The sequence below is a fragment of the Pseudoalteromonas sp. JB197 genome (genome assembly GCF_002332205.1).
Classification (GTDB): Bacteria; Pseudomonadota; Gammaproteobacteria; order Enterobacterales; family Alteromonadaceae; genus Pseudoalteromonas; species Pseudoalteromonas nigrifaciens.
In genome coordinates this window covers 1903162-2018504 of the sequence record NZ_NRGZ01000001.1, presented here as the reverse complement: position 1 = coordinate 2018504, position 115343 = coordinate 1903162, and the positions used below count along the sequence as shown (strand labels likewise).

At 40.1% G+C, this 115343-nt stretch carries 112 protein-coding genes and 1 tRNA gene (2 of these 113 only partly in view); 92 read left to right on the top strand and 21 right to left on the bottom strand.

The features are described from left to right. Window positions 1-1297, bottom strand: the 5' portion of a protein-coding gene (gene nadB / locus CIK86_RS09570) for an L-aspartate oxidase (protein WP_011327421.1). The gene continues 311 nt to the left of window position 1, outside the view; 1297 of the gene's 1608 nt are visible here — the first part of the coding sequence; its start codon is at window positions 1295-1297; its stop codon lies beyond the left edge, outside the window. 244 nt (window positions 1298-1541) lie between these two features. Between nadB and rpoE the strand changes: the two genes are divergently transcribed. The 10 genes from rpoE to pdxJ all read left to right on the top strand — a co-directional run bounded on the left by rpoE (window position 1542) and on the right by pdxJ (window position 10106). Next, complete coding sequence (gene rpoE / locus CIK86_RS09565; protein WP_011327422.1) at window positions 1542-2123, top strand: RNA polymerase sigma factor RpoE; 582 nt, start codon at window positions 1542-1544, stop codon at window positions 2121-2123. Between the two features lies 1 nt (window position 2124). Continuing rightward, entirely contained in the window at window positions 2125-2742 is a 618-nt protein-coding gene (locus tag CIK86_RS09560; RefSeq protein WP_011327423.1) for an anti sigma-E factor RseA C-terminal domain-containing protein, read from the top strand. Window positions 2743-2746: 4 nt separating this feature from the next. After that, window positions 2747-3700: a MucB/RseB C-terminal domain-containing protein gene (locus tag CIK86_RS09555; protein WP_086995040.1), complete on the top strand. Its 954-nt coding sequence runs from the start codon at window positions 2747-2749 to the stop codon at window positions 3698-3700. Window positions 3701-3720: 20 nt separating this feature from the next. Further along, window positions 3721-4170 (top strand): SoxR reducing system RseC family protein, encoded by a 450-nt coding sequence (locus CIK86_RS09550; protein WP_011327425.1) that lies wholly within the window; start codon window positions 3721-3723, stop codon window positions 4168-4170. Between the two features lie 122 nt (window positions 4171-4292). Beyond that, complete coding sequence (gene lepA / locus CIK86_RS09545; RefSeq protein WP_086995043.1) at window positions 4293-6083, top strand: translation elongation factor 4; 1791 nt, start codon at window positions 4293-4295, stop codon at window positions 6081-6083. Between the two features lie 16 nt (window positions 6084-6099). Further along, complete coding sequence (gene lepB / locus CIK86_RS09540) at window positions 6100-7035, top strand: signal peptidase I (protein WP_058372740.1); 936 nt, start codon at window positions 6100-6102, stop codon at window positions 7033-7035. Between the two features lie 2 nt (window positions 7036-7037). Beyond that, window positions 7038-7715, top strand: coding sequence for a ribonuclease III (rnc, locus tag CIK86_RS09535; protein WP_041454353.1), 678 nt, complete (start codon window positions 7038-7040; stop codon window positions 7713-7715). Next, window positions 7705-8637 (top strand): GTPase Era, encoded by a 933-nt coding sequence (gene era, locus CIK86_RS09530; RefSeq protein ID WP_011327429.1) that lies wholly within the window; start codon window positions 7705-7707, stop codon window positions 8635-8637. Before rnc ends, era begins: the two co-directional genes overlap by 11 nt. A gap of 22 nt (window positions 8638-8659) precedes the next feature. After that, on the top strand, window positions 8660-9352 hold the full coding sequence (recO, locus tag CIK86_RS09525; RefSeq protein ID WP_011327430.1) for a DNA repair protein RecO: 693 nt from the start codon (window positions 8660-8662) through the stop codon (window positions 9350-9352). Between the two features lie 22 nt (window positions 9353-9374). Continuing rightward, a complete protein-coding gene (pdxJ, locus tag CIK86_RS09520) occupies window positions 9375-10106 on the top strand; it encodes a pyridoxine 5'-phosphate synthase (protein ID WP_011327431.1) in 732 nt (243 codons plus the stop codon). Between the two features lie 135 nt (window positions 10107-10241). On the opposite strand, the gene CIK86_RS09515 is transcribed toward pdxJ, so the two are convergent. Both CIK86_RS09515 and barA read right to left on the bottom strand, forming a co-directional pair. Continuing rightward, the gene (locus tag CIK86_RS09515; protein ID WP_086995046.1) at window positions 10242-10610 is read right to left on the bottom strand and encodes a VOC family protein; all 369 of its coding nucleotides are present in this window, start codon (window positions 10608-10610) and stop codon (window positions 10242-10244) included. Between the two features lie 62 nt (window positions 10611-10672). Continuing rightward, entirely contained in the window at window positions 10673-13429 is a 2757-nt protein-coding gene (barA, locus tag CIK86_RS09510) for a two-component sensor histidine kinase BarA (protein ID WP_086995048.1), read from the bottom strand. Between the two features lie 102 nt (window positions 13430-13531). Here barA and rlmD point away from each other — a divergent pair, with 102 nt between their 5' ends. The 5 genes from rlmD to eno all read left to right on the top strand — a co-directional run bounded on the left by rlmD (window position 13532) and on the right by eno (window position 21025). Beyond that, window positions 13532-14857 (top strand): 23S rRNA (uracil(1939)-C(5))-methyltransferase RlmD, encoded by a 1326-nt coding sequence (rlmD, locus tag CIK86_RS09505; protein WP_011327434.1) that lies wholly within the window; start codon window positions 13532-13534, stop codon window positions 14855-14857. Between the two features lie 8 nt (window positions 14858-14865). After that, window positions 14866-17022, top strand: a complete 2157-nt coding sequence (gene relA / locus CIK86_RS09500; protein WP_086995051.1) for a GTP diphosphokinase — start codon at window positions 14866-14868, stop codon at window positions 17020-17022. A gap of 2 nt (window positions 17023-17024) precedes the next feature. After that, entirely contained in the window at window positions 17025-17822 is a 798-nt protein-coding gene (gene mazG / locus CIK86_RS09495) for a nucleoside triphosphate pyrophosphohydrolase (RefSeq protein WP_086995054.1), read from the top strand. A gap of 160 nt (window positions 17823-17982) precedes the next feature. After that, window positions 17983-19617 carry a CTP synthase gene (locus tag CIK86_RS09490; RefSeq protein ID WP_011327437.1) on the top strand — a complete coding sequence of 545 codons (1635 nt, stop codon included), beginning with the start codon at window positions 17983-17985 and terminating at the stop codon, window positions 19615-19617. 109 nt (window positions 19618-19726) lie between these two features. Further along, on the top strand, window positions 19727-21025 hold the full coding sequence (eno, locus tag CIK86_RS09485; protein WP_058372749.1) for a phosphopyruvate hydratase: 1299 nt from the start codon (window positions 19727-19729) through the stop codon (window positions 21023-21025). Window positions 21026-21433: 408 nt separating this feature from the next. Here eno and mutH read toward each other — a convergent pair whose 3' ends face one another. Continuing rightward, a complete protein-coding gene (gene mutH / locus CIK86_RS09480; RefSeq protein ID WP_011327439.1) occupies window positions 21434-22105 on the bottom strand; it encodes a DNA mismatch repair endonuclease MutH in 672 nt (223 codons plus the stop codon). A 426-nt stretch (window positions 22106-22531) separates the two neighbouring features. Between mutH and rppH the strand changes: the two genes are divergently transcribed. From rppH to CIK86_RS09425, 11 genes are all read left to right on the top strand, one after another. Further along, complete coding sequence (gene rppH, locus CIK86_RS09475) at window positions 22532-23050, top strand: RNA pyrophosphohydrolase (protein ID WP_008111786.1); 519 nt, start codon at window positions 22532-22534, stop codon at window positions 23048-23050. Between the two features lie 28 nt (window positions 23051-23078). Further along, entirely contained in the window at window positions 23079-25343 is a 2265-nt protein-coding gene (gene ptsP / locus CIK86_RS09470) for a phosphoenolpyruvate--protein phosphotransferase (protein ID WP_086995057.1), read from the top strand. A gap of 67 nt (window positions 25344-25410) precedes the next feature. Further along, window positions 25411-26220, top strand: a complete 810-nt coding sequence (locus tag CIK86_RS09465) for a sulfite exporter TauE/SafE family protein (protein ID WP_086995060.1) — start codon at window positions 25411-25413, stop codon at window positions 26218-26220. 12 nt (window positions 26221-26232) lie between these two features. Further along, on the top strand, window positions 26233-27036 hold the full coding sequence (gene lgt, locus CIK86_RS09460; RefSeq protein WP_086995064.1) for a prolipoprotein diacylglyceryl transferase: 804 nt from the start codon (window positions 26233-26235) through the stop codon (window positions 27034-27036). Between the two features lie 10 nt (window positions 27037-27046). Then, entirely contained in the window at window positions 27047-27898 is an 852-nt protein-coding gene (locus tag CIK86_RS09455) for a thymidylate synthase (RefSeq protein ID WP_011327444.1), read from the top strand. A gap of 23 nt (window positions 27899-27921) precedes the next feature. Continuing rightward, the gene (gene galU, locus CIK86_RS09450; RefSeq protein ID WP_086995067.1) at window positions 27922-28800 is read left to right on the top strand and encodes a UTP--glucose-1-phosphate uridylyltransferase GalU; all 879 of its coding nucleotides are present in this window, start codon (window positions 27922-27924) and stop codon (window positions 28798-28800) included. 178 nt (window positions 28801-28978) lie between these two features. Then, window positions 28979-29611, top strand: coding sequence for an SPOR domain-containing protein (locus CIK86_RS09445; RefSeq protein ID WP_086995071.1), 633 nt, complete (start codon window positions 28979-28981; stop codon window positions 29609-29611). Between the two features lie 51 nt (window positions 29612-29662). Continuing rightward, window positions 29663-30256, top strand: a complete 594-nt coding sequence (locus CIK86_RS09440; RefSeq protein WP_086995075.1) for a FlgO family outer membrane protein — start codon at window positions 29663-29665, stop codon at window positions 30254-30256. A 13-nt stretch (window positions 30257-30269) separates the two neighbouring features. After that, complete coding sequence (locus CIK86_RS09435) at window positions 30270-30962, top strand: FlgO family outer membrane protein (RefSeq protein WP_086995078.1); 693 nt, start codon at window positions 30270-30272, stop codon at window positions 30960-30962. 11 nt (window positions 30963-30973) lie between these two features. Next, the gene (locus CIK86_RS09430; RefSeq protein ID WP_086995160.1) at window positions 30974-31633 is read left to right on the top strand and encodes a FlgO family outer membrane protein; all 660 of its coding nucleotides are present in this window, start codon (window positions 30974-30976) and stop codon (window positions 31631-31633) included. A 58-nt stretch (window positions 31634-31691) separates the two neighbouring features. Next, a tRNA-Arg gene (locus CIK86_RS09425) sits at window positions 31692-31766 on the top strand. Window positions 31767-32248: 482 nt separating this feature from the next. Here the strand turns inward: CIK86_RS09425 and CIK86_RS09415 are convergent. Both CIK86_RS09415 and CIK86_RS09410 read right to left on the bottom strand, forming a co-directional pair. Further along, complete coding sequence (locus CIK86_RS09415; protein ID WP_086995082.1) at window positions 32249-33697, bottom strand: dihydrolipoyl dehydrogenase; 1449 nt, start codon at window positions 33695-33697, stop codon at window positions 32249-32251. A 70-nt stretch (window positions 33698-33767) separates the two neighbouring features. After that, complete coding sequence (locus tag CIK86_RS09410; protein ID WP_086995085.1) at window positions 33768-34496, bottom strand: glutathione peroxidase; 729 nt, start codon at window positions 34494-34496, stop codon at window positions 33768-33770. A gap of 113 nt (window positions 34497-34609) precedes the next feature. Between CIK86_RS09410 and CIK86_RS09405 the strand changes: the two genes are divergently transcribed. Then, window positions 34610-35512, top strand: a complete 903-nt coding sequence (locus CIK86_RS09405; RefSeq protein ID WP_041454354.1) for a LysR substrate-binding domain-containing protein — start codon at window positions 34610-34612, stop codon at window positions 35510-35512. Here CIK86_RS09405 and CIK86_RS09400 read toward each other — a convergent pair. Further along, complete coding sequence (locus CIK86_RS09400) at window positions 35509-36702, bottom strand: flagellar assembly protein FlgT (protein ID WP_058372766.1); 1194 nt, start codon at window positions 36700-36702, stop codon at window positions 35509-35511. The genes CIK86_RS09405 and CIK86_RS09400 overlap by 4 nt on opposite strands. A gap of 155 nt (window positions 36703-36857) precedes the next feature. Here CIK86_RS09400 and CIK86_RS09395 point away from each other — a divergent pair, with 155 nt between their 5' ends. Beyond that, the gene (locus CIK86_RS09395; protein ID WP_011327456.1) at window positions 36858-37316 is read left to right on the top strand and encodes an LPP20 family lipoprotein; all 459 of its coding nucleotides are present in this window, start codon (window positions 36858-36860) and stop codon (window positions 37314-37316) included. Window positions 37317-37420: 104 nt separating this feature from the next. Here CIK86_RS09395 and flgN read toward each other — a convergent pair whose 3' ends face one another. The 3 genes from flgN to flgA all read right to left on the bottom strand — a co-directional run bounded on the left by flgN (window position 37421) and on the right by flgA (window position 38949). Beyond that, complete coding sequence (gene flgN, locus CIK86_RS09390) at window positions 37421-37852, bottom strand: flagellar export chaperone FlgN (protein WP_011327457.1); 432 nt, start codon at window positions 37850-37852, stop codon at window positions 37421-37423. After that, window positions 37845-38165, bottom strand: a complete 321-nt coding sequence (gene flgM, locus CIK86_RS09385; RefSeq protein WP_086995088.1) for a flagellar biosynthesis anti-sigma factor FlgM — start codon at window positions 38163-38165, stop codon at window positions 37845-37847. Before flgM ends, flgN begins: the two co-directional genes overlap by 8 nt. A 76-nt stretch (window positions 38166-38241) precedes the next feature. Then, window positions 38242-38949, bottom strand: coding sequence for a flagellar basal body P-ring formation chaperone FlgA (flgA, locus tag CIK86_RS09380; protein WP_086995091.1), 708 nt, complete (start codon window positions 38947-38949; stop codon window positions 38242-38244). 139 nt (window positions 38950-39088) lie between these two features. On the opposite strand from flgA, the gene CIK86_RS09375 reads away from it, so the two are divergent. The 18 genes from CIK86_RS09375 (at window position 39089) to fliD (ending at window position 60133) form a co-directional block, all read left to right on the top strand. Continuing rightward, window positions 39089-40027: a chemotaxis protein CheV gene (locus CIK86_RS09375; protein ID WP_086995094.1), complete on the top strand. Its 939-nt coding sequence runs from the start codon at window positions 39089-39091 to the stop codon at window positions 40025-40027. 17 nt (window positions 40028-40044) lie between these two features. Continuing rightward, entirely contained in the window at window positions 40045-40875 is an 831-nt protein-coding gene (locus tag CIK86_RS09370; protein WP_086995098.1) for a protein-glutamate O-methyltransferase CheR, read from the top strand. Window positions 40876-41747: 872 nt separating this feature from the next. Continuing rightward, window positions 41748-42155, top strand: coding sequence for a flagellar basal body rod protein FlgB (flgB, locus tag CIK86_RS09365; protein WP_086995101.1), 408 nt, complete (start codon window positions 41748-41750; stop codon window positions 42153-42155). 5 nt (window positions 42156-42160) lie between these two features. Next, on the top strand, window positions 42161-42592 hold the full coding sequence (gene flgC, locus CIK86_RS09360; RefSeq protein WP_086995104.1) for a flagellar basal body rod protein FlgC: 432 nt from the start codon (window positions 42161-42163) through the stop codon (window positions 42590-42592). Window positions 42593-42605: 13 nt separating this feature from the next. Next, window positions 42606-43283, top strand: a complete 678-nt coding sequence (locus tag CIK86_RS09355) for a flagellar hook assembly protein FlgD (RefSeq protein WP_086995107.1) — start codon at window positions 42606-42608, stop codon at window positions 43281-43283. Between the two features lie 60 nt (window positions 43284-43343). Then, window positions 43344-44708: a flagellar hook protein FlgE gene (gene flgE, locus CIK86_RS09350; RefSeq protein ID WP_086995110.1), complete on the top strand. Its 1365-nt coding sequence runs from the start codon at window positions 43344-43346 to the stop codon at window positions 44706-44708. 486 nt (window positions 44709-45194) lie between these two features. Next, window positions 45195-45938: a flagellar basal body rod protein FlgF gene (locus tag CIK86_RS09345; RefSeq protein WP_086995113.1), complete on the top strand. Its 744-nt coding sequence runs from the start codon at window positions 45195-45197 to the stop codon at window positions 45936-45938. Between the two features lie 21 nt (window positions 45939-45959). Continuing rightward, entirely contained in the window at window positions 45960-46748 is a 789-nt protein-coding gene (gene flgG, locus CIK86_RS09340; RefSeq protein ID WP_086995116.1) for a flagellar basal-body rod protein FlgG, read from the top strand. An 18-nt stretch (window positions 46749-46766) separates the two neighbouring features. Next, a complete protein-coding gene (gene flgH / locus CIK86_RS09335) occupies window positions 46767-47450 on the top strand; it encodes a flagellar basal body L-ring protein FlgH (RefSeq protein WP_086995119.1) in 684 nt (227 codons plus the stop codon). Between the two features lie 12 nt (window positions 47451-47462). Then, complete coding sequence (locus CIK86_RS09330) at window positions 47463-48557, top strand: flagellar basal body P-ring protein FlgI (RefSeq protein WP_086995124.1); 1095 nt, start codon at window positions 47463-47465, stop codon at window positions 48555-48557. Between the two features lie 211 nt (window positions 48558-48768). Beyond that, on the top strand, window positions 48769-49767 hold the full coding sequence (gene flgJ / locus CIK86_RS09325) for a flagellar assembly peptidoglycan hydrolase FlgJ (RefSeq protein ID WP_086995127.1): 999 nt from the start codon (window positions 48769-48771) through the stop codon (window positions 49765-49767). A 1-nt stretch (window position 49768) separates the two neighbouring features. Beyond that, window positions 49769-51775, top strand: coding sequence for a flagellar hook-associated protein FlgK (gene flgK / locus CIK86_RS09320; RefSeq protein WP_086995130.1), 2007 nt, complete (start codon window positions 49769-49771; stop codon window positions 51773-51775). 2 nt (window positions 51776-51777) lie between these two features. Beyond that, entirely contained in the window at window positions 51778-53037 is a 1260-nt protein-coding gene (gene flgL / locus CIK86_RS09315; protein WP_086995133.1) for a flagellar hook-associated protein FlgL, read from the top strand. Window positions 53038-53317: 280 nt separating this feature from the next. Then, the gene (locus CIK86_RS09310) at window positions 53318-54778 is read left to right on the top strand and encodes a flagellin (protein ID WP_086995136.1); all 1461 of its coding nucleotides are present in this window, start codon (window positions 53318-53320) and stop codon (window positions 54776-54778) included. Between the two features lie 288 nt (window positions 54779-55066). Beyond that, window positions 55067-56161, top strand: a complete 1095-nt coding sequence (locus CIK86_RS09305) for a VCBS repeat-containing protein (RefSeq protein WP_086995139.1) — start codon at window positions 55067-55069, stop codon at window positions 56159-56161. Between the two features lie 541 nt (window positions 56162-56702). After that, window positions 56703-58166 (top strand): flagellin, encoded by a 1464-nt coding sequence (locus CIK86_RS09300; RefSeq protein WP_086995143.1) that lies wholly within the window; start codon window positions 56703-56705, stop codon window positions 58164-58166. Window positions 58167-58267: 101 nt separating this feature from the next. Continuing rightward, window positions 58268-58678 carry a flagellar protein FlaG gene (locus tag CIK86_RS09295; protein WP_086995146.1) on the top strand — a complete coding sequence of 137 codons (411 nt, stop codon included), beginning with the start codon at window positions 58268-58270 and terminating at the stop codon, window positions 58676-58678. A 30-nt stretch (window positions 58679-58708) separates the two neighbouring features. Continuing rightward, a complete protein-coding gene (gene fliD, locus CIK86_RS09290; RefSeq protein ID WP_086995150.1) occupies window positions 58709-60133 on the top strand; it encodes a flagellar filament capping protein FliD in 1425 nt (474 codons plus the stop codon). 601 nt (window positions 60134-60734) lie between these two features. Here the strand turns inward: fliD and CIK86_RS09285 are convergent. The 3 genes from CIK86_RS09285 to fliS form a co-directional block, all read right to left on the bottom strand. Beyond that, window positions 60735-61703, bottom strand: coding sequence for an IS30 family transposase (locus tag CIK86_RS09285; protein ID WP_096317094.1), 969 nt, complete (start codon window positions 61701-61703; stop codon window positions 60735-60737). Between the two features lie 185 nt (window positions 61704-61888). Beyond that, the gene (locus tag CIK86_RS09280; RefSeq protein WP_086993607.1) at window positions 61889-62200 is read right to left on the bottom strand and encodes a hypothetical protein; all 312 of its coding nucleotides are present in this window, start codon (window positions 62198-62200) and stop codon (window positions 61889-61891) included. A gap of 4 nt (window positions 62201-62204) precedes the next feature. Then, entirely contained in the window at window positions 62205-62594 is a 390-nt protein-coding gene (fliS, locus tag CIK86_RS09275; protein ID WP_086993604.1) for a flagellar export chaperone FliS, read from the bottom strand. 601 nt (window positions 62595-63195) lie between these two features. On the opposite strand from fliS, the gene CIK86_RS09270 reads away from it, so the two are divergent. Then, the gene (locus CIK86_RS09270) at window positions 63196-64629 is read left to right on the top strand and encodes a sigma-54 dependent transcriptional regulator (RefSeq protein WP_086993602.1); all 1434 of its coding nucleotides are present in this window, start codon (window positions 63196-63198) and stop codon (window positions 64627-64629) included. Window positions 64630-64932: 303 nt separating this feature from the next. On the opposite strand, the gene CIK86_RS09265 is transcribed toward CIK86_RS09270, so the two are convergent. Next, window positions 64933-65523 (bottom strand): DNA-3-methyladenine glycosylase I, encoded by a 591-nt coding sequence (locus tag CIK86_RS09265; protein WP_086993600.1) that lies wholly within the window; start codon window positions 65521-65523, stop codon window positions 64933-64935. A 146-nt stretch (window positions 65524-65669) separates the two neighbouring features. On the opposite strand from CIK86_RS09265, the gene CIK86_RS09260 reads away from it, so the two are divergent. The 31 genes from CIK86_RS09260 (at window position 65670) to CIK86_RS09110 (ending at window position 95506) form a co-directional block, all read left to right on the top strand. Next, complete coding sequence (locus tag CIK86_RS09260; RefSeq protein WP_086993623.1) at window positions 65670-66782, top strand: ATP-binding protein; 1113 nt, start codon at window positions 65670-65672, stop codon at window positions 66780-66782. After that, the gene (locus CIK86_RS09255; protein ID WP_086993598.1) at window positions 66779-68209 is read left to right on the top strand and encodes a sigma-54 dependent transcriptional regulator; all 1431 of its coding nucleotides are present in this window, start codon (window positions 66779-66781) and stop codon (window positions 68207-68209) included. The genes CIK86_RS09260 and CIK86_RS09255 overlap by 4 nt, the downstream gene beginning before the upstream one ends. A gap of 158 nt (window positions 68210-68367) precedes the next feature. Further along, entirely contained in the window at window positions 68368-68700 is a 333-nt protein-coding gene (gene fliE / locus CIK86_RS09250; protein ID WP_086993596.1) for a flagellar hook-basal body complex protein FliE, read from the top strand. Window positions 68701-68721: 21 nt separating this feature from the next. Then, window positions 68722-70437: a flagellar basal-body MS-ring/collar protein FliF gene (gene fliF, locus CIK86_RS09245; protein WP_086993594.1), complete on the top strand. Its 1716-nt coding sequence runs from the start codon at window positions 68722-68724 to the stop codon at window positions 70435-70437. Further along, window positions 70430-71470, top strand: a complete 1041-nt coding sequence (fliG, locus tag CIK86_RS09240; RefSeq protein WP_086993592.1) for a flagellar motor switch protein FliG — start codon at window positions 70430-70432, stop codon at window positions 71468-71470. Before fliF ends, fliG begins: the two co-directional genes overlap by 8 nt. A gap of 3 nt (window positions 71471-71473) precedes the next feature. Next, entirely contained in the window at window positions 71474-72289 is an 816-nt protein-coding gene (gene fliH, locus CIK86_RS09235) for a flagellar assembly protein FliH (protein ID WP_254910706.1), read from the top strand. Between the two features lie 18 nt (window positions 72290-72307). Next, window positions 72308-73642 carry a flagellar protein export ATPase FliI gene (gene fliI, locus CIK86_RS09230; RefSeq protein WP_011327488.1) on the top strand — a complete coding sequence of 445 codons (1335 nt, stop codon included), beginning with the start codon at window positions 72308-72310 and terminating at the stop codon, window positions 73640-73642. Next, window positions 73642-74094, top strand: coding sequence for a flagellar export protein FliJ (fliJ, locus tag CIK86_RS09225; protein ID WP_086993590.1), 453 nt, complete (start codon window positions 73642-73644; stop codon window positions 74092-74094). The genes fliI and fliJ overlap by 1 nt, the downstream gene beginning before the upstream one ends. Before the next feature lie 127 nt (window positions 74095-74221). Next, window positions 74222-75955 (top strand): flagellar hook-length control protein FliK, encoded by a 1734-nt coding sequence (locus CIK86_RS09220; protein ID WP_086993588.1) that lies wholly within the window; start codon window positions 74222-74224, stop codon window positions 75953-75955. A gap of 57 nt (window positions 75956-76012) precedes the next feature. Next, a complete protein-coding gene (fliL, locus tag CIK86_RS09215) occupies window positions 76013-76540 on the top strand; it encodes a flagellar basal body-associated protein FliL (protein ID WP_086993586.1) in 528 nt (175 codons plus the stop codon). A 9-nt stretch (window positions 76541-76549) separates the two neighbouring features. Beyond that, a complete protein-coding gene (gene fliM, locus CIK86_RS09210) occupies window positions 76550-77641 on the top strand; it encodes a flagellar motor switch protein FliM (protein WP_086993584.1) in 1092 nt (363 codons plus the stop codon). A 20-nt stretch (window positions 77642-77661) separates the two neighbouring features. Continuing rightward, entirely contained in the window at window positions 77662-78060 is a 399-nt protein-coding gene (fliN, locus tag CIK86_RS09205; RefSeq protein WP_086993582.1) for a flagellar motor switch protein FliN, read from the top strand. Then, complete coding sequence (gene fliO, locus CIK86_RS09200) at window positions 78057-78446, top strand: flagellar biosynthetic protein FliO (protein ID WP_086993580.1); 390 nt, start codon at window positions 78057-78059, stop codon at window positions 78444-78446. The genes fliN and fliO overlap by 4 nt, the downstream gene beginning before the upstream one ends. A 4-nt stretch (window positions 78447-78450) precedes the next feature. Further along, window positions 78451-79191 (top strand): flagellar type III secretion system pore protein FliP, encoded by a 741-nt coding sequence (gene fliP / locus CIK86_RS09195; RefSeq protein ID WP_086993578.1) that lies wholly within the window; start codon window positions 78451-78453, stop codon window positions 79189-79191. A 41-nt stretch (window positions 79192-79232) separates the two neighbouring features. Further along, complete coding sequence (locus tag CIK86_RS09190) at window positions 79233-79502, top strand: flagellar biosynthetic protein FliQ (RefSeq protein ID WP_086993576.1); 270 nt, start codon at window positions 79233-79235, stop codon at window positions 79500-79502. Between the two features lie 2 nt (window positions 79503-79504). Next, on the top strand, window positions 79505-80284 hold the full coding sequence (gene fliR, locus CIK86_RS09185; RefSeq protein WP_086993574.1) for a flagellar biosynthetic protein FliR: 780 nt from the start codon (window positions 79505-79507) through the stop codon (window positions 80282-80284). Between the two features lie 9 nt (window positions 80285-80293). Further along, the gene (gene flhB, locus CIK86_RS09180; RefSeq protein ID WP_086993572.1) at window positions 80294-81424 is read left to right on the top strand and encodes a flagellar biosynthesis protein FlhB; all 1131 of its coding nucleotides are present in this window, start codon (window positions 80294-80296) and stop codon (window positions 81422-81424) included. A 72-nt stretch (window positions 81425-81496) separates the two neighbouring features. After that, a complete protein-coding gene (gene flhA / locus CIK86_RS09175) occupies window positions 81497-83608 on the top strand; it encodes a flagellar biosynthesis protein FlhA (RefSeq protein WP_086993570.1) in 2112 nt (703 codons plus the stop codon). A gap of 20 nt (window positions 83609-83628) precedes the next feature. Next, window positions 83629-85119 carry a flagellar biosynthesis protein FlhF gene (gene flhF, locus CIK86_RS09170; protein ID WP_086993568.1) on the top strand — a complete coding sequence of 497 codons (1491 nt, stop codon included), beginning with the start codon at window positions 83629-83631 and terminating at the stop codon, window positions 85117-85119. Then, window positions 85112-85972 carry a MinD/ParA family protein gene (locus CIK86_RS09165; protein WP_086993566.1) on the top strand — a complete coding sequence of 287 codons (861 nt, stop codon included), beginning with the start codon at window positions 85112-85114 and terminating at the stop codon, window positions 85970-85972. Before flhF ends, CIK86_RS09165 begins: the two co-directional genes overlap by 8 nt. Window positions 85973-85998: 26 nt before the next feature. Next, complete coding sequence (locus tag CIK86_RS09160) at window positions 85999-86709, top strand: RNA polymerase sigma factor FliA (protein WP_086993618.1); 711 nt, start codon at window positions 85999-86001, stop codon at window positions 86707-86709. Window positions 86710-86749: 40 nt separating this feature from the next. Continuing rightward, on the top strand, window positions 86750-87133 hold the full coding sequence (cheY, locus tag CIK86_RS09155; RefSeq protein ID WP_086993564.1) for a chemotaxis response regulator CheY: 384 nt from the start codon (window positions 86750-86752) through the stop codon (window positions 87131-87133). A 16-nt stretch (window positions 87134-87149) separates the two neighbouring features. Next, a complete protein-coding gene (locus CIK86_RS09150) occupies window positions 87150-87917 on the top strand; it encodes a protein phosphatase CheZ (protein ID WP_086993562.1) in 768 nt (255 codons plus the stop codon). Window positions 87918-87932: 15 nt separating this feature from the next. Then, on the top strand, window positions 87933-90098 hold the full coding sequence (locus tag CIK86_RS09145) for a chemotaxis protein CheA (RefSeq protein ID WP_086993561.1): 2166 nt from the start codon (window positions 87933-87935) through the stop codon (window positions 90096-90098). Window positions 90099-90151: 53 nt separating this feature from the next. Further along, on the top strand, window positions 90152-91312 hold the full coding sequence (locus tag CIK86_RS09140; RefSeq protein ID WP_086993558.1) for a chemotaxis response regulator protein-glutamate methylesterase: 1161 nt from the start codon (window positions 90152-90154) through the stop codon (window positions 91310-91312). Next, complete coding sequence (locus tag CIK86_RS09135) at window positions 91305-92069, top strand: flagellar motor protein (protein ID WP_086993555.1); 765 nt, start codon at window positions 91305-91307, stop codon at window positions 92067-92069. The genes CIK86_RS09140 and CIK86_RS09135 overlap by 8 nt, the downstream gene beginning before the upstream one ends. A 2-nt stretch (window positions 92070-92071) precedes the next feature. Then, window positions 92072-93031 carry a flagellar motor protein MotB gene (locus tag CIK86_RS09130; protein ID WP_086993553.1) on the top strand — a complete coding sequence of 320 codons (960 nt, stop codon included), beginning with the start codon at window positions 92072-92074 and terminating at the stop codon, window positions 93029-93031. Between the two features lie 12 nt (window positions 93032-93043). Continuing rightward, the gene (locus CIK86_RS09125) at window positions 93044-93814 is read left to right on the top strand and encodes a ParA family protein (RefSeq protein WP_086993551.1); all 771 of its coding nucleotides are present in this window, start codon (window positions 93044-93046) and stop codon (window positions 93812-93814) included. Window positions 93815-93817: 3 nt separating this feature from the next. Further along, window positions 93818-94567, top strand: coding sequence for a CheW domain-containing protein (locus CIK86_RS09120; protein WP_086993550.1), 750 nt, complete (start codon window positions 93818-93820; stop codon window positions 94565-94567). A 24-nt stretch (window positions 94568-94591) separates the two neighbouring features. Beyond that, window positions 94592-95086 (top strand): chemotaxis protein CheW, encoded by a 495-nt coding sequence (locus CIK86_RS09115; RefSeq protein WP_086993549.1) that lies wholly within the window; start codon window positions 94592-94594, stop codon window positions 95084-95086. Window positions 95087-95104: 18 nt separating this feature from the next. Then, entirely contained in the window at window positions 95105-95506 is a 402-nt protein-coding gene (locus CIK86_RS09110; RefSeq protein ID WP_086993547.1) for a DUF2802 domain-containing protein, read from the top strand. 29 nt (window positions 95507-95535) lie between these two features. Here CIK86_RS09110 and CIK86_RS09105 read toward each other — a convergent pair whose 3' ends face one another. Beyond that, window positions 95536-95844 (bottom strand): EscU/YscU/HrcU family type III secretion system export apparatus switch protein, encoded by a 309-nt coding sequence (locus tag CIK86_RS09105; protein ID WP_086993545.1) that lies wholly within the window; start codon window positions 95842-95844, stop codon window positions 95536-95538. Between the two features lie 2 nt (window positions 95845-95846). Next, entirely contained in the window at window positions 95847-98150 is a 2304-nt protein-coding gene (locus CIK86_RS09100; protein WP_086993543.1) for a flagellar hook-length control protein FliK, read from the bottom strand. 113 nt (window positions 98151-98263) lie between these two features. On the opposite strand from CIK86_RS09100, the gene ccmA reads away from it, so the two are divergent. Genes ccmA through CIK86_RS09050 form a run of 10 tightly spaced genes read left to right on the top strand, consistent with a single transcriptional unit; the run spans window position 98264 to window position 105974 of the window. After that, window positions 98264-98884, top strand: coding sequence for a cytochrome c biogenesis heme-transporting ATPase CcmA (ccmA, locus tag CIK86_RS09095; protein WP_086993541.1), 621 nt, complete (start codon window positions 98264-98266; stop codon window positions 98882-98884). After that, on the top strand, window positions 98884-99570 hold the full coding sequence (ccmB, locus tag CIK86_RS09090) for a heme exporter protein CcmB (RefSeq protein WP_011327516.1): 687 nt from the start codon (window positions 98884-98886) through the stop codon (window positions 99568-99570). The genes ccmA and ccmB overlap by 1 nt, the downstream gene beginning before the upstream one ends. A 1-nt stretch (window position 99571) precedes the next feature. Further along, the gene (locus CIK86_RS09085; protein WP_011327517.1) at window positions 99572-100309 is read left to right on the top strand and encodes a heme ABC transporter permease; all 738 of its coding nucleotides are present in this window, start codon (window positions 99572-99574) and stop codon (window positions 100307-100309) included. A gap of 2 nt (window positions 100310-100311) precedes the next feature. Beyond that, window positions 100312-100512 (top strand): heme exporter protein CcmD, encoded by a 201-nt coding sequence (gene ccmD / locus CIK86_RS09080; RefSeq protein ID WP_011327518.1) that lies wholly within the window; start codon window positions 100312-100314, stop codon window positions 100510-100512. Next, a complete protein-coding gene (gene ccmE / locus CIK86_RS09075; RefSeq protein ID WP_011327519.1) occupies window positions 100512-100991 on the top strand; it encodes a cytochrome c maturation protein CcmE in 480 nt (159 codons plus the stop codon). The genes ccmD and ccmE overlap by 1 nt, the downstream gene beginning before the upstream one ends. A 2-nt stretch (window positions 100992-100993) precedes the next feature. Then, window positions 100994-102964, top strand: a complete 1971-nt coding sequence (locus CIK86_RS09070; RefSeq protein WP_011327520.1) for a heme lyase CcmF/NrfE family subunit — start codon at window positions 100994-100996, stop codon at window positions 102962-102964. Beyond that, window positions 102961-103530 carry a redoxin family protein gene (locus tag CIK86_RS09065; RefSeq protein ID WP_011327521.1) on the top strand — a complete coding sequence of 190 codons (570 nt, stop codon included), beginning with the start codon at window positions 102961-102963 and terminating at the stop codon, window positions 103528-103530. Before CIK86_RS09070 ends, CIK86_RS09065 begins: the two co-directional genes overlap by 4 nt. Next, window positions 103530-103991 carry a cytochrome c-type biogenesis protein gene (locus tag CIK86_RS09060; RefSeq protein WP_011327522.1) on the top strand — a complete coding sequence of 154 codons (462 nt, stop codon included), beginning with the start codon at window positions 103530-103532 and terminating at the stop codon, window positions 103989-103991. The genes CIK86_RS09065 and CIK86_RS09060 overlap by 1 nt, the downstream gene beginning before the upstream one ends. Next, window positions 103992-105233 carry a c-type cytochrome biogenesis protein CcmI gene (gene ccmI, locus CIK86_RS09055; RefSeq protein ID WP_086993539.1) on the top strand — a complete coding sequence of 414 codons (1242 nt, stop codon included), beginning with the start codon at window positions 103992-103994 and terminating at the stop codon, window positions 105231-105233. A gap of 9 nt (window positions 105234-105242) precedes the next feature. Then, a complete protein-coding gene (locus CIK86_RS09050; RefSeq protein ID WP_086993537.1) occupies window positions 105243-105974 on the top strand; it encodes a VacJ family lipoprotein in 732 nt (243 codons plus the stop codon). Between the two features lie 63 nt (window positions 105975-106037). Here CIK86_RS09050 and CIK86_RS09045 read toward each other — a convergent pair whose 3' ends face one another. Next, on the bottom strand, window positions 106038-107261 hold the full coding sequence (locus CIK86_RS09045; protein WP_086993535.1) for an HDOD domain-containing protein: 1224 nt from the start codon (window positions 107259-107261) through the stop codon (window positions 106038-106040). A 311-nt stretch (window positions 107262-107572) separates the two neighbouring features. On the opposite strand from CIK86_RS09045, the gene putP reads away from it, so the two are divergent. Further along, window positions 107573-109084: a sodium/proline symporter PutP gene (gene putP, locus CIK86_RS09040; RefSeq protein WP_086993533.1), complete on the top strand. Its 1512-nt coding sequence runs from the start codon at window positions 107573-107575 to the stop codon at window positions 109082-109084. Window positions 109085-109144: 60 nt separating this feature from the next. Here the strand turns inward: putP and CIK86_RS09035 are convergent, their stop codons facing one another. Beyond that, window positions 109145-109462, bottom strand: coding sequence for a YebG family protein (locus CIK86_RS09035; protein ID WP_086993531.1), 318 nt, complete (start codon window positions 109460-109462; stop codon window positions 109145-109147). 315 nt (window positions 109463-109777) lie between these two features. On the opposite strand from CIK86_RS09035, the gene CIK86_RS09030 reads away from it, so the two are divergent. Further along, the gene (locus CIK86_RS09030; protein ID WP_011327528.1) at window positions 109778-110077 is read left to right on the top strand and encodes a helix-hairpin-helix domain-containing protein; all 300 of its coding nucleotides are present in this window, start codon (window positions 109778-109780) and stop codon (window positions 110075-110077) included. 15 nt (window positions 110078-110092) lie between these two features. Here CIK86_RS09030 and CIK86_RS09025 read toward each other — a convergent pair whose 3' ends face one another. Then, on the bottom strand, window positions 110093-110395 hold the full coding sequence (locus CIK86_RS09025; protein ID WP_086993529.1) for a DUF6170 family protein: 303 nt from the start codon (window positions 110393-110395) through the stop codon (window positions 110093-110095). Continuing rightward, a complete protein-coding gene (dsbB, locus tag CIK86_RS09020; RefSeq protein ID WP_086993527.1) occupies window positions 110395-110913 on the bottom strand; it encodes a disulfide bond formation protein DsbB in 519 nt (172 codons plus the stop codon). The genes CIK86_RS09025 and dsbB overlap by 1 nt, the downstream gene beginning before the upstream one ends. A gap of 443 nt (window positions 110914-111356) precedes the next feature. Between dsbB and fadR the strand changes: the two genes are divergently transcribed. Continuing rightward, window positions 111357-112070, top strand: a complete 714-nt coding sequence (gene fadR, locus CIK86_RS09015) for a fatty acid metabolism transcriptional regulator FadR (RefSeq protein ID WP_011327531.1) — start codon at window positions 111357-111359, stop codon at window positions 112068-112070. A 278-nt stretch (window positions 112071-112348) separates the two neighbouring features. Then, a complete protein-coding gene (locus CIK86_RS09010) occupies window positions 112349-112954 on the top strand; it encodes a peroxiredoxin C (RefSeq protein WP_011327532.1) in 606 nt (201 codons plus the stop codon). A 58-nt stretch (window positions 112955-113012) separates the two neighbouring features. Here the strand turns inward: CIK86_RS09010 and CIK86_RS09005 are convergent, their stop codons facing one another. Continuing rightward, window positions 113013-115343: the 3' portion of a TonB-dependent receptor gene (locus CIK86_RS09005; protein ID WP_086993525.1), read on the bottom strand. Its footprint extends 258 nt past the window's final position; 2331 of the gene's 2589 nt are visible here — the last part of the coding sequence; the start codon falls outside the window, past its right edge; its stop codon occupies window positions 113013-113015.

The window sequence follows — 115343 nt, the reverse complement described above, 5'->3', positions numbered from 1 at the left end:
CTTCATCTGAATTAGCTACGCGGCTTTCATCCCAGTGCGGCAGATTAATGGGCTCTGGTGCATGTTCAATTTTGCTTAAAATGTCTTTTGCAGCCGCATGGGCAAACACAATACACTCTAGTAATGAGTTACTCGCCATACGATTAGCACCATGTAAGCCGGTATAAGCAACTTCACCTACTGCATATAAGTTATCTAAATCGGTTTTACCATTAAAGTCAGTCATTACTCCACCACAGGTATAATGCGCTGCAGGTACAACAGGAATAGGATCTTTGGTAATATCGAGCCCGACACTTAGACACTTTGCATATATAGTGGGGAAGTGCTCAATAATAAAATCTTTATCTTTGTGACTAATGTCTAAAAATACGCAATTGGCACCCAAACGTTTCATTTCAAAGTCGATAGCGCGAGCAACAATATCGCGAGGAGCAAGCTCTTCACGCTCATCAAACTCGTGCATAAATCGGCTGCCGTCGGGGCGTCTTAAATAAGCGCCTTCACCACGCATTGCTTCGGTAATTAAAAAGTTTTGTAATTCAGGGTGGTACAAACTGGTTGGATGAAACTGGTTAAATTCCATGTTCGCCACTCTACAACCCGCACGCCATGCCATAGCAATACCATCACCACTGGAAACATCAGGGTTTGAAGTATACAAATACACTTTACTAGCACCACCTGTCGCTAAAGCAACAAATTTAGCCGCAATTGTTTCTACTTTTTTGGCGTTTTTATTCCATACATACATGCCATTTATATGCGAGCTGGCTTTATTGCCGCTTTTATCTGTAATTAAATCAATGGCGTTGTAATGCTCTAACAGGGTGATGTTTTTGTGGGCTTGAACTTGGCTGATTAATGTAGTTTGTACGGCTTTACCAGTAGCGTCGGCGGCGTGTAAAATGCGTCGATGGCTGTGGCCGCCTTCACGCGTTAAATGAAAACGCTCTTTACCATGGCTATCCAGCTCTATATCAAACGGTACGCCTTGATTAATTAACCATTGCAAACAATCGTGGGCATTACTAGCGGTATAGTGCACTGCTTCTTTGTCGCATAAGCCACCGCCCGCATCGAGCGTGTCTTGTACATGTGATTCTATACTGTCATGTTTCTTATCAAATACCGCGGCTATACCACCTTGGGCATAGAGTGTGGAGCCTTCAGTGAGTGCTCCCTTACTGATTACGGTAACGTTACAATAGTTAGCTAAAGATAAGGCAAGTGATAAGCCCGCTGCGCCGCTACCTATAATAGCGACATCTGCAATGTGATGTTTATTTTGGTTCATGTCAGAGGTACTTTGCGGTTACAATGCCCATATAGAGCAATGTTTGTTTTCAATAGTGGTAGTTGTATCATATTTGCCATCATACCAAGTAGTAATTTTGGCTCTAACTACGGTTATTTACGACTATTTAATAAAAAAACAATATAAAGCAGAACTTTTTATTCATGTAAGAGTCAGAGTATCTGTGAACAATGGCGACACTATGAATGATAAGCAAAAATTAGACACAGGAGTACCGGCTCGAATGAGCGAGCAGGATCAAGATTTAGCGCTAGTTAAAAGGGTTCAGCAAGGAGATAAAAACGCCTTCAACCTATTAGTAAAGAAGTATCAAAACAAAATTGCCGGTTTGATCTCACGTTATGTGTCAAATCAGGGTGATATTGCAGATGTAGCACAAGAAGCGTTCATAAAAGCTTATCGTGCGCTTCCTAACTTTAGGGGCGATAGTGCCTTTTATACTTGGTTGTACCGTATTGCAGTAAATTGTGCTAAAAATTATTTAGTAGCTCAGGGGCGTAAACCGCCAGCAAGTGATATAGACGCACAAGATGCCGAGTTTTATGACTGCGCGGACTCAATGCGTTCTAACGCATCTCCTGAAAATTTACTGCTGAGCGAAGAAGTACGCGCTGTTATTTTTAATACGATTGATAGTTTGCCTGAAGATCTTAAAACCGCAATCACCCTCAGAGAAATTGAAGGGATGAGCTATGAAGAAATAGCTGTGGTAATGGATTGCCCAGTCGGGACGGTACGTTCGCGTATATTTCGTGCCCGTGAAGCAATTGATAACAAATTAAACCCATTAATAGGCGAGTCTTAGTATGATAAAAGCACACGTTAACAGGTTAGATGACGAATCGTTATCTGCATTACTTGACGGCGAGCAACAACTAGCAGATGCAAAAATTGCAGAGCAAGACGTTGCTACCTTTGGCCGTTATGCGTTAATTGGTGATGCAATGCGAGCTCAAAAAGATCACAGCGATATTCATATTGATATTAGCAAGCGTGTTGCGTTAGCACTCGAAAGCGAACCAGTATATGCAGATTTCAGTCAGTCTAAAGCGCAATCTGCGCCGCAAAGTGATACTATAAACGACAATAAAGTTGTGGCATTTAATTGGCGCAAGCCAGTGGCACAACTTGCGATTGCAGCAAGTGTTGCTATGTTTGCTATTGTAGGCGTAAATATGTTGCCACAGGGCGATGGCGCGCAACAAAGCGAAATTCCATTGCTGCAAACAACACCTTTTACAGGTACTGCATCACCAGTGAGTTATTCATCGGAGCCCGCGCTTAAAAACGCAGAAAATGGTTTGCGTGAATTGCAGCAGCAACGTATTGGCGCACTTGTTTTAGAGCATCAACGCCAAGCTCGTGTTGCACATTCATTAGAGGCTGCGCAAACGGATGCAAAAAAACCAGAGGAAAACAACTAATTAAATGAAAGTAATTACTTTTATTCTGTCGCTGGCAATCAGCTTTAATATCTTTGCCAGCGACACCAATCCTGCCAAAGATTTACTGCTTAAAATGGCTAATGCCGTTCATACCCGTAACTTTGACGCCTCGTTTGTGGTTGTTAAAGGCAAAACCATGGAACCCTACCGTTGGTTACATGCAAAACAAGATGACATTGAGATAGAACACTTAAGTTTACTCAATGGCGCGGGCCTAGAAATGGTACGCGTTGACAACCAAGTTACTTATTTTGAGCCGCAATCAGAGCCTTATTCACTTACAACTGATTCAATTGCAGGGCCAATTCCTGAAGTACTGTTTAAAAACGTTGAGCGTTTAAGTGGCCATTATGACTTTGTACTTGGTGGAAAAGGGCGTATATCAGGACGAGCAGCTCAGTTAGTACGTATAGAATCTAAAGATGAAGACAAATATAACTACTGGATTTGGCTTGATATGGAATCCTCTTTATTACTAAAAGCGGCCTATGTTAATCATCAAGGCGAAGCTTTAGAGCAACTGCAACTTACCCACATAAGTGTTACAGAGCAGCCTGCTAGTATGTTGCTGGAAATACTTAATCGCAACTTTCCAACCCCGTTACCAAATAACTCACTCGAAACATTGGACAGTAATACGGCAAAAACGTGGAAAATAGACTGGTTGCCAGCAGGCTTTGAATTATTAAAATCAGACCGCCATAAATTAGATTTAAATAATGAATTAACCGACTACTATTTATTTTCAGATGGCTTTGTAGAAGTGTCGGTATTTATACAAAGACCTTTGCCGGGTAAGCGCTTAAGTGGCTCACTCACCTCTGGGGCAACCACAGTTTATGTGCACAACGGCGGTAATTTTGATGTTTCGGTGGTGGGTAATATTCCTAGTTTAACGGCCAAAAAAATTGCAGAGTCGGTGACCCGCGCATTATAATCGATTTATAAAGAGTTGTTATGATAGAACAAACCTTAAAAGTTGTGGCCCTTAGTGGCCACATTGCACATTTAGAGGCACAACAAAAACAAGCATGCGAAGGCTGTAATGGTCGTTGTGGATCGCAGGTGTTTAGTAAGTTATTTGGCAGTGCTAAAAAAACCTTTCCCTATAAATTTGACACGCCCGTAGTGGTGGGACAAAAAATCACCTTATCGCTTGATGACAGCCACGTTGTTAAACACGCCTTTACTGTATATATGTTGCCGCTATTTTTAAGCCTAGGCTTTGCGCTAGTTGCCGCTGAATTACTGTTAGTTACCGAAGGATGGCAAATTTTAGCTGCTGCTTTGGGTGGCGGTATTGGCTTTTTAATGGCTAAAATGTGGGTTAAATCATTCAGGCATGATATCAAAGTGATAAAAATTCATCCAATTAGCCTTCCTTTAACTCAAATAGATGGTGATTGATGCCAATTAAATGTAAAATTGCCCGCTTACGCCACAACAACTTGAAAATATAAAAACAAATATTTTCAAGTTGTTTAGGTATATCTACTTAGTCCATTAAAATAGAGTTTAGAATCCATTTTATGAAGCATATCCGTAATTTTTCGATCATCGCCCACATTGACCATGGTAAATCGACCCTTTCAGATCGTTTGATCCAAGTTTGTGGTGGTTTAACCGACCGTGAAATGCAAAAACAGGTTTTGGATTCAATGGATATTGAGCGCGAACGTGGTATTACCATTAAAGCGCAAAGTGTAACCTTGAATTATAAAGCCAATGACGGCGAGATCTACCAACTTAACTTTATCGACACCCCAGGGCATGTTGATTTTACTTATGAAGTATCACGCTCATTAGCAGCATGTGAAGGTGCGTTACTCGTTGTAGATGCTGGTCAAGGTGTTGAAGCACAAACACTGGCAAATTGTTACACTGCCATTGAAATGAACTTAGAAGTTATTCCTGTACTTAATAAAATAGATTTACCACAAGCCGATCCGCTTCGTGTGGCTGAAGAAATTGAAGATATTATTGGTATTGACGCCCTAGATGCTGTGCAATGTAGCGCTAAAACTGGCGTTGGTATTGCCGAAGTACTTGAAATGATAGTTAAAGATATACCGCCACCGGTTGGCGATAAAGATGCTCCTCTTCAAGCACTTATAATTGACTCATGGTTTGACCCATACCAAGGTGTTGTATCATTAGTGCGCATTAAGCACGGTGAACTGCGCGCGGGCGACAAAATTAAAATCATGTCGAACGATCACGTACACACAGCCGATCAGGTAGGTGTATTTACACCAAAGCAAACTAACACAGGTATTTTAAGAACCGGTGAAGTAGGCTTTGTAATTGCTGGTATTAAAGAAATACATGGTGCACCTGTTGGCGATACTATCACTCATCAAAAAAATGCGGCACCATTGCGTTTACCTGGTTTTCAAAAAATAAAACCACAAGTGTATGCAGGTATGTTCCCAATTGCTTCTGATGAATATGAATCGTTTCGTGATGCGCTTAATAAATTAAGCTTAAACGATGCGTCGTTATTTTTCGAACCAGAGAACTCAACAGCACTTGGTTTTGGTTTTCGTTGTGGCTTTTTAGGCATGCTACACATGGAAATTATTCAAGAGCGTTTAGAACGTGAATACGATATTGATTTAATTACCACCGCACCAACCGTAATTTATGAAGTAGTGACTAAAAAAGACGGGACTTTCCAAATTGATAACCCATCTGATTTGCCTGCGGTAAACGATATTTTAGAAATTCGTGAACCGATTGTTGAAGCCAATATTTTAGTGCCGCAAGAATACTTAGGCAGTGTTATTACTTTGTGTGTTGATAAGCGTGGCATGCAAACTAAAATGTCATATCACGGTAAGCAAGTTGCGGTAACTTACGAACTGCCTATGGCAGAAGTAGTTATGGACTTTTTTGATAAATTAAAATCTACAAGCCGCGGTTTTGCTTCACTTGATTACAACTTTAAGCATTTCCAAACATCAGATATGGTACGTGTTGATATTTTAATCAACTCAGAGCGCGTCGACGCGCTGGCGATCATTGCTCACCGCGACAGCGCACAATCACGCGGTCGTCAATTAGCTGATGCGCTAAAAGAGCTAATTCCACGTCAAATGTTTGATATTGCGATTCAGGCAGCTATTGGCGGACATGTTATTGCCCGTACTACGATAAAACAGATGCGTAAAAACGTAATTGCTAAGTGTTACGGCGGTGATGTGAGTCGTAAGAAAAAGCTACTTAAAAAGCAAAAAGATGGTAAGAAACGCATGAAGCAAGTAGGTAACGTTGAAGTGCCTCAAGAAGCGTTTTTAGCTATTTTAAAAGTTGGTAAATAAAAACAAAGGATTATAAATGGCTGGCTATTTTTCAGTTTTATTGGTGCTATTAACCTTAGGCTCAGGTCTAATATGGTTAATAGACCACTTAATGTTTGCGCCGAAACGAAATGCGCATTTGGCTATGGCAGAGGCTTCTGCTGGTGGTAAATTAGATGAAGAAACTGCCGCATTAATTGCACCAGAGCCTATGCTTACAGAAACAGCAAAGTCGATTTTTCCGATGATTGCTGCTATCACTATATTTAGATCGTTTATGTTTGAACCGTTTCAAATACCTTCAGGTTCAATGATGCCTACTTTATTAGTAGGAGATTTTATTTTAGTGCAAAAGTATTCGTACGGGATTAAAGACCCTGTATGGCGCAGCCAATTAGTTGATGTAGGTGAGCCTGAGCGTGGTGATATTATTGTTTTTAAATACCCGCTAGACGAAAAGGTCGATTTTATTAAACGCACAATAGGCTTGCCTGGCGATAAAATAGTTTATCGTGATAAGCGTTTATATATTCAACCAAATTGTAAAGCTGGTGAAACCCAGCAGGGTGAGCTGCTTTGTAATGAATTTAATAAAATTGATTTTAAATTAATTAATGACGACGAATTTAAGCAAGGCTCAATGGCATTAGCGCGTTTAAATGAAAACTTAACTACGTTAAGCCATGATATTTTAATTAACCCTCAGGCGCCTGAACGTAAAGGGCGTTATTATCAGCAACCAGGTACACCTACCGATGAATGGGTTGTTCCTGCTGATCATTATTTTATGATGGGTGATAATCGCGATAACAGCCAAGATAGTCGCTTTTGGGGTTTTGTGCCAAAAGAAAACTTGGTGGGTAAAGCTGTCTTTATATGGATGAGTTTTGAATTTGATAATGGCCCAGATGACATTTTACCAGGATGGGTTCCAACTGGTGTTCGTTTTGAACGCCTAGGTAATATTCAATAGCAATGAAAAAAAATGTAACAGAACTATACAAAACAATAGACTACATATTTGCAGATCAAGGCTTGCTTGAGCAAGCAATGACGCATCGTAGTCATAAAGGTCAGCATAACGAGCGACTAGAATTTTTAGGCGATTCAATTTTAAGCTTTGTGATTGCAAATGCGCTGTATGCTAAATTTCCTAAAGCGCGTGAAGGCGATTTAAGCCGTATGCGCTCTACCTTAGTGCGTGGTCAAACATTGGCTGAATTTGGCTTAGAGTTTGGCTTAGGGGATTATTTACGCTTAGGTCCAGGCGAGCTAAAAAGTGGCGGCTTTCGTCGCGAGTCAACACTTGCCGATGCCGTAGAGGCGATTATTGGCGCTGTGTTTTTAGATTCGGATATTGAACGCTGTGGCGAATTAATTTTATCTTGGTACGAAGAGCGTTTAAATGCTATTTCACCAGGGCTTAATCAAAAAGATCCTAAGACCCTGCTGCAAGAGCATTTGCAAGCTCGTAAACTATCGTTACCGGGCTATACAGTTGTTGATACAAAAGGCCAGGCACACAATCAAACATTCACGGTTGAATGTATTGTTGATGGCATGGATAGCATTATTTCTGTTGGTAGCTCGCGTCGTAAAGCCGAACAAAAAGCTGCTGAAAAAGCATTGAAGATACTTAAAAATGAACCTTGATACCTTAATACAACCACACGATGGCGATATAGATACGTTTTGCGGCATGATCGCAATAGTAGGGCGCCCTAACGTAGGTAAATCTACTTTACTTAATAAAATTATTGAGCAAAAGGTTAGTATTACCTCACGTAAGCCACAAACCACACGCCACCGTATTATGGGTATTCATACCGAAGGTAAGCATCAAGCTGTTTACGTTGATACACCTGGCCTACACGTTGAAGAAAAACGTGCTATTAACCGCTTAATGAACCGCGCAGCATCAAGTTCAATTGGTGATGTAGAGCTTATTATATTTGTAGTTGAAGGCACCCACTGGAATGCCGATGACGACATGGTACTTAATAAAGTATCGCAAAGTGGTAAGCCGGTATTATTGGTGATCAATAAAATAGATTTAGTAAAAGATCGCGACCTAGTACTGCCTCATATGAAGTGGTTAGGCGACAAGTTTGACTTTATTGGTATTATGCCAGTGTCGGCTGAGCAAGGTAAAAATATCGACTTGATCAAAGCTGAAGTAACTAAACGCCTTCAGCCAAGTGAATTTTATTTTCCAGAAGACTACGTAACCGACCGTTCAATGCGCTTTATGGCAGCAGAAACCATTCGTGAAAAGCTAATGCGTTTTATGGGCGAGGAGCTACCGTATTCTGTTACTGTTGAAATAGAGCAGTTTAAATGGCAAGAAAACGGTATTTGGCATATCAATGGTTTAATACTCGTTGAGCGCGAAACACAAAAGCGTATGGTGATTGGTAATAAAGGCGAAAAGCTAAAAACCATTGGTCGCGAAGCACGTAAAGATCTTGAAGAAATGCTCGATAATAAAGTGTTTTTAGAGCTTTGGGTTAAAGTTAAATCGGGTTGGGCTGATGACGAGCGCGCATTAAGAAGCCTAGGTTATGGTGAAGACTAATAATCTGCTAGCAGTTTAAATTATGGATAGCGACTTCTACAGAGCGTATTTATTACATCGGCGTCCTTATAGTGACTCCCAAGTAATGCTTGATATGCTAGTAGAAGGCGTTGGCCAACTTAGAATGCTAGCCCGTATTAGTGGCCGCCAGGCCACTAAACATAAAGCGCAATTACAACCTTTCCAAGCCTTGTTGGTACATTACAACGGCAAGTACGATTTAAAATACATCAACAAATTTGAACTGCACGGAACGCCACTTTTTTTAAAAGGTGATGAGCTTTATTGCGGCTTTTATTTAAATGAATTAACTAATCGAATTGTGCCAATTAATGAACCGATTGATCAGGTTTTTCAGCTTTATAATACGCACTTAAAAAACCTTAATAGCGGTGCTAATTTACAAGCAGTACTGCGTTCTTACGAATTTCAACTATTAGAACTATTAGGTTATGGCGTCGATTTTAGTTTTGACGCCAGCGGTGAACCCATAGATGAAAAGCGAACGTATAGCTATTTTGCAGAAGTTGGCTTTTTAGTACAAGACGATCCGCGCTCTGGATTTAGCGGTTTGCAACTTAATGCCATAGCTAATCATGACTTTAGCCAAGCAGATGTGTTATATATGGCAAAGCAATTAAGCCGCTACTTATTAAAGCCACTACTTGGTAATAAACCATTAAAAAGTCGTGAGTTATTTGCGGCCTCTCAATAAACGTAATTTTACAGGTAAAATAATGAAAGATATTCTTTTGGGTGTAAACGTTGATCATATTGCAACACTTCGCCAAGCACGTGGCACTAGCTACCCTGATCCAGCACATGCAGCAAGTGTAGCTGAGCATGCAGGAGCCGACGGTATCACTATTCATTTACGTGAAGATCGCCGTCATATTCAAGACCGTGACGTGTATGTAATGGCTAAAACCATTCAAACACGCATGAACCTTGAAACAGCCGTAACCGATGAAATGATCAATATTGCACTTGAGGTAAAACCTGAGTACGTATGCCTAGTGCCAGAAAAACGCGAAGAGCTAACCACCGAAGGCGGACTTGATGTGGCGGGTAATCTTGAAAAAATTACCGCAGCAACAAAAACCTTGAGCGACGCAGGTATTAAAGTTTCGTTATTTATTGATGCTGATAAAGCGCAGCTAGATGCAGCTAAAGCAACAGGCGCTCCGTATGTTGAAATTCATACCGGTGCTTATGCAGATGCTACAACCGATGAGGCAATAAGCAAAGAGCTTGAACATATTCGCCAAGGCGTTAAATACGCAGCCAGTATTGGCTTAATTGTCAATGCGGGCCATGGTTTGCATTACCATAATGTAAAACCAATTGCCGCAATGGAAGAAATTTATGAGCTTAATATTGGTCACGCCATTATTGCTCGTGCCGCCATTGATGGGCTAGATAAAGCCGTACGCGATATGAAACGCTTAATGCTTGAAGCGCGTGCCTAAAGCCTCGCTTTAAATAAGCTACTTGAAGCTTCTTGCTACTTAGTTATATTAGGTGCATGGAGCTTCTAATTTTGAGCCCGGCTGTTATGCAAGTTAGCAACTAGCTTGGGTGAGTACAATTAAAGCCACTAAAAGTTAAGAATACACTGCTAAAATAGCGCCACTTGGATCGCGAATAATAAAATAGCTTTCGCCACCATATTCAGTCGGCCCTTTAATAATTTCGCCTCCTAACTCCAGCGTTTTTTGTGCGCTAAGCTGAGCATTTTCTACGCGAACATACATTAACCACTGCGCTGGTAAATCGGCGTTATCGCCCTTAGCATGGCAAATGCCTGCTATTGTCCCTTGTGCGTTATTCATATTAAAATCATTGTAACTGCCCATATCTACAGGCTCTTTTTGCCAACCAACAACGTGTGCATAAAAGTCGCTGATTTGCTGTGCATCAGCCACAGTAAGATCGCGCCATTCAATACTACCAATTACTTTGTTATTGCTCATAAAGTCTCTTCCTGTTTATTGTACTGATGGCGCAATAGCTATCGTTTTATAGTTTCGAGCCTTTAATCTTTAGCATCAAGTAGTAAGTTCTCTAGCTCGTCTTGTAGTTCAAATAACTCAGGTTCAATAGTGGCTAATACGCAGTTACTTTTTAACGCGGTTTCGATTGTTTCGGCCAGCGACTTTAATTTAGGTACGCCAGTGTAGCAACACGCACCATGTAACTTATGAATAATGCTCAGTACTTGTTTGCAGTCTTCATCGGCAATAGCTTGTGCTAATAGGCTAAGTGTTTCGGGCACGCTGAGTAATAACATATTGAGCATTTCTAATGCCAGCTCACTTTTACCGCCAGCATGTTGCAGTGCTATGCCCCAATCAAGGCGCACACTCTTAAAAGGGGGCGGGCTTTGTGGCATGTTTTTTAGTTTATCGCGGCTAACTGGTAGTTGTGGGCTGTGATCGCAAATAATTTGATTGAGCATGTCCTCATCAATCGGTTTAGTTAAATACCCTTCAAAACCGTCTTTTAATAGCTGCTCTTTTTCGCTATGCAGTGCATGTGCGGTCACTGCAATTATTGGAGTATCTTCGTTTAATGATGATTCTTTAATTAACTTACAGGCAGTAATACCATCCATAATTGGCATTTGTATGTCCATAAATATTACGTCGTACTTGTGGCTTTTACTTAAACTGTAAGCTTGCGAGCCATTGTGCGCAGTGTCTATTAGCTCAACCTGCTCATTAAGTAAGGTATAAATTAATTTTAAGTTAGCGTCATTATCGTCAACTACTAATACTTTTAACGGTAAGAGTGTTTGCTCATTTTGCTCAATGTTGTGCACCGGGTGATCTAATCGATACGGCGCGGCAAGTAGTTCACACAATTTACGATGGTTAAGCGGTTTACTTAAGCAGGCATCAGCGCCACTACCAATAAAGGCTTCACGCATACTATGCGATACCGTATTGAGCATTAAGTATAAATAATCGGTTGATTCACGTACCGCTTTTACATGGCTTTTTAAGCGCTGCATATCGTTAACTGAGGCCATATCACCTATGATACAAATATCATATTGCTGCTCTTTATTATCAATTGCAGTTAAAAATTCTGCGTCGCTAAAGCAGCCGGTCACACTTATTTGCCATTCGTTAAGCAAAGATAAAACTGCGTGATGGGTGTGCTCTTGTGGCTCTAAATATAAAACATGCTTACCGAGCAAAGATTTAGTTGGTAAGTCACTGGCAAACACATGATTAGGTAATCTAAATACGCCATTAAAGGTAAAGCAGGTGCCATTACCAGGGGCTGAGTTAAGTGTAATTTTACCACTCATGGCCTCTACAATATGCTTGGTGATAATTAGCCCCAAGCCAGTGCCACCAAATTTACGGGTAATACTTGAATCGGCTTGGCCAAAGGCGGTAAATAATGCATCTTGCTTATCAACAGGAATACCTACGCCTGTATCGGCCACTGAAACTAAAATTGAGGTGCGCTCATCATCGAGTAGTCTATGGCTAATGTCGACTTTTATAGCGCCTTTTTCGGTAAACTTAATTGCGTTACTTAATAAATTAATTAAAACTTGTTTTAATCGCGTAGGATCACCGGTTAGGTGATCGGGCACTTGCGGGCTAATATAAATAGACAGTTCAAGCTGCTTATCATGGGCGCTTGGGGCTAACAGCGTCATTACTTCGTTAACGGTATCGCGCAACTGAAACTGAATAGACTCAAGTTCCATAGCGCCTGCTTCTAATTTTGAAAAGTCTAATATATCGCTAATAATGGTCATTAAACTATTAGCCGACAGTTCAATGGTATCTAAGTAATCTTTTTGGTTTTTATTTAATGGCGTTTTATGCAGCTGACGCGTAAAACCAATCACGCCATTTAAAGGGGTGCGTAGCTCATGACTCATTTTTGCCAAAAAGTCAGATTTAACTCGGTTGGCATCTTGAGCTTCTTTTTTTGCCATAGTGAGCTGAATATTTTGCGTTTCGTACTGCTCTAATGTTTCGCGGTAATCACTGGTGGCTTGATCAATGTTTTTTTGCATTTCATCTTTTTGCATCACCATAGAGTAAGAAATAGTATTTAACCCTTCGCGGAGTAACTCAAACTCACCAATCATGGACTCGTTTAAACCAGTTTCTCTTTTACCTTCTACGAGCCTATCGGTTGCCAGTACTAATTTATTAAGAGGGGTCATAAACATATGGCTAAGTTTAAGTGCTAAAATAGCAGCCAGTACTAGGGCTAGTATAATAACAATACCACTGACCAGTAAGGCTCTTTGCTGGCCAATAACCGCTTGATCTCTATTTAACTGTAATACCACAGTTCCTAGTGAGGTTTGAAATATCGATTTATCCCATTTTGTATCAGGACTTGTGTGATTAATAATGGGTGTAAAAAAGGTAATTAAATCATCTGTTTTATGAACTTGAGTGGCATTAAGATTATTTAGTTGCTCGTTGTTGAGCAAGTCGTCAAACTCGCGATGATAGTTACTGGTTATTATTAGCTTATTATTGTCGTCAAATAATGCAATCGCCTTTACTACCGGGGAGTGCTTATTGTGGGTATAGCTAATGACACGATTTAGTAGTTGTTTGTTTTTTTCAAGTAATGGCTGCTCAAGCGCAATAGCAAGGGGCTCTGAAATAGTCGTCCCTTGTTGATATAAAATTTCATCAAGCTCAATGTAACGATTTATTGTAAAATAACCACCGAGTAACAATCCAATGATCACCGTGGGGATCAGAGTGAGTGTTAAAACAGAATCGCGTAAGCCTAATTTAGTCATATTGGGAGCGTTATTATTGTTATTAGCATGCTCAGAGTATATACGGATAATGAGGTATTCTGCAATTGGAGTCGATTCATCAAATGTTTAAGGTAATGCCTAATGGCGCAAATATTTAAAGCAACAAAAAAACCGCTAAAACAACAGTCTTTAGTGCTCGATATCACCGCCATGGATCACCATGGTCGCGGCATAGCTAAACATAATAATAAAGTGTGCTTTGTAAGTAATGCTTTGCCAAACGAGCAAGTAAAAGCCACCATTATCGCCGACAAAGCGCGTTATAGCGAAGCGCAAACGCATAAAGTATTACAGGCGAGTGAATATCGCGTAGCGCCGTTTTGTGAGCATTATAATCAATGTGGTGGTTGTCAGTTACAGCATTTAGATAGCAGCCAACAGGTAGTCGAAAAGCAAATAGCAGTGAGCAAATTATTTGAAAAGTTTGCCAAGCTTGATGAATTAAACTGGCAAGCACCCTTATTAAGTAAAGCCACTCATTACCGACGAAGTGCTCGTTTAGCGGTAATGTTTGATAAAAAAGCAAAAAAAATGCATGTAGGCTATAGAGCAAGTGGCTCTAAAAGTATTATTAGTATTAATGAGTGCCCAGTACTAAGTGAAGTATTTGCAAATGTATTTACTGTATTTGATAACTTAATTAATCAACACAAGGCATTGCACAGTGTATCTCACTTGCAATTGTGCCAAGGCGATGAGCAAAACTTTGTTATTATTCGCCACACAAAACCTATTTCAGAGGATATAAAAGCACTGGTAGCACAAAGTGCCGCTGAGCAACAATGGCAATTAGTGTGGCAAAGCGAAAGTGAAGTGATTGAACACTCACATTTAGCCATGCCATTTTATGCACTTGAAGAGTTAGGGTTAAAGTTTGAATTTGGCTTAAATAACTTTATCCAAGTTAATGCTAGCGTTAATCAAGCAATGCTTAAACAAGCACAAAATTGGCTGGCACTAAAAGGCGACGAAAACGTATTAGATTTATTTTGTGGTATTGGTAACTTTTCACTAGTGCTGGCAAAACAAGCAAAAACAGTAATTGGTGTAGAAGGGGTTGCTTCAGCGGTTGCAATGGCAACGCAAAATGCGCACACTAACTCAATCACTAATGCTCAATTTAATTGCTTTGATTTAACAAATAAAATTGAAACGGCTTCGTGGTTTAATAAAAATTTAGATGTACTGGTGTTAGACCCCTCACGTACTGGGGCAATAACGGTATTAGAACAACTTCCTTTAAAGCAGTTTAAAACTATTTTATACGTCTCATGCGACCCTGTTACTTTAGCCCGTGACAGCGCTATTATTTCGCAAGCAGGCTTTGAGCTGCATAAAATTGGGCTAATGAATATGTTTCCGCACACCGGACATATTGAAACTATGGCGTTATTTCAACGGAGGTAAAGCGCATTATGGTAGCTACACGTCAATCACATCAACAGGATGAAACCGGGGACTTTACTAGTCGCTTAAAGTTGCTTGCTCTGTCGGCAGAAAAAGTAGAGCTGCTTAATAAAGCACAGGCACTTTGTTTAGCGTGCGACAATACCACCCGACAAAGCACAGCCATTGAAATGGTCGAAATTTTAGCTGAGCTTAATCTTGATGCAGACTCATTAGCTACTGCTTATTTAACGCCGTATTTTATAAATAACTTAGTCACCCTTGAAACTGTTGAAGAGCAGCTAGGTAGCAGTATTGCGGTATTGCTAAGCGGGGTCGCACAAATGGCGACTATTAGCACTTTGGCGCATCAAGGAAAAGGCACGGTACAGGTTGATAATATTCGCCGTATGTTACTTGCTATGGTAGAGGATGTGCGCGCGGTTGTTATTAAGTTAGCAGAGCAAGTATGTCATTTACGCAATGTAAAAAATGCCGCAGAAGAAGAGCGCGTTATTGCCGCCAAAGAAACCGCTGACATTTTTGCACCACTGGCAAACCGCTTAGGTATAGGGCAATTAAAGTGGGAGCTTGAAGACTTATCGTTTAGGTATTTACACCCCAATATTTATAAAAACATTGCCAAACAGCTTGATGACAAACGCTTAGCGCGTGAAGCCTACATGGAAGACATGGTAGCGCAAGTTAAAAACCGCTTAAGCGAAGCGGGCATAGAAGCTGAGGTTTACGGGCGACCAAAGCATATTTACAGCATTTATAAAAAAATGGCGCAAAAAAACTACGAGTTTGATCAACTGTTTGATATTCGCGCAATGCGTATTGTAGTGCAGCGCCTGCAAGATTGTTACGGTGCACTGGGCATAGTGCACACTAACTGGCGTCATTTGCATAAAGAGTTTGACGACTACGTAGCCACGCCAAAGCAAAATGGCTATCAGTCTATTCATACCGTGGTATTTGGCCCCGAAGGCAAAACGGTAGAGATTCAAATTCGCACCAGCGATATGCACCAAGATGCCGAGTTGGGTGTTGCTGCGCATTGGATGTATAAAGAAGGCGCATTGCCAGGGCGAGGCTCAGGTTATGAGCAAAAAATTAGCTGGTTGCGTAAACTATTACAATGGCAAGAAGAAGTGGTTGATGGTAGCGACCTAGCGCAAGAGCTTAAAAACCAAGTGGTAGAAGACCGTGTATACGTATTTACCCCGCGCGGCGATATTTTTGATTTACCACTGGGAGCAACACCATTAGATTTTGCTTATTATATTCACTCTAATGTGGGGCATCGTTGTATTGGCGCTAAAGTATTTGGCAAAATTGTGCCATTTACCCATCAGTTAAGCACCGGCGATCAGGTAGAAATTCTTACCCAAAAACAGCCAAACCCCAGCCGCGATTGGTTAAACCCGTCATTAGGCTATATAAAATCATCGCGTGCTAGAGCAAAAATACACCATTGGTTTAAACAGCTCGATCGCGACAAAAATCTTAGTGCCGGTAAAGAAATACTTGATAACGAACTGCAAAAGCTCGATTTAAATTATAGAGACTTAGCACCCGCTATTAAGCGTTTTAACTTTAAAGAGCTCGACGATTTAATGGTCGCCATTGGCGCAGGCGATATTCGCCTTAATCAAATGCTTAACTTTGTTACCGATCGCCCCGAAGACGAGCCGGTAATACGCTTTAAAACCCCAACAAAAGTAACCGGTGATAATAACGGTATTGTGGTTGACGGCGTAGGCAGTTTAATGAGTCATGTTGCTAAATGTTGTCGTCCGGTTCCGGGGGATGAAATTATTGGCTATATAACGCAAGGGCGCGGTATTGGTGTACATCGTGATGATTGCGACTCGTTTGATAATTTAAAAAACCAGCACCCAGAGCGGGTTATTTCTGTAAGCTGGTCAGACGATATTCATAACTCCTATGCGCTAAGTATTAGAATAGAAGCCAGCGACCGCTCAGGTTTAATTCGCGACATAAGTGTAGTGTTAGCCAACGAAAAAGTGAATGTGCTAAATATGAATGTAAATACCGTTGATGATAATCAAATTGCTATATTTACTATGCAAATAGAGGTACACGATCTGTCGGGTACTAATAGAGTGCTTTCTAAGTTACACCAAATTGAAGGTGTACACAGTGCAAAGCGAGGGCAATAAATATGGCAGATAACGCCGCGCTTGCGCAACTACTAAATATAATGAAAACGCTAAGAGATCCTGAGCTTGGTTGCCCCTGGGATCGTAAGCAAACTTTTAGCTCAATAGTGCCGCACACTATTGAGGAAGCGTTTGAAGTGGCCGATTGCATTGAATCGGGCAATTTAGGTGAGCTTAAAAATGAACTTGGCGATTTACTCTTTCAAATTGTGTTTTATGCTCAACTTGCAAATGAGCAAAAACTATTTGATTTTAACGATATAGTGACACAAGTAAACGCTAAACTTACGCGCCGCCATCCTCATGTGTTCGACAAGCAAACAGCGCTAAGCGATGATGAGCTTGCAGCGCAGTGGCAAGCAATTAAGGCACAAGAGCGCAGCGCTAAAACTGCAAGCGCTACATCTTCGCTGTGGCAAGATATTCCCGTTAATATGCCAAGCTTAAGCAAAGCTAAAAAAATTCAGCAGCGGGTAGCAGCTCTTGGTTTTGATTGGCCAAGTTACCATGGTGCATTGGATAAAGTGAGCGAAGAAGTAGACGAAGTAAAAGAAGCACTCGCTCACAATCCGTATTCAGATCATAGTGCAGAAGAGCTGGGCGATTTACTGTTTGCTACAGTAAACGTTGCGCGCCATATAAAGCGCGACCCAGAGCAATTACTGCGCAGCGCCAGCGACAAGTTTTCAACTCGCTTTGAAAAAGTCCAAGCTTATTTAAATGCCCAAGGTAAATGTTTAGAGTCTGCCACGCTTGATGAGATGGATGCAGCATGGGATGAGATCAAAAAAGTCAAATAGTTTGTAGTAAAATTATGGCTGTTTTTTGTGCTTACAATTTCTAATTTTAGCTGGATTGATTGGCTATGCTTTGGTACAATTTCTCCCCGTCCTGTTTATATTCCAAAATCACTTGTTTGGGTATTATATTCCTTTTAATTCCTGATATTCTAGGGTTCGCATGAGTACAAAATTTATCTTCGTTACCGGCGGGGTTGTTTCTTCGTTGGGTAAAGGTATTGCAGCAGCATCATTGGCAGCTATTTTAGAGGCCCGTGGCTTAAATGTTACTATCTTAAAGCTGGATCCTTACATCAACGTTGATCCAGGCACAATGAGCCCAATTCAACATGGTGAAGTATACGTTACAGAAGACGGCGCAGAGACCGATCTAGACTTAGGTCACTATGAGCGCTTTATTCGCACCAAAATGACAAGTCGCAATAATTTTACACAAGGTCGTGTATACAAAGATGTATTACATCGTGAGCGACGTGGCGAGTACCTTGGAGCAACAATTCAGGTAATTCCACATATTACCAACGATATTAAGCAACGTGTTTATTCTGGCGCTGAAGGTTATGATATAGCACTTGTTGAAATTGGCGGTACAGTGGGTGACATAGAGTCACAACCATTTTTAGAAGCAATTCGTCAAATGGGTACAGAAATAGGCCGTGAGCGTGCGTTATTTATTCACTTAACGCTAGTACCATTTTTAGGCCCTGCAGGCGAAGTGAAAACTAAGCCAACGCAGCACTCGGTTAAAGAACTACGTTCAATTGGTATTCAACCAGATATTCTTATTTGTCGCTCAGATCGTAAGCTGCCAAGTAACGAACGTGCAAAAATTGCATTGTTTACCAACGTAGAAGAAAAAGCGGTTATATCACTACCAGATGTAGACAGTATTTATAAAATTCCTGCGCTATTAAAGTCGCAAGATTTAGATTACTTTGTATGTCGTCGTTTTCATTTAGATGTCCCTGAAGCTGACCTTGTTGAATGGGAACAAGTACTTTATCAAGAGTCTAACCCTACAGGTGAAGTAACTATTGGTATGGTAGGTAAATACATTGAATTACCAGATGCGTATAAATCTGTAAACGAAGCATTGAAACATGCCGGTCTGAAAAATCGTTTAACGGTAAATATTCAATACATTGACTCACAAGACTTAGAAACCAAAGGCGTTGATTCGTTAGCTCATCTAGATGCTATTTTAGTGCCTGGTGGTTTTGGTGGTCGTGGCGTTGAAGGTAAAATATTAGCGGCTAAATACGCGCGTGAAAACAAAGTGCCTTACTTAGGTATTTGTTTAGGTATGCAAGTGGCGTTAATTGAATACGCTCGTAACGTAGCCGGCCTTGTTGATGCAAACTCAACTGAATTTAACGCACAATCTGCAAGCCCTGTAGTTGGCTTAATTACCGAATGGCTAGATGCTGAGGGTAAAGTAGAGCAGCGTGATGAAAAATCAGACTTAGGTGGCACTATGCGTTTAGGCGCACAAAAATGTCATTTAACACCGGGTTCTAAAGTGCATGCAGTATACGGTAGCGATGAAATAGTAGAACGTCATCGTCATCGCTACGAAGTTAATAATAACTTTGTAGAGCAGCTAGAAAAAGCAGGTTTAAGCTTTACTGGTTTATCAGAAGATAAAAAACTAGTAGAAATTATTGAAAACAAAGATCACCCTTGGTTTATTGCAGCGCAATTCCACCCGGAATTCACTTCAACACCACGCGATGGTCACCCGCTATTTGAAGGGTTTGTAGCTGCGGCTCACATCCACCAAAAAGCGTCTTCGTAATATTAATAGGCCGTGCATATTGCACGGCTTATTTGTTTTAAATGCCAACCAAATTAGTTTAAATTAAGTTGGCAGTAATTCACCATTTTGGGAATATAGAGGAATCAAGATGTCAGTAATCGTAAAAGTAATTGGTCGCGAAATTATGGATTCGCGTGGTAACCCAACTGTTGAAGCTGATGTACATTTAGCTGATGGTTCATGGGGCCGTGCTGCGGCGCCGTCTGGCGCATCTACAGGGACTCGCGAAGCATTAGAATTACGCGATGGTGATAAATCTCGTTATTTAGGTAAAGGCGTATTAAAAGCTGTAGGTTTTATTAATAATGAAATCGCAACCGCTTTAGCAGGCCAAAATGCACTTGAGCAAAGCACTGTTGATCAAGTAATGCTAGATTTAGATGGTACCGAAAACAAAGAAAAACTAGGTGCTAACGCAATCTTAGCAGTATCGCTAGCAACGGCTAAAGCTGCTGCACAATCTAAAAAAGTTGAGCTTTATGAACATATCGCTGACTTAAACGGTACTCCGGGTGTTTACTCTATGCCATTGCCAATGATGAACATTATCAACGGCGGCGAACATGCAGATAACTCTGTAGATATTCAAGAGTTTATGATCCAACCAATTGGCGCTAAAAACTTCCGTGAAGCTCTACGCATGGGCGCAGAAATATTTCACAGCCTAGCTAAAGTACTAAAAGCAGACGGTCACTCAACAGCGGTAGGTGACGAAGGTGGTTTTGCACCAAACCTTGCATCTAACGAAGCGGCACTAGCTGCAATTAAAGTAGCTGTTGCAAATGCAGGCTACGAGCTAGGTAAAGACATTACATTAGCGCTAGATTGTGCTGCCTCTGAGTTTTACGACAAAGAAGCAAATATTTACAATCTTAAAGGTGAAGGCAAAAAGTTCACTTCTGAAGAATTTAACTTCTTCTTACAAGATTTAACTCAGCAATACCCAATCGTGTCTATCGAAGATGGCCTTGATGAGTCTGACTGGGATGGCTTTGCACACCAAACTAAACTAATGGGTGATAAAATCCAATTAGTGGGTGACGATTTGTTTGTAACCAATACTAAGATTTTAAAACGTGGTATCGACAACGGTATTGCTAACTCAATCTTAATAAAGTTTAACCAAATTGGTTCTTTAACTGAGACATTAGCTGCAATTAAAATGGCTAAAGATGCTGGTTTTACAGTTGTTATTTCTCATCGCTCAGGCGAAACAGAAGATTCAACCATTGCAGATTTAGCAGTAGGTACAGCCGCAGGTCAAATTAAAACTGGTTCATTAAGCCGCTCTGATCGTGTTGCTAAGTACAACCAATTGCTTCGTATTGAAGAGCAATTAGGCGCTAAAGCACCGTACAACGGTTTAAAAGAAGTTAAAGGTCAGTAATTCTTTAATTAGAATATGATGTTAAGCTTATAAATCCTCACTTTGGTGGGGATTTTTTTTGCCTAGGTAAAAAGTAAAACAGTAACCAGAAAATCAGAAGTGAGATAACTGTCAGTAACAGTTTAAATACGATTTTTAGGTGGGGTTTTCTATCTCTCTTTTTAGTTTAAATATGTTAAAAGTAGTGTGAAAAGACTTTAAGTGAATATATGCACAAAGAGGTTATGAGGCGCTACGCTTTAGAGAAGCTAAAAAGACTAAATAATGTGTCTTGTCACTGCTCATTTACTCTCATTTTTTCTCTTTGTGCAAAAATTTTAAATGATTTACTCACAACGGAGTTTTTCAAGTTAGTTGTCGCCTCAAGTTAAATTTTATGCCGCTCTAATTTACTTCTATTTGTACAAATTAAAGTTGAAACTGCTGTTTTAAAATTTCGCCGGTAAAGCTGGTTTTTAAATAAAAGCCACGGGGCAGGGTTTTAATAATTTTACCATTAGGGCCAATAGCATCGGTTACTATTTTACTGTGCGCGGCTTTAGGGCGAATTTGAATTGCGTCACCTAAATGCCCCGATATTTCATCAATACGCCCTAGCGCAATAAGCTCCATTTGTTCTTCCCAATCGCGTTGCAATAAAGCGTCTTGCTCAGGTGTGGGTTGCCATAAAAAGCCGCTGCCTATGGTTCTATCAAACGGGGCTATGTCGCGCTCACTGAGTATAGGCAACCAAAGTACATGGTTTAGTTTTTTACGTACGCTGCTTGCGTGCCAGGTCATGCCAGTAACGTTAATGAGTGGGGTTACCGACACAAAGGTGGTTTCTAGCGGCTTGCCTTTATAAGAAATTGGCAATGTTTTTAGCTCTATGCCTAAATCTTCAAAATCGGGCAGTGGTTTTGAGCCTGCAGTTGCGCCTAATACATATTCAATTAATTGCCCCGTCCAGCCTTTTTCACGGAGTAAATCGTCAGGCGTTTTAAAGTTATACTCATTGGCTAATTGGCCAAGGGTAAGCCCAGCAATATTATTAACACGCTGCATTAAGTCATTAATTGAATGTGGTTTTATAGGTCGCATACTGTTTATTTAAGTTGAATAAATACCATCGCCATGATAGCAAATCAGTCCAGCCGTGGATATCTTTGCCTTTGAGTGTTTTTTGTGCACCTTGGGTTTGGTGCAATTTCGCACACTTTAATAAACAGTTAAATAAATATAAGCCCATGAATTATAATGAAATTTAAAAATAAACTGTTCAGTTTTCATTAAGTGACACTAAGGTTGTTTGAATGAGTACACATATATAAACATGTTTATCCACAGAATCTGTGGAGAAATCCAGTTTTGCGATCTTATATTGTGGATTTGTTTGCTAAATGAGCGTGTTTTACAAAAGTTATGCACAAGCTGTGAGTAACCACAGTAAATATTCCAATATTGTTTGCCGTAAAGCAGGTAATGTGGAACAATCATTAAAAATCGACTTACAAATGAGGCACTAAGGTGATTGATGCCGAAGGTTTTCGTGCCAATGTCGGAATTGTAATTTGCAATAACCAAGGACAAGTGTTTTGGGCTAGACGTTATGGTCAACATTCTTGGCAATTTCCCCAAGGCGGTGTTGACGATGGTGAAACGCCAGAACAAACCATGTACCGCGAATTACACGAAGAAGTAGGCTTGCGACCAGAAGATGTAGAGATAGTCGCAAGTTCTAAACATTGGTTACGCTATAAGTTACCCAAACGATTAATACGCCGTGACTCAAGTCCGGTATGTATTGGGCAAAAACAAAAATGGTTTTTACTAAAACTACGCTGTAAAGATGAGGACGTAAATTTACTTAAAACCCATCATCCTGAATTTGATGATTGGCGCTGGGTAAGTTATTGGTATCCGGTAAGGCAGGTGGTGTCGTTTAAACGCGATGTTTATCGGCGTGTAATGAAAGAGTTTGCTCCTTTTGCTATGCCTTTTAATAAACGCGAACAGCAAAAAGATCATTGGCGAAATAAAAGGTAGTTAGTTTAGTAAATTAAAGGAGCAGGACATGCTGGCAACACTTAGGTCTATTGCAGAGTCGGTTTCGCAACAAGCGAATTTAGACAGTGCTTTAGCGTGCTTTGTGACAATGGTTAAAGAAGCCATGCAAACCCAGTGCTGCTCTATTTATTTTGCTGACTACAGCCAAGATAACTTTGTACTTATGGCCACCGAAGGATTAAACCCTGATGCGGTGGGTAAGTTTAGAATTGGCTTTACCGAAGGCCTAGTAGGGCTGGTGGCACAGCGCGAGGAGGCAATTAATATTGCCTTTGCCAAATCTCATCCTCGCTTTAAGCTCTCCCCAGAAGTTAACGAAGAAGGCTATAACGCATTTTTGTCTGTGCCGGTGGTGCATCAAAAAAAAGTACTGGGCGTTATTGTAGTACAACAAAAAATGGCGCGTGTATTTAGCCAAGATGAAGAATCGTTTTTAATTACTTTGTCGGCGCAACTTGCCTCACAATTAGCGCATGCTGAAATAAAAGAAGTATTGCGTCAAGATGAGTCTTCTCATCAAACCTCGGTATTAAAAGGGGTGTCGAGTGCTCCGGGTATTAGTATTGGCCATGCATTTGTAGTTATTCCTAAAGTTAACTTTAAATCAATTGAGCTTGAAAAAGAAAGCGATGTAAATGAGCAACGACGCTTATTTACCCAAGCCGTATCGGCAACCCGAAAAGAATTTAATACACTATCAATGACACTAAGTGATTCTATTCCGCATGAAGCTTTGGCTGTTTTTGATGTTTATCAGCAATTACTCGATGCTAAAAGCTTAGGTCATAACGTTGAGATGGAGTTGCAACAAGGTTGGTGTGCAAAAAGCGCCTTAAAAATAGTAATTGAGCGTTTAATCGCTCAGTTTAATGCCATGCAAGACCCATACATAAAAGAGCGCGCGGTTGATGTTAAAGACATTGGCCTGCGAGTGTTGCACCACCTTGTTAATACCGAATTCGCAATAAAAGATTATCCACCCAATACCATACTTATAGCGCATACACTTACTCCAGCCATGCTGGCTGAGGTGCCTAACGATCGCTTAGTGGGGGTGGTGAGCATAAATGGCTCGGCAAACAGTCATGCGTCAATATTAACCCGTGCTATGGGCGTGCCTGCTATTTGGGGCATCGAAGATATTCCATTACTGCAATTAAATAGTAAACCAATGATTTTGGATGCGTTTTCGGGGCGGTTATATATTTCCCCATCGCAAATGCTAATTGATGAATACACAGAATTACAGCACCAAGACAACTTACTTAATAATCGTTTTTTAGCCGAGCAAAACTTTACAGCGGTCACCCTTGATGGTGAACACATAAGTTTACTACTCAATGCGGGGCTGGAGTTAAACACGCAGCAAAACAGTGCCCATATTTGTGACGGCGTTGGCTTGTACCGCACCGAAGCCTGGTTTATGCAAAAAGGGCAGTTTCCATCGCAATCAGAGCAAGAAACCTGGTACCGAGAAGTACTTAATAGTTATTACCCTAATCCGGTAGTAATGCGAACGTTAGATATTGGTGGCGATAAAGTTCTCGATTATTTTAATATTACCGAAGAAAATCCCTTTTTAGGTTGGCGTGGTATTCGCATTAGTTTAGATCACCCTGAGCTATTTTTAGATCAGCTCAAAGCCATGCTTAAAGCAAATATAGGCTTAGGTAATTTAAAAATAATGCTGCCGATGATAAGTGGTACAGAAGAAGTAGACGAATCATTAGCTCTTTTTGAGCAAGCGTATTTTGAGCTGAACGAGCAATACCCAGAGCAAACAATTGAACGACCCGATATAGGTATTATGCTTGAAGTACCGTCGAGTGTATTTATGCTGGCAGACTGGTCTAAAAAAGTCGATTTTTGCTCAGTGGGCAGTAACGATTTAACGCAATACCTGCTTGCTGTAGACAGATCAAACGCGCGGGTTGCAGAACTGTTTAACCCGTATCACCCTGCAGTGCTCAGAGTATTAAATAAAGTGGCTCGTGAGTGCCAGCAATGCGAGCTACCGTTTAGTTTATGCGGCGAGCTTGGCGGCGATCCTGAAGGCGCAATATTACTTATTGCCATGGGGTATCGTCGTTTAAGTATGAACTTATCATCATTAAATAAAGTTAAATGGGTGCTTAGGCGCTTACATGTCAGCGAAATGGAAGCATTACTTAAAGAGTGCTTAGCGCAATCGTCGGCTAAGCAAGTATTACGTTTAACTCGCAGCTTTATGATAGAGCATGAGTTAGGCAACTTATTTTACACCCCAAAATAAATTCTCGTGTTAACTGTAATCAGAATCCATTAAGATACGCGCATAATAAAAGGTATATGGGATAACTATGTATGATCTAGGATTATTGGTTGCAAGTTGCGCGCTACTAGGCTGTGTTGTCGGGTTTTTAGCCGGGTTACTCGGAATTGGTGGTGGCTTAATTATTGTGCCAGTATTAAGTGCCTTATTACTCGCTTTTAATGTAACGGCTACTGAAAACGTATTAGTTATTGCCATTGCAACATCGCTTGCCTCTATTTTGTTTACCTCTACATCTTCAGCGCTGGCTCATCATAAAAATGATAACGTGCCTTGGGTTATTGCACCTTGGGTTATGTCGGGCGTAGCTGTTGGCGCGCTAATTAGTGGCTTTGCTGCAAGCTTAATCCCCGAGCAAATATTACGTACGGTATTTGCTGTAAGCGTGGTATTTATTGCTTTAAGAATGGTGTTATCAGCTCGCAATAAACCTTTGTCAGAAAAACCTTTACCGTCGGGTCCTATTTTAGGCAGCTTATGCGCCATTATGGGGGGGCTATCAGGGTTAATAGGTATAGGTGGTGGCGCACTAATAGTGCCTTTACTGCATTATTTTTCGGTTGATATTAAAAAGGCCATAGGCTGCGCTGCAGCATGCGGAATTGTTATCGCCTTTTTTGGCTCTATTGGTTATATCAGTGCCGGATGGCAGGTTACCGATTTAGAACACGGTTTTGCAGGGTTTGTATACTTACCCGCATTATTTGGGATTGTAATTACCTCGTGGTTTATAGCGCCTATTGGCGCTAAAGCAACCCACTATTTACCGGTTAATACAATAAAGAAAGTTTTCGCGGTGTTACTTGTTATCATCGCAATTAAAATGGTTTTTAGCTAAAGGTTTATTTTTATGGCACTGGAATTTCCTGTAATCGATCCGATCATATTTTCTGTCGGGCCACTGAGCGTACGTTGGTACGGATTAATGTATTTAATAGGTTTTGCATTTGCAATGTGGTTTGCAAATCGCCAAGCGGCAAAACCAAATTCAGGTTGGACTAAAGACCAAGTAGGCGACTTCCTATTTTACGGCATGCTAGGGGTAATTCTTGGTGGGCGTATTGGTTATGTATTATTTTATCAATTTAGCTATTTTATAGAAAACCCCCTATATTTGTTCAGGATAGATCAAGGTGGAATGTCGTTTCATGGTGGCACCTTAGGAGTGATAACCACGGTTGTTATTTTTGCTTGGACACGTAAAAAGTCAATACTGCAAGTAGGCGACTTTGTTGCACCGCTTGTACCGGTAGGTTTATTAGCTGGACGTATAGGTAACTTTATAAATGGTGAGCTTTGGGGTCGAGTAAGCGATGTACCATGGGCTATGGTATTTCCAACCGGCGGGCCGTTAGCACGCCATCCATCGCAGCTATACGAAGCATTTTTTGAAGGCTTAGTATTATTTTTAATTTTACAGTGGTTTATTAAAAAGCCTCGCCCTGCTGGTAGTGTAGCGGGTGTATTTTTACTAGGTTACGGCACATTTAGATTTTGTATTGAGTACTTTCGCCAACCAGATGCACAGCTGGGTTTATTTGCTGATTTTATCTCGATGGGGCAAATACTCTCGCTGCCTATGATAGTAGGCGGATTAGGCTTATTAATTTGGGCTTATAAGCAAGCACCACAAAAAACAGCGGTAAAGGGTTAGAATAAATACCATGAAACAATATTTACAATTATGTCAGCGTATTGTTGATGAAGGCCAGTGGGTAGAAAACAAACGTACGGGCACACGCTGTTTAACCGTGATCAACGCCGATTTAGAGTACGATGTGGCGAATAATCAGTTTCCTATGATCACCACACGTAAAAGCTATTACAAAGCAGCTATTGCCGAATTACTCGGTTACTTGCGTGGCTACGATAGCGCGGCACAGTTTCGCGAAATAGGCTGTAAAACCTGGGATGCAAACGCAAACGAAAATAGCGCTTGGCTTAATAATCCGCACCGTAAAGGTGAGGACGACATGGGCCGTGTTTATGGCGTACAAGGGCGTGCTTGGCAGCGCCCAGATGGCTCAACGCTAGACCAACTAGCAAAAGTAATTAATAACTTAAAAAATGGTATAGACGATCGCGGTGAAATAATTAGTTTTTATAACCCAGGCGAATTTGAGCTTGGCTGTTTACGCCCGTGTATGCACACGCACACGTTTTCATTATTAGGTGACACACTTTATTTAACGTCAATTCAGCGTAGCTGCGACGTACCGCTAGGGCTTAATTTTAATCAAATTCAGTGTTTTGTATTACTGGCATTAGTGGCGCAAATTACTGGGCATAAAGCGGGTAAGGCGTATCATAAAATTACCAACGCGCATATTTATGAAAACCAGCTTGAGCTAATGCGCGATGTGCAGTTAAAACGCGAGCCATTTGCATCGCCGCAGTTAAAAATTAATCCAAACATTAAATCACTAAACGATATAGAAACCTGGGTAACACGCGATGACTTTGAAGTGACAGGTTATGAGTGTCACGAAGCTATTCAATACCCATTTTCGGTATAACAAAACAGATTAAGGAAAACACCATGAAAGCAGTGATCCCCGTAGCGGGCCTCGGAACACGCATGTTACCAGCCACCAAAGCAATTCCAAAAGAAATGCTACCGGTTGTTGACCGTCCACTAATTCAGTACGTAGTTAACGAAGCCGTTGCCGCAGGTATTAAAGAAATAGTACTGGTAACGCATTCAAGTAAAAACTCAATCGAAAACCACTTCGACACCAGTTTTGAGCTTGAAGCCACACTAGAAAAACGAGTAAAACGACAGCTACTTGCCGAAATACAGTCTATTTGTCCTAAAGATGTAACCATTATTCAAGTACGCCAAGGCGAGGCCAAAGGCCTAGGGCATGCAATTAACTGTGCAGCGCCAATTATAGGTAACGAACCATTTGTGGTTATTTTACCCGATGTAATAATTGATGATATGGAAAGCGATCTTAGTAAAGATAACTTGGCCGAAATGATCAGCCGCTTTGAGCAAACTCAACATAGCCAAATAATGGTAGAGCCAGTACCAATGGCTGAAGTTGATCAATTTGGTGTTGTTGACTTAGGCAGTGTTGAGCTAAAACAAGGCGAAAGTTCGCCAATTCATAATATGGTAGAAAAGCCACCAGTTAACGAAGCACCATCAAACCTTGCTGTAGTAGGGCGCTATGTATTGAGTAAAAATATTTGGCCATTACTTGCTAAAACACCGCAAGGTGCTGGTAACGAAATTCAGCTTACAGACGCTATTGCCATGCTAATGCAGCACGAAACTGTTGATGCATACGCAATTAAAGGGCGTAGCCACGACTGTGGTAGTAAAATTGGTTATCTTAAAGCAACTATTGAGTTTGCACTGCGTCGTGAAGAATTTTCTGACGAGTTAAAAACGTTTATTAAAACATTAATTTAACATACCTGCTTTTTATAAAAGTAATTAAAAGACGCCTATATGGCGTCTTTTTTGTTGTATAGTAATTATTCATCGCGTAAGTGATAAACAGTAATAGTGAGTTATTTAATTCGTTAAAGTGATCATGTTTTTAATGAAATTGAGGCTAATGTGTAATAAAAATCTATAGGAAAGTCACATGATAAAAAAACACTTAATAAAATTGTTAAGTCTTAGCCTTATAGTACTTTGCGGATGCAGTAGTAAAGTTAAAGAGGCTCAAAACAATGCTACTACCACAAATAAGGCTAGTAATGAGGTTACTATTTCGGCAGAAGAATTAGCGCAATTAAGAGCATCATCCCAACAATGGCAACAAGCCAAAGCAGGCGTTAGACGTTTGCTTGTTATTGAACACGATTTAAAGTTACTTATTCGCCAATTAAATGAAGTAGCGCAACGAGAGCCAGCAACACAAAGTAATCTAAATCAAGACACTACAGCGCCAGAAACGGCTGTTAATGTGCTAGCCAAGGCAGCCGTACAACCTAAAGCAGTACAGCCATTATTTGCCCTGCAGGTTGCATCTGTTACCGATTGGATACGATTAACCCAAAGTTATACTGAAGTGAAATCTAAGGCCACAAAATTATTAGCAAGCCCATTTATTGCTAACGTAGAAACCGCAAAGGTTAAAGGGGTTACTTTTTATCGCTTAAAAATTGGTGCTTATAAACTTCAAAACAATGCTTCGGCAGATTGCGACATACTAAAGCAGCACCAAGTGGGCTGCATTGTTAGTAATTACACAGAACAACCATTAAAACTATAAATAGGCATAGTAATTGCTTTGTTATTGTCATGTTTTTTGAGGATGGCAACTATGCGCCTTTTATTACCGTTATTATTAGTAAACTTAGCAGCATGTAGCTTAATACCACAGCCTGAACCAAGTGTGAGCACACCTGCGCGTAAAGCAGCCATGGCACCTTATACGGTTAACGACTACGTAAATAACTTAACTTATCAGCTTAGTCACTTTAAAGGGCCTTTAAGCAGTAATTCTCGCATAGGGGTAAGCAGCTTTTATTACGCAAGCGCTCTAGATTCAAAGCTTCCCAGCGGCCAAGCTGAAGGTTTAAGCCAACAAATTCAAGAAAGCCTGCTAACGCAATTCACTCAACTGGGATATAACACCGTTGAGTACCGTTTAAGTAATAATATAAATTTATCATCTAACGCTGATAGCGCGCTTAGCAGAGATGTAACTCAACTACGCGAACGTCAGAATATTGACTTAATTATTACCGGCACAGTTACGCGCCAGCAACATGCTTACATTGTTAATGCCCGACTGGTTAATATTAACACTAAACACGTTTTATCGGCTGGCAGTACCGAAATCCCGATTAATGTAATGTGGGGCAGTGAAAAAGTTCAGCAACGCGATAATTACTTATATCGCAGTGAATACTAATTAGGAGCACAAAATGAAAAAGCTATTACTTACATTATGTTTGCCATTGGGCTTTGGGTGCTCACAAATGCTAACAGGCATGAACTCAGACACCACACAAAAAAATCAAAATAACTCAGTGCAACTAGCTAATGGCGAGCGCGCAGTGGCAGCTCCAATGACCGACAACCAGGTATACCAGTCGGGGTTAGTGCAACATACTAATTATTCAAAATCGAGCACGCCATCGCGTAAAAACATTAATCACTATGTACGTGGCATAATGCAAAGCATGGTAGAAAACCTGCAGTATGTGAACGAAAAAACACCACTGGCAGTTTCAAGTTTTGTGTTTTTAGATGATGATTACAACGACGCAAGTTTGTTAGGGAATCAAATTTCCGAAAGTTTTATGCATGAACTACACAGCTTTGGTATACCTGTTATCGACTTTAAAGCCACCGACTATATGCGCGTAACTCCAAGTGGCGACTTTGTATTTAGCCGCGACTACCTTGATTTAAACCAAAATCAAAACTTTAACTATGTTTTAGCTGGTACCTTAGTAAACCATCAAGGTGGTGTGCTTGTAAATGCACGTATTATTGGCTTAGCTAGTAAAGCCGTAGTAGGAACAGCGCAAGGCTTCATTCCTCAGTCAGTGGTTGATGCACTTAATAGTAGTTACAGAACCGATGGCATTATGCTTAAACAAGCCAGTAAATGAGCGAGGCAATAATGGGTTACAAATTAAATAGCGTTACCGCATTATTTATCCTGCTAGTATTAGCAGGGTGCTCTACTGCGGGCAATAATAAGCAGGTTAAAACTAATAATGCAGGCACTCATTTCGATATAAATGCTCGTTATGAGCACGCACAAGGGCTACAAACGCAGAGTGAATACGACTCGTCGCAACAATTTACGCCGTTAAAGCATCATAAAACTTTGGTTAATTATGTAGAGCAAATGGCGCTTGATTTAGTCGACACCTTAGAGTCTGATAGTGAGCTTGATGAGAGCATAAATATAGCGGTAACAAGCATAGTTGATTTAGATGCTACCTTAAATAACAGCAACCAGCTGGGTAATCAAATATCAGAAACCCTCATTCATCAGCTGCAAAAGTTTGGTTATGGGGTAGTTGATTTTAAAACGAGTGATGCAATAAACGTAAATCGCCGTGGCGACTTTGTTTTTTCACGAGACATAAAAAATCTCAGCAAAAAGCATATGGCAAGCCATGTACTCGGTGGTACGTTAATATACCGCGCCAATGGCGTTACAGTGAATACCCGAGTTATAAACGTAAATAATAAACAAGTCGTTGCTAGTAGCCGAAAATTTATACCAATATACGTTTTAAACAAAGAAGATATCTACTTATCAAGTAATTAAACACAGTTTGCACTTGATCCAAAAAAGACAATGCCGTTATAATTTTAGCCTCAGTTTAGGCCTCTTAGTTAAATGGATATAACGGCCCCCTCCTAAGGGGCAGTTACAGGTTCGATTCCTGTAGGGGCTACCAATAAAATCAATGAGTTATGAGGTTTATGCTTTGAAATTCAAACTTCATCTAGCACATATGTAGCTGTGCTAACTCAGGCATTCATTTTCAAAAAAGATTATTAATACTTCTGTATTTTAAACATCTAATTCAATTTATCACTTCAGTCGAATAAATATTACAGCACTAAGTTAAAGCTAGGTCGTGATATAAAAAACTTTATTCAGGTTTTGTCGCGCTGGCGAGTAGTGTTAAACGTAACATGGGTGGTTAATTTTTACGTAGGTTGGCTTGAGCGAAGCGAAACCCAACGAAAAATTATGTTATCAATTAATATCGCTGTTTTGCATTATCGATTGGTTGTCACTCGCTTTAAGTTGAGCATAAAAAAGCGAGTAAATAAATTTACTCGCTGATTATTTTTATTTAGCCTTGTAAGCCCTAAGCCCTAAGCCCTAAGCCCTAAGCCCTAAGCCCTAAGCCCTAAGCCCTAAGCCCTAAGCTTATGCCCCTGGGCCACATTCCATACATGAATTTACAATGTCTGGGCCAAACTTTAGTTTGGCGTTTAGGTCGCGCAGCGCTGTGCGTAGCCCTTCTTCGATCACTGGGTGGTAATAAGGCATTTCTAACATTTGTGGTACGGTCATTTTGTTTTGTACCGCCCATGCTAGTAGGTGAGCTAAATGCTCGGCTTGTGGGCCGATAAACTCTGCCCCTAAAAATAACCCTGTGCCTTGCTCTGCGTAAACACGCATGTGGCCTTTGTTTTTAAGCATGACGCGGCTGCGGCCTTGGTTTTCAAAGCTTACTTCGCCTATTTCAAAACAGTCGCAGCTGCCTAAGCGAGTGGTGATCTCTTTATAACTTTCGCCAACCATGGCTATTTGCGGGTCGCTAAATACGGCGGCAATTTTTGCTCTGCGTAATCCTGGTTGTACATCGGGGAAGCGTCCAGCATTTTGGCCAGCTATTAGGCCTTGATCGGATGCTTCGTGTAATAGTGGCAGCATATTACTGGCGTCGCCTGCGATAAATATATTTGAATCGCCACATTGCATTGTTTTAGCATTAGCAACAGGTACGCCGCGCTCATCAAGTTCAATACCGGTGTTTTCTAAGCCGAGTTTATCTGTGTTTGGTACGCGCCCCGTTGCGGCAAGTACGTAGTCAAATTGCTCGGTGTGTTTAGCACCTTGTTTGTCGGTATAAGTAAGCTGCGCTTTGTTGTCTACTTGCATCATGTCGGATACGTTTGAGTCGGTATCAACAAAAAATTCTTCGGCAAATACGGTGTTTGCGTAGTCTTTTACTACTGGGTCGGTAAGGGGGCCAATTGCACCACCAATACCAAATAATTTTACTTTAACGCCTAAACGGTGCAGTGCTTGGCCAATTTCAAGGCCTATAACACCAGGGCCAAATACGGCTACCGATTCTGGAAGGTCGTCCCAGTCAAATACGTCGTCGTTTATAATTAATTTGTCGCCAAAATTATTAAATACGCCTGGGTATGAAGGGCGTGAGCCGGTTGCTATAACAAAGCGTTTAGCAGTAATTATGGTGTGATCATCTATTTGTATGCGGTTTGCGTCTAAAAATTTAGCATAGCCACGAATTTTGTCATCGCTTGGAAGCTCATCTACAGCTTCTACTACAAATCCGGCAAAGCGGTCGCGTTCGCTTTTAACGCGTGCCATCACTTCTTTACCATTAATACGTGGTGCAGAGCTGTGTACACCAAATGCAGGTGCCATTGTGATTGAGTGCGCAGCTTCAGCAGCTGCAATTAATAATTTACTCGGCATGCAACCAACTCGTGCGCAGGTAGTGCCGTAAGGGCCTGATTCGATCATAAGTACGTTATTTGTAAATTGTTTAGCATTACGATAAGCACTTAAACCCGCAGTACCCGCACCAATAACAACAACGTCGGTTTGCAATTCTTTCATCATTTTTTCCTTATAAAATAGGGGCAACCAGTGCCCCTATTTATATTTACTAATTGAGCAAAATTATTAATTAAGCAAAGTATTTTTCTAAATCGTCTGAGCCACCAATGTGCTTACCGCCAATAAATACTTGTGGAACGGTTTCACGGCCAGATACTGCTTTAAGGCTTGTTAGTGATGCGCCTGAGCCCATAACAATTTCTTCAAATGCAAAGCCTTTTTCTGTAAGAAGCGCTTTAGCTTTTGAACAGAACGGACAACCAGGTTTAGTAAATACAGTTACTGGCTCTGGTTTAGTTTGCTTAGGGTTGATGTAATCAAGCATTGTATCTGCGTCAGATACTTCAAACGGGTCGCCTGGTAAATCTGGTTCGATGAACATTTTGTCGATCACGCCATCTTTTACAAGCATAGAGTATCTCCAGCTGCGCTTACCAAAACCTAGGTCGTTTTTATCTACTAACATGCCCATGCCGTCAGTAAACTCGCCGTTACCGTCTGGTAGTAAAGTAATGTTTTGCGCTTCTTGATGCTCAGCCCATGCGTTCATTACAAAGGTGTCGTTTACCGATAAACATACAATTTCGTCAACGCCGTTTTGCTTAAGTACGCCAGCCAGTTCGTTGTAACGTGGTAAATGAGTAGACGAACACGTTGGTGTAAATGCACCCGGTAGTGAAAATACAACAACCGTTTTACCTTTAAAAATGTCGTCTGTTGTTACTGATTTCCATTCATCGTTTTGACGAGTTGCAAATGTAACGCTTGGGATTTTTTTGCCTTCAATATTGTTTAACATAATTTTTGTTCCTCTTGATTTGTTGATAGCCATTATGGCGGTGATTTAAATATAGTTCCAATCGTTTGTTTGTATTAAACTGATAGGTATAAACTATCAATATGGTAATGAATATGAACTTAAAAGATTTAGAGTATGTAAAAGCCATAGCGCACTTTAAGCACTTTCGTAAAGCGGCCGATGCGTGCTTTGTAAGCCAGCCTACCTTAAGTGGCCAAGTAAAAAAACTTGAACAGGAGCTAGGTGTTACTTTATTTGATCGCTCTACTAAGCAGGTAACATTAACCGCTAAAGGCGAGCGTTTATTAACACAAATTAATGTTATTTTAGAACAAACACAAATACTTAAAGAGCTTGCTGCTACGTCAAACGAGCCGCTACAGGGGAAATTAACTATTGGTATTATTCCAACCATTGCGCCTTATTTACTGCCGGTATTACTCACTTCAATGAAAGAGGCGTTTATTAATAGTCGCTTTTCGTTTATTGAAATGCAAACCGCTACAATTTTAGAAGCGCTAGATAACGGTGAGCTCGACTTTGCAATTTTGGCTGATGTACCCGAGCTCAAAAAGTACCATAGCGTTAATTTATACAAAGAAGATTTTTTAGTGGCTGTATCACACGATAATTCATTAGCTCAGCAAAAAAAAGTAGCGCTGCGCGAATTACAAGGATGCAGCCTATTAATGTTAAGTGATGGCCATTGCTTTAAAGATCAAGCCCAACAGTTTTGTTTTTCGGCAGGAGTTAATGTGTCGAGCCAGTATCAGGGTAATAGTTTAGAAACATTACTGGCGCTGGTGGCTATGGATGACGGGGTTACATTTGTGCCTAAATTGGCTTGTACTGAGCGCGTAGGGGTTAATTATTTAGCTATTTATCCTAATCAGCAGCGCAATATAGTATTTGCATGTAGAAAGCATTACCCGCATTTATCGGGGGTTGAGCAATTGGGTGAATGGTTGTCGGCTCACCCTAATTTAAAGGCTAAATTAACTAAATCGTTGAATTAAAGGTTTTGGCTAACTATTTCGACTATATCGTTAATTTGCACGCCCGGAAGTGGTGCATTATTAATGCTTACCGCAATGGCACTTTGTTGATATAACTGCTCAACACGAATGCTATTAAGGGTAATTACTTTATGCGGCATAGTATTGCCTAAAGCGTCTGTTAGGTAATTGTGGTGTGCTATGCTAAGTAGTTGACCTTTTTTAAGGCCATGTGCTTTACCTAAGTTAATCACTATGTTGCCCTGATCAAGGTGCATAATTTTTCCTTGAGTAGGCAAGCAGGCCATAGCTGATTGTAAATCGTAACTTAGCGTTTGGTTTATATCGTTTATGCTTTGCCCATAGGGCGATTGCCAAAACATACTACTGTTAACATCAACAATTGCGGTTTTTTCAAATGGCCAAATAGCTTGATTTTGATAGCTATTTTGCCAAAGCTGCTCATAAGTTGTGCCATCAAAAAGGGTAAACTCTATTTGGTAACTACGTTGATAGCTTTCGTCTTGCCAAAAGGCATAGTCGCTATTGAGCTTGTCGCTAGTTGATAGGTTGGTTATTTGGCTTAATAAAACGTACTGCGCGTTACTGCGCGAAGAAATATCTTCTAGTTGCGCATTAGAGTAGTCGTGTTGCTGTGAAAAATACTTATCGACCTTTATAGCGTTATTGTAATAAGCGATTGGTACAGCGCTCATTTTTGACTTTTGCAATGCGGTATAAATATTTTTGCTAACTGCTTTATCTATGTCAAATATTTGACCCATGCGGGCTTGCTCACGATGATTAAGCTGGCTTTGGGTAACGGCCACAAACTTTTTAAAACTACTTTGTGGGCATTGCTCTGTTTGCGCAAAAATATCTAAGCGTAGTGTAATAGCTAGCTGGTTATTGTGACGCTCTTCGCTCACAAGTTCTATTTTTTGAATTTCGCCATGGCTGCTTATTTTAAGCTGATCTTGCATTAGCACGCCGTCTACTAAGGTTTGTACCGAGCTTACCCGCGCACCAGAGAACACTAACGCTTGTGTAATGGCATCTTTAATTGCTGCAGATTTAGCTGCGCCTACATCGCTACTTTTAACTTGTGCATGGCCGGTCGATTCATACCACTGCGCTGCAGTAAAAGGCGAAAACGTTAATAAAGCAGTTGCGCTTAATCCTGCAAATACCGATGATAAAAACGAATTCATACATTTACTCCAGTTAAATTTTAGCTATTAGCATAAGTTATACAGCAAGGAGCGTACCAATATTATTTGTGAGTAAATACCACTTAAGTGTCAATGGCATTAAACCTGCATAAGTATCGTATAATTATTTAATTTGTTTTTTAGGGCTAGGTACTATGCGAGTAATGCCATTACTTATCACGTTAGGATGCATAACCTTAAGCGGTTGTAGCAATATGTTTGATAAGCACGTTGAATACAAATATGTAGAGCCAAACAATTATCCGGTATTAAAAGCCGTGGGTTATGCACCTATTAGCCTGCAGTCGGGTGTTAATAAGTCGCAAAAGCAGTTAATGGCTATTAAAGCTTCTAAACTTGAAGCGTACCGAGAGCTTGCAGAGCAAGTGTATGGGCAACAAATTACCGCAGGTACTACAGTTGCAGGTTCAATAGCACAAGACGATTACCTACAAAGCAAAGTGCAGGGCATTATTAAAGGCGCACAAGTTATAAAAGCCTACGCGGTAGACGACACCTATATAACTGAGCTTGAACTAAATATGAAGCGCGTGCACGACCTGTACATAGGCGAAATTAAACCCCGAGAAGTTAAAAAAGTAACTTATTACTAGCCCCCTAAAAACGTTAGTAACTCTAAAAACAAAAAAAGCCTTAGCTGATCAACAGTTAAGGTTTTTTTATTATGTAGGACGTTATTTTTAATTAAGTTTTTAAATTAAGCTTTTAAATTACGTACCAAGTTATTATCGGTGTTTATTACACTACCGGCTTGGTCGTAGGTCATAGAAGAGGGGGCACCAATTAAAATATCTTTTAATTGTTTAACGCTTAATTGTGCTTGATGCGCTGCGTGGGCATTTACTTCATTTTGCTTTTGGCATTGCTCAAGCTTGCTGCGTATTAGTTTAATTAAATCGGTGATCTCGGTTGTTTGCTCATCATTATTGGCAATCAACTTGTTGAGCTCTTTATCGAGGTTGCTTAGCGTGGTTAAAAAAGACATTTTTTGTTGGGCAATTTCTTTTAAACCTTCACCACGGCGCGAGGCAATAGATGTTAGCTCGTCATTTAATAAAATATTAAGCGACTCTAAGCAATTGTGTTGCTCATTTAGTTTAATAGTAATTAAACTATTGTGATCAGCCATAAACGTTAAACTCAAATTCAGCTAGGTTTTTTGCAAGTTTTTCGCTGTCTATTTGGTATTTACCCTCAGTGATTGCTTTTTTAAGCTCTGCCACTTTATCGGTATCAAAACCAGGAGACTGCTGCGCTTTATCTTGCAGAGTTTTTAGCTGTTTAGCTTGCGGGGTTAAGCTTACAGAGTCGCTGGCAGCTTTAGGCGCCGAAGACTGTGCAGCTTGCGTATTTGCATTATCTTTTTGTATATCAACTTTTTGCTGCTTAATGTTAGTTAACACATTTGCTTGTTGATTACCTTTATTAACTTGACCTACCATAATAATAAACCTGTATATTACCCAACTTATGCCTAGTTATCGGCATACACATAAGATACTTTAGTATAAATTTAAATTATATATTAACTTGTACAGACTCTACACCATCTACGCGTGTATTTAAAACTTTACCGGTTTTTTTGTTTTTTACTTTAACTTGATCGCCAAGGCTGCCGTCTTCAAGTGCAATACCGGTTGTTTTTATCCTTAAACCCTTAATATTAGCGTGAATATTTACAGCATCGCCCTTGCACACCATGCATATTTGGCTCAGTAAAAGTGGCATTCCGCTGCGAATATTTCGCTTACTTCGGCTGCCTATTAATAATGCTGGGTTATCTAAGTATTGTACTCTAATAAAGTGGCTTGGTCGCATTTCAACACTTAAGTGGGCAGCAGTAATTACTTCGCCACGAGCTAAATTTACACTCGCTACAACAATAGGCGCTGTTTCAGTCACTCTTACATGTACATATTGAGCCCAGCTGTCAGTGTCGTTACATTTTATTTGTAATGTTACCTGGCGATTAAAAGGAGGATCGCTAGGGGTTAATAGCTCAGGCTCTGAGTTACAACTGCGATCGGGAATGCGATCATCCAATGGTAGTGAACTAAGCTGGATTTTAGTTTCATCTGTGGTGTTTATTAATGTGGCAACATAAGTTATGGCCATTTCTTGCAATAAGTCCTTGCTAAATACTTTTGCCTCTAAAGGCAAAGTTAAACAGAGGCTAGTAAGAATATAAAAAACACTGTATCTTCTGATTTTTTTGAACAAACTCATAATGTTTCGGCTATGCTTATAGTTTAAAACAGGGTATAAATATTTAGCGTCAAATTATAGGCGCTCCTGTTATATTGTGTGGCTTTATAAACAGAAGCAATAATTGTTCCGTATAATTTATTTTCTTCAGGAGATATTAATGGCTGGTATTTTAGACTCAGTAAACCAACGTACACAGTTGGTTGGGCAAAACCGCTTAGAACTACTACTATTTAAACTCAGAGGGCGTCAGCGCTTTGGGATTAACGTTTTTAAAGTAAGAGAAGTGCTGCAATGTCCTCCACTTACTAATATGCCAAAGTCTAACGCTTATATTCGTGGTGTTGCTCATATTCGTGGGCAAACTATTTCAGTTATCGACTTATCAATGGCTGTTGGCGGAAGACCAATTGAAAACATTAAAGACAGTTTTATAATTATTGCTGAATATAATCGTACCGTTCAAGGCTTTTTAGTTGGCGGAGTAGAGCGTATTGTAAATATGAACTGGGAAAAAATAATGCCACCTCCTTCAGGTGCGGGTCGTTATTCTTACTTAACGGCTGTAACTGAAATTGAAGATGAATTAGTTGAAATTTTAGATGTAGAAAAAATCTTAAACGAAATTTGCCCAGTTAATACCGAAGTAAGTGCAGATGTTGCGGCTACACAAGGCGACATTCAAAAAGATTTAGGCGAGCGAATTATTTTTATTGCCGATGACTCATCTGTAGCGCGAAATCAAATTAAACGCGCATTAGAGCCTTTAGGTATACAAACTGAACTGGCCAAAAATGGTAAAGAAGCACTAAAACGATTAAAAGAAATAGCTGAAGTAGATTGTGTAAAAGATATTACGGAACGCGTAGGCTTACTTATTTCTGATGTAGAAATGCCTGAAATGGATGGCTATACACTAACAGCCGAAATAAAAGCTGATCCTAAATTGGCTCCGTTACATGTTATTTTACATACTTCGTTAAGTGGTGTTTTTAATCAGGCAATGATTGAAAAAGTAGGTGCAGATGACTTTATTGCAAAATTTAATCCTGACGAACTAGCAACCGCAGTAAAAAAGTGGGTTAATTGTGAAGAATAAACAGAGGTGTTATTGATTTGAATAGTAAAGATTTACAGCAAAGTGAGTATGATCAATTTCGCTTATTTTTAGAGCAACAGTGCGGTATTGTATTAGGCGAAAATAAACAATACTTAGTTAAAAGTCGTTTAGCGCCTTTAATGAAGCGATTTAATGTTGAGTCTTTGTCACAGCTAGTAAATAAAACTTTGGGCTTGCATGAGCGCCAATTACGCGCCGCAGTGGTTGATGCAATGACCACTAATGAAACCCTATGGTTTAGAGATCAATATCCGTTTGAATTATTAAAAACTAAACTATTTCCTGAGTTCAAAGGGCTTAACAGACCATTAAAAATATGGTCTGCGGCAAGCTCTTCTGGGCAAGAGCCATATTCTATTGCTATGTCGGTTGCAGAGTTTCAGGCCAGCTCTCCAGGTGTATTACGAATGGGGGCGCAAATAGTGGCTACCGATATATCAAACACCATGCTGGATATGTGTAAACATGCAGAATATGACGCGTTAGCGCTAGCAAGAGGATTATCGGCCGAACGTCGTAAAAAGTTTTTTAAAGACAGCGGCAATGGTATGGCTCAGGTTATAGATCCAATAAAAAAACAAGTAAACTTTAGGCACCTTAATTTACTCGACTCTTATGCGCTTATGGGCAAGTTTGATATTATATTTTGCCGTAATGTATTAATTTATTTTGCACCAGAAGTAAAAGCAAAAATTATAGCGCAATTTTCTCAAGCTCTTAACCCTAAAGGTTATTTGCTTTTAGGGGCGTCAGAATCGATGAGTGGTTTAAGTAACGATTTTGATATGGTTAGGTGTAATCCTGGTATTATTTATCAAAAGAAATAACTGCAAGTGTGATGAAGTGCGAGCAGTTTGCACATTTTAAGTTTTATTTTAAACGACGCATTTAGCGTCGTTTTTCGTTTTAGTGATCAGCAAGTAATTAGCCAAGCTTTGTTTTTACCAAGCACAGTGTATAAGTTATAGCTTCGCACATCCCCCTTATTTAAAGCGCATTGTGCCAATATTTTTAAGCGAACATACATATCCACAAAAAGGCTATGAAGTACTGCACTTTAGAGAGGTAAAACCGCTAGATTATGTGTTTAAGTTACTCCTCATTTACCTTCATTGTTTTCTCTTTGTGCAAAATAATATTTAAATACTTTATTCACAAAAAGGCTATGAAGTGCTGCACTTTAGAGAGGTAAAACCGCTGGATTATGTGTTTAAGTTATTCCTCATTTACCCTCATTGTTTTCTCTTTGTGCAAAATAATATTTAAATACTTTATTCACAAAGAGGCTAAGAGAGCGCTACGCTTTACAGAAGAATAAATAAATAGATAAATTATCTGTTTAAATTACTTCTCATTTCCTCTCATTTTTTTCTCTTTGTGCAAAATAATATTTAAATGCTTTATTCACAAAGAGGTTAAGAGACGCTGCGCTTTAGAGAAGTGAACCCACTAGATTATGTATTTAAATCACTCCTCATTTACCCTCATTCGCATCCAGTGTGGAAATGCGCTTTAGAGTTTTTAACTACTGGCATTTTTTATAATAACTGTATTGGCTCATATCAATTTACCTATTGCCTTAAAATCTCCACTTTAAATAGCTATGTTTAAGCAGTTTAATAAATAACTTTAAACAAAAATTAATTAAATGGCTTACTTCTTGCTTTATTTAAGTTAAGTCAATTTTTTGGAGATTGTTATGGCTATCAGCTTTGATAAAGCGCTTGGTGTGCATCCGCACGCTATGTTAATTCGTTCGCAAAGAGCTGAAGTGCTCGCTGCTAATATAGCTAATGCTGATACGCCTGGCTATAAGGCAAAAGATATAGACTTTGCCACTGCATTAAAAACGGCAAAATCACACCAGCAAAGCGGCAATAGCATGGTAAGAACAAACGAAAAGCACATTGCCGGAGGAAGTCGGAGTGTGGGGGGGGTAGAATCATTTCGCGTTCCAAATCAAACGGATACGGGTGATGGTAACTCTGTTGATATACAGGTGGAACGAAACTTGTATACACAGAATGCTATGGAATATCAGGCCAGCTTACAGTTTTTAACTGGTAAATTTAAAGGCCTGAATAAAGCACTCGGTAGCCAAGGATAATAATTATGAGTTTATATAATGTTTTTGATATTGCTGGTTCAGCTATGAGCGCACAAAATGTGCGCTTAAACACAACAGCCAGTAATATATCTAATGCAAATACTATTAGTTCTTCTCAGGAAAAAACTTACCGAGCGCGACAACCTGTATTTGCTGCTGAGCTTACAAAAGCGTCAGCATCAGCGAGTAATCCACAGGGTTCTTCTGTGGGCGTTAAGGTATTAGGTATTGTTGAAAGTAACAAACCATTACAAATAGAATATAACCCGAACCACCCAAGTGCGGATGAAAATGGTTATATCTATAAACCTAACGTTAATGTTGTTGAAGAGATGGCAAACATGATTTCTGCCTCTCGTTCGTATCAAACAAATGTACAAGTTGCCGATGCAGCTAAACAAATGTTAAGTAAAACACTGCTGTTAGGCCAGCGGTAATAGAGGGTAGGTTATGAGTAACGATATTAGTACATCTTCATCCTATTTAGACTCGATGCGATGGCAAGAAAAACAAGTTGCTACCAAAGAGAAAAGTGATGCATTAACTCAAGAAGATTTCTTTTCTTTATTGACGCAACAATTATCGTTTCAAGATCCGAGTAAACCTGCTGACAACGATCAAATGATTGCGCAAATGACTAGTTTTACCATGGCTGAGGGTATTTCAAACTTAAACTCTAATTTTGAATCTTTAGCTGCATCAATGACATCAAACTCAGCATTACAAGCATCTACATTAGTGGGTAAAAAAGCACTTTTAGAATCTGATACTTTAGAGTTAACAGAGTCTGCTGAAGCGCGAGGTTCAGTTGTTGCTGAAAACCCAGTTGAGAGCTTAAAGCTTCGTATTGAAGATGAGTCAGGACAATTGGTTAGAACAATAGATATGAGTTCACAACCAGCCGGTGCTATCCGCTTTGCATGGGATGGAAAAAATGAAGCTGGAGAGCGTTTACCTCCAGGCGACTATAAAATTAAAGCAGAAGGCAGCACTAGTGGTGAGTTTTCAAGCTTACCAATTGCTACCTTCAAAAATATTGAAAGTGTTAATATTAATGGTGCAAATGGCATCATTATTAATACTAAAGAAGGTGCGGTTAGGCTGACTGATGTTGCAGAAATCGCGTAATAAATTTTAATTAATACTAGAGCCATAATTAGGCTTGAAATGAAACTTTAGGGGTGAATTATGAGCTTCAACATTGCGCTATCAGGCCTTGCTGCTGCACAAAAGGATTTAGATGTTACGGCAAACAATATTGCAAACGTAAATAGTACGGGCTTTAAAGAGTCTCGTGCTGAGTTTGCAGACGTATACGCATCGTCGGTATTTAGTTCAAGTAAAACAAAACACGGAGATGGTGTGCGAACAACTATGGTTGCACAGCAGTTTCATCAAGGTTCTTTGCAATTTACAAACAACGCATTAGATTTAGCGATTACAGGGGAAGGTTACTTTGCTACTAGCCCTGGAATTGGAGAGCAAGACTTTAGCTACACGCGTGCTGGTGCATTTAAACTTAACAAAGATAATTATGTAGTTGACTCACAAGGTAACTTTTTGCAAGGGTTTCCTGTTAATCCAACAACAGGCGATACTACATCAGTTAGTTTAAGCACATCATCTGCTTTGCAAATACCAGATTCGTCAGGCTCGCCACGTGCCACGTCTACTATATACAACTCTTTTAACTTAGACTCACGTGAAGAGGCAACTACAGTTGCCTTTGATCCAAATGAAAGCGCTAGTTATAACTCATCTACATCAACAACAGTATATGACTCTCTAGGTGAGCCGCACGTGCTGCAGTTTTTCTTTGTTAAACCTCAGCCAGCAACACCACCAGTTGTAGGTGATGAAAACATGTGGGAAGTTCACACAACACTGGATGGTAAATTATTTGACGAAAATGGCGCTGAGCCAGCCGCAGCACCTTATACGCCAATAGCTACCTTTCGTTTTAATGGAAGCGGTATGCCTGTTAGTACCGATGGTGTAGCAAATACGGGCAGTACTTTTAACCCTCTTAATATTACATCAGCCACACCAGGGCTTTCTGACTTATTAACCAATGGCGCAACATTTCCTAATGACATTGCAATTAATTGGCGTGATGAGGCTAATGGGGTTACTAAAATACCAACTCAGTATGCGAGTCGCTTTGAAGTAAAAACACTTAACCAAGATGGTGCAACGGTTGGCCGTTTGGCTGGTATTGATATTGGTACAGATGGTAAAATGGTTGCCTCATACAGCAACGGCGACTCAACCTTTTTAGGGCAAGTTGCTATGGTTCGCTTTGCCAACTCGCAAGGGTTAGAGCAAGTTGGGAATACGAGTTGGAAAGAAAGCATAACCTCGGGAGAGCCAATTGCTGGCGAACCTGGCTCTGGCTCATTAGGTAAAATAAACTCATCGGCACTTGAACAGTCGAATGTAAATTTAACGAGTGAGTTAGTAGACTTGATTAGTGCTCAACGTAATTATCAAGCTAACTCGCGAGCGCTGGAAGTTAACTCAACGATTCAGCAAAGTATTCTACAAATTAGATAAAGCACAATTTATTAATTTGAATATTCAAGGCTGCTTAATTGCAGCCTTTTTTATTTTAGGCAACGGGCTTGCCACCGTGGCACTAAGTGCAAAAAAGCATATTTACAAAGAAGTTAAGAGACGCTGTCGCTTTAGATAAAGTACAAACAAATTTACTGTTTTTTTCTCATTTACCCTCATTTACCCTCATTTACTTCTCTTTGTACGAAAGGGCTGTTGTCAGATTTAGCTAAAAATTAGCTAAGCACAATATTTGGTTTAGGTGTAGGCGATTGTTTTGCCACCGTGGCACTAAGTGCAAAAAAGCATATTTACAAAGAGGTTAAGAGACGCTGTCGCTTTAGAAAAAACAAACAAATTTCCCCTTCTTTTTATTGTTTTTTCATGCGTATTTACGCCCCTTCAAAATAACAGTTTTAGTATTAAATTTAATCTGGCGCATATATTGCATTTGTTCTTACAGAGATTTTTATGTGAGTCGATGTTATGGATAAAATGGTCTACATTGCCGCGTCTGGCGCTAAGCAAAGCTTACTGGGCATGGCTCTTAAAGCCAATAATTTGGCGAACGCAAATACTACTGGCTTTAAAGCTGACTTTGCCCAAGCTCGATCTATGCAAGCATTTGGTGAGGGCTTGCCAACACGTGTGTTCTCTATGCAAGAGCGTCCAGGTTCTGATATGACATCGGGCGGCATAATGCAAACGGGTCGTGACTTAGATATAGCCATGAGCGATAACGCTTGGCTCAGTGTGCAAGATGCCTCCGGCAACGAAGCTTATACAAAAGTAGGTACGCTAAACATTACTGCTCAAGGCATGTTAGTTACTAGCGGTGGTCGTCAAGTTATTGGCGAAGGCGGTCCTATTATTTTACCTGTACCGATTGAAAAAATAGAGTTTAGTGACGACGGCACTATACAAGTGCGCCCACAAGGTGCCCCAGCTAACTTTTTAGAAGAAATTGATCGTTTAAAAGTTGTTGAGGCAGATAACTCAACACTTGAAAAAGGCAATGATGGATTATTTAGACCAAAGCCAAATCAAACAGTCGAAACTTCAGCTAATGTACAAGTGATAAGTGGCGCATTAGAAGCGTCTAATGTGAATCCGGTGCACGAAATGGTCGATATGATCAGCCATCAACGCCAATTTGAATTACAAGTAAAATTAATGAAAACAGCTGAAGAGATTGACGAACGTCAAGATCAGTTGTTACGCATAGTTTAACTTTAAAATGAGGATACGATAATGAATCCAGCATTGTGGATCAGTAAAACCGGGCTTGATGCCCAGCAAACCGATATTTCGGTTATTTCTAATAACTTAGCTAACGCCAGTACGGTTGGTTATAAAAAAAGCCGCGCTATTTTTGAAGATTTACTTTATCAAAATATCAATCAGCCAGGTGGTCGTTCATCACAAGACACCCAAAAACCTTCGGGGTTAATGCTAGGTGCTGGTTCAAAAGTGGTTGCTAACCAAAAAAACTTTTCACAGGGTAATATGCTTACCACTGAAAACTCACTAGATTGGATGATATCAGGTCCGGGGTTTTTTGAGGTGTTGCAGCCTGATGGCAATATTGCTTATTCGCGCAATGGTCAATTTACTACCGATGGCGAAGGGCGAGTTGTCACCTCGGGGGCGGGCTATGTAATTCAACCAGAAATGAACGTACCCGATGACGCACAATCAATTACTATTTCACAAGATGGAGAAGTATCAGTACGTATAGCAGGAGAAGCTGAAAACGTCGTAATTGGACAGTTAACAATTAGTGACTTTATTAATCCATCGGGCCTTGAGCCTATAGGGCAAAACCTCTATACCGAAACGGCAGTAAGTGGTGCACCGGTACAAGGTAATCCAGGTGTTGAAGGACTTGGTTCAATTATTCAAGGCTCGCTTGAAACTTCAAACGTAAATGTTACAGAAGAATTGGTTAACTTAATAGAAACGCAGCGCGTTTACGAAATGAACTCAAAAGTAATTTCAGCTGTTGACGAAATGATGAGCTATATCAATCAACAATTATAAAGAGTGGGGGAGGCATTTATGCGTAATATTGTATTACTGACAGCTATTACTTTAGCGTTAAGTGGTTGTATGTCTACTCAAAATAGCGAAGTAGTACAAGACGACCCTTATTATGCGCCTATGTACCCAGAGCCGAATATAGAGCCACTGGTTGCTACAGGTTCATTATTTAATACTCATTTATCTAACGATTTATACGCAGATAAAAAAGCACTGCGTACTGGCGATATTATTACGGTTAAATTACAAGAGTCTACACAAGCCTCTAAAGCGGCAAAAACAGAAACAGATAAGCAGTCTGACGCAAGTTTAGACCCTGTAATTGGTTTAGGCGGGTTGCCGGTCAATATTGGCGGTGACAGTATTCAATTTGGTATTGGCAGCGACGCGTCATTTAAAGGCGACTCAAAATCAAATCAGTCAAATAGTTTAGCTGGTGATATATCGGTAAACGTAATGCGTGTTTTACCTAATGGTAATTTAGTTATTCGCGGCGAAAAATGGCTAACGTTAAATTCAGGCGAAGAATTTATTCGCTTAGAAGGGTTAGTAAGGCCAGAAGATGTAACAGCAGATAATACCGTACAGTCAAATAGAATTGCTAATGCACGAATTCAATATTCGGGCAAAGGGCAAACTCAAGAAGCGCAAAGTGCTGGTTGGCTAACGCGCTTTTTTAGTAGCTCACTTTTTCCTTTTTAGAGGACATTCATTATGAATGTATTTAAAGTTTTTTGTTTAATGGTGTTACTTGGCTGGCAACTTCCTGCCATGGCCGAGCGCATTAAAGATGTATCTATGGTTGAGGGCGTACGCTCAAACCAATTAGTAGGCTATGGCCTAGTTGTTGGCTTACCAGGCACAGGTGAGCAAAGCCGATTTACCGAGCAAAGCTTTAAAGGCATGTTAAATAGCTTTGGCATTACGTTACCGGCAAGCTTAAAACCAAAAATTAAAAACGTGGCTGCGGTTGCAGTGCATGCCGAGCTACCCGCGTTTAGAAAGCCCGGGCAAACTATAGATATTACCGTATCATCTATTGGTAGTGCAGGTAGTTTACGTGGTGGTACTTTACTACAAACCTTTTTAAAAGGGGTTGACGGTAACGTATACGCTATTGGCCAAGGTAGTTTAATTGTAGGTGGTTTAGGGGCTGAGGGACTTGATGGCAGTAAAGTCGTTATAAACACGCCAACGGTTGGCCGTATTCCAAACGGTGCCACAGTAGAGCGTGCAGTAAAAAGCCCGTTTATGCAAAATGACTATATTACTTTTAACTTAAATCGCCCAGACTTTACTACCGCTAAGCGGTTAGAGAAAACGATTAACGATTTAGTTGGACCTAATAGCGCACAAGCACTTGATGCTGCGTCTGTTCGAGTTATTGCCCCTAGGGATGCCTCGCAACGGGTATCGTATTTATCAACGCTCGAAAACTTAGAGTTTACCCCTGCAGATACCTCGGCAAAAATTATTGTGAACTCGCGCACCGGCACTATTGTTATTGGTAAAAACGTAAAGCTACAACCTGCGGCTATTACCCATGGTGGCTTAACAGTAACTATTGCGGAGCAACAAAACGTATCGCAACCTAATGCTTTTAGCGATGGCGACACCGTTGTTACGCAGCAAAGTATTATAGATGTTAATCAAGATGACTCCCGCGCATTTGTATTTAACCCAGGTGTGAGCTTGGATGATTTAGTACGTGCTATTAATGAAGTAGGAGCAGCTCCTGGTGACCTAATGGCTATACTAGAGGCGTTAAAAGAAGCCGGTGCAATAAACGGTCAGCTGGTGGTAATTTAAAAGAGAGTAAACTTTACCCTGAAAGTTAACATGATCTAGGCCTCTAAAAATAAAGTGCTTTAATATATAAACACCGCGTATCGTTTTATCGCGGTGTTTTGTTTTTATGTACCAAAAGTTTAATCTTTACTGTTACTAAGTACCTAGCACTCCTCGTTGGCTCATTTTTTGCATTGCTTAGTGCATTATTCTTTATTGTGTCAAAAAGCTGATGGAAACGAATCATCTAGATAAACAAAACTTTTTTGATTTAGGTAACTTAAACGCTTTGCGTAAAGACGCCCTAAACAGTGGCGATGCGTCTAGTGATGCCTCAAAAGCGGCTTTAAAAAAAGCAGCGGCACAGTTTGAAGCCATATTTACGCAAATGCTACTCAAAAGTATGCGTAAAGCCAATGAAGCATTCGAAGATAAAGAAAGTCCATTAAATTCAAGTAGCGTAAAGTTTTTTGAAGAAATGCACGATCAGCAACTTTCATCAGAGCTTTCATCTAATGGCTCATTAGGCCTTGCCGATTTGATAGTGCAGCAACTCTCTCCTACTGCTAAAAATTACACCCCAGCCTCAGTGCTCAGAACCAGCAATGACTTTGTAAGCGATCAGCGTGCTGGCATAGAATTGCCGCATCAGCAGCGTAAAAAAGCCATAACTGAGCCTGTAGATAAAAGCGCTATGAATACCGAAAAGCCAGAAGAAGTCGCTAAGCCAAACTTTGAAACAGCCGAAGAGTTTGTAAGTTCGGTATGGGAGCATGCTAAAACTGCAGCTAAAAAAATAGGTTTAAACCCTGCAGTTATGGTGGCTCAAGCGGCGCTAGAAACCGGGTGGGGTAAGCATATTATTAATAAAAGCGACGGCAATAGCTCAAATAACTTATTTAATATTAAGTCAGATAAAAGCTGGCAGGGCGACAAAGCTAATAAAGTAACTTTAGAGTTTGAACAAGGCGCTGCAGTTAAAAAACAAGCGAGTTTTAGAGCTTACGATTCTATAAAAGACAGCGTAAACGACTTTGTTGATTTTTTAACTCAGAACCCGCGCTACAAGCAAGCATTACAAAATACCGCCAAACCGGCTGAGTTTTTAGACTCATTACAACAAGCTGGTTATGCAACAGACCCAGATTATGCGGATAAAATAAAGCGCGTACTTAATAGTAGCGAGCTGAAAAATATTGCAACAAACGTGATCCGCCAAGGAGTAAACTAACATGTCGTTTAATTTATTAAACATTGCGAATTCAGGGATCAGAGCAAACTCTGACTTGCTGCAAACGACAAGTAAAAACATTGCCAATGTAAATACAGATGGTTACGTGCGTGAACGGACAGAGCACACTACCATGATTGATAATCAGGTGGGAAAAGGCCAAACATACCGCTTACTTAATGAATTTGCACAAAAACAGTTAAATAGAGATACATCAAATAAAACATTTTTTGATCAGTTTGCAAGTGAAGCAAACCGCATTGATACCTTGTTTTCACAAGAGTCAAATAGTGTATCAACCAGCATAAACTCATTTTTTAATAATGTTCAAGAAGCGCTTAATCAACCATCTTCAACCGTTGCACGTTCTTTAGTTATGAGTGATGCAAAAAACTTACTTGACCAAATGGACAGGCTGTCGGGAATTGTGCTTGAACAAAAGAAAGTAGTAAATGAGCAGTTACAAATATTCTCTAAGGAAGCTAATACTTTAATCGAAAACATTAGTTCTTTAAACCAAGAAATTGTTGGGATTAATGGTACTAATAGCGCCTCAGATGCTAGTTCGGCATACAATGAACGTGATAAAGCGATACGTGATTTATCTAAATTAATAGATATTGAAACCCTTGATGGACCTAATGGTGAAAAGCTTGTTTTTATGGGCAGCGGTGAAGCTGTTGTGATGCTAAATGGTACTTTTAACTTATTTTCGATGAGTGCAGACCCAGATCCTAACTTTCAAGAACTGCGTTTAGATGTAAATGGCGGCAAAGCTGTGCCGTTAGATGTTGATGCGAGTAAACTAAAAGGAAAAATTGGTGGGCTGCTTGCTTTTCGGGACGATATTTTAGTACCAACACAAAATCAACTTGGTCAAATGGGGTTAGCGATAGCGGATGCATTTAATCAACAAAATCACTTAGGAATGGATGCAAGTGGTCAGCTTGGCGGTGATATATTTAAAATTCCTACCGTTGGAGGTTTACCTTATCAAAACAATACAGGTACAGGCAGTATTACTGCCACTGTAGAGCCAGGTATGGGGAACGAGCTACCAGCAAGTGATTTTATTATTACGTATACAGCAAACCCTAATGAAGTCAGCATTCAACCAATTGACAATAAAGGTGAGCCGCTTGGAAGTCCTTCATTAGCCAATGTTGTAGCTGGTGTGATTGACTCTTCAACTGTTGTGAGCGGAGAATCGTTTGGTTTACAAATTAATGCAGCTGGTACTGCAAATCCAGGGGATCAGTTTCAAGTTAAGCTAAGTTCAGGTGCAGCTGGTAATATATCATTACTTACCGGGCGCGGCGAAGACTTAGCACTTGCTTCGCCGATAAGAACCGCTGCAAATGTTGATAACACAGGGACAGCTTCTATTTCTGCAGGAGAGGTTAGCGATGTTACTGCTGGAGGTTTTACTACAGCCCCTTTAGCGTTAACAAATGGCCCAATTAATATAGTAAAAACAGCGAACCCAAACGAATATATAATTTCAGATAATGTAAATACCACGACAGTTACAATAACCCCCCCAGCTAATAATATGCTTAATCAAGCGGGGGGAGCTTTTGCAACATATGGTTTTGATTTTAACATGGAGGGTACTCCAGCGGTTGGTGATAGTTTTACTTTGGAGTTTAACGAGGGAGGCTTTGATGATAACCGCAATGGTTTAAAGCTAGCTGATTTACAAAATGGCGGCCTAGTGCGTCAAAATGTAGTGACGAGTGCCACCGCCGATAACCATAAAACGTTTAATCAAGCCTATGCAGGGTTAGTGACTGAAATTGGCGTGGTGACTAGCCAGGCAAAAACGAATGGTGCAGCCTTTGATGCGCTAGCCCAACAGTCAGAAGCATGGTATGAGTCTTTGTCGGGTGTAAACCTTGATGAAGAAGCAGCAAATTTACTACGTTTTCAGCAATCTTATGCGGCCTCAGCTCAAGTGCTCTCTGCCGCTCGTTCTATTTTTGAGACTTTACTTAGTGCTGCGAGGTAATTATGCGCTTATCAAATAACTTAATGTATCAAAATAATATTAATAAAATACTCGACAACCAACAAGGTGTAGCAAGTGCGCAAGAGCGTGTAAATACCGGGCAAAAGTATTTAACTGTATCAGAAGGCCCTGCAGCTGTATCACAAGGAATGCTGTATTCAAATAAAATTCAAACAAACGAGCAGCATACAAAAAACATTAACCAGCTCAAAGGGCGACTAGAAACTGAAGAAAGTATTTTGGCAGGAATGAATGACGCTATTTTAGAAGCACAAATGCTAACAATACAGGCTGGTAACGGCTCGTTAAGTAAAGATGCTTTAGCGTCAATTGCAGGAGAGTTACAGGAATTACAAAAATCATTACTTAATTTAATGAACACTCAATCGGAAGGTGGCGAGTATATTTTTTCTGGTTATCAAGATGATATTCAGACATATACTTTTAATAGCACGAGTGGAAAATATGAATACCAAGGGGATCAAGGGCAACATGAAATTACTATTGCAAAAGGGGTTGATATTAAATCCAGCGATAATGGTTTTAATGCCTTTGAAAAAGTAGCTGCGCGGTTAGATGTACTTTCAAACCAAGGAGTCGCAACGGGTACAATTACCTCGGGTAGCGTATACGTAGAAAACCAAGGTGAGTTTGATAAGTTTCATAAAGATAACTATAACTCAGATCCAGACCCTTTAGTGTCAGCAACAATCAATACATATAACGTAAGGGTTGTTCCTGGAGCAACGCCTACGGCTCCAGCGCAATATGAGATTCTTCGAGATGGAACACCTTTAACTCCACCAGTTACAGGGGAAGTAACTGACGAGCCAATTGAATTTGCAGGTATGCAAATTAGTTTAGAAGGTGATGCACCAGGGCAGTTAGATTTTAGTCTTGAAAAGCCACATAAAGAAAATGTACTAAATACTTTGCAGAGTTTAATTACAGGTTTAAATGATGGTTTATTAGAAGGTGATGATTTTCAACAATTATTATCAGATGGTTTAATACAGTTGAAAAATGCCAGTGAGCAAGTTGTTTTTACACAAGCTAGCCTTGGTGGGCGCATGAATGTGGTGCAGCGAGTAACTGATTCAAATAGTGCTTTAGATATAAATAATAAAGCGAATAAGTCAAATTTAGTAGAAATAGATACAGCCGCTGCCATTAGTGAGCTAACTAAACAAGAAACCGCATTACAAGCATCTCAGGCCACATTTGGCCGTTTAGCTAAATTATCACTATTTGATTATATATAAAATAATGTCACAAGTTATTACCTTTATTTTAAAAAGGTAATAACTTGCCTTTTAAAGCGGCAAAAAATTGTCACTGCAACCTCCCTCTCTCAAATATACAGCTAATCGAAAATCTAAACCCCTTACTTTAACTGCGTTAACCACTGTTAATTCATTATAAAACAGTTGGTTGTATTGTTGCTTTCGAGTTGGCACAACTTGTGCATTTCTGTGGTTATAGAAAGCGTGGTTCCTGCTAAGTAATTTGAACCACACTCTGATTAAACTAGGAGATGGTAAAATGGCTTTAAGTGTAAATACGAATGTTGCATCACTCAATGGGCAACGCAATCTAGCAAAATCTAGCATGGCTCTTGAAACCTCAATGCAGAGACTTTCATCGGGTTTGCGTATTAATAGTGCAAAGGACGATGCGGCAGGTTTGCAAATTGCTAACCGCTTAACGTCTCAAGTTAATGGTTTAACCGTAGCGCAACGAAATGCGAACGATGGTATTTCAATGGCGCAAACGGCTGAAGGTGCAATGCAAGAGTCGGCAAATATTCTGCAACGTATGCGTGATTTATCACTGCAAGCAGCAAATGGTTCAAACGGTGCAGAGGATCGTGCTTCTTTGCAAAAAGAAGTATCAGCTTTACAGCAAGAGTTAACTCGCATTGCTGAAACGACAAAGTTTGGTTCAACCAGTTTACTCGATGGCTCTTTTGGCACCAAGCAGTTCCAAGTAGGAGCGAACGCCAATGAAACAATTAATGTTACGCTTGGTAATACCTCAGCTGATGCTATCGGTTCAAATGACATTACTGGATCAGGTTCTATTATTGGTGCAGGTGCAAGTACTGATTTAAGTACCTTGCTGGCAACACAGGCACAGACACCCACTTGGAATGTAAATGGTAAGGCTGTGACATTTGATGCTGGTAGCGGTGCTGCTGACATGGCAGGTAAAATTAATGAAGCGGCCACAGGAGTGAATGCTGAAGCTACGTTAAATGTTACCATCACGAATTTGCAATCAGGTGATGACGATACGATTAATATCGGAGAAGACAGTTATGACTTGGGAAGCTATGGTGGTTCAGAAGAAAAGCTAGTTGATGCCCTTGTAGCGGATGGTTATGACGCAGTTCTTGATAAAGATGGTAACATTTCTTTAAAAGCTAGAGATGTTAATGGTATAGAAATTGATTCAAGTGGTACGGGCACTGGTACTGTACAATTAATTAATAATAATGCAGGAGCGACTGCTTTTACAGGTACAGCAGATAGTGCTCAATCGGTTGCTTCTGTATTAGAGTTAAGTTCTTCTGAGCAAGTGGCGATCAGTGATTCAACAGTAGGCGCTGATGTTACTGAGTACCTTGGTACCGCAACAGCTGACTCAACAGTAACAGCAACAGGAGCTGGAAGTGGTCTTACTTCGGTGGATTCGTTGGATATTTCAGGTTCATCAAGTGCAGGTGCGCAAGCAGCTATTAATACTATTGACAAGGCGTTGGCTCAAATTGATGCACAACGCGCTGATTTAGGTGCTGTACAAAATCGTTTTGGTCATACTATTAGTAACTTAGCGAACGTTGCTGAAAACGTGTCAGGGTCGAGAAGTCGTATACAGGATACTGACTATGCACTTGAGACTGCAACACTAACAAAAAACCAAATAATGCAGCAAGCCGGTACCACTATATTGTCGCAGGCTAATCAATTACCACAAGCCGCATTGAGCCTGCTCGGTGGTTAAGTAGTTGTTTTATAAATTCAAATTTTATTTAACGCACCTATTTAGGTGCGTTTTTTTGTAACTAATAAAACAGTGTCTTAGAAAGTTATTAAATCTAATCGTAAGAGTGAAAATTAAGGATTAGTATTTTTACCTTCAACTTGAGTCTACTCTTACCTTATTTTTCTCAATTAGTGCATTTCGCCTTTAAGATTTATTTCGAGGATTTCTGCTTAAGCATACAGTTTGCTTTCAATGTAGTCATAATGTATTGTTGTTTTTTAACGTTTTAGTAACAAGCGATAGGTAATGATAAACAATAAAATTAATATACTTTGTGCAACTGTATCTCTAGCTTTAATTAGTTTTGGTGCAGTAAGTGGTACTGGTGTGTTTGTTGATTCGGGGCAAAATTTAGGTGAGGGAGCTGTATTTTCTCTGGCAGTAGCTGATGTAGATAATGATGGCGATTTAGATATTGTTTTTGCTCAAGTTACTGCTGGCTTTCAAGTATTTCTGAATGATGGTTCGGGCGGTTTTTCTGATTCAGGGCAAGTGGTTGGAATAAACAAACGAACGTTCGCTGTTGCACTAGCTGATTTCAATGGGAATGGTTATGTAGATCTGGTTGTTGGGAATGATAGCGGCCCAAGCAACATATACTTTAATGATGGAACGGGTATATTTACTGACTCAGGACAATCTCTAGGTAGTAGTGATACTCAAGCGCTAGCTGTTGGTGATATGGATAACGATGGTGATATAGACATAGTCGCGGGAAATTTTGGACAATATAACCGCGTCTATAGAAATAATGGAACGGGCATATTTAATAGTTCTTTTAGCTTAAAAGAACCAAATAAAAGTAGCAAAACAAGAACGCAAGCAATTGCTGTTGGGGATTTTAACGGTGATGGCCGGTTAGACGTATATGCAGGCAATATAGATGAAGACACAGTATATATGAGTAATGAGTATGGGCAGCTTAGAACGGTTGAAAAAACGGGTGGTAAATATCATGCTCCGGGCGTTGCTGTTGGTAACATTAATAATGACTCATATCAGGATGTTGTAACTGCGGGCTGGCTGACGTATAACAGAGTTAGAAAAGGCTCAGGATTAGCTGTAAGTCACAATGTTGGTAAACCTAATGATTATACTTGGGGCGTTGCTCTTGGAGATATAAATGGTGATGGTTACGATGACTTAGTTGAAGCTAATGCACTTGGGAATGTGAATAAATTATATTTTAATGATGGCTCAGGTACTTTTTATGGCAATAGCCAGTCGCTAGGTGATAATAACAGTAGAGCTATAGCTCTTGCTGATTTAGATGGTGATGGCGATCTTGATATAGTAATAGGTCACCAAGATGAACCCGCTTCGATATATTTTAATAATTAAGTTAGTTAAGTGTTACAAAATAAAATAGAAACTAATTTAGTAAATTAGTAGAGATGCCAACATTTATTTTTTAGTTATGACTTTGCCGAGCTTTTTAAAATTAGTTAGGTACTATTACCTCTGAGGGACAGGTCGGTTGTTAGTTGATGACAATCAGCTTATCTCGCGTTTATACATTAAATATTACAAATGAACGTAAAAAAGCCCGTCTACAAAATCATTTTGGTCACAGGTAACACCTAAGCGCTACCCGCGCCACTCATCACCTTCTGTGGTGAATAAATCACTAAAAGACGCGACGCTGCTGCAGGTGTGATTTGTACTCCAATGCTCGAATTTCACGTTTTAAAAATTAATGCCATTAAAAACAATTGGTTGTGAAGTAATTGCTACAAATATACTTTTTTATTGAAAATAATGTTCAAGTTAATTTTGATGCTGCCGTTAACCTAATTAGAACGGAGCTTGAACAAATTAAATATGTGAAGGCTCTTGGTTAAAATAAATTAGTTACATTACGAAAGTAATCAGGAGTTATAACATGGCTTTATCAGTAAATACAAACGTTGCGTCTATCAACGCACAAAGAAACTTATCAAAATCAAGTGAAGCATTAGGTACTTCAATGCAACGTCTTTCATCGGGTATGCGTATTAATAGCGCAAAAGATGATGCGGCTGGTCTGCAAATTGCGAGCCGCTTAACATCACAGGTTAATGGTTTGGGTGTTGCACAGCGAAATGCGAATGATGGTATTTCGATGGCGCAAACGGCAGAGGGGGCGATGCAAGAGTCATCAAATATCCTACAACGTATGCGTGACTTAGCACTACAATCTGCGAATGGTTCAAACGATGCTGATGCACGTGCTTCACTACAAAAAGAAGTGGGTGCATTACAACAAGAACTTACCCGTATCGCTGAAACAACTAATTTCGGTGGCACGAGCTTACTCGATGGCTCATTCGGTACTAAGCAGTTCCAGGTCGGCGCCAACGCAAACGAAACAATAAATGTTAAATTACGTAATATGTCTGCAGATGCAGTCGGTTCTAATGAAATAACAGGTGCAGGTACTGTTATAGGGGCTGGTGCTAACGATCTTTTAGCTACCCACATTGCAACTCAAGCACAGGCTGCTAACTGGAGTGTTAATGGTAAAGATGTTGCCTTCGGGGCTGCGGACGGCGCTGCAGATATGGCGACTAAAATTAATGACGCTGCTACAGGTGTTACTGCCCAGGCTACATTAAATGTGACTATCGCAAATTTATCATCAGATGATGATGACACGATTAATATAGGTGATGATAGTTATGATCTTGGTGACTTTGGTGGCTCTGGTGAAAAATTAGCAGATGCAATGGTTGCCGATGGTTATGATGCTATTTATGATGAAGACGCAAAAACAGTTACATTAAAAGCTACCGATGTTAATGGCATCGAAGTAGATTCTACAGCAGGTGTAGGAACGGGAACGGTTACGCTTACAAACAATAACGCGGGTGCAACAGCTTATACTGGAACAGCTGATGGTGATCAATCTGTCGCATCAGTATTAGAGTTAAGTTCGTCTGAAAAAATTGCAATTAGTGACTCAACGGCAACTGCAAATGTAGCAGAGTATTTAGGTAATACAGGTGCTGCATCAACAGTATCAGCAACGGGTGCTGGTAGTACGTTGATAACGGTAGAGTCATTAGATATTTCAGGTAGTACGAGTGATGGTGCACAATCAGCAATTAAAACTATTGATGCGGCATTAGCGCAAATTGATTCACAGCGAGCTGATTTGGGTGCGGTGCAAAACCGTTTTGGTCATACAATTAGTAACTTAGCAAACGTTTCTGAAAACGTATCTGCATCTAAAAGTCGTATCGAAGATACTGACTACGCGGCAGAAACAGCTAAACTAACTAAAAACCAAATCATGCAACAAGCTGGTACAACAATTTTAGCTCAGTCTAACCAGTTGCCACAGGCAGCACTAAGCTTATTAGGTTAATAGCCAACTAAGTTTTATACAAAAATAAGGAAGGGAGAAATCCCTTCCTTTATTGCATTAAACTTAGCATAATAATCTCGCTTTATTTTTAGGGGCGGATCATGGAAACTCAAAGTTTATTATCTCAAAGCTTATTATCTAAAAATAAGTTATCACAAAACAACTTAATCCCACAAAGTGGAAACGCCACCGAAAACACTTTGCCAGAAACAAATAATAGCAATAGCTTAAACGACTCGTCTCATATACCAATTTATAAAAAAGATACTTTAACCAGTACTGAATTATCATCTGAAAAACTTGAAAAAGTGGTGCAGCAATTGCAGGACTTTATGGGTGAAATGAATCGCAGCATACAGTTTAAAGTTGATGAAGAGTCAGGACGTAATGTTATCAAAGTAATTGATAAAGCAAGCGGGGATTTAGTCAAACAATACCCATCAGAGGAAGTGTTAGGTATTGTGTCTAAGTTAGCTGAAACAACCGGCGTGTTAATCGATTTTAAAGTATAATTAGTTTAGTTATTAAAGAAGGAGAGTATTATGGCTATTTCATTTACAGGTATAGGTTCGGGATTACAAGTTAACGAAATCGTAAATGCTTTAGTTAGTGCCGAAAAAGCACCTTATCAAGCAAGGGTGACTCGCCAGCAGGCTAGCCATACTACTGATATTTCAGCTGTTGGTGCGCTTAAGTCGTCATTAGAAGAGCTTAACGGTTCTTTGGAGTCGTTAGGGAAAATAGATAATTTTCAAAAACGCACAATTAGCGGAAGTGATGACTTTGTTTCTCTTAGCTCTGAAAAGAACGCTCAAACTAATAACTATTCAGTAAAAGTTAATAACTTAGCCGAAAACCATAAGTTAATGTCATCAGCAATGGCCAGTGGCGAGTCTGTGGGAGAAGGTAAGTTATCGGTTAGCTCTGGTGAAAACAGTTTTGATATTGATGTATCTGACACTGCTACACTGGCAGATATTCGTGATGCAATTAATAAATCGGCTGATAATGACTCGGTTAATGCAACTATAATTACCGACAGCTCAGGGCAGCACCTGGTTTTATCTAGTAAAGAAACGGGTGAAGCAAACGCAATTAAAATTGTTGTAGATGATGCAGGCGACGCTAACAATACCGATAATAACGGTTTATCGCGTTTAGCATTTGATAGCGATCCGGCCTCAGCTACGTATGCCGAAAACCTAAGTGAAACAACAAAAGCAACAGATGCCTCAATAACAATTGATGGAACTTTAGTTGCAACGAGTAGTACTAATGAATTTGTTGATGTTATTGATGGCGTAACTATTAACGCTAAAAAAGCACATGGCGCTGATGATGATTTAAGTAAAGCAAAAATAACCGAAAATAATAATAATATAGCGGCAGGATTAAAATCGTTTGTAGAGAAATTTAATGCGTTTATTGATTTATCTAAACAGTTAGGTAGCTCATCTGCTGAAAATGGTGTGGGTGCACTAGCGGGAGACTCATTACTACGAGGTTCAGTAAATCAAGTTAGAGGATTACTTACTTCTGAATTTAGTACAGGGAATGGTAATACTGATTTTTTATCAAATTATGGTATAAGAACCGAGCGCTCAGGTAAGTTAAGTATTGATGATGACGTGTTGAAAAAAGCAGTTGAAAAAGACCCCGCAGCAATAAAAACCTTTTTTGTTGGTGAAAACGAAGATGATGGTTTTGTTGCTAAACTAGATACTGTTATTAAAGGTTATACCGCCTCGGGTGGAATAATAGAAACACGCATAGATGGCCGTGAAGCGCAAATAGATAAGCTAGGCAAAGATGCAGAAGATTTTACTTTACGCATGGCTGCTTACGAAAAACGCTTATTAAGTCAATATAATGCCATGGATTTACTTGTTGCAAACTTAAATTCAACGGGCAGTTATTTACAACAACAAATGGCTAATCTTCCAGGTGTTGTTAAAAAATCAAGTTAAGTTGAATGAAGTTTATAAGTCAATATAGTTACAGGTAAACTCTTTATCTGTAACTGTTATTTTATTTAAGAAAACACCAACTAGTATAGTAAATTTAAGTCAGCTTCATTTTTAAATAAAATAACCTATCTGTTTTGTTGCGTTATCTATATGCCCGTATAGGTGTAAAAGCACGGTAGGATCAGAACACTTGCCAAGCTCAACCACAAAGCATTACTTCCCCCCTTTACTATTAAGCCATTTTATTGGCGCTATAATAGATCACTAATCTAATACGATTTGTATAAGTTTGCGCCGTATGGTTAGCTGCTATAAATAGTCGAAACAGGCCTAAATAATCAACACACTGCGCAAGGAGGCTAATTTGGGCGGAACCTACATAGGTTGAATAAGCTACGTGAGTAATATGAAAGCGGGATCAGTTATCAAGTCTTACTGGGTTGAGTTTTGTGCCATGATTAACACACATGCTTTACTGTAATTGTATGAGCTGTTTATAGCTAGTGAGGTGATAACAAAGCAGACAAAGTTTATCTTTGCTGCTTTGTTTTTACTCGGTAAGTACTAAGTAACTCTCGAATTCAAGTATTAAGTGCAATCATTATGCAGCTACCAGAACTTCTGATTGCCCCGTAAATAATTCATGAGGGGTTTTATACCCTCTTGTTTTTCTTGGCCGATGGTTGAGCTTATCAACTGCCGCCTGTATCTCTGCTTCACTTAGCGCCATAAAGTCAGTTCCCTTGGGGAAGAAGCGTCTAAGTAAGCCGTTGGTATTCTCATTTATGCCCCGCTCCCATGATGAATAGGGATGAGCGAAATACACATCAGCTTCTAATGCTTGTGCAACATGCTCATGGTGAGCAAACTCTTTTCCATTATCTAACGTCACGGTAATAACCCTATCTTTATATGGTGTCATACACTTGATCAGCGCATCGGCTGTTATTTTCGCATGCTTGCTTTCAATTCTGTGAACGACTGTATATAACGTTTTACGTTCAACCATTGTGACAAGCGCATTTTTACGCCCTTTACCTATCACTGTATCGCCCTCCCAATCACCAATCCTAGACTTTGAATCCACAATACTTGGGCGTTCATCAATGCTGACTCGATTAACTATCTGTCCACGTTTATCATAGCTTCCATAGCGTTTTTTATACTTTTTACATGCACGAGTGAGTGTCTTATGTAGCTTGCCACCACGAGCCTTGTCTCTGTAAATATATTGATAAATTGTTTCATGATGTAAAACGACCTGTTTCTCTAAAGCTAAGCGGCCTGCCACTTGCTCAGGGGAAAGTCCGTCATGCAACAATTTATTAATCCAGTGAGTGACGTCCTCTGTTAACTTACTTGCTTTGAAAGATGACTTACGTCTTTGTTCAGCAAAGTTATTGGCTTGGTTAGGCCGATAGCCTTTAAGTCCTTTATTGCGTTTTAGCTCTCTAGAAATAGATGACGGTGAACGAGTTAGTTCTTCAGCTATCTGCTTTTGGTTATTTCCTGCTTTTATTAACGCGTAAATCTGGTATCTTTCTTCTTGTGTCAGCTGTTTATATTTCATTAAAGCAATTTCCTTTGGCGAGAAAATGGCCGAATTATAACAGCTGGCCATCTAATCTGAGAAATTGCACTTATTATCCGAATTTAGGACTTAAAATGATTATCGTTATTTACAATTGGACTAAATAGCTTACGTCGCTAAACTATTAAAGTTGTGTTACATGGCTTAGCTTGTATGAGTGTTAACTAAAAATGAGATTTATACTTTTTCACTGCACTTTTACTTTTTTGTTTGCTAATTATTTTAGCTGCGATAAGTTGTTTTTCATCTTCTATTTGACTAGATAGTTGCTGAATAAAGTCAATCAAAAACGTTAGTTCATCAGCTGAGTAAAAATTTTTATCTTTAGTGATTGAGTTTTTTAAATAAGTATTTAATTTATTATGAGCGTGGAGTGCTTTTTCCACATCTAAATCAACTAAAACTACCAGCTCATTACACTGCTTTCGAGTTTCGTTATCGGAAATTTGGGTCGCGGTTATTGTTGCAAAAGGCATAATATTATTGTGCTCTTTGATCAAAAGGAATTTCTTCCCAGCCCGATTTTATTTCTTTAATTAAAAGAATAACTTCATCAATTTTTTCTACATCGTTTTCAAAATTAGCGACTAATAAATTGCGTTGGCAGTAATCGTATAAAGAGTCGAGATTTAATGATATTTCGTTATCATTTTCAAAATTTAAAACTTGTTGTAAGGCACCTAATAAAGTGATGCAATCAGAGATAGCAACTCCTTTTTTAGCTAACTCTTTTCGCTCAATAAATCCTTTTGCAGCTGATAATTTACCGATAATGTTTACAAAAACAAGTTTAACTTGTTCATAGGGCGTCATTTCTTTTACGCTACTAACAGTTATTTGGCGATATTTATTTATTGATGCGTGAGCCATGTTCAATCCTATAAGTTTAATTGTATATCTAATGCTTTAAGCAAGTTTAGTTCCAAAATATAAACTAACTACTATATATCGGCATAAATAGTTATACCTTTAAGTATATTTACCATTTATGTCGTTTTATACAATCTAAGTTTAGCAGAAATCACTAAGCGTTTAACGTAATCTAATGTAAACATGTTTATCTTTCGAGGTTGGTTTTTTATTAGTGTGGTTGTTTTTAATAAATAGGCGACAACGATGGGTAAATGGCAAACATGCAAAGTAATTCATACAAGGGGGAAGCAGAAGTATTTATCGAACCAGTTGGGTAGCTTCATAGAGATTTAACACTCCAAAAATGAACAAATTTTAATCGTAAAATATAAATACGCCTTAGTTCAAGAGCGGCTTTTACATGTATTTGTAACTACTATTAAAGGCTGGAACATAACTTTATATTTATAAAGTAACCTGAAAGTATTAACTTTTATTTTTAAAGTGTCTGTTTTTTGGCGTTAATGTCAAAAAGTCGCCGCTAGTGCTTGCATACAATTTCAACTGGCTTACAATTTGATTAACAAAATAAATTAGTGAAAAGAATGGCCCGCTAAAAATGATCTTAATTTTAGATAATAATAACAATCGCTCGATAGGATTATATGCCTCACTTAGTTTCATAGGTGAAGCGGTGCAATTACAAAGCGAAGCTGATTTTGAACAAACATGCAGCAAGTATCAAAATAAAGAATGCATTGTAATTTTAGGCGCCTTGCAGGCGCTCGATCACGAAAGTTTAATTAAGCGCTACCCTACGTTTCCTTTTTTATTAATAGGTGAAACACTCAAACCTTTATTGAGTATTGCTAATGTGGTTGGGTTGATTTGTGAGCCATTTAGCCACGAAGTAACCACGCAGTTATTACATGATTGCCAACAATATCAGCGTATGCTGCCTAATGAGCACAAACACAGTAAGCCACATAATACCTTTGACGGCTTAGTGGGCGAAACAGCAGCGGTTAAAGACCTGCGCTTTTTAATTGAGCAAGTAGCCAAAACCGATGCTAATGTGCTTATTTTAGGTGAGTCGGGCACAGGTAAGGAAGTGGTTGCGCGTAACGTACATTTATTATCTAAACGCCTTAAAGGGCCTTTTGTACCAGTTAACTGTGGTGCGATCCCTGGGGAGTTGCTCGAAAGCGAATTATTTGGTCATGAAAAAGGGGCATTTACGGGGGCTATTTCTGCTCGTAAAGGGCGTTTTGAATTGGCTCAGGGCGGTACACTGTTTTTAGATGAAATAGGTGATATGCCGCTGCAAATGCAGGTTAAGTTGCTGCGCGTATTGCAAGAGCGCAGTTATGAGCGAGTAGGCGGCACTAAAGCGATTCAGGCCGATGTACGCATTATTGCAGCGACCCATCGTAACCTCGAAACTATGATAGAGGAAGGCACGTTTCGTGAAGATTTATACTACCGGTTAAACGTATTCCCCATTGAAAGCCCGTCGCTTACCCAGCGTGCCGATGACATACCTTTGCTATTAAAAGAGTTAATGCGCCGCGTTAATGAGCAAAGCGGCTCAACCGCTAAGTTTACTGAGCGCGCTGTCGAGAGTCTAAAAGAGCATAATTGGCCTGGAAATATTCGCGAGCTTGCAAACTTGGTAGAACGAATGGTGATAATGTTCCCTGAAAAAGTGGTGGATATACCCGACCTACCGGCGAAGTATCGATATATTGAAGTTGAAGCCTATGAGCCGCAGTACCCAGAAGAGCTGATGGAGCGCGATGCATTTAACGATATATTTAGTACCGACTTTAGCGATTATGACGATGAGATAGATCACTCTACAGCGGCTGGTTCAAACTTGTTACCAAGCGAAGGAGTTGAGCTTAAGGAGTACTTAGCTGAGCTGGAAATTAATTTAATTACCCAAGCGTTGGAGCGTTTTGACTATGTAGTTGCCCATGCCGCCGAAATACTTGGGGTGCGCCGTACTACTTTAGTCGAAAAAATGAAAAAATATAACTTGTCGAGAGATTAAAAGCTAAGGGCTACTGCCATTTTAATGCGGTTTTATACCGCGCTTAAAAGAAGTAAAAAGCATTAGGTTATATGTCTGCTCATTCACTTCTCTTTGTGTATATTGGTTTAAGTAAGTTAATTCACAAAGAGGTTAAGAGGGCGCTACGCTTTAGAGAAGAAAAAGACACTCAACTACGTGTTTTAGTCATTTCTCATTTACTCTCATTATTTTCTCTGTGTGCAAGTTGGTTTAAGTAAATATATTAACGGGAAGTTAAAGTTTATAGAGTTATTACTTAAAGTCCTGAAGTTAAATCTTTGCCTAGCGCCTAGCTCCTAGCCCCTTAATTTCTTCTTTTCTAAAACAGTTATTGCTGTGATCGTTAACCATGCCACAGGCTTGCATATGGGCGTATACGGTTGTTGGCCCTAAAAACTTAAAACCACGCTTTTTTAAATCTTTAGCAAATGCGCTTGAGGTAGGGGTAATTGCTGGTGTGTCATCAGCAGAGTTTAAATTACTTATTTGCGACTTATTGCCAACAAACTGCCATTGATAGTTACTAAAGCTGCCAAACTCTTGCTGAATTTTAATAAAGCATTTAGCGTTATTTACAGTAGCAGCAATTTTTAAGCGATTACGCACAATACCTGCATCAAGCATTAGTCGCTCAATATCTTGCTCGGTAAATGCTGCTACTTTATGTACGTCAAAATCGGCAAAAGCATTTTTATAACCATTACGCTTTTTTAAAATAGTGTACCAACTCAAGCCTGCTTGCGCCGACTCCAGTGTTAAAAATTCAAACAGCTTTTTATCGTCATACACTGGCACTCCCCATTCATTATCGTGGTATGCAACGTAGTCGGGTTTACTGGTGTCGAGCCATGAGCAGCGGGATTGCTTGGTCATTATAATTCCTTAGTTGCGGTACTTTTATTTGTGCGTCATTTTTATGTCGCGCTTTTTTACTGTATAACTCAATGATATACATGATAATAAAAGGTGGTATAAATTGTGCATTTGAAGCTGTATCTGCATCAATTAGAGATTTTATTATGGCACTTGCTAGTGTGTTAAAACCACAGTTTATTTCTGCAAATCAGTATAACCCATGTTTACTTCAAGAGGAGTATATAGGGGAGTTAAGCGATCTGCGCAAACAGGCTAGTTGGCTTTCGCATTTAGTAGATACTATGCCCGCAGGAGTAATAGTGCTTGACGGCAAAGGCATGATTGCTAAAGCGAATCAAATTGCGATTGATATGCTCGGTGAGCCGCTTGAAGGCGAAAAGTGGTTTAGTGTTATTCAACGCTCTTTTCGGCCTCAGCAAGATGATGGCCATGAGGTGTCTTTAAAAGGCGGGCGCTTAATAAAACTTGATATTACCGCACTTGCCCCAGAGCCAGGGCAACTTATTTTAATGACGGACTTGAGCGAAACCCGCCGCTTGCAAAAACGGGTTGCGCATATGCAGCGCTTAAGTGCGCTGGGTAAAATGGTGGCATCGTTGGCGCACCAAGTGCGCACGCCGCTGTCGGCGGCTATGCTTTATGCCGCTAATTTAGGTTCAAAACGCTTACCCGAAGCGTCGCGCGATAACTTTCAAACTAAATTAATGTCGCGTTTAAAAGATTTAGAAAACCAAGTAAACGACATGCTGTTATTCGCTAAAAGTGGCGATCAGCATGTAGTGGAGCAGGTGTCTATGCAGCAATTGTTAAGCGAAGTAAAAGCCGGTGCTGATGCTATGGTAACGCTTAATAACAGTGAACTTGATGTAAGCTTACCTGAGCCCGACATTACTATTTTAGGTAATAAAACCGCGCTTGCTAGTGCAATTCAAAATCTGATTCATAACAGTATTCAAATTATAGGCTCTGGGGCACAAGTGCAAGTAAGTGCTGTACGCGATTTGCAAGCCCCAGATTTTGTACGCATTAGCGTGAGTGATAATGGCCCAGGTGTTGACCTACAACAGGTAGATAAACTGTTTGAACCATTTTTTACCACTAGCAGCCAAGGCACAGGCTTAGGGTTGGCGGTTGTAAGCTCTGTTGTTAATGCGCACCAAGGGCGTATTGAGGTGATTAATAATGTACATGGCGGCGCTTGTTTTAATCTGTTATTGCCAATTAGCGCAGCATCTAAATTAGAGGAATCGTTATGAGTAATACTATTTTAGTTGTAGAGGACGACGCAGGGCTTCGCGAAGCATTAATAGATACCCTAGAAATGTCGGGTATTGAATGCGTTGCTGCCGACAGTGCAGAGCAGGCGATGTTACTACTTAAAAAAGAATCCTTTTCGTTAGTGGTGAGCGATGTGCAAATGGGTGCCATGAGCGGCCTAGATTTACTGCGCAGTATTAAATTAAATTACCCCGATTTACCGGTATTAATGATGACCGCCTACGCAACTATTGACGATGCGGTAGAGGCAATGCGCTTAGGTGCGATTGATTATATGGCCAAACCATTTGCACCTGAGGTGCTATTAAATATGGTGAGCCGCTATTTGCCCGAAAAACCCAAAGAAACCGACGGCCCTATTGTTGCCGACCCAACGAGTATTCAATTGCTGGAGCTTGCAAGCAGAGTAGCTAAATCAGACGCCAGTGTTATGGTGCTGGGGCCAAGTGGCTCGGGTAAAGAAGTGTTAGCGCGGTTTATTCATGATAAGTCAGAGCGTGCAAACCAACCATTTGTAGCAATTAATTGCGCAGCCATTCCTGAAAACATGCTAGAAGCAACATTGTTTGGCTACGAAAAAGGCGCTTTTACTGGCGCGATTCAGGCATGCCCAGGTAAGTTTGAGCAAGCACAGGGCGGTACTATTTTACTAGATGAAATTACCGAAATGGATTTGGGCTTACAAGTTAAACTACTACGTGTATTACAAGAGCGCGAAGTTGAACGCTTAGGGAGTCGTAAAACCATTGCGCTAGATGTACGCATACTCGCAACCAGTAATCGCGATTTAAAACAAGCGGTAGCGAATAATCAGTTTCGGGAAGATTTATATTATCGCCTTAACGTTTTTCCACTCATGTGGCGGCCATTGTGCGAGCGCCCTGGCGATATAATTGTGTTGGCAAAACACTTAATTGAACGCCATTTAATAAAAGCTAAGCAGCCGCTGGCTATTTTAGATAAGCAAGCTGAGCAAAAGCTCCTTAGCCATACATGGCCAGGTAATGTACGCGAGCTTGATAACGTAATTCAACGTGCGCTTATACTGCGCAGTGGCAACAGCATAAGTGAGCAAGCTATTTTTATTGAAAATTTAGCCCCAAGCAACTTTGTAGTAGAGTCGCCAATTGTTGAAAGCACATTAACTAGTGCTTATTACGATAATAAAACAACAGCCATTACTAATGATGAAAAGCCTGATGAGCAAAAATCAGATTTACTAGCTCAAGATACAGGCAGTTATAAAGATGAGCTTAAAGATAAAGAACATCGAATTATTTTAGAAACGCTTGCGCGTTGCCAAGGCAAGCGTAAAGACGTAGCCGAAACCTTGGGAATTAGCCCGCGAACTTTACGTTATAAGTTGGCGCAAATGCGCGACTTAGGTATTTCACTTCCTGCATAACCTTCAAAAAAGCCCTAAATTCAACATCTTGGATTTAGGGCTGTCAAAACTCTGACTAAGTAAATAAACTCTAACACACTGTATTTAAAGGGTTAATTAAGTGGCACGCTTTGTGCATTCTTAACCTTAAGAGTTAACTGTATTGTTAGAGACAAATAATGAAAATTCAAAATAGCGCTGTATTTCAAGAAATGCAATCTATGGCCTTAGAAGCGGGCCGTAATAATCAAATTAATAAATTGCCTACACAAGCTCAGCCTACGTCTTCAGCACAATTTGGTGATATGCTCAGCAATGCGCTCAATACTGTGCATGAGTTACAGCAAGACACAGGTCAAAAAGTAAAAGCGGTTGAAATGGGCGACAGAAGTGTATCGCTTGCTGAGGCGATGATTGCTTCGCAGAAATCTTCTGTTGCATTTGAGGCGACCGTACAAGTTCGTAATAAACTTGTTGAAGCCTATAAAGAAATCATGAATATGCCTGTTTAATTTAGGTAGTGGAGAATAATTGTGGCGCAATCTAATCAATCTACAGATCTTGCACTTGCTGATGGCGGTATTGAGCATGGTGATAGTGACGATCAACAAGAACAAAAGTCGGGCTATTTAAGTGCGCTAAGCGGTGTTGATGTATTGCGTCAAGTTACCCTTATTATTGCATTAACTATTTGTTTGGCGATTGCCATTTTTGTGATTATTTGGGCACGTCAGCCAGATATGCGCCCGTTAGGTAAAATGCCTACCGAGGAGCTAATTCAAACACTTGATTTTTTAGATGCACAAAAAATAGACTACCAACTAGATGGCAACGTTGTTTCTGTTGATGAAAGTGAATACCAGAATATAAAATTACTAATGACTCGCGAAGGCTTGGATCAAGGTCCTACTTCTGGATCAGACATAATTATGCAAGATATGGGCTTTGGTGTAAGCCAGCGCTTAGAGCGCGAGCGCCTAAAGCATGGCCGAGAGCAACAACTTGCCCGCACTATAGAAGAGCTTAATAACATCACTCGCGCCAAGGTGCTGTTAGCTATTCCAAAAGAAAACGTATTTGCTCGCAGAGAGAAAAAACCTTCAGCAACTGTGGTGCTTACGCTTAAACGCGGACGCTCACTTGACCGTGAAGAAGTAGACTCAGTGGTTGATATGGTAGCCTCTGCAGTGCAAGGGTTAGAGCCTGCACGTGTAACGGTAACCGATCAAAATGGCCGTTTATTAAACTCGGGTTCACAAAGCTCACTCGATGCACGCTCTCGTAAAGAATATGATTTAGAACGTAAACGTGAGCAAGAATACCTTGAAAAAATAGACAGTATTTTAATTCCTATTGTTGGTTTAAGTAATTACACCGCGCAAGTTGATTTAAGCATGGACTTTAGCTCATTAGAAGAGACACAAAAGCGCTATAATCCTGACCTACCTGCGATAAGAAGCGAAACGACGTTTGAAGAAAATAACATTGGTGGCTTAGCTATTGGTATTCCTGGCGCATTAACGAATCAACCGCCAGTTAACTCAGATATACCAGAAGAAATAACTGAAGGCGGAGCCGGTAGTGCAACCGCACCAGGTCGTACACATAAAGAAGCGACGCGAAACTATGAACTTGATACCACTATTTCGCACAAGCGCCAGCAAACCGGAACTATTCGCAGAATTAGTGTATCGGTAGCGGTTGACTATTTACCAAAAGTGGGCGAAAACGGGGAAGCTACTATGGTTCCACGCTCGGTAGAGGCACTGTCAAATATTAGACGTTTATTACAAGGCGGTGTTGGTTTTGATATACAACGTGGCGATGCCTTAGAAGTAGTTACAGTTCCTTTTGTACGTGAAGCAACAGACCTAGACTTTGAACTACCGTTGTGGGAACAAGACTGGTTTATGAAAATAGTACGCTTGGTACTAGCAGCATTAGTTATTATTGTATTGATAATGGCCGTAGTTAAACCTATGCTAAAGCGTCTAATTTACCCAGACAGCACGCTTGATGAGTACGATGAAGATGCTCTTAGTTCAGGGGTTGATATTGGCGATAATAGCTTAGATATGTTAAATAAAGATTTTGATTCTGCTTCAATAGGCTTTTCAAGTGATGGTACATTGCAGCTTCCCGATTTACATGGTGACGAAGATTTACTTAAGGCCGTACGTGCTCTTGTAGCTAATGAACCAGAACTATCATCACAAGTAGTGAAAGCGTGGTTAACAGAAGATGACTGATCAAAACCAAAAACAACTCCCAGCAGCATTTGATGTTGATAAGCTTGATGGTGTCGATAAAGCCGCTATTCTATTGTTGAGCTTAACAGAGGAAGATGCAGCGCAAATACTCAAACATTTAGAGCCTAAGCAGGTGCAAAAAGTGGGTATGGCGATGGCTGGATTAGAGGATTTATCGCAAGCTAAAATAAGCGCGGTTCATAATCTATTTATAGAGCAAATACAAAGCTTTAGTACAATTGGCTTTCAATCAGAAGACTTTATTAAAAAAGCGCTTACCGCTGCGTTAGGTGAAGATAAAGCCGCCAGTCTGATTGACCAAATAGTAATGGGTTCGGGTGCTAAAGGGCTTGATTCGTTAAAATGGATGGACTCGAAGCAGGTAGCTAATATTATTCGTAATGAGCACCCGCAAATTCAAACCATTGTATTGTCGTATTTAGAGCCTGAGCAATCTGCCGAAATATTGGCGCAGTTCCCTGAAAAAGTGCGCCTAGATTTAACTATGCGTATAGCTAACCTTGAAGAAGTGCAGCCTGCTGCATTGCAAGAGCTTAACGAAATTATGGAAAAACAGTTTGCTGGCCAAGCAGGTGCGCAAGCAGCAAAAATGGGCGGCTTAAAAGCGGCTGCCGATATTATGAACTACCTAGATACCAACGTAGAAGGGCAGTTAATGGACTCTATTCGTGAGCATGACGAAGAGATGTCGCAACAAATTCAAGATCTTATGTTTGTGTTTGAAAACTTAATGGACGTAGATGACCGTGGTATTCAAGCAATTTTACGCGAAGTACAACAAGACGTACTAATGAAAGCGATTAAAGGCACAGACGATGCACTTAAAGAAAAAATACTCGGTAATATGTCTAAACGTGCTGCAGAAATGCTAGCCGATGATTTAGAGGCAATGGCGCCGGTGCGTATTAGTGAAGTAGAGTCTGCGCAAAAAGAGATACTCTCTACTGCGCGTCGCTTATCTGACTCGGGTGAAATACAACTCGGCGGTGGCGGTGGCGAGGAGTTTTTATAAACCATGACTAAACCGTCAATGCACAAAGGGCGTCCGCTGCACGCAGATGAAGCCGATGAGCTTTTAAAGCATTGGGATATTCCTGATGTAGCACCAGATAAGCAAAGTTTTGGTAATCGTTCAACCGCTTACGGTACACCGCTTGCGGAGCTGTATAGAAAAGAAATGGCTGAAGAATCACCAATAGAAGAGCCGCAAGAGCCTGAGTTACCTGCGCTCACTATGGCTGAACTTGAGCGCATTAGACAAGATGCGTTTGAAGAAGGTGTAAAGCAAGGACACGAGCAAGGCTACATAGACGGTTTTGATAAAGGTGTTACCGAAGGTAAAGAAGCGGGCTACAAAGAAGGCCTAGAGCTGGGCAAAACTCAGGGCCATGAAGATGTAAAACCACTAATAGAAGAGCAGTTAACGAGTCTGCGTAGTATTTTAGAGGGATTAACCGCGCCACTGGGTAAAGTGGATGAGCATGCTGAAAAGCAATTAGTGCAATTAGCGGTTATGCTTGCAGAGGCCATTATTTATCAAGAAGTAAAAACCTCTCCCGATGTTATTTTACACACCCTTAAACACAGTATTGATGCCCTTAATACTGAGCAAGAAAAAGTACGTATTCATTTACACCCCGAAGATTTAGAGTTAATAAAGCAAAGTTATGGCGAGCAAACAGTGACAGATAATAACTGGCAGTTAATTGCAGAACCAACGTTAGAGCGAGGCGGCTGCGAAGTTAAAACGGCGCAATCATCGCTTGATATGACACTTAAAACGCGTGTCAAAGAAACATTGGATAGTTTTTTGCATAACAGTAGTATCTAACTATTTTATTGGTCTGTTATGTCTGCTTTAGATGTCTCATTAAGCGAACGCTTATCTCAATACAAACAGCATATTAAACCGCCAACACTTGCTGTAGCGGGTATTTTAACGCGAGTAGTTGGCCTTACCCTTGAGGCCAAAGGCTTACGTGCGCCTGTAGGTAGCCAGTGTAAAATAGAAACCATGAACGGCTTTGTTGATGCCGAAATAGTTGGTTTTAACGACCAAACATTATATTTAATGCCAAACGATCATATATCGGGGGTGCTTCCTGGTGCTCGAGTGATCCCACAACTTAACGACACAGGTTTACCTGTAGGCATGAGTTTGCTGGGCCGCGTAGTTGATGGCTTAGGCCGCCCTCTTGATGGTTTAGGTAAAATTAATGCCGAGCACTATCTTAAATTTGCCCAAAAACCGATAAACCCCCTTTCAAGACGACCCATAAGCCAGCCAATGGATGTAGGCGTGCGTGCTATAAACTCAGTAATAACAGTAGGACAAGGCCAACGAATGGGCTTGTTTGCAGGCTCGGGTGTAGGTAAGTCGGTACTGCTTGGTATGATGACACGTGGCAGTGAAGCCGATGTTATTGTGGTGGGGCTGGTGGGTGAACGTGGCCGTGAAGTAAAAGAATTTATTGAAGAAATACTTGGTGTAGAGGGGCGAAAACGCTCGGTGGTTGTAGCAGCACCGGCAGATTCTTCACCATTAATGCGTTTAAAAGGCTGCGAAAGTGCGGTGACTATTGCTGAGTACTTTCGCGATCAGGGATTAAACGTTTTGTTATTGCTCGATTCGGTAACGCGTTATGCCATGGCGCAGCGTGAAATAGCACTTGCGGTAGGCGAGCCACCGGCGACTAAAGGCTACCCGCCTTCGGTGTTTGCAAAGCTGCCTGCGCTGGTGGAGCGTGCCGGTAACGGCGGAGAAGGACAAGGCTCTATTACAGCCTTTTTTACTGTACTAAGTGAAGGCGATGATATGCAAGACCCCATTGCCGATGCAGCGCGCGCTATACTCGACGGCCATATTGTACTTTCGCGGGAGCTGGCCGACAGCGGTCATTATCCGGCAATTGATATAGAAAAATCGATTTCGCGAGTGATGCCACAAGTGGTATCTGAGACGCATATGCAACAAGCGCGAGTGCTTAAGCAGGTGTATTCTATGTACCAGCAAAATAAAGACATGATCACCTTAGGTGCGTATCAAAAAGGGACAGATCAAATGCTTGATCAAGCCATTAATATGATGCCAAGAGTAAATGCCTTTTTACAGCAAGGTATGCGCGATGTAATTAGTTACGACGATGGCCTGCAAGGGCTGGCGCAGTTATTAGGGCAAGCATAATGGCTAAAAACAAACTGCATTTATTATTAAAAATTGAAAACGATAAAGAAGAAACACTACGGATGAGCTATTTGCAGGCGAATCAAAATTTACAAGCAAACCAGCAAAAGCTCCAAGGTTTAAATGACTTTAGATTGGAATACACCCAGCAATTACACATTAAAGGACAGTCGGGTTTATCAAGTGCCGGGTTTAGTCAATTTCATGCATTTATTGCCAAAATAGAAGAAGCAATTCGCCAACAAGCCAATACCGTTAATACCGCAAAACAAGTGGTGAGTCAGCGTAAAACACTGTGGTTAAAGCAGCAAATTAAGGCTAAAGCAGTCGCTAAACTAATCGAAAAACAACAGTTGAAGGCTAATGTGCTGGTGGCTAAAAATGAGCAAAAAATGTTGGATGAGTTTTCTGCTAATCAATTTTTTCAACGTCATAATAGCAACCGAGCTTAAAGTAAAAGTGCGATTGTTCTTTTGAATGAACACTAACAAATTAGGCACGTTAATTGCTTTATTGTTAGGTGGTGTATAATTTTAGGCATTATGAGGTGGCTTGTTGCCGCTTTATATTAGGTGATTTATGGCGATTAATAATATTTCAGTGTTAACAGTATCAGAGCAAGAGGTTTTCTCAAGTAAACAAACGAGTGACGCCTCGAGCTCCAGTGAAAACGCGAGTGCTGGCTTTTTTAACCAGTTGGAAGATGCTAATAAAGCCGTTTACAATAATAGCAACAAAACTAAAACACAAAATACAGATGAAGAAAATACTATTGCTACACAGCCTAAACAGGCAGAAGTGTCGGATGATGCGATATCGGGTGATAGTATGTTAGCGCAAATAAATGCAGCCCATACAATGGATACTACGGTTAAAAAAAATGCAAGCGTTAAGGCTGAGGTGCTAGATGAAGATGCCAAGCAATTAAAAGCGAAGCCAGATGATCAACTTGCTCCTATTGTTATAGCGCCGCATAGTTTAGCTGTAAATGAAACAGTAGCTAAAACCACGGTTGATGTTGATAATGATGTGTTAGACAGTTCCGCTGTGAACTCTCAGGCGAAAGATGAGAAGTTAATACCACTGAGCAAAAACATAGTAGCCGTTAATAAAGCGGGTGTAACCGTACATACTCAGTCAGTAGATGCTGCAGTGATTAGTTTGCTAAGTAAAGACAGCGAAGCAATTAAATCAGATCCGTTACTTGCTAAACTTACACCCGAGCAGCATGAGCAATTAACTACGCAGCTGCAGGCAAGTAGCAAAGACAACCTAGCAACGTTAAAACAAATGCTAACCGAATATGTTGTAGAGAGTGATAAAGCAAACGCGGCAGACACAGTCAAGCAGGCTTTAAATTCACAAATAAGTGCATTAACCAGACCAGAGAAACAAGCACTATTGAGTCAGTTAAATAGCTATATTAAAAATGAGCAACCTCAAGGTGAGCAGTTAGCAAGTATTAAGCAAACTATCGTTGATTTATCTACATCAATAGACTCTAAAGTGCATTTAATAGCAAATGACAAAGCTAATCTTGGTTTAAGTAACACAGCTAATATAAATACACCAAAAAGTGAAAATAATAATCAGTTAGAAAAAGTAGTAATTAGTGGAATTAGTGATAAAGAAGCCGTTAAACAAGATATATCGCTAAAAGAACCCGTGCGCAGCAATAGCGCTGAGCCATTACCACCAAGGGTAACACAGCTGTTTACGCAAATTACTAATACGATTAATAAGCTACCCACTCGTGGTTTAAACCATAATGAAAGTTTAGGGTATGAGCAAGCTATTATAGATACACAGGCATTGCAAACAGGGCAGTTACAAAGCACAACACAAGCTAAACAAGTAAGCTTTGATCCAGGTGTTATGCAAGCACTTAACATTATTAAAAGTGATGCGGCAAAAATGCTGCAAGAGCGAGTGAGCTCTATGCTAAGTATAAATAATAAAGTAGCGGAAATTCGCCTCGATCCACCAGAAATGGGCAGTATGCAAATTCGCATCAGAAGTGATGCAGAGCAAGCACAAATAAACTTTGTAGTACAAAATCAGCAAGCAAAAGAAGCGCTAGAACAAACATTACCGCGCTTACGCGAAATGCTTGCCCAGCAAGGCATTGATTTAGGCGAAAGTACTGTTTCTTATGGAGAGTCTGGAGGGCAAGGAGCAGAGCAAAATGAAGAAAATGCTAATTCTCGCTTGGCCAATAATGAAGTGAGTATTGATGAAAACGACGAGCTAGTTAATACACAAATATCAAGTTCTAGACAACAAACGTCATCATCAATAGATTACTATGCCTAAGTACTGCTATTATGAGAACTAAAACAAGCAAGTACCTTGTCTAATAAAGGAAATGTCATGGCTGAAGAGGCTAATTTAGAAATAGAAGATGCGAGTAAAAGAAAAAAGAAGCTGGTAATAATAATTGCCGCTGTATTGCTCGTGGTCGGTGCTGTTGCTGGGTATTTTTTTCTTATGGGCTCTGATAAGTCAGCAGAAGGTTTAAGTGATGGTCATGCATCTACTGAAGAAGCGAGCGCAGTTAATGGTTCGTTGGCTAAAGTAGGCAGTGCTTTATATGTGGCTATGCCAAGACCTTTTATATTTAATGTACCTGGTTCTAGCCGTGATAGAATTGTACAAATTAGTGTTCAGTTATTAGTACGTGGTGCAATAAACGAAGAAATAGCGAAAAAGCACATTCCTCTTATAGAAGGTAAGCTACTAAGTGTATTTTCTACTACAAGTGCTGATGAATTAAGTACTAGTGCCGGTAAGGAAACCTTACGTTTTGCTGCGCTTGAAAAAGTACAGGTTGCATTGATGGATGTTGAGGGTAGTAAAGTAATTGAGCGGGTATTGTTTACCGGCTTTGTAATGCAATAAGGGGCTAGTGTGAGCGATTTATTATCCCAAGACGAAATTGATGCGCTATTACATGGTGTTGATGAGGTCGAAGAGGAAGATATACACGGAGGCGATGATGGCGATGGAGGGACACTTCAGTATGACTTTTCCTCGCAAGATCGAATCGTACGTGGTCGTATGCCGACGCTGGAAATTGTTAACGAACGCTTTGCTCGGCATATGCGAATTAGCTTATTTAACATGATGCGCCACACCGCAGAGGTGTCTATAAACGGTGTGCAAATGATTAAATTTGGCGAGTATGTGCATACCTTATTTGTGCCGACGAGTTTAAATATGGTGCGTTTTAGACCATTAAAAGGCACCGGCCTTATTACTATGGAAGCACGCTTAGTATTTATTTTGGTTGATAACTTTTTTGGTGGTGATGGCCGTTATCATGCAAAAATAGAAGGCCGAGAATTTACCCCAACTGAGCGACGCATTGTGCAAATGTTACTAAAAATAATCTTTGAAGATTATAAAGAAGCATGGGCGCCGGTAATGGATGTATCGTTTGAATACCTCGACTCAGAAGTAAATCCAGCCATGGCTAACATTGTAAGCCCAACCGAAGTGGTGGTTATTAGCTCTTTTCATATTGAATTAGATGGTGGCGGAGGGGACTTTCATATTGCTTTACCTTATTCTATGTTGGAGCCAATAAGGGAGCTGCTTGATGCGGGCGTACAATCGGATACCGAAGACACCGATTTACGCTGGAGTAGGGCTCTTCGCGATGAGATAATGGATGTAGAGGTTGAGCTATCTACTCAGTTACTGGAAGTAGATTTAACTCTGAAGCAGATAATGGAACTTAAAACAGGTGATATTATTCCGGTAGAAATGCCTGAGCATATTACGGTGTTTGTTGAAGAGTTACCGACATTTAGAGCTAAAATGGGCCGCTCACGCGATAGTGTTGCGCTGCAAATTAGTGAAAAAATTAAACGGCCTGATTCCGTTAAATCTGAACTGCACGTATTTACCAAAGGTGGTAAGAAAATTGATTCAGATGCTGAATTAGCAGAACTAGAAGAGGATTTACACCTTTCAGACGGTGTAAGGTTAGACTGGTAATTTATTAAAAGGTTAAACGTATGAGCGATGATCAAGACACTATGGACGAGTGGGCAGCAGCCTTGGCAGAAGCTGAGGGTACTGACGAAAGTGGCCAAGCCAAAGTAACAGAACTCGATGAGTTAAGTGATACTAGGCATGAAATCAGCGGCGAAGAAAAACGCAAACTTGATTCTATTTTAGATATACCTGTGACTATTTCTATGGAAGTAGGGCGCTCTAAAATTAACATTCGTAATTTATTACAATTAAATCAAGGCTCAGTGGTAGAGCTTGACCGAGTTGCGGGTGAACCGTTAGATGTACTTGTTAATGGCACTTTAATTGCGCATGGTGAAGTAGTGGTGGTAAACGATAAGTTCGGTATTCGTTTAACCGACGTTATTAGCCAGGTTGAACGGATTAAAAAACTACGATGATGGTATTAGCTACTTTAACAAACTCAGTTTTTGCGCAAGCAGAAACGACTTCGGCTACATCTTCGTCTGATATTCTTTCTATGGCGCTATCACTTATTATGGTGTTAGTACTTATTTTAGTGTTAGCGTATTTTGTTAAAAAACTAAATCCGAATTTAACTAATAATGATGAATTTAAAGTAGTGCGTAGTTTACCCTTGGGTTCTCGCGAGCGCTTAATGGTGGTGGAAATAGACAATGCCCAGCATTTGTTAGGAGTAACTCCCCAAAGCATCAATTATTTGCATAAGCTGGAAACACCTTTGAGTGAAAAAGAACTACCAGAACTCGCAAAGCGTTTTGGAAAACTTTTAAATCCACAAACAAACCAAAATAAAAAGAATTAAAATTATGACGAAATGGCTGCTTGTTATTTTTGCCATGGTATTTGTACCAAATGTTAGTGCTGAAGGTATTGATGCACTCACTATTACCACAAATGCAGATGGCACCCAAGACTACTCGGTAACGCTGCAAGTACTGGCTATTATGACCGCGCTGAGCTTTATTCCAGCGGCTATAATCATGATGACCTCGTTTACCCGTATTATTGTGGTGCTGGCTATTTTGCGCCAAGCTATAGGTTTACAGCAAACCCCTTCAAACCAAGTATTATTAGGTATGTCATTATTTTTAAGTATTTTTATTATGGCCCCTATCTATCAACAAATAAACGAACGCGCTATAGAGCCTTACTTAAGCGAAAAAGTGACTTCAATGGAAGCATTGGAATTGGCAAAAGAGCCAATGAAAGCCTTTATGCTATCGCAAGTACGGATAAAAGATTTAGAAACCTTTGCTAAAATAGCGGGGCATGATCAGTTAGATTCACCAGAAGCCACACCGTTAATTGTACTTATTCCGGCGTTTGTAACCAGTGAACTACAAACTGCCTTTATTATTGGCTTTATGTTTTTTATTCCTTTTTTAATCGTAGATTTAGTGGTGGCGTCGGTATTAATGGCCATGGGTATGATGATGCTATCGCCGATGATAGTCTCTTTACCGTTTAAAATAATGCTGTTTGTATTGGTTGATGGCTGGAGCTTAGTGATGGGAACCTTGGCAAAAAGCTTTGGTTTAGGCACATGACCTTACTTAGCACTAAGCGAATTACGTACTAGGAGTACGCCGTGGAACCAGAAGTATTTGTTGATATTTTAAGTAGCGCGCTGTTTTTAGTGATTAAATTGGTTTCAGCAATTGTAGTACCAGGTTTAATTATTGGCTTAGTTGTTGCTGTTTTTCAGGCAGCAACCTCAATTAACGAACAAACTTTGAGCTTTTTACCACGCTTACTTATTACTATAAGTGCCCTCATTGTTGGCGGCCACTGGTTTACCCAAGAGTTAATGGACTTTTTTACCCGCCTAGTATTACTTATTCCTGAAATTGCAGGCTAAACATGGAATTACCGTTTGCTGTCGTTATTCAATGGTTGAGTGATTTTTTACTACCATTAGTGCGTATTAGCTCAATGATTATGGTAATGGCCGGCCTTGGCGCTAAAAACGTACCTACTCGTATAAAAATAGGTTTAGCCGTTGTGGTTACTTTTGTTGCTGTGCCTATGCTGCCGCCTGCTACCTTTACTAATTTATTTTCATTTGAAATGATTTTAGTGGTTATTCAGCAAATGCTAATAGGCATTGCTATTGGCTTTGCATCTACCTTATTGTTAAATACCTTTGTGTTAGCTGGGCAAATACTGGCTATGCAAACGGGTCTTGGTTTTGCTTCTGTAGTTGACCCCTCTAATGGTTTAAGTGTGCCTGCAGTGGGGCAGTTTTACCTTATTTTAGCGACCTTATTATTTTTTGTATTTAATGGTCACTTAATGATGATTCAAATGGTGATACATAGCTTTGAAGTGCTGCCGATTGACGGTAATTGGTGGGCGGTGGATCATTACTGGGACATAGTAACTTGGGGTGGCTGGATGTTTACCACGGCGCTGGTGCTATCACTGGCACCACTTACTGCTATGCTAGTAATTAATATGTCGTTTGGCATTATGACCCGCGCTGCGCCACAGTTAAATATTTTCTCTATTGGCTTTCCGTTTACTTTAGTTGCTGGGCTTATCATTATTTGGGCGACCTTAGGTAACTTTGTATCGCAGTTTGAGTTTCAGTGGCTAAAAATGGTCGAGCTAATGTGCTCATTAGTGGGCTGCTCGCCTTAGGAGGTTATTGTGTCTGAAGATTCTGGACAAGAAAAAACCGAAGAACCCACATCCAAAAAAATAGAGGATGCCAAAAAGAAAGGCCAAATAGCGCGATCCAAAGAGTTGGGTACTATGTTTGTGCTTATTTTTTCGGCTATTTCGTTGCTCATGTACGGTCCCGAAATTGGTAAAGGTTTGTATAACGTAATGGGTAGAATGCTTAGCCTAAACCGTAACGAAACCTACGATACCACCAAAATGTTTGCTGTATGGGGCGAAGTGGCCGATGCGCTGATATTTCCTATGGCAATGTTTGTATTAATTATTGTATTAGCTGCTTTTATTGGTAACACCATGCTAGGTGGCTTCAATTTTAGTTGGCAAGCTGCTGCACCTAAAGCCAGTAAAATGTCGCCTGCTAAAGGCTTTAAACGTATGTTTGGCCCACAAGCTGGGGTGGAACTGTTAAAGTCGCTGTTAAAGTTTGGTTTAGTTGCCAGTTTTGCAGTGTTTTTAATTAATACCTTTTTTGATGAAATACTGCACTTAAGTGTAGAAAGCGCCCCAGGTAATATTATTCATGCCTTAGAAATATTGGCTTGGATGTTTTTAGGCTTGTCTTGTACCTTAATTATTATTGCTGCGATTGATGCGCCATTTCAAAGTTATAACCACAATAAACAACTTAAAATGACCCTACAAGAAGTAAAAGACGAGTATAAAAATTCAGAGGGTGACCCACAAATAAAAGCGCGTATAAGGCAAACCCAGCGGCAAATGTCGCAAAAACGCATGATGCAAGACGTGCCCGATGCCGATGTTATTGTAACTAACCCTACTCATTACTCAGTGGCTTTAAAGTACGACACCGAACGCGCCGGAGCACCTATAGTAGTTGCCAAAGGAATTGATGAAATGGCAATGCAAATTCGTAAAATAGCGATTGGTAATGAAGTGCCTATCTTAGAATCGCCGTCGCTTACTCGAGCGCTTTATCATACTGCAGAAGTGGGGGAGCAAATTCCAGATCAATTATTTACCGCAGTTGCACAAGTATTGGCTTATGTGTTTCAGCTTAAGCGCTTTAATAAAGGGCGTGGCAAACGCCCCACTAAGCTTAATAAAAAACTGCCTATTCCTGACGATTATCAGTATTAATTTAAATAACCTATAACTTGGAATAGTTATTGCAATTTCACAGTAGTGTCAATTTTTTGAAATTGTAGGGTTATGGGATTTAAAGCGGTATTACAACAACTTAACAAAGATAAAAAAGAGTATGCCAAAGGCGTAGGTACACCATTAATGGTACTTGCTGCGCTGGGTATGGTCATTTTACCTCTTCCTCCGTTCCTGCTTGATATATTATTTTCTTTTAATATTGCCCTTGCTTTGGTGGTGTTACTGGTAACTGTATACACCATGAAACCACTTGAGTTTGGTATGTTTCCGGCTGTGTTACTAATCGCCACTATTATGCGCTTGGCACTTAACGTTGCCAGCACCCGAGTAGTATTACTTGAGGGCCACAATGGTGGTGACGCTGCCGGTAAAGTAATTGAAGCCTTTGGCTCTGTAGTTATTGGTGGTAACTATGCGGTAGGTTTAGTGGTGTTTTTAATATTGATCATCATTAACTTTGTGGTAATTACTAAAGGTGCTGGGCGTATTTCTGAAGTGTCGGCGCGTTTTACCCTTGACGCTATGCCGGGTAAACAAATGGCAATTGATGCCGACATGAATGCGGGCTTTATTAGCGCTGAGCAAGCCCGAGAGCGCCGCGAAGAAGTAACCCGCGAAGCCGACTTTTATGGTTCTATGGATGGTGCCAGTAAATTTGTAAAGGGCGATGCTATTGCCGGTATTGTTATATTAATTATTAATCTTGTTGGTGGCTTGTTTGTTGGCATGATCCAACACGATTTAAGCTTTGGCAATGCCATGGAAATTTATACCTTGCTTACCATAGGTGATGGCTTGGTTGCGCAACTCCCTTCATTATTACTCTCTATTGGTACTGCTATTGTTGTAACGCGTCAAAATGAGTCGCACAACATGGGCGATCAATTTAAGAAACAACTCGGTAACGAAAAGTCGTTATTTATTGCTTCAGGTATTTTAATCATTATGGGCTTAGTGCCTGGTATGCCGCACGTAGCGTTTTTAAGCTTAGGCGCACTATTAGGTTATTTAGCTTATTACACTCAACAAAATAAATTAAAAGCAGCGGCAGCACTTGCCGAGGAAACCGCTAATGGCGGGGCTGCCGGAACTGGTATTGCCAATAAACAAGAGCAAAAAGAGTTAGGTTGGGACGATGTGCAGCAGGTTGATGTGATTGGTTTAGAGGTAGGTTACCGACTTATTCCATTGGTTGATCAATCCCAAGGTGGCGAATTGTTAAACCGCATTAAAGGCGTGCGTAAAAAGCTTTCTCAAGAATTAGGCTTTTTAGTGCCCCCAGTACATATACGCGACAACTTAGAGCTAGACCCAAATGCATACAGAATTACCTTAATGGGTGTATCAAGTGGCGAAGGGGAGCTAAAGCACGGCGACGAATTGGCAATTAATCCGGGACAAGTATTTGGCCCTATAAAAGGGATTGAAACTAAAGATCCAGCTTTTGGCTTGGATGCGGTGTGGATCAAGCCTGATCAAAAAGACGAAGCGCAATCGCTTGGTTATACCGTGGTTGATTCGGCGACTGTGGTTGCCACTCATATCAGCCAATTACTCACCAATAATGCGGCGTTATTATTAGGCCACGAAGAAGTACAAAACCTATTAGATATGCTAGCAAAAAGTCACCCAAGGTTAGTAGAAGGTTTGGTGCCTGATGTATTGCCATTAACTACCATAGTTAAAGTTTTACAAAATTTATTAAACGAAGGTGTAGCTATTCGTGATATGCGTTCAATAGTGCAAACCCTTGTAGAGTATGGCTCACGTAGCCAAGACCCAGATGTTTTAACCGCTGCGGTACGTATTTCACTGCGTCGATTAATAGTTCAAGATGCAGTGGGTATGTCTTCAGAAATCCCTGTCATAACCTTGGCGCCAGAGTTGGAACAGATGTTGCATCAGTCATTACAAAATGCAGGCGACGAAGGTGCCGGAATAGAGCCAGGACTTGCAGAGCGACTTCAAGTGTCATTAAACGAAGCGCATCAAAATCAAGAAATGGCCGGTGAACCTTCAATACTGTTAACGTCAGGAATGTTACGCACTGTGTTATCTCGTTTTGTTAAGTACACCATTCCAGGATTGCGAGTGATGTCTTATCAAGAGATACCAGACGAAAGGCAGATCAAGATTGTTAGCTCAGTAGGCCAACAATAAGATTTTAAAGGGGTTAAACCATGAAGATTAAACGTTTTTTTGCTAAAGATATGCGCACAGCACTTAAAGAAGTTAAAGATGAGCTAGGTGTTGATGCGGTTATTATGTCTAATAAAAAACTCGCAAACGGCGTAGAAATTGTCGCAGCGGTTGATTATGACAAAGCAGCCCCTAAAGCCGCCGCGCCACAACAAAGTGCGCCGCTGCAGCAGCGTACGGCACATTCTGCCCACTCGCAAAGCATGCATAACTTTGTAAAACCAGAGCCACAGCGTGCTAGACCTGAGCCACAAGCAAAGGTAGCCGACAGCTTACAAGCGCTATTAGAGCGCCAGTCGCCGCGTCCACGTTCAGCAGAATTGGCTTCAATGTTTTCGCAATCAGGTATAGATACCTCAGAGCATTATCAAGAGCCGGTCGCTAAACAACGCCCTACCAATATGTTTGCGCGTGAAGAAGCCGCGCAAGCACGCCCACAAACGCAAGCTGACAGCTTAGGTTTTGATGACCTAGACCGTGATTTTGATGAATTAGACATGCCAGTTGCGCAAACACACACGACTAAAAATACCGAAAGTGAAGCAATGAGCACAATGCGTGAAGAAATGAACGCAATTCGCCAGTTATTAGAGCACCAAGTGTCGGGTTTAATGCAGCAAGATATGGCGCGCCGTGACCCAACGCGCGCATGCATGATTGACCGCTTAGTAGGCATGGGAATCGATAAAGAAGTTGCTGAGCAAATGGCTTGTTTTGTACCTGAAGATGTTCCGCGTCAGCAGGGCTGGAAAGCGCTGTTAACTATGGTTGAAGATCAGATGCAAACCACGAATAATGAAATTTTGCGCCAAGGTGGTGTTTACGCATTAGTTGGCCCAACCGGTGTAGGTAAAACTACGACAGTGGCTAAGCTCGCGGCATTAGGCGCACAAAAATATGGTGCTGATAAAGTAGCGCTAATTACTACCGATACATACAGAATTGGTGCTTACGAGCAGCTTGCAACGTATGGCCGTATTATTGGCTGTGGGGTTAAGCAAGTTAAAGATGCGAACGAACTAGCTGAAGTGTTATATCATTTACGTAACAAGCGCTTAGTACTTATAGATACCGCAGGTATGAGCCAACGTGATTTACGTTTAACTGAGCAGTTAAATACCTTAATGCGTAATCAGCGTGTGGATATTCGTAATTACTTAGTATTAAGTGCCACTGCGCAAATAAATGTGCTACAAGAAACCGTAAGACACTTTAAAAAAGTACAGTTAAGCGGTTGTATTTTCACTAAACTCGACGAATCATTAAGTTTAGGCGAGATAATTAGTATTGCGATTCAAAATCGCTTGCCAATAGGGTATCTTACTAATGGTCAACGAGTACCTGAAGATATTCGAGTTGCAAATGCAGAAAAACTAGTGAAAAAAGCTGAGCAATTATATTTAAAGAGAACAAAAGTACAACATTCACGACACCAATCAGTGGCGTCGAGCACAGTAGAGATGTATGATTAACACAGTATTAGATCAAGCAAGCGGCCTGCGTAAAATGAGCAAAAATAATAATAACGGCGTTAAGGTTATCGCCGTCACTGGCGGTAAAGGTGGGGTTGGAAAAACAAATGTATCGTTAAATACTGCGATCGCTTTAGGTCAGCAAGGTAAGCGAGTGCTAGTTCTTGATGCTGATTTGGGTTTAGCCAATTGTGATGTGATGCTTGGGCTGCGTGTTGAGCGTAATTTATCGCATGTGTTATCAGGCGAATGTGAGCTTGATGAAATATTAGTAGAAGGCCCCGCTGGGATAAAAATAGTACCAGCGACTTCGGGTTCGCAAAGTATGGTTGAATTGTCGCCTGCAGAGCATGCTGGGCTTATTCGCGCATTTAGTGAACTCAATACTGATTTTGATATATTAGTAGTTGATACTGCTGCCGGTATATCGGATATGGTACTGAGCTTCTCGCGTGCTGCACAAGATGTTTTGGTTGTGGTATGTGATGAGCCTACCTCAATAACCGATGCCTATGCACTGATCAAAGTATTAAGCCGCGAACATGGCGTGTATAAATTTAAAATTGTTGCCAACATGGTGCGTTCATTACGCGAAGGGCAAGAGTTATTTGCAAAGCTATCAAAGGTTACAGACCGATTTTTAGATATATCAATGGAGCTGGTTGCAACCGTTCCTTATGATGAAAATATGCGCAAAGCAACACGTCGTCAAAAAGTAATTGTTGAACTGTTTCCTAGTTCTCCAGCTGCACTTGCCTTTAAAACATTAGCAACAAGAATAACAAAGTGGCCAATACCGAACCAGCCTTCGGGTCATTTAGAATTTTTCATTGAGAAACTCGTTAACGGCTAACTATGACTACATTGGTGAATAGAGCTATGGGATATGAATCAACACAAAATTTAAATATGATTGTTGAAAAGCATGCTTCATTAGTAAAAAAAGTAGCATGTCATTTAATTGCTCGTTTACCCCCTAGTGTACAACTCGATGATTTAATTCAATCAGGAATGATAGGATTAATAGAGGCGTCAAAAAACTTTGATGCCACTAAAGGCGCTAGTTTTGAAACCTTTGCGGGTATTCGTATTCGGGGCGCTATGCTTGATGAAATGCGCCGTGGAGACTGGGCTCCACGTTCAGTGTATCGTAAAAGTCGTCAAGTAATGCAAGTTATTTCTGAGCTGGAATACAGTCTCAATCGTGAACCCAAAGACAGCGAAGTTGCTCAAAAGCTTGAGATAACGTTAGAGCAATATCATCAAATTTTAACCGATGTTAATTCAAGTAAAATTCTAGGTATTGAAGACTTAGGAATTGATGAAGATGTCATAACCCCCGTTGGGCATGATTTAGCACTAGACAAACCCTTTAATAACGTTAAAAATGAGCGTTTTAATGAATCATTATTAAATGCAATTAAATCATTGCCAGAGCGAGATGCTATGGTACTTTCTTTGTACTATAACGATGAAATGAATTTAAAAGAAATTGGACAGATACTCGATGTAAGTGAGTCGCGTGTAAGTCAGATACATGGTCAGGCGATGATTAAGCTAAAAGCAAAAATCAATGACTGGATAAATTAGAAGTAAGTAAATAAAGGTTTAGGCCTCACTGGAGGATGTTTTGAATAAAAACATAAAAATTCTAGTAGTTGATGATTTTTCAACTATGAGACGTATTATTAAAAACCTGTTGCGTGATTTAGGATTTACCAATGTCCATGAAGCAGATGATGGTTCGACTGCTTTGCCTATGTTACAAAATCAAGTTTTTGATTTTGTGGTAACAGATTGGAATATGCCTGGCATGCAAGGTATTGACTTGTTAAGAGCAATACGCGCGGATGATAAATTAAAGCATCTTCCGGTTTTAATGGTTACTGCAGAAGCTAAAAAAGAGCAAATTATTGCGGCAGCTCAAGCAGGTGTTAACGGTTATATTGTTAAGCCATTTACTGCAGGTACATTAAAAACTAAATTAGAAAAAGTGTTCGAACGCTTAGGTTAATAAGAGGGAGAGGCTTATGTCAGCAATTGCTGCGCCTCATATTACTTTAGAACAAGCACGTCAGCTGGTCACTTTTTTAGAAAACGGTGAGCAACACAAAGCGAATCAATTAATTTTAGAGACTGCCTCTCAGGAGCAATCAAAATTATTTGCTGAAGTTGGTAAATTAACGCGTCAGTTACATGAATCATTAAAAGGGTTTGAGCTTGATACGCGTTTAGCCGATTTGACTACTGAAGCTATTCCTGATGCTAAAAAGCGACTTAACTATGTCATAGAAATGACAGAAAGTGCTGCTAATAAAACTATGGATGCAGTTGAAGCAAGTCTACCCATAGCACGACAGTTAGCCGATGAAGTATCGCACATCAAGCCGACGTGGGATCGCTTAATGAATCGTGAACTTGAGCTGGGTGAATTTAAAACACTGTGTCATAGCGTTAATAAGTTTATGAATAGCTCTCATCATAAAACCGATGAGTTGCAAGCATTAATGACCAATGTATTAATGGCTCAAGATTACCAAGATCTAACCGGGCAAGTAATTCGCCGCGTTATTGAGCTGGTACGCGAAGTTGAAGAGAGTTTAATTCATCTGTTAACTGCGTTTGCTGCGCAAGATGAAAATGATGCCAATATAGTAGAGCAACAAAATATATCAGATTCGATTACAGAACAAACATTAGCAGGCCCAGAAGGTCCTATAATTGATAAAGAATCGCGAAATGATGTTGTATCTGATCAAGATGAAGTTGATGATCTTTTATCAAGTTTGGGCTTTTAATAGGAGAGTAACTGCATGAGCTTTGAAGTCGATGAAGATATATTACAAGATTTTTTAGTTGAGGCTGGAGAAATCCTTGAGCTTTTATCTGAACAATTAGTTGAACTGGAAAATAACCCAGAAGATACTGAGTTATTGAACGCTATTTTTAGAGGCTTTCACACTGTTAAAGGTGGCGCGGGCTTTTTAGCGATGACAGAGTTGGTTGATGCCTGTCATGGCGCAGAAAATGTGTTTGATTTACTGCGTCAAAAAGTGCGTACAGTTAACTCTGAGCTAATGGATGTTATACTTCAAGCACTTGATACGATTAATGAAATGTTTGCTACGATAAAAAATCGTGAGCAACCAGTGCCTGCAGATCCACAACTACTTGAAATTTTACATAAGTTAGGGTTACCGCCCACAGAAGAAGAGCTTAGTGGAATAGCTGCCGAACCTATTATAGCACAAGATTCCGGTAACACTGATGATGATCCTTTTGCGTTTGATGAGTTGTTTGATACACCAAGCTCAACGCAGACTGATGGTAAAATTGATGAAATTAGCGAAGATGAATTCGAAAGCTTACTTGATGAACTTCACGGCAAAAGTAAAGCCTCTGCAGTAAATGAGTCGTTAAGTAATAGTGACGATTTAAGTGGCGATATTACAGATGATGAGTTTGATAGTTTATTAGATGAGCTTCACGGCGTTGGTAGTTTTGGTGCGGTAAATAAAAACAGCTCTACACAAGCAGTTCAAAGTGCTGCCATTAGTACTAACGATGATGAAATAAGTGACGATGAGTTTGAAGCTTTATTAGATGAATTACATGGTAAAGGCACAGCACCTAAGTCATTAGAAAGCGCTAAAAAAATATCTACAGAAGATACTTCAGCTAAAACTGAACCTGTAGTAAAAGCATCTACAGTACCAGTTAAAAAAGTGGAACAACCAAAGCCGGCTGCTGTAACTGCAGGTTCGGACGCAAATACCGCTGCACCCATCGCTAAAAAATCGCCACCCGCACAAGCGGAAACCACGGTAAGGGTTGATACCAAACGCCTTGACCAAATAATGAATATGGTTGGTGAGCTTGTGTTAGTGCGAAATCGCCTAGTTAGCTTAGCAGCAAATTCAGAAAGTGAGTTTATGAGTAAAGCGATATCTAACTTAGATGTCGTTACAGCTGACTTGCAAGGTGCGGTTATGAAAACGCGAATGCAGCCAATCAAAAAAGTATTTGGCCGTTTTCCGCGCGTTGTTCGCGACTTAGCACGTACCTTAAATAAAGATATTAACTTGTTACTAGTTGGTGAAGAAACTGATTTAGATAAAAACTTAGTTGAAGCATTAGCCGATCCATTAGTGCATTTAGTGCGTAACTCGGTTGATCATGGCATAGAAATGCCAGATGAACGCGAAGCTGCAGGTAAACCGAGAACAGGTACAGTTACGCTTTCTGCTTCGCAGCAAGGGGATCATATTTTGCTTACCATTAAAGATGATGGTGCAGGAATGGATGCTGAAAAACTAAAACAAATAGCGATTAAAAAAGGCGTGCTTGATCAAGAGCAAGCAAGTCGTTTGTCTAATACCGAAGCTTACAACCTGATATTTGCGCCAGGATTTTCCACCAAAGAAGCAATATCTGATATTTCTGGTCGTGGTGTTGGTATGGATGTGGTTAAAACTAAAATCACCCAGTTAAATGGCTCGGTTAGCATAGAATCAGAGTTGGGTGTGGGTACTATACTTGAAATTAAAGTACCGTTAACTTTAGCTATTTTACCTACCTTAATGGTGGTGGTGAGTGAGCAAACATTTGCACTACCATTAGCAGGGGTAAGTGAAATATTTAACTTAGACCTTACTAAAACGAATGTGGTTGATGGTCAGTTAACTATTATTGTTCGTAAAAAAGCAGTGCCTTTATTTTATTTAGAGCATTGGCTAGTGAAAGGTGCCGATCGTACGAGCCGTAAAGCGCAAGGGCATGTGGTTATTGTGCAAATAGGTACACAACAAGTTGGCTTTGTGGTTGATTCGTTAATTGGTCAAGAAGAAGTGGTTATTAAGCCTTTAGACGCCTTACTACAGGGTACACCTGGAATGGCAGGTGCAACTATTACTTCGGATGGTGGTATTGCACTTATATTAGATGTACCGAGTATGTTAAAACATTACGCAGGTAAATAATAAAGTAGACGTATTATTAATACGTCTACACAATAAAAAAATAAGAGAACAAAATGGCCGTTAAAGTTTTAGTTGTTGATGATTCGAGCTTTTTTCGCCGTCGAGTGAGTGAAATTCTTGAGTTAGATAGCGAGATTGAAGTAATTGGTTTTGCCGTAAATGGCCGAGATGCTGTAGAGAAAGCAGCGAGTTTACGTCCTGATATGATCACCATGGATGTAGAAATGCCAGTATTAGATGGTATTAGTGCTGTAAAAGAAATTATGGCCAGTAACCCCACGCCAATTTTAATGTTTTCTTCATTAACTCGCTCTGGTGCAACAGCAACTTTGGATGCACTTGATGCCGGCGCGATGGATTTTTTACCGAAAAAATTTGAAGACATTGCTCGCAATAACGAAGATGCCATTAAACTGCTGCAAAGCAAAGTAAAAGCGATTGGCCGTCAACGTATTAGACGTGTTGTTAGCCCTAGAGCCCCGAGCATAGACAAACCTTTATTTACACCTACTTCAGCACCAAGGCTTGCACAAACAAATAAAACAGCAACAACAGTAGTGCAACCAGAGCGAAGCTTTAATAATACGCCGGTAACTAGCCGCAACGCTACAGTAACAAAGCGCGCAAGTGGTAAACACTATCAACTAGTTGCAATAGGTACATCAACGGGTGGACCGGTTGCGCTACAAACTATATTAACTCAGCTCCCAGCTAACTTTCCGCATCCTATATTGTTAATTCAGCATATGCCAGCTGCATTTACTCCGGCTTTTGCGGCACGCTTAAATAGCTTGTGTAAAATTCAAGTCAAAGAGGCGCAGCAAGGAGATAGACTGCAAGCAGGAGTAGCTTACTTAGCACCCGGTGGCCAGCAAATGATGATTGATGGTCGTGGGGCAAGTAGAACATTACGGGTTTTTGAAGATAACAGCGAGCGCATTAGTTATAAACCAAGCGTTGATGTGACCTTTGCCAGTGCTGCAAAAGCATATCAAGGTGATGTGCTAGCCATAGTATTAACTGGCATGGGCGCCGATGGACGTGAAGGCGCTCGCATACTTAAACAATCAGGGGCAACTATTTGGGCACAAGATGAAAAAAGTTGTGTTGTTTATGGTATGCCACAAGCAATTGCTAATGCTGGTTTAGCGAGTGAAAGCTTACCTTTAAATGAAGTAGCAATGCGCTTAAATACAGAGGTAGGCTGTGGATAAACTCTCCGTACTAGGTTTGCTTATTGGCTTAGGCGCCATTGCAATAGGTTACTCGTTAGAGGGAGGGGTTATATCTGCACTGTTTAATGGGCCTGCACTTATAATTGTACTGGGTGGCACATTGGGTGCGGTGATGTTGCAAACATCAGCTAGTACATTTAAAAAAACACTAGAAATTACGCACTGGGTTTTTGTATCGCCTCAACATAATATTGAAGAAGCGATTGAGCAAGTAAAAGAATGGTCGCATAAAGCGCGTCAGCAAGGTTATTTAGCCCTTGAAAATGAAGCGCTTACTCACCCAGATGCCTACGCTGCAAAAGGGCTAGGGTTATTAGTTGATGGTTGCTCTGAGCAAAAACTGCGCGATACTTTAGAAATTGATTTACTGTTAGAGCGCGAACGTTTATTGGAAGCAAGCCGTGTTTATGAAGCTATGGGCGGTTATAGCCCGACCATAGGTATTTTAGGCGCAGTGCTTGGCCTTATTCAGGCTATGTCGTTTATTACTGATCCGCAAAAGCTAGGAGTCGGTGTTGCATCTGCCTTTATAGCAACTATTTATGGTGTGGGCTTAGCTAATATATTATTTTTACCTATGGCTAATAAGTTAAAACAGCGGGTTGAGCAAAAAATGCTTTATCACGAAATGCTTGCTGAGGGGGTAATTGCAATAAGTCTAGGCGAAAGTCCAGTAAGTATTGAATTAAAGCTTGAAGCGTATCGGGTTGATCGTCCAAATGTTGTGGTTGAGTAACTATGTTACGCCGTCGCTTACGCAGCAATACCACAAAAAGCCAACACACAGAACGTTGGCTGGTGTCTTATGCTGATTATATGACAATTATGTTTGCCTTCTTTGTGGTTTTGTATTCAATAGCAATTAACAAAGAAGAGAAATTTCAAGTGCTGTCCGATTCGATTGGTTATGTATTTGATAAGTCAGCCCGTCAACATTCGCAGCAAGGGACAGGGGTAAGTGGCGACGCAATATTGACAGACAGAATAACCCCAGAGCAAGAAGTGCTCTATGGCGAAAGTATTTTAAAAGAAGAACAAGGGCCAAAGTTACTGGACGGACAAAGCGATACCAGTAATGTTGAGCAAAAACACCTTGGCAAACCACTCGATAGCTTATTGACTAAGCTGCAATCGTCATTAATAGATGAAATACGCGATGGTGAAGCCAGTTTAGAGCTCAGCCAAGATTGGCTGATCATTGAGCTTAGCTCAGGCATGCTATTTTCGAGTGGCAGTAGTGTAGCGCAAGTTCGCGCTAAACAAGTGGTTAAAATAATTAAAGATATTATTGCCCCGGTAGATAACTATATTAGAGTGCGCGGCTATACTGATAACCAAACCATAGCTAATGAAATATATCGCTCTAATTGGGAGTTGTCGGTTGCTCGTGCAACAAGCGTTTTAGTTGAGCTTGAAAGCTTAGGTATAAATTCGGCTCGAATGGCAATTGAAGGTTATGGTCAATATTCTCCTTTTGCCACTAACGATACTAAGCAAGGGCGTGCTGAAAATCGTAAAGTAGTTATTGCACTGTCTAAATATGGATTGCCACCAACTGCAGAAGTAGTCAGCGTTGAGCGGCAAAAAATAGCAGTTAAACCTGAGCCCGAAGTAGAATTACCTTCTGACGATAATACAATAAAAATAATTCGTTTACCCCATGGCGGTATTCGTATATCGACTCGAAATGAATTGTAATTAGGATGCAATGTGAAGATTTGGACTGTAGCAAATCAAAAAGGTGGAGTAGGGAAAACCACAACAGCGGTTAGCCTTGCAGGTATTTTAGCATCTCAAGGTAAGCGCGTGTTATTGATTGACACTGATCCTCACGCCTCATTAACCTATTACTTTGGCATTGATTCAGAGGATTTAGAGGTTAGCGTATACGATATTTTTGTACGCGGAACTAGCATGCAAAGCGAAGAAATACTCCAAGCCTTATGTCCATCCAGTATTGAAAATTTAGATATATTACCCGCTACTATGGCTATTGCTACCTTAGATAGAAGTATGGGCAATAAGACAGGTATGGGATTAATATTAAAAAAAGCGCTTGCAAAAATAAGCGAATATTACGACTATGCAATCCTTGATTGCCCCCCCGTGCTTGGCGTATTAATGGTTAATGCGCTTGCTGCGAGTGAACGCATTTTAGTACCGGTACAAACCGAGTTTTTAGCGCTAAAGGGGCTCGACAGAATGATGCGTACTATGCAGTTAATGCAAACATCTCAAGCTAAAAGCTATCAATATACTATAATTGCCACTATGTACGATAAGCGCACTAAAGCATCGTTAGCAGCATATAAAACACTGCAAAATACTTACACAGATAAAGTGTGGCCGGGCGTTGTTCCGGTAGATACCAAATTTAGAGACGCCAGTTTAGCGCAACAAGTTCCGAGTGAATTTTGCCCACGGTCTCGCGGAGTCTATGCTTACAAAGCATTACTCGATTATTTAATAGAACAAGGTTGATCAATGAGTAAGCAATTATTTGCTAATGAAAAAGTAATGACTCAATATTTAGGCGCGTTATTGTGTGAAGACGAGCCTGTAGATAATCTTGAACCCATTGCAAAATTACTTGAACAAGTAACGGATAAAAAAACTGAACAGCCAGATTTAGAAGCGCAGAGCACACAAAGTACGCCTGCATTTGAGCAAGCTGTGCCAGAGGCTAGTCAAAACCAGATAGCGCAAGAAATTAAAGAGCAGATCACTTCAGCTGAACACACAGTGTCGGCCGAGCAAATATTAGCCGCACAAAGTCAAGATGACTATTTTGACGGTCAGTTTCAAGCCTTGTTTTTTGAAGTAGCTGGATTAACGTTAGCTGTGCCGCTTAAGGCGTTAGGCGGTATACATGAACTTGGTGAAATAAATCAGTTATTTGGTAAACCTAAATGGTTTAAAGGGGTTATGCTCAATAGGGATGAAAAGCTTAACGTGGTCGATACCGCACGTTGGGTTATGCCAGAGAAGTATGACGAAAAGTTAGAAGCGTCACTTAACTACAAGTATTTAATTACTTTAGGTGACAGTCAATGGGGGTTATTGGCAGAAAAGCTAATAAATAACATTACATTGAGTAAAGAAGATGTAAAATGGCGTACAAACCAAAGTAAGCGCCCATGGCTTGCTGGTGTTATTAAAGAAAAAATGTGCGCTTTAATAGATGTGAATAATTTAAATACATTATTAGAAAAAGGCCTAGACAGCCGTCAGTAATAATGACCATTACGGGGAAACAGCATGAACCAAGATAAGTTACTGTCAGCAAGTAAGAATGCCGATAATGATGAAATACTACAATGGGTAACGTTTAAGTTAGAAGACGAGACTTACGGTGTTAACGTAATGCAAGTGCAAGAGATATTACGCTACACTGAAATAGCCCCTGTACCTGGCGCGCCATCATACGTGATTGGTATTATTAATTTACGTGGCAATGTGGTTACGGTTATTGATACCCGTGCTCGGTTTGGCTTATCTGATGCTGCAACAACAGATAATTCGCGAATTTTAATTATTGAAGCCGAAGAGCAAGTGATTGGTATTTTAGCCGACAGTGTATCTGAAGTGGTTTATTTACGCAGCTCAGAAATAGACAGCGCGCCGAATGTAGGCACAGAAGAAAGCGCTAAGTTTATTCAGGGTGTGTGTAATCGTGAAAACGAGTTACTTATTTTAGTTGATTTAAATAAACTACTTAGTGACGACGAATGGGATGAGTTGAGCGATTTATAAGCTTTACTACTAAAAACTATGTTATTACTCAGTTTAGCTATTATAGCGTTGGCTGTTGCTCTTATCGCGCTGGCGATGATCATTCTATTTAAAAGTAACTATGCCAATGAGCTTAGCGCTCAGTTGCAGCAATTTAAAGACTCTGCTGAACAAATTAATATTTTACGCAGTGAAGTGCAAGAATTGCGCACTGGGTTATTAAGTATTGGTAAGCGAGTACTTGAAGTTGAGCAGCAAAACGAAGACCTAATTCAGCAACAAGCGGCGCAAAAGTATGACGACCCAGATGCAAGGATTTATTCTCGCGCTGTGAAAATGGTCGAGCTTGGGGCTGATTTAGATGAAGTGATTCGTGAATGCGAATTACCTAGAGCAGAAGCTGAACTGTTGTTTTCACTGCATAAACAAAAAGGCGCTTAGCGTCTTTTTTGTTTTTACTGCCGTTAAAGCTACGCTTTAATATTTAACTTACCTTGAAAATCTTGCCAGCCAGGCGGAAACTGCCCCCTTAATACATACGAAAACGCAATTAGTTCAGCAATTACATAATACAACTCTTTGGGTATTTCCTCCCCAAGCTCCAAGTGCGATAGCGTTTTGGCTAATGCTGCATCTTGGTGGATCATAATGCCTTTTTTTTCAGCTGCCGCAATAATTTCATCAGCTAGTTCACCAAAGCCTTTAGTACTTACCGTAGGCGAGTTCCCGGCGGTATATAAAAGTCCAATTGCGGATTTATTTTTGGCTGAGTCACCCATTTTTATACCTTAATATTAATAATGGCATGCGATTTATAAAATGCTTGGTGGTTTGCATCGCCTTGCTTTAAATTAAGGCTACCTACTTGCAAACCATGCTTGGCTAATTTTGATCTTAAATTATCAAGATGCGGATGAGCCATAGCGGTCACTTCTTGGCTTGATGCAAATAACTGGCAATCAAGTGCTTTACCCATTAATTCGGCAGTAATTTGTAACTGACCAAGCTGTGCATAATCAAAATTTAATCTAACAAACCAGACATCTTTGCCTGTTAGTTTATCACTACTGGGCTTTTTATATTGGCCTAATGTTATTTCTGTTTGCGCTGCTTCTGGTGGTAACTTCATCGGTAATAAAAAGTTAACCAAAGGGTTTGAATCGGCTAACTGGTTAGCTGGGGTAACACTTACTTGGCTAAGAGTGCTTTTAACCTGTATTAACTCCCCTGCAAGCGCTTGCACTTGGCCTTGCTGCAGTTGCTCAAGTAGTTTAGCGCCAGAGTTGCCGGTTTTAAATGTGGGTAATAACACCTGCAGTAGTGCATCTAAGCCGGTTTGATTATTAATGCTAATTGGCGTAGTTGTTTGGCTAATAATAGGCGCGGCTAAAATACTCACTGCAAGCTGCTCTAATCCCTGACTAAAACTACTTTGCAGTATGTCGTTTGTCAGTTGTGTAGGTTGTAATGTGGCGAGAATTTCGCGCTGTATGGTTGCAGGGTTAGCATTGTTACTTGAGACCATACGATTAAATGCTTGGTTGATTAAGCGAGTTAAATCAGGAGTGTCTTTAGTGACTTTATTTGTAATGTCAGTAATCTGACTACTTAAAAGTTGTTTGTTGTTAGCCTGACTATCAGTAGAGTAAGTATCAGGGAACTTTAATAATGTACTTAATAGCTTTGCTTCTATTGGTTGTAACATTTGACTACGGGAGGCAAAGTTGGACTGCGGCTCTACTAATGGCTGGGTGTTTTTGATGGTAGCAGGGTTTGTTTTATTTTGATTACTATCGGTTATAGCTAATTGTACCGAGGGAGCTATTTGCCCTTTAGTTACAGCTCTATTAATAGGTGATTGCCAAACACTAACACTTACTTTCATAAGTTGAGTTAATTGCACTAGCGGCGGAAGCCTTGAAAAGTGCTCTGACAAAATATTGCCTATATTACTAGTTAATGACGCTCTTGTATTTTGGGGAATGCTAACGCTATTTAGTGATGATTCGGCCTGTTGTATAATTAAAGGCGCTTTTTGTAGCGCAGACGATGCAGGTGGCGGTGTTAACTCAGGTTTATTTGGTGCCGCAAAAGGCTTGTTTTCAAAATATTTAACTGCATCATTAATTCTAGTTTTTAAATCAATAAAGCTGTTTTGTAGCCATGACTTTATTGGGCTGTCAGCTGTAAGTAATGGGCTTGCTTTGACATTGGGCGCAGAGAAAGGCATTTCAGGTGCATTGCTTTTTTGAGCTAAAAGTAACTCGTTAAATGGTTTAGAGAATGAGTTATTAAGCGTCACTTTTATATTATTAGTATCGGTTTTAATAATTAACTTATCAGCCTGATTTACTAAGTTTACTTTAATAGGCGTGCTAGGTAGTTCGGCAACGTGTTGATTAGTAATAGGCGTTGTAAACGAGCCTGACTTTTGAGGATGAGTTAAAATAGCTAGCTTAGGTGTTGCTTGAAGTTGCGCACTAGGTAATAAAGCTACGAGTAACTTAGTCAGTTTAGTTTGGCTAAGTGATTGTGAGTGAACCGTCTCAGCAAAGCGATTAATAACATTAAGCTGTGCGCCTTTATTAGTAGTACTAACAACTACTTTTAAAGGCTGCTCAGTTATAAGTAACTGAGCTACCTCTTTATTTATTGCAATACTCGCGTTGAGTTTATCAATAACTAATTTGGGAGTAGGGGATGCAACTACTTGCACATCCATTGGTTGGCTTTGTATTTCAGTGCCAGTGCTTACATAATTTAATAAACGCTGTAATTGCACTGGTTGATTTAAAGTAAGGGTCGTACTATTTGGAGAAATACTGAGCTGCTTACCATCGGGGCTGAGTTGTATGTTGGCACTGGCTACTTTTTGTAAACTCTGCGGCGCAGTTGTAGTGCCAAGTCTTAATGTTTGCCAATGCTTATCAATAAATACATCGAGCGTAATTGAGTCTTTCGAAAATTGAATGTTTTTAGCCGCAAGTACCTCATTAGGTAACTGTGGTAATTCATTGCTTTGGCTATGAGTAGACTGATTGATAACCAATGAATTAGATAATGTAATTTGCGTAGGTGTATTCATTATTTTAAATCAAGTTTTCTTTATTTTTAGTGAATCGATTTTAAAGCAATATTCGTATTACCCTATCATTATGATAGACTAACGCCTAATTTTTGGCAGAGAGAATCGTCATCTTGTTACACATTAAGTCCGTCACCTGCATCAAGCAAGAACGTTGTTTGTTTGCGGATCTTAATTTTAGCCTTAATAGCGGCCAAATCATGCAATTAGCAGGTGCTAATGGTGCTGGTAAAACGTCTTTATTACGTATTATAGCGGGCTTTTCTATGCCTGATGAAGGCGATATTCTGTACCTTAATCAGTCGATTAAAAAGTACTATGAAGAGTACGCCAGAGATCTATTATTTATAGGCCATAAAACCGGGGTTAATGTGCAGCTCAGTGCGCTTGAAAACGTTAAGCATTGGCTGGCAATTAATGGCTACACTAATGAAGGTGATTTATACCCTTTATTAAGTAAGCTTGGCTTAGTAGGCCTTGAAGATGTACCGGTTAGAACGCTCTCTGCTGGGCAGCAACGCCGTGTTGCGTTAGCTCGATTATGGTTAAGTGAAGCTAAGTTATGGATTTTAGATGAGCCATTTACAGCACTTGATAAAAGTGGTGTTGCCTTTTTACAGCAACGTTTTGTTGAGCATTTAAAAAATGGCGGAGCTATATTGCTAACCACGCATCAAGATTTAACGGCCCATTTTAGCAACCTACAAACACTCACCTTGGAGTATCGTCACTAATGACCCGACAACACTCCTATTGGTTACTTTTTAAAGCCGTGTTTAGTAAAGATGTTAAACTTGCTTTTCGTCAGCGCGCTGAAATTATCAATCCTATTTTGTTCTTTTTAATTGTTATTTCATTATTTCCGTTAGCTATTGGGCCAGAGCCCGGTCTACTGGCAAGAATGGCGCCGGGTATAATTTGGGTGGCTGCTTTACTCTCAACTATGTTGGGGTTAGATAAGCTGTTTAGAGATGATTATAACGATGGCTCACTTGAACAACTTATTGCATCGTCGTATCCGTTATCGTTAACTGTGTTGGCTAAAGTAGCCGCGCATTGGGTGATCACTGGGCTTCCTTTAGTATTAATGACCCCACTGTTTGCACTACTATTGAATTTAGATAACACAGCATTAATGGCTACGTTACTAACGCTATTATTAGGTACGCCTTTGTTGAGCTTTATTGGCGCAATTGGGGCTGGGCTTACTGTAGGATTACAAAAAGGCGGTATTTTAATGAGTTTATTGGTGTTGCCTTTGTATATTCCGGTTTTAATTTTTGCAACGTCAGCTATCGATACCAGTACTATGTCGCTGGATTATAGTGGGCAGCTTGCCATTCTTGGCGCTATGTTAGTTATTGCTATTATTAGTGCGCCAATCGCCATATCGTCAGCATTAAAAGTGAGTGTCAGTTAATATGTGGAAGTGGTTACATCCCTATGCTAAAGCAGAGCGTGCATATAAGTTATGCAATACGTTATTGCCTTATTTTGCCGTAGTTACGGTTATTAGTATGTTAGTTGGTTGGGTATGGGGGCTTGGTTTTGCGCCTGCCGATTACCAACAAAAAGACAGCTACCGTATCATTTTTATTCATGTGCCTTCGGCTATTTTATCTATGGGTGCTTATTCATCAATGGCAATTGCTGCCATTATTGCGCTGGTTTGGCAGTTACGAAACGCTGAACTTGCAGTTATTGCAATTGCGCCTGTAGGGGCGTGCATTACTGCGATTGCACTTATAACCGGTGCTGCATGGGGTAAACCTATGTGGGGCGCTTGGTGGGTGTGGGATGCGCGTTTAACCTCAGAACTTATTTTATTATTTTTATATTTGGGTGTGTTGTCTTTGTACCATGCCTTTGAAGATAAAAAGGCAGCGGGTCGTGCCGCTTCTATATTGGCTATTGTAGGGGTTATTAATTTACCTATTATTCATTACTCTGTTGAGTGGTGGAATACCCTACATCAAGGAGCCTCAATAACTAAGCTAGATACCAAAGCAATTGATCCCAGTATGTTTTGGCCATTAATGGTAAACATTTTGGCGTTTGCGGCTTTTGTTGGCACTGTTACTTTAATTCGTCTTAAAAATGAAATATTACAACGTGAAAAGCATCGCCCATGGGTGCGCCAGTTGTTAACTAAGAGGTAGTTATGCAGTTTGACTCATTTTCTGATTTTATTGCAATGGGAGGCTATGGATTTTATGTGTGGCTTTCTTTTGGTACATGCGCACTTATTTTATTAGGTATTTTATTTAGTTCACTCAGAGAGACTAAACATATTATGGCATCGGTAGAGCAACAAATAGCGCGAGAAGTTCGTATTAAAAATGCTAAGCAGGAGCAAATATAATGAACCCAAGACGTAAAAAACGCCTTTTAGTTATTGTTGCAGTGCTGTTTGGCATTGGTGCCTCAATAGGCTTGGTACTGTATGCATTACAAGAAAACATTAATTTATTTTATACCCCAAGTGAGCTTGTTGACGGTAAAGGCCCCAATAAAGAAAAACCACAAATAGGCCAAAAGCTACGCATTGGTGGCATGGTTGTACCAGGTTCGGTAGAGCGCAATGAGCAAAGTTTAAAAGTAAGCTTTACTTTAGTTGATACAGGCCCAACCGTGGTAGTGCGTTATCAGGGGATTTTGCCTGACCTATTTCGCGAAGGCCAAGGCATAGTTGCACAAGGTGTACTTGTGGAGCCCAATGTAATAGAAGCATTTGAAGTACTTGCTAAGCATGATGAAGAATACATGCCTGCTGAAGTGGCAGAAGCGTTAAAAGGAATTAAACACGAGAAACCTAAATACAACCTAGATAGTGGTAATTAATAATGATCCCAGAACTTGGTTATTTTTCTTTAACGCTTGCCATGGTGCTAAGCGTTTTATTATGTGTTTTTCCGCTGTGGGGGGCACATACCGGTAATTTACGCTTAATGCGTGCTGCTCCTTCGTTAGCGGTAGGGCAATTTGTATTTGTATTTATTTCGTTTGCCGCCCTTATTTATGCCAGCCTTACAAATGACTTTACAGTTGCGTATGTGGCGTATCACTCAAGTAGCTCTTTGCCTTGGTATTATCAAATAACCTCGACCTGGGGTGGGCATGAAGGCGCTATTTTATTGTGGTTATTGATGCAAGCTGGTTGGACAGCTGTTGTTGCACTGCGCTCTAAAGCGCTACCTTGGGTATTGCGTGCTCGTGTACTTGGTGTGCTTGGCTTTTTAGGTGTTGGCTTTATGATGTACACCTTATTGCTTTCAAGCCCATTTGAGCGTTTATTACCTTATTTCCCGGTAGAGGGGCGCGACTTAAATCCGCTACTACAAGATCCGGGTATGATCATACACCCGCCGTTACTTTATATGGGTTATGTAGGGCTATCTGTAGCGTTTGCTTTTGCAATTGCGGCACTTTTAACTGGCAAGCTAGATAATACTTGGGCCAAATGGTCTCGTCCTTGGACTATGACCGCGTGGGGCTTTTTAACTTTAGGTATTACCATAGGAAGTTGGTGGGCGTATTCAGAACTTGGCTGGGGCGGCTGGTGGTTTTGGGATCCAGTAGAAAATGCATCTTTAATGCCTTGGTTAGTAGCAACAGCACTTTTACATTCATTGAGTGTGACAGAAAAACGTGGTGTATTTAAATCATGGACAGTACTGTTAGCAATTGCAGCATTTTCACTTAGCTTACTGGGCACCTTTATTGTGCGCTCAGGTATTATTGTATCTGTGCATGCTTTTGCAACTGACCCTGATAGAGGCTTATTTATACTGGCCTTTTTAGCTATTGTTGTTGGCGGTGCATTAGCACTTTATGGCATGCGCGTATCGCAAGTACGAAGCGAAGGGCGTTACAAGTTAGTATCGCGCGAAGTAGCACTGTGGCTAAATAATATATTCTTAGTGGTTGCTACTTTAATTGTATTACTAGGTACTTTATTGCCTATGGTACACAAAGAAATGGGCTTAGGCAGCATTTCAATTGGCGAACCATTTTTTAATAAGATGTTTGCAATACTGTTAGTGCCATTTGCTATTTTAATGGGTATTGGGCCGTTTTTACGCTGGAAGCAAAATAAATGGGCGTTTTTACAAAACAAAATACTAATGGGTGTATTAGTCAGCATTATTATTACCTTTGCTTGGTTATTTTCTAGCTATGATGTGATTGCACCGCTTACCTTATTAGCAACCACGTTAGCTGTATGGATTGTAATTACAACTGGTATTGATTTATATAGTAAAGTTACCGTACATAGCACCTTTAAAGAAGGCTTTAAGCGCTTAGGTTTAGGTTATTGGGCTATGGTACTTGGCCATATAGGTATTGCCTTTGTAATTGCTGGCGTAACCCTTACTTCGGCATACTCGGTTGAGCGCGACGTATCAATGAAACCAGGTGATACGGTGCAGCTTAATCAGTATCAATACCGCTTTGAAGGGGTAAAAAATGTTCGCGGAGCTAATTACAGTGGCCATGCGGGTGTTGTATCGGTATTAAAAAATGACAAGCTAGTTACTCAGTTACATGCCGAAAAACGCCGTTACGATATTGGCATGCAGTTTATGACAGAAGCAGCAATTGATGCAGGCTTCACACGCGATTTATACCTAGCGTTAGGTGAGCAATTAAGCGAAGGCGCGTGGTCATTACGAATTTATCATAAGCCATTTGTGCGTTGGATGTGGATTGGCGGTATATTAATTTCGTTAGCAGGGTTTGTTATTTTATTTGATAAACGCTATCGCACCTCATCGCCTCAATCAACAAAAGAAACAGCGGAGAGCGAAGCATGAATCGTAAGCTTTTAGCTATAGCACCGTTACTGGTTTTTGCTTTTATTTGTGTGTTTTTATTCCAAGGGTTATTTGCTAACCCAAGAGAAATACAAACAGGGCGATTAGGGCAATCTATGCCAGAATTTAGCCTGCCAGATCTAATGCAAGATAATAAGCAATGGAGCAATGAGCAGTTAAAAGGTGAGGTTTATTTATTAAATGTATGGGGTACCTGGTGCCCTACATGTTTAGCAGAGCTAGGCTACTTAACTAAATTGCGCGAGCAAGGCGTTAAAATTATAGGCTTGTACTATGTGCAAGGTTACGATGCCGATTTTGACGGGCCATTTGATATGCAAGCACTGCGTAGTGACGTAACCAATATGCTAACGCGTGCTGGCGACCCATATCAGTTTAATATTTTAGATTTACATCGCACACTGTCGTTAGATTTAGGTGTGTCGGGTGCGCCAGAAACTTTTTTAGTTGATAAAAGCGGAACCATTTTGTTGCACCATACCGGTGATATAAATCCGCGAGTGTGGCGTGCTAAGTTTGCACCAATTATGCAGGAGCTCAAATAATGAAGTGGTTGTTATTAACCCTTAGCCTTTTTGTCAGTATGGGGGCGCTTGCTCAGCAAGACCGCTACCAATTTGACAGTAACGAGCAAGCGGTTCGCTTTGAAGAGCTAACCAAAGAGCTACGTTGCCCTAAGTGTCAAAATCAAAATATTGCCGACTCTGATGCGGTAGTAGCAAAAGATTTACGCGAGCGAGTATTAGCTTTAGTAAAAGATGGTAAAACGAAAGACGAAGTAATAGATTATATGATCGATCGTTATGGCTACTTTGTACATTACGATCCACCAGTAACCCCTGCAACTTTAGTGCTGTGGGTTTTACCGGTATTGATTGTAATTTTTGGTTTTGGTTTTATTGTTATTCGCCAACGCAAAGCATCGGTAAAACAAAGCTGGAGCAACAACGACGAAGCAATGTTAGTTAAATTAATTGCTAAAAATAAACGTCAGGAGCAAAGTTAAATGATTTTAATGTGGGCGTCTTTTGCTTTACTCACACTTATTGCACTGTTGTTTGTGATGTTGCCTTTTTTAAAAAAAGAGCGTGTTAAAACCATTACGCACAATGCGAACGCAGAACTTATTAGTATTTATGAACAGCGTTTAGTTGAGCTACAAAACGACTTAGAAAACCAGCGAATTGATGCACAAAATCACAGTGAGTCAGTGATCGAGCTCAAACGTCGCTTACTCAATGAGCTCTCTCCAGAAAAGTCACTTAATAGCCGTGGTAATAATCGTATTTTTGCCTTAACAGGCGGTGCGTTTGTGATTGCCCTAACCGGTATTTTTTACTCTATGACCGGTAATCAGCAGCAAATATCGGCTTGGCACGATGCTATGGATAACTTAGCAGAGTACGGTGAGCGAGCTGTTATGCAAAAAGGCGAGCCGCTGAGTGAAAACGAGCTGCAAGCATTTGCATTGGCACTGCGAACTAAGCTTAACCAAACGGGGGATGACGAAATTGCCTGGATGTTACTGGGCCGTGTGGCTATGTCATTGAACGAATTTGATATGGCGCAGCAGTCGTTTGATAAAGCGTTGCAAATGAATCCTGCTAATATACAGGTGCTTATTAGTTACAGCCAAGTGCTGTTACTTGAGGGCAGTGAGGCAAGCATGACACGTGCTGCAGGTATGCTTTCAAAAGTACTGCAAGAAGAGCCGCAAAATTTAGATGCTATTTCTTTATTGGCACTCATTGCTTACGAACGTAAAGATTGGGTACAAGCAAAAGCGGCGTTTGAAGTATTACTTGCCAGTATGGATAAAGCAGATACCCGCTATAATATGATTGCGCAGCGTATTAGTGAGATAGAACAACAGCAAGCACAAAATGTTGATGTTACAAAGAGTGCAGCAATTAAAGTGACAGTAAATGTAAGTACAGAGCTTAAAAATAAACAACCTGAAAACGGAATTTTATTTGTTTTTGCAAAAGCGTTAAATGGCTCTCCAATGCCACTAGCGGTTGTTAAGCTTAACGAGTATCAATTTCCTATTACAGTTGAACTAAGTGATGCAAACTCTATGGTTGCAGGATTAAACTTGTCAAGCGCAGAAGATATAGTTATTACTGCACGTATCTCTAATGATGATTCAGTAATGCCAAGTAGCGGTGAGTTAGAAGGGCATTCAACAACGTTAAAACGTGAAAGTACCCGTCAGTTGCAACTGCAAATAGACACATTAATACCTTAAGGATACGCGATGTTAAAACATGGTTTAATTTATATAGTTTTGTTAGTGCTGGCCGGGTGTGCACAAGTACCTGATAGCCAAAAGGACGAGCGCGATCCACTACAAAATATTAACCGCCCAATATACGACTTTAATATGGATGTTTTAGACACATACATACTAAGACCGGCCGCCGTAGGGTATATCACGGTGACCCCTGTACCAGTGCGTCAAAGCTTAGTGCATTTTACCAATAATATTAGTGCGCCGGTAGATATGATCAACGCCGGTTTACAGGGTAAACCAGGTAATGCCAGTGTTAGCTTAGCACGTTTTTTAGTTAACTCGACCGTAGGTGTTTTTGGTTTATTTGATGTGGCCAGCTCATTAGGGCTAGAACATGTAGATGAGGATTTTGGGCAAACATTAGGTGTATGGGGTGCAGGTGATGGTGCTTACTTGATGCTACCTGCTATGGGGCCTTCTACAGCGCGTAACTTAACCGGCGATGTAGTTGATAACTTTGTTTTACCTGAAATAGCGTTAACTACACCACAAACAATTTTAGTGTTTGCGTTAAAAGCAGTTGAGGCCCGTGCATCACTAATTGCGCAAGAAGGTTTATTGAACGATTCACTAGACCCTTACTTATTTATTAAAGATATTTATTTTCAACGCCAATTATACGAACTTTACGACGGTAACCCGCCAATCAAAGAAGAGCCTGATGACTTTGATGAAGATTTTTTAGAAAGTTTGTAAACCTATTAAAAACGCCAGCAATGCTGGCGTTTTATTTTCTCATTAGTGATTAGAAAGTTGTTATTAAACATTGCTCATTAACTGCATTTGCTCGTTCACCCAGCTAATTGCTTCGTGGTAAGCATCGGGTACTTTATCACCTAAACCAAGTTGTTGGCTGATCTCGTTAGCAGCTTGCCAATTGCCTTGCTCATAAAACTTAACCAAGTTTAAGTAGCTTGCAAGCAAGCCCTCGTCATTAAGTAAAGCGGCTTTAATCTCATTAGATAATGGCAGTTTTTGCATCACACTTTGCATACTTTCATCTAAAATAGCATCCATAAGCGACATCATACCGGTTAAAAAAACCATTCCTGTGTCTTTAAACTTACCATGCGAAATAGCCAGTAATTCACTAAAGCGCGCCCGAGTGAGCGATAACCTAATTAGTTCCATAGGCTTATCTGTTGAAACTTGCGCTGCAAATAATAAAGATAAGAGCTTTTTAATTTCATTCGCACCAAGGGTTATAAGCGCTTGTTTTATTGTGCTTATTTCGGCGCGCTTAGTAAATGCCGCAGAGTTTGAATAACGTAGTAATTTATAAGATAAGTTTACATCTCGCTCAAATGTTTCTGTGATTTTATTGAGGTTTATTTCAACGGTTGATGTTTCATAAAGTAGCTCTGCTAATGCCATACTTGAAGGCGAAATTGCTCTACTTTTCACCATCTCTGGCTTTGCAAAGAAAAACCCTTGAAAATAATCAAAGCCAAGCTCAAATGCTTGGTTATACACCTCGTGGGTTTCAATTTTTTCAGCTAGTAATTTAATATGTGGGAAAGGCTTTAAATCATTAATAAGGGTTTTAACTACCTCTATATCACAAGTTAAAAAATCAATTTTTATAATATCGATAAATGGATAAAAATGGCGCCATACTGGTTGATGAATATAATCGTCTAAGGCCAATGTATAGCCTTTTTCTTTTAAATCTTTAACAATAGCAAGTAAACGCTTGCCGGGTTGCACCGTTTCAAGTATTTCAACGACGATTGCATTTTTACCTAATAAAGTTGGGTAGCCTTTTAATAACGTTTTCAGCGTAAAGTTTATATACGCTGGTTTGTTATCGGTTAAATCCTCTAAGCCAAAATTAAATTGGCTACCTTCGATTAGACGTGTTGTTGCTACATCGCCGTCTATGTCAGGGAATACGTTATTTATGCCATCACGAAATAATAACTCATAACCAATAAGTTTTTTCTCGCGGTTTAAAATAGGTTGGCGTGCAGCATAAAAATACATAAGTAATTCCATTTGGATTAAATCAACAAATATTATGTTAATGAATAACAAAGAGTAATGAATTTACATGGCTTTAATTTATTACTCTAATCTTTATTGGTGAATAGTAAGCCTTTTTAGGTTGAAAGTAAGCAAGGAGGTTGTTTTTAATTCACAAAAAATGAGTAGTTGGAATTATGAGTGTTACCCATGGTATAGTTATATAGAATAGCTTTTATCCCAATACTGTCTTAACTATAATATTTTAAGAGTCATTATTTGGATCAAAAGCCTGTTGCAATTTATTAGTGGAGGCGAGTTTGGAAACAGGAATGATTATTTCACTAGCATTATACTTTGTTGTAATGCTAGGTATAGGATTGTATGCATTTAAGCAATCAACCAGCGATGTTTCAGGTTACATGTTAGGGGGCCGTAATTTATCACCAAGTGTTGCTGCGCTATCTGCAGGTGCATCTGATATGAGCGGTTGGTTACTTATGGGCCTTCCCGGCGCTATGTATCTTTTTGGTTTGAGTAAGGTTTGGATTGCGATTGGTTTAGTACTTGGTGCTTGGGCAAATTACTTCTTAGTTGCACCTAGGCTTCGTGTTTACACTGAAAAAGCGAATGATTCAATTACGATCCCGGATTATTTTGCAAATCGCTTTGCGGACAATAAGAATATATTACGTGTTATTTCAGCTATTGTTATTATTGTTTTCTTCACACTTTATACCTCATCTGGCGTGGTTGCTGGTGGTAAGTTATTTGAAAATTCATTTGGAATGAGCTATGAAGTTGGCCTTTATGTTACTACTGGCGTTGTAGTACTTTATACGCTTTTTGGTGGTTTTTTAGCGGTAAGTTTGACCGACTTTGTACAAGGTTGCATTATGCTTATAGCGCTATTAGTCGTACCAATAGTAACGTTTACTATGCTTGATCACCCAGTAATGGAAACGCTCGCTAATGCAAGCTATGACCTGTTACTTATCTCGCCAAAGGCCAGTGAAGTTCATTCTCTAAATATGCTAGATTGGTTTGCTGGTGGCTCTACCATCGCAATTATTTCTGCGTTAGCTTGGGGCTTTGGTTACTTTGGTCAGCCTCATATTATAGTACGCTTTATGTCGGTACGTTCAGTTAAAGATATTCCAGCAATGCGACGCATTGGTATGTCTTGGATGACATTATCTGCAATAGGCGCAGTACTAACTGGTTTATTTGGGGCAGCCTTCATACTAGAAAATGAAATGCCGATAAATGATAAAGAAACAATATTTTTAGTGCTATCTGAATTGGTTTTTCATCCATTGATTGCTGGCTTTTTATTAGCAGCTATTTTAGCGGCTGTAATGAGTACTATCTCTTCACAATTGCTAGTGTGTTCAAGCTCGTTAACTGAAGACTTTTATAAAATATACCTGCATCGCGAAGCCTCTCAAAAAGAGCTGGTTTTTGTTGGGCGTATTAGTGTGGCATTAGTTGCTATGTTTGCTATTTACTTAGCTTACGATAGAGATAGTTCTATTTTAGATTTAGTGAGTAATGCGTGGGCAGGCTTTGGCGCTGCATTTGGACCACTCGTATTGTTTAGCCTTTACTGGAGAAGAATGAACTTTGCTGGCGCCTTAGCAGGCATGTTAGTGGGGGCTTCAACAGTACTTATATGGATATACGCACCAATTACCATTAATGGTGGGAGTTTAAGTAGCGTTATTTATGAAATAGTCCCAGGCATTATTTTATCAAGTATTGCGATTGTATTAGTTAGCTTAATGACCAATGAGCCAGCTAAAGAAATTACAACCTTATTTGATGAAGTAGAACAAGAACTATAAAAAGTTATAAACAAAAAAAGGGAGTAACTTAGGTTACTCCCTTTTTTTATGCAAAATTTATTAACTCGCTTTTTTGTCGCTACCTTCTTCTATGGGGGCAACATTATCTGCTTTTTTGCCTGTTACAGCAGCTTTAGGGGCTATAGGCTCTTTGCCACCTTTTAATATTGTCATGAAGTCATCTTTACTTTTTGCCATTTCTAAAGCGAGTGACTCTACTTGTTGCTCACTTAATGGTACATCAACTTTTTCTAGCAAAATTTCAAGCGACTCTGCAATATCGAGCATTTTATCATAGGCATCAGCTTCTTTTTTGGTAGTAAACGTCATGCGCTCGACTCCGTTTCGTTCTACAACATATTTAACAACAACAGCCATGATTTCTCCTGCTTACTTGCGTGGCATATAGTATATATAAACCATTAGATTACTGTTTTTATGTACAGTACAAGTTTGTGCCTAAATTTGCAAGCCCCCTAATTAATATTAAGTGATAATAGTTGACAACAATGATTAACTTTACTTTATTTAACTTAATCACTTTTGTGTGCCGTTGCAGTTAAGGATCTCACAGGGAGTGAATGTTAGGTTTAAGTATTTAATAAAGTGCAGGTGTAAAAAGCCTTTTGCATTATGACTTAAACATATAAACAACAAAGTAAATGTTCATGTATGAACAAAAAAGGAAGAAAGATGAAAAAACTAAAATATAGTATTTTAGCTGCAGCTTTTTGTATGTTGCCAGTAACCCTTACCTACGCAAATGTTGATACCTCAGCAATAACTCAGCAAGTAAAACAGGCGGCTTTAAATATTAATACTGCTGATGTTAGCCAGCTATCTAAGCTCCCTGGTATTGGTAAGAAAAAAGCACAAGCTATTATAGATTATCGCGAAGCAAAGGGTAACTTTACATCGTTAGAGGATTTGAAAATGGTAAAAGGTATAGGCAAAAAATTAGCTGCAAAGCTCGAAGGTAAGGTTTCGTTTTAAGTTAAAATGGGCGCGTTAAGCGCCCTTAGTATATTGGGTTAATGCTTCACTTAAATGCTTTTTAGCAAAGTTAATTTCAATTGGAGTCGTTAATAGTGGGTAACACAACCCACCGAGTAGTAAAAAGGGGATGAGTAACCAGCCTTCAAATACGGCAAATATTAAAAACAGTGGGCTGAGTAATAATAATTTTATAATACGTAGTAGTACTTTATTAACAGGTGAAAGCATACTTAAAGAAATAGCTATAACAACTTGTCTGTCACGTATTTTTAAATGCTTTAGTGCATCAATTTGGCTTGAAAAGAACACAAACATTACAGCGACCTTTTAGTCATTAAGCGACTCATTACCAGTAAAAATAAAGTGGCTGCAAACAGCGCAAATATTATTTCCATCCACGCTGGCATGCTTAATCCCGCAAATTGCCAGTCAATATTCCCGCAATCACCAGTGGCTGCAAAAAAGCTTGGGATCCACTCATGTAGTGGCATAAAAGCAGGAAAGTTAGGTTCAAACTCACAACTAAATGCAAAAGGATCAGTGGTTGTTTGCATTTCGATATGCTCGCGGGCAATTATTAATCCCCAAACACTAGAAACAGCCCATACGCTATAGGCGAGCAGGCGAACCCCTTTATGCTCAGGATTACTTGTACCAATAATACCTGCAATAAGTAAACCTAATACGGCAGTACGCTGATATATGCACATGATACATGGCGCCAATCCCATTTTATATTGAAAAAACAGTGCTGTTATTTCAAGCAGAAAAACAATACCACTAAACAAAAGCCAAGGAGTACGTTGGGTGGGTAATTGTGCAAGCCAGTTCATAATAAATCCGTATTTAAATAAGACGTTAGATTATGACGTAGGATAAAGTTAGGGGCAAGCAAAACGACTTAAAGCCTACCCACATGCATTTATGATGATTAAAGTTAAGGTTATAATTCTAAAAGCCAATAAAAATCCAATAATGTGAATAAAGAGGTAGCCCTTTAAACGAGTAAAGTATGTGTGTGAGGTGACTTTACGTAATAAGTTTACAAGGCAAGGCGCGAACTTAAAGTAAATAACTACTTAAAATGTATCTAAGGTGAATATATAAGTGCTTGCGACAAGTGTTAGTAAAAAATATAAAGCATTTTATAGACAAAAATATTTTAATCGCATACTGGCAGTAATATGGCGTACTTTACTTGTTACTTGAGCGTCGTCTGGTACAATCAGTCGGTTAATCGTATGTAGTAGTGTGAATTAATTCGAGTGGGAATTGGATGAGAATTTTTAAAGCGAAAAGCCCAGCAGGATTTGCTGAAGAATACATAGTAGAGTCTATCTGGAATGGCGATTTTCCTCCTGGATCTATTCTACCTGCTGAGCGTGAACTCTCAGAGTTAATAGGTGTTACCCGAACGACGTTACGTGAAGTATTACAGCGATTGGCTCGAGATGGCTGGTTAACTATTAAACATGGTAAGCCAACAAAAGTGAATAACTTTTGGGAAACGTCAGGACTAAATATTCTTGAAACGTTAGCACGTCTTGATGAAGATAAAATGCCAGAGTTAACCGACCAGTTACTCTCTGCACGCACTAATATAAGCGCAATTTATACGCGTGCAGCTATAAAGTTAAATCCAGAACGTGTGATTGAAATTCTCTCACAAAGCGATGAGTTAGAAGACAGTGCGCAAGCATTTGCTGATTACGATTATAAAGTGCATCACGAGTTAGCTGTTGCAGGTAATAATCGTATTTACGTGCTTATACTCAATGGCTTTAAAGGATTTTATTCAAAAATAGGTTGTCATTATTTTTCAGATCCGGGGACGCGTGAGTTGGCTCGCCAGTTTTATAAAGACTTAACTAAATTGGCTGAAAACAGAGAACACGACGGTGCGATCATGATGATGCGTAAATATGGTCATCAAACCGGTGAAATTTGGCAACAAATTCGTGGCGATATGCCCAGCGACATAATGGATTAAACCTATTTTAAAAGCCTGCATTTGCAGGCTTTTTTGTGTCTTCATTTTATTAATACTTTATAACCAAGAAACTGAGCTAATAAAATAAACCCCACCACTTTTTAGTGTTCAGTATTATCGATGGGAGGAATCGTTAAATACGATTGTCATTTCGCACCAGTTCTCTATAGAATAATAATAATTATATGTGCGCTATTGGTTTTTAAGTTTTAGAGCCCATATAACTATCAGCATTGCATAAGCAATTGACAACAAACTCAAAATATTTGGAGAATAAAATGGGTGTATTAGTAGGCCGCCAGGCACCAGACTTTACCGCTGCAGCAGTTCTTGGTAACGGTGAAATTGTAGATAGCTATAACCTTCATGAAAAAATTAAAGGTAAAAAAGCAGTTATTTTCTTTTACCCACTAGATTTCACGTTTGTATGTCCTTCTGAACTTATTGCATTTGATAAGCGTTATGAAGAATTCCAAAAACGTGGCGTTGAAGTAATTGGTGTTTCTATCGATTCACAATTCTCACACAACGCATGGCGTAACACTGCTGTTGCAGATGGCGGTATCGGTAAAGTTAAATATGCACTAGTTGCAGATATTAAACATGAAATTTGTAAAGCATACGACGTTGAGCATCCTGAAGCGGGTGTTGCGTTTCGTGGTTCTTTCCTAATTGATGAAGAAGGCAATGTACGTCACCAAGTAGTGAACGACTTACCACTAGGTCGTAACATTGATGAAATGCTACGTATGGTTGACGCGCTAGCGTTCCACACTGAGCACGGTGAAGTATGTCCTGCTGGTTGGACTGAAGGTAAAAAAGGTATGGACGCGAGCCCTGAAGGCGTTGCTAAGTTCCTATCTGAAAACGAAGGCGATCTATAATTTAGCTCTCGTTTAAATAAAAAAAACCGCCAATTGGCGGTTTTTTGTTGCTTCTCGTTTAGAACGAGAAACTTACTTTAGTATAAATATAACGACCGCGTGGGTTATGAACCCCAGACGCATAACCGTAAAGGTCAGAATCGCCATCACCAATTGCAAATGGTGGCTCTTCGTCAAACAAGTTATTAATACCTAGTGATAATTTAGCTGACTCAGTAATACGGTACGACGTTTGTAAATCAACTAACACTTGTGAGTCAATCATACGTGATGTATTGCTATCAAAATCTAAGTTACCGTCAAAGTCGATATCTGGAGTATCTTCAAATTCACCAACATAACTTAAGTTAACATTAGTATTGAAGTCGCCCACTTCCCAATTAGTTGAGAAAATCCAACGATGCTCTGGGTAACCATATTCACCAGAGTAATCACGGCCATCTTTTTCAAATTTATTTTGGTAAGCCCACTCTAAATTGAATTTCAATAAACCTAAATCATCCAATGAATGATTGTAGTTTGCTGAAAAGTCGATGCCAGATACTTCTTGTGAAGAGACGTTTTTAAAGGTGCTATAAATTTTATCTATAGTACCTAAGCTCGCCCCGCCTGTTGGTGCTAAGCGAACACATACAGTGCTATTTTGGTTATTACATTCAGAGTTATAGATTGGGCCAAATTCTTCTTGGTCAATTTTATTGTCTTGAGTAATACTCCAAACATCTACACTTAAACCAAATTCTGCGCTAGGGGCCCAAATGAAGCCGACGTTCCATGACTCAGATTCTTCAGGCTGTAAGTCAGGGTTGCCTGCAAACTCAATATTGTAATCAAGTGCGTCGCAATCTAATCCTGTGGCATCACAACGATAGTTGTCTTTAAAAAACTGACTTTTTTCTGATGGGCCTAAACCAACCTGAGCCAGTGACGGGGCTCTAAAACCTTGCGCCCATGAGCCACGTACTGTAATTTCATCTGTAGGTGCCCAGCGTAGTGCAACTTTAGGGTTAGTGGTTGTGCCAAAATCGCTATAGTCATCGTGACGACCAGCAAGTTGCAATTCTAATGTATCAGCTAGTGGAATTGAAAATTCAACATAAGCAGCATATTGATCGCGCGATGCTGCGGCTGATACAGCTTCAGTACCAAAAATTAAACCGCGACGGAACTGATCATCAGGGATATCTGTAACATCTTCTTCGCGGTACTCAATACCGGCTGCCATCATCACCACATCGTCGCCAAAGCTAAATGCTTCACCGCTAATGTTTGCGTCGAATGAGGTCATGTGTGACTCACCTTGACGTACTAAGCTAGTAGTGATTCTGTCGATTACGGCAGGATCGTTATAAGTGCCGCCAAATGGGTTGTAATTACCGGCATCTATTTCTTGTTGTAAAAAGTCGGTACGCACCCAACCTTGTGTACGATCACCGGTTTGCACTGATTTACTACGACCTTTTTGTACTGCTGTCTCCCAGCTCCAGTCATTAAACTCGCCTCTTAAACCCGCTACAAACCGCATCGTATCTGATTCAATATCCCATTGACGAGCACCGGCATCTACAGTTCTAAAGTAATTAATTCCTACTTCTTGTCCAAAAGGATTATTAGGATGATTTGCTGGAACAGTTAAGGCTGCGCCTTTATCTAATGGGGTTGGTGCACCCATAGCAACAGAACTATTATGTTGTACTGCCATTTCTAAAAATGCGGTAATGCCATTATCAAAATTATACTCAAACTGCGAAATAGCGCCTATACGTTCAGAAGCTGGTGCAATATAACCATAAGGGCCATAATCAAACACACAGCTGTTGCTGCTACTTACTCGATCAGTTGGACAGCTTGGATCTGCCATTTGAACACCATTAACATCGAATGAGCCTGGGAAGCCACGCGATGAACGAAAATCTTCGCCACCAAAAGCCGTTTGATCTGCAGTGCCTAAGCTGCCCATTTCACTTGACGATAAAGAGGTGTTTTTAAAGTAGTCAATAATAACGGAAGCACTGCTTTTTTCGTTACTTGTGCCCCAAACGATGCTGGCTGATGTCTCTTCGTAATTAGGACCGTCAGTGCCACCGTAGCCTAAGTTTACTTCAATACCATCAATATCTTTTTTCAAGATAACGTTAACTACACCCGCAACAGCATCAGAGCCATAAATAGCCGATGCACCATCTTTTAAAATGTCGATACGTTCAATCGCTGAAACAGGAATACTGTTAATATCAACAAATGAGTTAGTAATACCTTCGGCGAATGCACTAATAGCAACACGGCGGCCATTAATAAGTACTAAAGTTGCGTCAGCGCCTAGGCCACGTAAACTTACCGCTGCAGAACCATTTGCAGTAGAGTCTTGGTTATTACCACGGGTAGAGAA

What these genes read in the sequence shown, in the direction of transcription:
- rpoE (WP_011327422.1), top strand. Translation starts at nt 1,542, where the DNA reads ATGAGCGAGCAGGATCAAGATTTAGCGCTAGTTAAAAGGGTTCAGCAA.
- CIK86_RS09560 (WP_011327423.1), top strand. Translation starts at nt 2,125, where the DNA reads ATGATAAAAGCACACGTTAACAGGTTAGATGACGAATCGTTATCTGCA.
- CIK86_RS09555 (WP_086995040.1), top strand. Translation starts at nt 2,747, where the DNA reads ATGAAAGTAATTACTTTTATTCTGTCGCTGGCAATCAGCTTTAATATC.
- CIK86_RS09550 (WP_011327425.1), top strand. Translation starts at nt 3,721, where the DNA reads ATGATAGAACAAACCTTAAAAGTTGTGGCCCTTAGTGGCCACATTGCA.
- lepA (WP_086995043.1), top strand. Translation starts at nt 4,293, where the DNA reads ATGAAGCATATCCGTAATTTTTCGATCATCGCCCACATTGACCATGGT.
- lepB (WP_058372740.1), top strand. Translation starts at nt 6,100, where the DNA reads ATGGCTGGCTATTTTTCAGTTTTATTGGTGCTATTAACCTTAGGCTCA.
- rnc (WP_041454353.1), top strand. Translation starts at nt 7,038, where the DNA reads ATGAAAAAAAATGTAACAGAACTATACAAAACAATAGACTACATATTT.
- era (WP_011327429.1), top strand. Translation starts at nt 7,705, where the DNA reads ATGAACCTTGATACCTTAATACAACCACACGATGGCGATATAGATACG.
- recO (WP_011327430.1), top strand. Translation starts at nt 8,660, where the DNA reads ATGGATAGCGACTTCTACAGAGCGTATTTATTACATCGGCGTCCTTAT.
- pdxJ (WP_011327431.1), top strand. Translation starts at nt 9,375, where the DNA reads ATGAAAGATATTCTTTTGGGTGTAAACGTTGATCATATTGCAACACTT.
- CIK86_RS09515 (WP_086995046.1), bottom strand. Translation starts at nt 10,610, where the DNA reads ATGAGCAATAACAAAGTAATTGGTAGTATTGAATGGCGCGATCTTACT.
- barA (WP_086995048.1), bottom strand. Translation starts at nt 13,429, where the DNA reads ATGACTAAATTAGGCTTACGCGATTCTGTTTTAACACTCACTCTGATC.
- rlmD (WP_011327434.1), top strand. Translation starts at nt 13,532, where the DNA reads ATGGCGCAAATATTTAAAGCAACAAAAAAACCGCTAAAACAACAGTCT.
- relA (WP_086995051.1), top strand. Translation starts at nt 14,866, where the DNA reads ATGGTAGCTACACGTCAATCACATCAACAGGATGAAACCGGGGACTTT.
- mazG (WP_086995054.1), top strand. Translation starts at nt 17,025, where the DNA reads ATGGCAGATAACGCCGCGCTTGCGCAACTACTAAATATAATGAAAACG.
- CIK86_RS09490 (WP_011327437.1), top strand. Translation starts at nt 17,983, where the DNA reads ATGAGTACAAAATTTATCTTCGTTACCGGCGGGGTTGTTTCTTCGTTG.
- eno (WP_058372749.1), top strand. Translation starts at nt 19,727, where the DNA reads ATGTCAGTAATCGTAAAAGTAATTGGTCGCGAAATTATGGATTCGCGT.
- mutH (WP_011327439.1), bottom strand. Translation starts at nt 22,105, where the DNA reads ATGCGACCTATAAAACCACATTCAATTAATGACTTAATGCAGCGTGTT.
- ptsP (WP_086995057.1), top strand. Translation starts at nt 23,079, where the DNA reads ATGCTGGCAACACTTAGGTCTATTGCAGAGTCGGTTTCGCAACAAGCG.
- CIK86_RS09465 (WP_086995060.1), top strand. Translation starts at nt 25,411, where the DNA reads ATGTATGATCTAGGATTATTGGTTGCAAGTTGCGCGCTACTAGGCTGT.
- lgt (WP_086995064.1), top strand. Translation starts at nt 26,233, where the DNA reads ATGGCACTGGAATTTCCTGTAATCGATCCGATCATATTTTCTGTCGGG.
- CIK86_RS09455 (WP_011327444.1), top strand. Translation starts at nt 27,047, where the DNA reads ATGAAACAATATTTACAATTATGTCAGCGTATTGTTGATGAAGGCCAG.
- galU (WP_086995067.1), top strand. Translation starts at nt 27,922, where the DNA reads ATGAAAGCAGTGATCCCCGTAGCGGGCCTCGGAACACGCATGTTACCA.
- CIK86_RS09445 (WP_086995071.1), top strand. Translation starts at nt 28,979, where the DNA reads ATGATAAAAAAACACTTAATAAAATTGTTAAGTCTTAGCCTTATAGTA.
- CIK86_RS09440 (WP_086995075.1), top strand. Translation starts at nt 29,663, where the DNA reads ATGCGCCTTTTATTACCGTTATTATTAGTAAACTTAGCAGCATGTAGC.
- CIK86_RS09435 (WP_086995078.1), top strand. Translation starts at nt 30,270, where the DNA reads ATGAAAAAGCTATTACTTACATTATGTTTGCCATTGGGCTTTGGGTGC.
- CIK86_RS09430 (WP_086995160.1), top strand. Translation starts at nt 30,974, where the DNA reads ATGGGTTACAAATTAAATAGCGTTACCGCATTATTTATCCTGCTAGTA.
- CIK86_RS09415 (WP_086995082.1), bottom strand. Translation starts at nt 33,697, where the DNA reads ATGAAAGAATTGCAAACCGACGTTGTTGTTATTGGTGCGGGTACTGCG.
- CIK86_RS09410 (WP_086995085.1), bottom strand. Translation starts at nt 34,496, where the DNA reads ATGTTAAACAATATTGAAGGCAAAAAAATCCCAAGCGTTACATTTGCA.
- CIK86_RS09405 (WP_041454354.1), top strand. Translation starts at nt 34,610, where the DNA reads ATGAACTTAAAAGATTTAGAGTATGTAAAAGCCATAGCGCACTTTAAG.
- CIK86_RS09400 (WP_058372766.1), bottom strand. Translation starts at nt 36,702, where the DNA reads ATGAATTCGTTTTTATCATCGGTATTTGCAGGATTAAGCGCAACTGCT.
- CIK86_RS09395 (WP_011327456.1), top strand. Translation starts at nt 36,858, where the DNA reads ATGCGAGTAATGCCATTACTTATCACGTTAGGATGCATAACCTTAAGC.
- flgN (WP_011327457.1), bottom strand. Translation starts at nt 37,852, where the DNA reads ATGGCTGATCACAATAGTTTAATTACTATTAAACTAAATGAGCAACAC.
- flgM (WP_086995088.1), bottom strand. Translation starts at nt 38,165, where the DNA reads ATGGTAGGTCAAGTTAATAAAGGTAATCAACAAGCAAATGTGTTAACT.
- flgA (WP_086995091.1), bottom strand. Translation starts at nt 38,949, where the DNA reads ATGAGTTTGTTCAAAAAAATCAGAAGATACAGTGTTTTTTATATTCTT.
- CIK86_RS09375 (WP_086995094.1), top strand. Translation starts at nt 39,089, where the DNA reads ATGGCTGGTATTTTAGACTCAGTAAACCAACGTACACAGTTGGTTGGG.
- flgB (WP_086995101.1), top strand. Translation starts at nt 41,748, where the DNA reads ATGGCTATCAGCTTTGATAAAGCGCTTGGTGTGCATCCGCACGCTATG.
- flgC (WP_086995104.1), top strand. Translation starts at nt 42,161, where the DNA reads ATGAGTTTATATAATGTTTTTGATATTGCTGGTTCAGCTATGAGCGCA.
- CIK86_RS09355 (WP_086995107.1), top strand. Translation starts at nt 42,606, where the DNA reads ATGAGTAACGATATTAGTACATCTTCATCCTATTTAGACTCGATGCGA.
- flgE (WP_086995110.1), top strand. Translation starts at nt 43,344, where the DNA reads ATGAGCTTCAACATTGCGCTATCAGGCCTTGCTGCTGCACAAAAGGAT.
- CIK86_RS09345 (WP_086995113.1), top strand. Translation starts at nt 45,195, where the DNA reads ATGGATAAAATGGTCTACATTGCCGCGTCTGGCGCTAAGCAAAGCTTA.
- flgG (WP_086995116.1), top strand. Translation starts at nt 45,960, where the DNA reads ATGAATCCAGCATTGTGGATCAGTAAAACCGGGCTTGATGCCCAGCAA.
- flgH (WP_086995119.1), top strand. Translation starts at nt 46,767, where the DNA reads ATGCGTAATATTGTATTACTGACAGCTATTACTTTAGCGTTAAGTGGT.
- CIK86_RS09330 (WP_086995124.1), top strand. Translation starts at nt 47,463, where the DNA reads ATGAATGTATTTAAAGTTTTTTGTTTAATGGTGTTACTTGGCTGGCAA.
- flgJ (WP_086995127.1), top strand. Translation starts at nt 48,769, where the DNA reads ATGGAAACGAATCATCTAGATAAACAAAACTTTTTTGATTTAGGTAAC.
- flgK (WP_086995130.1), top strand. Translation starts at nt 49,769, where the DNA reads ATGTCGTTTAATTTATTAAACATTGCGAATTCAGGGATCAGAGCAAAC.
- flgL (WP_086995133.1), top strand. Translation starts at nt 51,778, where the DNA reads ATGCGCTTATCAAATAACTTAATGTATCAAAATAATATTAATAAAATA.
- CIK86_RS09310 (WP_086995136.1), top strand. Translation starts at nt 53,318, where the DNA reads ATGGCTTTAAGTGTAAATACGAATGTTGCATCACTCAATGGGCAACGC.
- CIK86_RS09305 (WP_086995139.1), top strand. Translation starts at nt 55,067, where the DNA reads ATGATAAACAATAAAATTAATATACTTTGTGCAACTGTATCTCTAGCT.
- CIK86_RS09300 (WP_086995143.1), top strand. Translation starts at nt 56,703, where the DNA reads ATGGCTTTATCAGTAAATACAAACGTTGCGTCTATCAACGCACAAAGA.
- CIK86_RS09295 (WP_086995146.1), top strand. Translation starts at nt 58,268, where the DNA reads ATGGAAACTCAAAGTTTATTATCTCAAAGCTTATTATCTAAAAATAAG.
- fliD (WP_086995150.1), top strand. Translation starts at nt 58,709, where the DNA reads ATGGCTATTTCATTTACAGGTATAGGTTCGGGATTACAAGTTAACGAA.
- CIK86_RS09285 (WP_096317094.1), bottom strand. Translation starts at nt 61,703, where the DNA reads ATGAAATATAAACAGCTGACACAAGAAGAAAGATACCAGATTTACGCG.
- CIK86_RS09280 (WP_086993607.1), bottom strand. Translation starts at nt 62,200, where the DNA reads ATGCCTTTTGCAACAATAACCGCGACCCAAATTTCCGATAACGAAACT.
- fliS (WP_086993604.1), bottom strand. Translation starts at nt 62,594, where the DNA reads ATGGCTCACGCATCAATAAATAAATATCGCCAAATAACTGTTAGTAGC.
- CIK86_RS09270 (WP_086993602.1), top strand. Translation starts at nt 63,196, where the DNA reads ATGATCTTAATTTTAGATAATAATAACAATCGCTCGATAGGATTATAT.
- CIK86_RS09265 (WP_086993600.1), bottom strand. Translation starts at nt 65,523, where the DNA reads ATGACCAAGCAATCCCGCTGCTCATGGCTCGACACCAGTAAACCCGAC.
- CIK86_RS09260 (WP_086993623.1), top strand. Translation starts at nt 65,670, where the DNA reads ATGGCACTTGCTAGTGTGTTAAAACCACAGTTTATTTCTGCAAATCAG.
- CIK86_RS09255 (WP_086993598.1), top strand. Translation starts at nt 66,779, where the DNA reads ATGAGTAATACTATTTTAGTTGTAGAGGACGACGCAGGGCTTCGCGAA.
- fliE (WP_086993596.1), top strand. Translation starts at nt 68,368, where the DNA reads ATGAAAATTCAAAATAGCGCTGTATTTCAAGAAATGCAATCTATGGCC.
- fliG (WP_086993592.1), top strand. Translation starts at nt 70,430, where the DNA reads ATGACTGATCAAAACCAAAAACAACTCCCAGCAGCATTTGATGTTGAT.
- fliH (WP_254910706.1), top strand. Translation starts at nt 71,474, where the DNA reads ATGACTAAACCGTCAATGCACAAAGGGCGTCCGCTGCACGCAGATGAA.
- fliI (WP_011327488.1), top strand. Translation starts at nt 72,308, where the DNA reads ATGTCTGCTTTAGATGTCTCATTAAGCGAACGCTTATCTCAATACAAA.
- fliJ (WP_086993590.1), top strand. Translation starts at nt 73,642, where the DNA reads ATGGCTAAAAACAAACTGCATTTATTATTAAAAATTGAAAACGATAAA.
- CIK86_RS09220 (WP_086993588.1), top strand. Translation starts at nt 74,222, where the DNA reads ATGGCGATTAATAATATTTCAGTGTTAACAGTATCAGAGCAAGAGGTT.
- fliL (WP_086993586.1), top strand. Translation starts at nt 76,013, where the DNA reads ATGGCTGAAGAGGCTAATTTAGAAATAGAAGATGCGAGTAAAAGAAAA.
- fliN (WP_086993582.1), top strand. Translation starts at nt 77,662, where the DNA reads ATGAGCGATGATCAAGACACTATGGACGAGTGGGCAGCAGCCTTGGCA.
- fliO (WP_086993580.1), top strand. Translation starts at nt 78,057, where the DNA reads ATGATGGTATTAGCTACTTTAACAAACTCAGTTTTTGCGCAAGCAGAA.
- fliP (WP_086993578.1), top strand. Translation starts at nt 78,451, where the DNA reads ATGACGAAATGGCTGCTTGTTATTTTTGCCATGGTATTTGTACCAAAT.
- fliR (WP_086993574.1), top strand. Translation starts at nt 79,505, where the DNA reads ATGGAATTACCGTTTGCTGTCGTTATTCAATGGTTGAGTGATTTTTTA.
- flhA (WP_086993570.1), top strand. Translation starts at nt 81,497, where the DNA reads ATGGGATTTAAAGCGGTATTACAACAACTTAACAAAGATAAAAAAGAG.
- flhF (WP_086993568.1), top strand. Translation starts at nt 83,629, where the DNA reads ATGAAGATTAAACGTTTTTTTGCTAAAGATATGCGCACAGCACTTAAA.
- CIK86_RS09165 (WP_086993566.1), top strand. Translation starts at nt 85,112, where the DNA reads ATGATTAACACAGTATTAGATCAAGCAAGCGGCCTGCGTAAAATGAGC.
- CIK86_RS09160 (WP_086993618.1), top strand. Translation starts at nt 85,999, where the DNA reads ATGGGATATGAATCAACACAAAATTTAAATATGATTGTTGAAAAGCAT.
- CIK86_RS09150 (WP_086993562.1), top strand. Translation starts at nt 87,150, where the DNA reads ATGTCAGCAATTGCTGCGCCTCATATTACTTTAGAACAAGCACGTCAG.
- CIK86_RS09145 (WP_086993561.1), top strand. Translation starts at nt 87,933, where the DNA reads ATGAGCTTTGAAGTCGATGAAGATATATTACAAGATTTTTTAGTTGAG.
- CIK86_RS09140 (WP_086993558.1), top strand. Translation starts at nt 90,152, where the DNA reads ATGGCCGTTAAAGTTTTAGTTGTTGATGATTCGAGCTTTTTTCGCCGT.
- CIK86_RS09130 (WP_086993553.1), top strand. Translation starts at nt 92,072, where the DNA reads ATGTTACGCCGTCGCTTACGCAGCAATACCACAAAAAGCCAACACACA.
- CIK86_RS09120 (WP_086993550.1), top strand. Translation starts at nt 93,818, where the DNA reads ATGAGTAAGCAATTATTTGCTAATGAAAAAGTAATGACTCAATATTTA.
- CIK86_RS09115 (WP_086993549.1), top strand. Translation starts at nt 94,592, where the DNA reads ATGAACCAAGATAAGTTACTGTCAGCAAGTAAGAATGCCGATAATGAT.
- CIK86_RS09110 (WP_086993547.1), top strand. Translation starts at nt 95,105, where the DNA reads ATGTTATTACTCAGTTTAGCTATTATAGCGTTGGCTGTTGCTCTTATC.
- CIK86_RS09105 (WP_086993545.1), bottom strand. Translation starts at nt 95,844, where the DNA reads ATGGGTGACTCAGCCAAAAATAAATCCGCAATTGGACTTTTATATACC.
- CIK86_RS09100 (WP_086993543.1), bottom strand. Translation starts at nt 98,150, where the DNA reads ATGAATACACCTACGCAAATTACATTATCTAATTCATTGGTTATCAAT.
- ccmB (WP_011327516.1), top strand. Translation starts at nt 98,884, where the DNA reads ATGACCCGACAACACTCCTATTGGTTACTTTTTAAAGCCGTGTTTAGT.
- CIK86_RS09085 (WP_011327517.1), top strand. Translation starts at nt 99,572, where the DNA reads ATGTGGAAGTGGTTACATCCCTATGCTAAAGCAGAGCGTGCATATAAG.
- ccmD (WP_011327518.1), top strand. Translation starts at nt 100,312, where the DNA reads ATGCAGTTTGACTCATTTTCTGATTTTATTGCAATGGGAGGCTATGGA.
- ccmE (WP_011327519.1), top strand. Translation starts at nt 100,512, where the DNA reads ATGAACCCAAGACGTAAAAAACGCCTTTTAGTTATTGTTGCAGTGCTG.
- CIK86_RS09070 (WP_011327520.1), top strand. Translation starts at nt 100,994, where the DNA reads ATGATCCCAGAACTTGGTTATTTTTCTTTAACGCTTGCCATGGTGCTA.
- CIK86_RS09065 (WP_011327521.1), top strand. Translation starts at nt 102,961, where the DNA reads ATGAATCGTAAGCTTTTAGCTATAGCACCGTTACTGGTTTTTGCTTTT.
- CIK86_RS09060 (WP_011327522.1), top strand. Translation starts at nt 103,530, where the DNA reads ATGAAGTGGTTGTTATTAACCCTTAGCCTTTTTGTCAGTATGGGGGCG.
- ccmI (WP_086993539.1), top strand. Translation starts at nt 103,992, where the DNA reads ATGATTTTAATGTGGGCGTCTTTTGCTTTACTCACACTTATTGCACTG.
- CIK86_RS09050 (WP_086993537.1), top strand. Translation starts at nt 105,243, where the DNA reads ATGTTAAAACATGGTTTAATTTATATAGTTTTGTTAGTGCTGGCCGGG.
- CIK86_RS09045 (WP_086993535.1), bottom strand. Translation starts at nt 107,261, where the DNA reads ATGTATTTTTATGCTGCACGCCAACCTATTTTAAACCGCGAGAAAAAA.
- putP (WP_086993533.1), top strand. Translation starts at nt 107,573, where the DNA reads ATGATTATTTCACTAGCATTATACTTTGTTGTAATGCTAGGTATAGGA.
- CIK86_RS09035 (WP_086993531.1), bottom strand. Translation starts at nt 109,462, where the DNA reads ATGGCTGTTGTTGTTAAATATGTTGTAGAACGAAACGGAGTCGAGCGC.
- CIK86_RS09030 (WP_011327528.1), top strand. Translation starts at nt 109,778, where the DNA reads ATGAAAAAACTAAAATATAGTATTTTAGCTGCAGCTTTTTGTATGTTG.
- CIK86_RS09025 (WP_086993529.1), bottom strand. Translation starts at nt 110,395, where the DNA reads ATGTTTGTGTTCTTTTCAAGCCAAATTGATGCACTAAAGCATTTAAAA.
- dsbB (WP_086993527.1), bottom strand. Translation starts at nt 110,913, where the DNA reads ATGAACTGGCTTGCACAATTACCCACCCAACGTACTCCTTGGCTTTTG.
- fadR (WP_011327531.1), top strand. Translation starts at nt 111,357, where the DNA reads ATGAGAATTTTTAAAGCGAAAAGCCCAGCAGGATTTGCTGAAGAATAC.
- CIK86_RS09010 (WP_011327532.1), top strand. Translation starts at nt 112,349, where the DNA reads ATGGGTGTATTAGTAGGCCGCCAGGCACCAGACTTTACCGCTGCAGCA.